We start from the raw sequence: 112,175 nt of genomic DNA, 5'->3' as shown, positions 1-112,175 counted from the left end.
GGGTCGATGGCGAGACCGGCGGCCCGGGCGAGTTCGTGCTCGGGCACCCAGTCACCGGTGAAAACCACCGTGTCGCAGGCGACCGTGCGGCGCCTGCCGGTCGCCGCGTGCTCGATCTCCACGCCCTCCACCCGGCCGCGCCCGATGATCCGCACCACCCGGGTCCCGGTGGCCACCGGCACCCCCAGCACGGTCCGCCCGGGCACGGTGAAGGCGGCGTACGACTCGGCGCGGTCGTACCGGCTGGTCATGAGCACGGTCCGGCAGCCCGCCGCCCGCAGCGTCAGGACCGCCGACCAGCTCACCGGCTCCGCGCCGACCACCACGGCCCGCTCGCCGACGTGCCGGCCGGAGCCGTGCACCAACTGCTGCAACTGGCCGGTGGTGAGGACGCCTTGGGGGCGGTCGCCCGGGACCAGCCGGGCCGGGCGCGGACGTTCCCGCGCGCCGGTGGCGAGCAGCACCGCCCGCGCCCGGACCCGCAGCAGGCCGTCCGGCGTGGTCGCCTCAACCTGCCGTGGGCCGGACCAGCCGGTGACCATGGCCCTGCCGCGCAGATCCGCCCCCGCGGCGCGCGCGGCGCCGGCCAGCCGGGCGGCGTAGGCGGGGCCGGACAGGACGCGGTGCAGGTCGCGCAGGCCGAACCCGGTGTGCGCGGTGTGCACGGGCACGCCGCCGGGCGTGTCGGCCCGGTCCAGCACGAGGACGTCCGCTCCGGTCCGGCCGGCCAGCCGCGCCGCCGCGGTCAGCCCGGCCGGACCCGCCCCGACGACGAGCACGTCCGGCGTCAGTACCGCGCCGCGTTCCAAGTTCGGGGTGCCGTCCGTCATCGGGTGGTGCCTCCGGGCTCCGTCGACGCGTCGCACCCGCCGGAGCGGTGCCGGTCCATGAGGTCGGTGACCGCCGCGGCGCAGGAGAAGCCCTGGCAGCGGCCGTTCGTGGCCCGGGTCCTGCGCCGCAGGCCGTCCAGGGTGCGGGCGGGCAACGGCGCGGTGCAGGCGTCCCGGATCTCGCCGGCCGTGACGCGCTCGCAGTAGCACACGACGTGGCCGTACGCCGGGTCGGCGGCGATGCGTTCGGCGTCCCGGTAGGGGCGGGGGAACGCCTCACCCAGGTTCGGCATGCGCGGCGGGGAGGGCAGGTCCGTACGCGCCGCGAGGACGAGCCCGGCGTCCGCGAGCAGCGCGCGGACGTACTCCGCGATCCCCATCGCCGCGGACAGGCCGGTGGAGCGGATGCCGCCGACCACGACGTAGCGCTGCTCCGGCGACGCCTCGATCAGGTAGTCGTCGCGGTCGGCCGCGGCCCGCAGCCCGGCGTACGCGGCGGTGACCTCCTCCCGCATCAGCGACGGCATCAGCCGCTCGCCCCTGGCCCGCAGGAAGGCGTACCCCTCGGCCGAAGTGCCGGTCGCCGTACGGTCGGTGAGGTCCTCCGCGGTCGGCCCGAGCATCACGTTGCCGTAGACGGTCGGCGAGATGAGCACCCCTTTGCCGCGGGCGGTCGGCACCGGCAGCACGATCCGGTCGGCGAGCGGGCGGGCCAGCTTGTCGAAGACCAGCAGTTCGCCGCGCCGCGGGGTGACCGTGAAGCGGTCGTGGCCGAACATCCGGTCCACGGTGTCCGCGCCCAGGCCCGCCGCGTTGACCACCCAGCGGGCGGTGATCGGATCGCCTCCGGCCGTGCGCAGCCTGGTGACCCCGGCACCGGGGTCCGCGCCGATCACCGCGCGGCGGAGCAGGAACCGCGCGCCGCGCCGCAGCGCGTCCGTGGCCAGCGCGAGCGTGGTGGTCCAGGTGCAGGTCAGCGACTCGTCGGGCACGGTCAGGCCGCCCAGCACGCCCGGGCCGAGCGCGGGCACCTGCCGGTAGACCTCGCCGGCGCCGACGAGCTCGCAGCGCCGGTACCCGTTGCGTTCCGCCTTCTCCCGCAGCCCGGGCAGTGCCGCCAGCTCCTCCTCGGTCCAGGCCGCCATCACCGCGCCGGTGCGCTCCACCGGGATGCCCGTCGCCGCCGCGTACGCGGTGAGCAGCCGGCAGCCCTCGCGGACCAGCCGCGACTCCAGCGTGCCGGGCTTCGCGTCGAACCCGGTGTGCAGGATGCCGGTGTTGGCCTTGCTGGTGCCGTCGCCGATGTCGTCGCGCGCCTCCAGCACGGCCACCGACAGCCCGTGACCGGCCAGTTCGCGGGCGATCGCGGCGCCCACCACGCCCGCGCCGACCACGGCGACATCGACATCGGTATCGGTATCGGCTTCGACCTCGGAGCCGGTCGGCAGCGGCGCGCACCCGGCGCCGTCGGTCACGCGCCCGCGCCCAGGTCGAGGGTGGCCCGGGCCGCCGCCTGCCAGCGCGAGCGGAAGGCCGCCGCCCGCTCCGGCTCCCACCGCGGGCGGTGCACCACCTGCGGCTGCCACGGCGGCAGCACGTCGGCCAACTCCCGCTCCGGGCGCAGCGCGAGGCGGGCCAGCGCGGCGGCGCCGAGCGCGGTGGCATGCGGGAACGGGTAGACCTCCACCGGCGCCTGCAGCAGGTCGGCCTGCGCCTGGAGCAGCGCGCCGCTGCGGGTCAGCCCGCCGTCGACCCGCAGCGGCCGGGCGGCGCCGGCCCGTGCCCGTGCCCGCGCCGGTGCCGGTGTCGCCGGGGCCGGCCGCAGCCCCTCCTCGACCAGCCGGCCCAACTCGCAGACCTGCGCGGCGATGCCCTGCAGCACCGCGAGTACGAGGTGCTCGCGCCGGGTGGACAGCGTCATCCCGACCACCGACGCGGTCGCGTCCGACCGCCACCACGGAGCGGCCAGGCCCGCGAACGCCGGTACGCACAGCACCCCGTCGCTGTCCTCGGCGGCCACCGCGTCCAGCTCGGCCGCGGACCCGATCAGCCCCAGCTCCTGGAGCCAGCGCACCGCCGACGCCGCGGTGTAGACCTGCCCGTCCAGGCAGTACGTGGTCCGCCCGCGCAGCCGCCAGGCCACCGACGCGGTCAGCCCCTGCGCCGAACGCACCGGCGCCGTACCGGTGTTGGCGAGCAGGAAGGCCCCGGTGCCGTAGGTGCACTTGGTGTCGCCCGGCTCCAGGCAGCCCTCGGCCAGCAGCGCCGCCTGCTGGTCCACGACCAGGCCGCCGACCGGGATCTCGGCGCCGAACGCCGAAGTGGTGCCCACGATCGCGTCGTTGTCCACCAGCCGCGGCAGCCGCTCGTCGCCGAGCCCGAACAGACCGAGCATCTCCTCGTCCCAGCCGGCGGTGTCCAGATCGGTGAGCAGCGACCGGCTCGCGGTCGCCGCGTCCGTGACGAACTCCCCGGTGAGGTGGTGCAGCAGCCACGCGTCGAGCGTGCTGACCACTCCCTCGGTGGTCAGCTCGCGCCGGATCCAGGCCATCTTGGGCGCGGAGAAGTACGGGTCCAGCACCAGACCGGTGCGGTGCGCGACCTTCTCGCGGTGCTCGGCCAGTTCCGCGCAGATCCCGGCCGCCCGGCCGTCCTGCCAGACCAGCGCGCGGGTCAGCGGGCGCCCGGTGCGCGGGTCCCACGCGAGCACCGTCTCGCCCTGGTTGGCGACCGCGACCGCGTCGACCGCCCGCCCCGCCTCGGTCACGGCCCGCCGGCCGGCGACCAGCACCGACCTGAGCACCGCGTCGGCGTCCTGCTCGACCCGCCCGCCGCTGAGGTGGTCGGGGCGCAGCGGCTCCTCCGCCACCGCGACCACGCCGTCCTCCTCGTCGTGCACCACCGCCTTCGTCGATGACGTGCCCTGGTCGATGGCGAGGATCGTCGTCACGGTCGTCCTTCGTCGCGGGGAACCGGCACGCACGACAATAGGGTCGGCGGGCCCGACGAGGCGAGGGTGTGCCGGTCCGCGTGGTTGGCCCGCGGCGCCCGACGGTGCAGGCTGGGAGCATGGACACGCAGGACAGCTACCGCGACCGGTGGATCCGTTGCACGCCCGACGGCATCCGCATCCGCGGGTACTACTTCCCCTGGGGCGGCAAGACCGTCCGCTACGCCGACATCCGGGCCGTGCAGCGGGTCCGGATGGGCCTGATGAGCGGGCAGGGCCGGATCTGGGGCACCGCCAACCCGACGGTCTGGGCGAGCCTGGACCCCGGCCGGACGCGCAAGACGGAGGGCCTGCTGCTGGACGTCGGCAAGCGGGTCCGCCCGTTCATCACCCCGGACGACCCGGCCGCGGTCGCGGCGGTGATCCGCGACCACAGCGGGCCGGAGGCGACGGACGGTGACAGGGTGCTGATGTGAGCGGCATCCCCTGCGCGGCGCGAAGGCGACCGGCGACGAGCGGACCGGCGGGTCCGGTGAACCGATGACCGTTCAGGACGCGGCGCGGCCGGGCCCCGCCAATGCCCTCACCGACGTGGCCGGGGTGCGGGTCGGCCACGCCCAGCGCACCGGCGGCGGGTGGCTGACCGGCACCACCGTCGTGCTGGCCCCCGCGGGCGGCGCCGTCACCGCGGTGGACGTGCGCGGCGGCGGTCCCGGCACCCGGGAGACCGACGCGCTCGACCCGCGCAACCTGGTCCGGCACATCGAGGCGATCGTGCTGACCGGCGGCAGCGCCTACGGCCTCGACGCCGCCGGCGGCGTCGCGGAGTGGCTGGAGGAGCAGGGCCGCGGCTTCCGCGTCGGCGGCCCCGGCCAGGTGGTGCCGGTGGTGCCGGCCGCCGCGCTGTTCGACCTCGGCCGCGGCGGCGCGTGGCGGGCCCGCCCCGACCGGGGGATGGGCCGCGCCGCCGTGGAGGCGGCCGCCGCCCAGCAGGAGGGAGGGCCCGTCGCGCAGGGCTGCGTCGGCGCCGGCACCGGAGCGGTCGCCGGCGGTCTCAAGGGCGGCATCGGCACCGCCAGCACCGTCCTTCCCTCCGGCACGACGGTGGCCGCGCTCGCGGCCGTCAACTCCGCCGGCTCCGTGGCCGACCCGGACACCGGCGCCCTGTGGGGCGCGCGCCCCGACTGGGAGACGGAGTTCGGGCTCGACGCCAGGCCCCCGCCCGCGGCCGTACGCGACCGCGCCCGGCAGCGGCCGGCCGGCGCGGGGGAGCAGCCGATGAACACCACGCTCGCCGTCGTCGCGACCGACGCCGCGCTGAGCCGCTCGCAGGCCCACAAGCTCGCCGGCACCGCGCACGACGGGCTGGCCCGCGCGATCCGCCCGGTGCACCTGCTCTCCGACGGGGACACCGTCTTCGCGCTGGCCACCGGGCGGCGCCCGCTGCTGCCCCCCGACGCGCTCGCGACGTCCGACCCCGCCTTCGGCGTCCACCAGGAGGCGGGCGCGGTCAACGCCATCCTCGCGGCCGGCGCCGACGTCCTCACCCGCGCGGTCCTCCACGCGGTGCTGTCCGCCGACAGCGTGCACGGCCCGGGCGGCGACTTCCCCAGCTACCGCGAGCGGTTCGGGATCCCGCGGCGGAACGGCGCCTGACCCGCCGCCCGCGCCGACCTCCGCGCACGGCACTTCCGCGGCCCCGCCTCCCCCCGCGGGGTCGCGCACGCGGCGGACCACGACGGGTACCGCCGACCAGGGGGCAACGTCTCGCAGCCGGTGACGCCGGGCCGTCGCCGCCGTTGGTACGGGTGGACCCGCGGGCGCGGCCACGGTGGCGCCCGCGCGTACCGGTCCGTGCGGTCCACCGTCGCGAGGGAGCCCTGCCATGACCGACCTGCCCGCCGACACCGCGCTGCCGCCGGTGCCGGCCGCGCCCGCGACCGCCCTCCCCCCGCGCCGGCTGCGGCTGGACGCCGTCCTCCCGGCCGCCCGGCGCTCCTGGTTCGGGGTCGGCTTCGGCACCGGGCTGGGCGCGCTGCTCGCCTGGCTGCTGGTGCGGACCGTGCTGCGGATGAGCGAGCTGCTCACGCTGCTGCTCCTCGCCGTCTTCATCGCGGTCAGCCTGGAACCGGTGGTGGCGTGGCTGTGCCGGCGCGGGCTGCGCCGGGGCTGGTCGGTGGCGTCCGTCGCGGCTGGGCTCGCCGCGGTCCTCGCAGGGTTCGTCGCGCTGGTGATCCCCCCGGTCACCGCCGCGGTCACCGCGCTCACCGACGACGTGCCGCGCTGGCGCAGCCAGCTGCACGACCACCACAGCACGCTCGGGCGCCTGGAGGACCACTACCACGTCATCGAGAAGGCACGGCAGCAACTCACGTCCGGCCTCGGCGCGTCGGAGGTCGCCGGCGGCGTCCTCGGCGCGGGACAGCTCGTGGTCAGCGCGGTCGCCTCCACCGCCGTCGTCGTCACCGTGACCCTCTACGTGATGACGGCACTGCCGGCGATCAAACGGTTCTGCTACCGCTTCGTGCCCGGCACCCGGCGGGCCAGAGCCGAGTCCGTCAGCGAGGAGATCCTGAGCCGGGTGGGCCGCTTCATGCTCGGCAACATCGTCACCTCGGCGATCGCCGGCGCCGCCACCTTCATCTGGTGCGAGGCCACCGGGCTGCCCTACCCCGCCGCCCTCGGCTTCTTTGTGGCCCTCATGGACATGGTCCCCGTGGTCGGCTCCACCGTCGGCGGGGTCGCGGTCAGCCTCGTCGCCCTGTCGGTCTCCCTCCCCGTCGCCCTGGCCACCGCGGCGTTCTCGATCGCCTTCCGCGTCGCCGAGGACTACCTGATCATGCCGCGCGCCATGAAGTTCGCGGTCGACGTCCACCCCGTGGTGACCGTGGTGGCCGTCCTCGTCGGGGGGAGCCTGCTCGGCATCGTCGGCGGTCTGGTGGCGATCCCCACGGCGGTGGCGATCGGGATCGTCCTGGACGAGTACGTGTTCCCGCGCACCGACAGCGCGTGACCCGCGCCGGAGGCTCGTCGAACCCGCCCGACTCGCGCCGGACGCACCGGAGGCACCGTCAGTTCTGCGGCGCGGCGATCGCGTCGAGCATGCGCTGCTGGTGGCGGTGCCCGATCGTCTCGTAGCCGACGACGGTGACGAACGGGGCGAGCATCACCACGAGCAGGCACACCGCCAGGGCGACACCGGCCGCGGCGAGCAGGGCCGCCAGGACCAGGACCGCGAGGGTCCCGCTGATCAGCAGCAGGTGGAAGCGGTCCCCCGAGGACAGCAGCAGGGTGTGCAGGAGGTAGACCATCAGCAGGAACAGGCCCACGGGGACGGCCAGGGCCAGCACCACCGCGGTCTCCCCGAGTTCCGCGTGGCCCTCCAGGTACAGCCCGGCGACGTGCAGCCCGGCGCCCGCGCCGGCGATGCCCGCGAACACCGGGATGTGCCCGTACCCGAAGAGGTAACCGAGGCTGCGGCGGTGGACCAGGATGTCGCCGAAGGGCGTGATGAAGTACACCCACCACATGCCGAAGGTCAGCCCGACCCCGGCGACGACCACGGCCACCGCGGTCCCCGTCCACTCCGTGCCGTTCACACCGCCGAGCAGCCCGCCCGACGAGGCGACGGTGCCCACCACGCCCTCGCCCAGCGTGATGATCGCGAACAGGCCGTACCGCTCGGCGACATGGTGGGGGTGCCAGGGCGTGGCGGCCGCGTTGCCCTGCGCCAGGACCGGCAGCATCAGCTCCATCGCCGACAGGAAGACGAAGACCACGAACGTCGCGGTGCGCGGCACATCGGCGAACCCGACCGCGATCCAGGCGCCCTGGATGATCACGGTCCAGCGGATGTTGGCCATACCGACATCGTGGAACGGCGGCGACTCGCGTGCCGCCCGCCGCCACTGCAGCACCATCGCCACGCGCATCACCACGTATCCGGCGACCATCGCGCGCAGTTCGAGCCGCCCGCCCTCCTCCACGGAGTGGAACATCGCCGGCAGCCCGAGCGCGAAGACGACGACGCCGATCATCTGCAGCATCGTCAGCACCCGGTAGAGCCAGTCGTCGGTGCCGAACGCGGACGCGAACCAGCTGAAGCTGATCCACGCGATGCTGATCGCGATCATCGCCAGCCCGAACGCGGCGACCGCCTGCCCCGGGTGCCCCGCGGCGAGCATCTCGGCGAAGTGCGAGGCCGCGCTCCCGACGGCGACCACGAACGTCAGGTCGAGGAGGAGTTCCAGCGGGGTGGAGACCCGGCCGGGCTCCTCCGGGTCCCGGCCCCTCATCGGGACCCGCCGGTGCGCCACTCTTCCTGTCCCGGGGTGGTGGCCGGGTTCGGACTCGCTCATGCGCACGATCATGCCGGACCAGGCCGGGGCGTCGGGAGCCGCGGCGCGCCGTCCGGGCCGAGCCATGGGCGGTGGGCGCGGCGCGCGGACGGCTCGCGGACGACAGGCCCTAGCGCTGCCGCAAGTAGGCCGCGGCCGTCGCGCGGAGCCGGTCGTGCAGGCCGTCGTAGGCGCGGGCCCCGCCCAGCACGGACTTCGGGAACTTCGCCACCATCGTGTAGTTGGTGTCGCAGACGTTGGCGGCCGGGGCGAGGCCCGCCTGGCTGACCAGCTGGTAGGCGTCCAGCTCGTCCAGGCCCAGCAGCCCGCCGGTCCAGCCGACCAGGTCGTGCTGGCTGATCCGGAACGCGTCCTCCAGCGGCCGGGCCGAGCCGGTGCTCATGAGGTGCCGGTCGTCCTCCAGCCGGGGCCAGGCCGGGCCGCCGCCCTTGACCAGATCGACCACGACGACCGTGCGCATCGCGGTCTCGACAGCGGTGCCGCACACCTCGCCCTCGCCCTGCCGGGCGTGGCCGTCGCCGATGGAGAGCAGCCCGCCCTCGACGTTGACCCCGAAGTAGGCCGTGGTGCCCGCGCGCATCTCGGGGGTGTCCATGTTGCCGCCGTGCGCGCCGGGCGTGATCGACATCAGCGTCTCCCCGGCGGCCGGGGCCACCCCCACCGTGCCGTGCATCGGGTCCAGCGGGAGGTCGGCGGTGAAGTCCGTGCCGCGGGCCCGGAAGCGGCAGACGCCGGCCGGCACGTCGATCTCGTAGACCCACACCCGCTCTTCGAGGGGCGGGTGCAGCATGGCGGTGGTGTGGGTCGTGGTCAGCGCGCCGAAGTGCGGGAAGGTGCTGGACACGCCCCAGTCGCGGGCCGGCGTGATCTCCACGAAGTGCACCGCCAGGGTGTCGCCCGGTTCGGCCCCGGCCACCGCGACCGGACCGGTCACCGGATTGAGCCGGGGGAAGACGCACACCTGGCTGGGCAGGTCGCCGAACCCGCGCACGCTGCCACCGAAGCAGTCCTCGGTGGTCAACTCGACGACAGTGCCCGGCTGCACGGTGACCACCGGCGCGCGACCGCCGAAGGTGTAGGCGTAGTCATCGGGTCCGGGCTGCAGCGGGACGACGTCGGCCAGGTCCACGGGTGTTCCTCCAAGAAGCCGGCCGGCCCCGGCGGTTGCCGGTCGCCGGTTGCGAGCACGGCACTATAGCGGAGCGTGTCGCCCCTCGCCGCGGGGGCACGCGACGGCCGGCCCGCCCCGGGGTGTCCGGGGCGGGCCGGCCGCATGGTGCTGCCGGCAGGAGCAGGGTCAACTGGTCTGCAGGGTCAGGCCGTAGGCGGACAGGATCGGGTTCACCGGCTGGAACCAGGTCTCGCCGCCCGAGGTGCAGTCGCCGTAACCACCGGAGGTGACCCCCTGGGCCTGGTCTCCGCTGATGAACGAGCCGCCGGAGTCGCCCGGTTCGGCGCACACGTTGGTCTCGGTGAGCCCGTAGACGCTGCCCTCCGAGTAGTTGACCGTCTCGTTCGTGCCGAGGATCGTGCCGCAGTGCCAGTGCGTGGTGGAACCCGAGCGGCACACGGAGGAGCCGACCGGGGCCACCGCCGAGCCGTGCACGAGCACGTCCGAGACGGTGCCCCAGCCGAGGACGACGTTCACCGTCCACCAGCCGCTGCCCACGTTGACCCAGGAGTAGTCGTTCCCGGGGAAGGTGCCGGCCTGGAAGTTGCCCACGTACGAGCCGTCCCAGCCGTACACCGCCGCGCCCGCCTGGGAGCAGTGGCCGGCGGTGACGAAGCCGCCGATCACCGAGAAGCCGATCGAGCAGCGGATGCCGTGGCTGGTGAAGGGGTCGCCGCCGACGGTGCCGGCTGACAGCGTTGTCGGAGCGGCGGCGGCCGTCGTCCGCACCGTCACGGCTTGTGCGGTGTCGCCGCGCTCGGCCGCGGCGACGAAGGCGCGGACCGCCGGGTCGCCCGCCCGGTCGGCGCGCACACTGACCACGACCTGGTTCTTCTGCAGGTCGACGCCCCAACTGCTCACCCCCGCGGGGGCCTTGTGCGTCCTGGCCAGCGTGTCGATCGCGGACTTCGCCGCGTCGAGCTGCTTGGCGGTGCGGGCGACGACCGTGGTGGCGGCGCCGGTCCTCGCCACGGCCGACGCGGCGCGCGCGCCGGTCACGGCGACCACGAGCGTGCCGTCGCGCTGGTCGAACCACGAGCCGCCGTACGAACTCCCGGCGGCCTTGCGGGCCTTGGGTTCGAGGGTGGTCGCCGTGGCCTGCTGCCGCAGCCGTTGCCGGGCCTGGGCCGGCGTCAGGCCGAGGTCGTGCACCATCGCCGTCACCACGGCGTCGGAGGCGAGGGCGCCGCCGGCCGAGCTGCCGGCGTCGGGTGCCGGAGCGGCGGACGCCGTCATGACGCCGGCGCCGCCGAGGGCGGTGGCGACGAGTAAGGCGGACAGGCTGATGATCGTGCCGATTCTGCGTCTCATGACACTTCTTCCGTCCGGGGGGAGTGAGACCGAAGCGAGAGGAGAGAGCGCTCTCAGAGCGTGCAGCGTCATCGTATGGGCATCGAATGGACATGTACAGGTCAAAAACCGCCCGGCCGCGCGGTGCGGTCCTCCCGCCCGCCGCAGGGCGGAAGGCGGGCGGGAGGACCGGGCGTCGCGGCCGGGCCGGGCTCGGGCGGGGCGGGGCGGGGCTAGAGCGTGCTCAGGTCGATGGCGTCGGCCATGGCCTGGTAGCCGGCGCCGTTGGGGTGGAGGTGGTCGCCGGAGTCGTACTGCGGGAGCATGGCGTCCGGGTCGGCGGGGTTGCGGATGGCGGCGTCGAAGTCGACCACCGCGTCGAAGGTCCCGCCGTTGTCGCGGATGAAGTCGTTGATCCGGTGCCGCGCGTCGGCCCGCGGCGGGGTGGTGCAGCCGCAGCCCTCGGTCGGCGTGAGCGTGCCGGCCACGACCCGCAGGCCGTACGAGTGCAGCGTCGCGGCGATCTGCTGGAGCCCGGCGATCACGTCGGCGGCCGGCGCGTTGTTGTCCACGTCGTTGATGCCCTCCAGGACGATCACCGTGCGCACGCCCGCCTGGCTCAGCACGTCGCGATCGAGCCGCGCGGTCGCCTTGATGCCCGCGGTGCCGGTGTTCGGCAGGCCGGTGAACGCGTCGGTGAGCACCTTGTTGCCGCTGATCCCCTCGTCGGCGACGGCCGGCGCCTTCGGGCCGTCCTTGGCGAGCAGCCGCTGCGCGAGATAGTTGGGCCAGCGCTGGTTGCCGTTCACCGTCGAGGCGTAGCCGTCGGTGATGGAGTCGCCGAGGGCCACGACGGTGCTGTGCGAGGGTCCGGTGACCTCGATGCCCGACAGCACCGTCCAGAACCCGAAGAGGTTGTTGACGGGGAAGTCCGCGCCGTCGGCCGCGTCGTCGGTGCCGCCGTCGTTGGTGGAGTACATGTCCTGCTGGCCCAGGCTGTGCATCGGGGCGAACTGCACGGTGCCCGGCAGGTAGAGGCTCACCAGCAGGTCGCTGTCGGCGGGCACGGAGAAGGGCAGCGGGTCGCTGTACGCCTGGCCGCCGGCCGGCATCGTCACCTGCTGCTTGCCGCCGAAGGTGAGCGTGACCGGGGTCGCCACCGGCACCGCCCCCGACGCGCGCACCGCGATGGTCGCGTGGCCCACCGTCAGCGGGCCCGGGCCGAAGGCGTTGTCGAGCCTGATCCGCACCCGGTTGCCGCCCACGCTGGTGTGCTCCACCATGCGCAGCGTGCGGTCGGTCCACACGTACGGCGCCAGGCTGTCGTCGACGGCCGCCGACCACGTCGCGGTCCACCCGGCCGGCACCGGGCGCAGGCCGAGCGCGAACACGTGCATCTCGGGGGCGGCCGAGCCGTCGCTCGCGGCGATCGTCGGCAGCGTCACGGCGGTCGGCCGCTTGCGGGCGTCGAGCGGCACGGACGCCGTGTAGAGCTTCACGTCCAGCGCGGTCGGGCCCGAAGGGGTGTTGCGGCGCGCGGTCCGCACCGCCAGGGCGTCGCTCGGCCCGCTGTACCAGTCGGGCGCGCTCAGCCGGTAGCTCTGGCTGCTGCCGTCGGCGTAGCTGATCGTGCCGGTCCCGGCGGCGTCCGCGGCGGTGCCGGTGAGCAGGAACGTCAGCGCCGATCCGGTGCCGTGCAGGACGATGCGCTGGCCGTCGGCGACAACGTTGTCCGGTTGCCCGGGGGCGGCGGCGGGCAGCGTGAGCCGGGTGTCGCCGACGGTCACGGCGGTGCCCGGGCTCCAGCCGGCCGCCGCCAGGTCCTCCGCGACGAGGCTGTTGCCCAGCCCGTCGAGGTCGGCGGAGGAGGGGTCGGCCGCGGCGCTGATGCCGGCGTTGTCGAAGGCGCCGGAGAGGCTCGGGTAGGTGCGGTGGCCGGCGCCGTGGCCGCCGGGTGGTGCTCCGGCCGCGGTGGTGGCGGCCGCCGGTGGTGCCAGTACGGCGACCAGCGCCGCGACCGCGAGGGCGGTCGCCGACATGATCCGTTTCATCACGCGCTCCTGACGGGTGGTCCGGTGGAGGTGCGGTGCCTGTCGATGCGGGGTGGAACGTTTCAATCACGCGCGGCACACCGTAGGGCGGGATGCACAGCCCGTCAAGAGAAGGCGGGTCCCGGCGTGGCTCGGCCGCGTTGAAACGTCGCCGGGATCCGGTGGGTTCGGCGTCCGTGCCCGGCGGTGCCGGGTGCGCCCGGTGGCGTCCGGGCGTCCGGCCTGTTTGGCTGGAGGCATCGGCACGCGGTGCGCGAAGCGAGGCGCGAGATGAACGAGAACGGTCCGTCGAACGAGCGGCACGTCCGGGAACTGCGCGAGAAGGCATCCGCGCTGGAGGCGGACGCCGAGCGCAGCCAGGACCCGGAGGAGCGCAGGAAACTCCAACGGGAGGTGCGGCAGCTGGAGTTCGACAGTGAGCAGGAGAGCATGATGGCCGCGGGGGATATCTACCCGGCGCGGTAGCGGCGGCGGTCGGGGCTCGCCCGGACCCGCCGGGGTGGCGGGTTCCGCGGGTCGAGGGATCACCTGTCGGTGGTGGGTTGCTCGCGCAGCTCCCCGCGCCCCTGATGGGTGCGGGTCGGCGCGTGGCCGTCGGGGCTCAGGCCGGCCGCTTCGCCGCCTCGCGGCGCCGGCGCTTGCCGAGTGGGGCCAAGGAGAGATCCTCGGCCTGGGTGCGGAGCGGGGTGAAGCCGTAGCCGCGGTCGGTGAGCCAGATACGTGCCGCGGCCTCCGCACGGGCGGTCGCGGGCACGATGTCCTCCTCGGCCTCGCCGGACTCCTGGAAGCGGAAGGTGAACGCGGCCCGCGCGGCCAGGTCGTAGCTCAGGTGCCCCTCGGGGGTGAAGGCGGCGTGCAGGACATCGTGCTCGGCGGCGTGGGCCAGCAGCTCGGCGCGCTGCTCGGCGTCGAGCCCGTCGAAGGCACCGCGGACCGTGATGCGGAACGTACGAGTGGTCATCGCGCGAACGTAACCGCACCCCTCCCCGGGACGCCACGGGGTTTCCCATCAGGAGTACGGTGCGGGTGGGCCGGGCCGTACCGAGCGGTGCCGCCGCCGGACGGGCGGGAGCCCCGGCAGGAAGGCACAGGCACCGATGACGCTCACCCTCGACCTGCATCCGCTGTTCCGGAGCGACCGCGACATCGACCGAGCGGTACGCGAGATCATCTTCAGGGCCGCGGCCACGAAGGCGGACACGGTGGAGATCATCGCGGGCAAGGGCTCGGGGAAGCTCCGCTCCCGGGTGCTGGCGACGCTGCGGCAACCCCATCTGAAGCGGCTGTACCGCAGCTTCGAGACCGACCCGTCCAACCAGGGCCGGATCGTCGTTCACTTCGGCCGGGCCGCGTCCGGGGAATAGCGCCCGACCTGCCGCGCCCGACCCGCGGCGACGCCGTAAGCCGGGCACGGCAGGTCGGACACGGCTCACGGCCCGGTCAGTCCCGCGGCCGCGCCAGTTCCTCGTAGGTCGGTGGGGCGGCCCCGGCGCGCGAGCAGGTGATGCCCGCGGCCCGCACGGCGTACCGCAGCGCCCAGGCGACGTCCGGGTGCGAGGCCCTACCGTCGGTGGCCGCGCGCAGGCGTGCGCGGGTCGCGGCCGTCGCGGACGGGTCGCCGCCGCTGAGCAGTTCCCGCCGGAGCAGGCCGCTGACGAGCGCGGACATGAAGGAGTCGCCCGCGCCGACGGTGTCCACGACACGGATCGGCGCCGCCGGGACGTCGAGATGCCCGTGGCGCCACCAGGCGCGAGCGCCGCGGGAACCGCGGGTGACCACCACCAGGGCCGGCCCGCGCCGCGCCCATCGGGCGGCGGTGGTGTCCGGGTCCTCACCCGGGTACAGCCAGTGCAGGTCCTCGTCGCTCGCCTTCACCAGGTCGCTCACCTCGACCAGGTGCTCCACCCGGGCGCGCTCGCGCTCGGGGGCGCCCAGCAGGGCCGGGCGGATGTTCGGGTCGTAGGAGACGGTGGCCCCGGCCGCGGACTGCTCCGCGGCGGCCAGCACCTGGTCGGCGCCCGGCGGCAGCGCCGCGGCGATGGAACCGATGTGCAGGTGGACCGGCGGGCCGGAGTGCAGCGCCGCGATCGTCGCCGGCGCCAGGTCCCAGACCAGGTCGAAGTCGTAGCCGACCGTGCCGTCCGCGCCCAGCCGGGCGGTGGCCGTCGAGGTCGGGGCGTCGCCGACGGACCCGGGGAGCAGCTCGATCCCGCCGTCGTCGAACCACTCCCGCAGCACCCGCCCGGTGCGGTCGCGCCCGATCCGGGTGGCGAGCCGGACCGGGTGGCCGAGCCGTCCCAGGCCGAGCGCGACGTTCGCCGGGCTGCCGCCGGGGTGCTCGCTGCGCTCGCCGCCCGGGCCGGTGAGGACGTCCGTGAGTGCCTCGCCGATCACCAGGGCCGGCACCGGGGGAGGCGGCAGCGGCGGTGGCGGGGGTACGGGCGGTGACCCGGGCAGGGGTACGGTCATGGGCCTTCCTCTTCCGGCGAGGCCGGGTACGTCGGTCGGGCTTCGCGGGTCCGGGGACCGGGTGCGGGATCCGGATGCTGAGCGGGGCGGCCGGGACGGTGGCCCGGCTCTCAGGGCAGGACCTGGATTTTACGGCCCTTGCCTGCCTGGAAGCGTTGGAGGGCTGCCGCGTAGTCCACGAGGGGGAGGCGGTCGCTGATGAAGACGTCCGGGTCGAGGACACCGGCGGCGAAGAGTTCGGCGGCGCGTTCGTAGCTGTGGAGCACCGCCATGGAGCCGGTGATGGTGATCTCCTGGTTGTAGATGCGGTAGGGCTCGATGGTGGCGCGGGCGGCGTAGTCGGCGACGCCGAACTGGAGGAAGGTGCCGCCCTTGCCGACCCGGCCCAGGGCGTCCTGGATGGCGGCGGCGTTGCCGGTGGCGTCGATGACCACGTCCCAGCCGCGCGGCCGGTCCAGCTCGTCGGCGCTGGTGGCGGTGGCGGTGCAGCCCAACTGGCGGGCGGTGGTGAGGCGTTCGGTGTTGATGTCGACCATGTCGATGGTGGCCGCGCCGGTGCGTTTGGCGAGTTCCATCATCATCAGGCCCATGGTGCCGGAGCCGTAGATGAGGATGTGGGTGGCGAGTTGGGCGCGCAGGATGTCGTAGCCGCGCACGGCGCAGGACAGCGGTTCGATCAGGGCGGCGTCGCGGGTGGCGACGTGGTCGGGGAGTCTGACGCAGTTGGCGGCGGGGGCGAGGGCGTACTCGGCGGCGCCGCCGGGCCTGGTGACGCCGATGGCGTTCCAGCGCTCGCACAGGTTGTTGCGGCCGATGCGGCAGTAGTGGCACTCGTGGCAGTACAGGGAGGGGTCGACCGCGACCCGGTCGCCGGTGGCCAGGCCGCGGACGTCGGAGCCGAGGGCGACCACCTGTCCGGCGAACTCGTGGCCGGGCACAATCGGCAGCGTCGGTGCGAACTCGCCCTGGAGGATGTGCAGGTCGGTTCCGCACAGCCCGCACGCGTCGACCTGGACGACGACGTCGGAGGGTCCCGGTGCCGGGTCGTCGACGGTCTCCACGCCGACGGTGCCGGGCGAGCTGATGACGGCTGCTTTCACTTGACGGCTCCTAGGGAGAGGCCCTGGACGAGCTTGTCCTGAGCGGCGAACCCGGCGGCCAGCACGGGCAGGGAGATGCAGACGGCGGCGGCGCACACCTTCGCCAGGAACAGGCCCTGGCTGGTGACGAAGCTGGTGAGGAAGACGGGTGCGGTGCTGGCGGTGACGCCGGTCAGGACCCGGGCGAAGAGCAGCTCGTTCCAGCTGAAGATGAAGGAGATCAGCGCGGTCGCGGCGATGCCGGGGGCGACGATGGGTGCGACGATGCGGACCAGGACGGTGGGCAGTCCGGCGCCGTCGATGGAGGCGGCCTCCAGGACGGCGACGGGGACGTCGGCGAGGAAGGACCGCATCATCCACACGGCGATCGGCAGGTTCATCGAGGTGTAGAGGATGACCAGCAGCCAGATGTTGTCGAGCATGCCGGTGTTCTTCGCGATGAGGTAGACCGGCAGCAGCCCGGCGACGACGGGCAGCATCTTGGTGGACAGGAAGAAGAACATCGCGTCGGTCCACTTGCGGACCGGTTTGACCGACAGCGCGTAGGCGGCCGGGGTGGCCAGCACCAGGACCAGGACGGTCGAGGCGATGGACGCGGTCAGGGAGTTGATCAGCGGTGGCCAGGGGCTGACGCCGGTGCCGGAGCCGAAGAACTCGCGGTAGCCGTGCAGGGTCAGCGCGGCGTCGAGCTTGGGCGGGTTGGTGCCGGCGTCCTGCTCGCTGTGGAAGGACGTCAGCAGCATCCATCCGAAGGGCAGGAAGAACACGATCCCGCACAGCCAGGCCAGGATCCCCAGGGCCCGGCCGTTGCGGCGTGCGCGCGCGGTCGTCGGGGACGACGTCCCGGACGCGGCAGGCGACGTGGCGGTGGCGGTTGCCATTACAGGGTCTCCTCTCGCAGCAGGGACGAGACCGAGCGCAGGGCGAAGGTGGCCACGATGATCGACAGGATCACCACGATCACGCCCTCGGCGGACGCCTGCCCGTAGTCGTGTGCCTGGTAGAAGGTGGTGTAGACGGCGTAGGGGAGGTTCGCGGTGCCCAGGCCGCCGGAGGTGAGGGTGAAGACGGCGTCGAAGTTCTGCACGACGTAGACCGTGCCGAGCAGCGCGGCCAGTTCGAGGTAGCGGCGCAGGTGGGGGAAGGTCAGGTAGCGGAAGATGTCCCAGGTGCCGGCGCCGTCCACCCGGGCGGCCTCGACCACGTCGGTGGGGCGGCTCTGCAGTCCGGCCAGCAGGATCAGCATCATGAACGGGGTCCACTGCCAGATCAGTGACGCCTCGACGGCGAGTTTCGGCGAGGTCGACAGCCAGTCCGGCTGCGGTGCGGAGTCCGATCCGAACAGGCTCCAGATCCAGGTGAGCGAGCCGTTGATCAGGCCGTAGGTGGCGTTGTAGAGGGCGTGCTTCCACAGCAGTGCGGAGGCCACCGGAACCACCAGGAACGGAGTGATCAGCAGGGTGCGTACGGCGCCGCGGCCGGCGAACTTGCGGTCCATCAGCAGCGCGAGGCCCAGTCCCAGCGCGAGGCTGACCAGGACCACCGTGACGGTCAGGACGACCGTGGTGGACAGGGCCGAGCGCAGCTGCGGATCGGTGAACTCCTCCTTGTAGTTGTCCAGGCCGGTGAAGCCCTTGGCGCTGGGGTTGAGGGCGTTCCAGCGCATGAAGGAGATCACCAGGGTGCCGACGAACGGCAGTTGGGTGACGACGATCATGAAGATCAGGGCGGGCAGCAGGGGGGCCCGCCGGGCCCACGCACCACGCGGTCCCCGCCGGGAGGGGGAGGGTATCTCAGCGGGTTGCCGCGCGATCCGGGGGTGGTGGGCCCAGCGGGTGATTGAGGGGGTACTCACGGTCTCTCCGCTTCACGTCGGACCCGTCTCACCGAGGCGGGCAGGGCGGGTCCTTCGGATGGTCGGGCGGATCCTTCGGATGAGGGCGCGTCACTTGCCGGCGTAGTTCTTGGCGACCTTCTCGGCGAGTTTCTGGCTGGCCTTCAGGGCGCTGTCGACGCTGGTGCGGCCGGCGATGGCCGAGGACAGCTGCTGGGAGACCTGGGTGCCCAGGTCGGTGAACTCCGGGATCCCGACGAACTGGATGCCCGGCGCGGGCCGCGGCTGCACGCCCGGGTTCGACGGGTCGACCGACTTCAGCGCGGTCAGGGTGGGCGTGGCGAAGGCGCTGGAGGCCTTCACGTAGGCGGGGTTGGTGTACGTCGAGGCGCGCTTTCCCGCGGGTACCCGGGACCAGCCCAACTGCTTGCCGACGAGGTTCTCGTACCCCTTGCCCGACGCCCAGGAGATGAACTTCCACGCGTCGGACTGGTGCGAGCTGGCCTTCTGCACACCCCAGGCCCAGGTGTACAGCCAACCCGAGTTACTCGTCTGGTCCACCGGCGCCGGCACGTAGCCGATCTTCCCCGCGACGGGGGAGCCGGAGCCCTCCAGGGAGCCGGCCGCGGAGGTGGCGTCGTACCACATGGCGACCTTGCTCTGCTCCAGGTCGTTGAGGCACTCGGTGAAGCCCGACTGCGCCGCGCCGGCCTCGCCGTGCCGACGCACGAGGTTCACGTAGAACTGCGTCGCCTTGGTGAAGGCGGGGCTGTCGACCTGCGCGGTCCAGTCCTTGTCGAACCAGGTGCCGCCCATGGTGTTCACCACGGTGGTCAGCGGCGCGATCATCTCGCCCCAACCGGGCTGCCCGCGCAGGCAGATGCCCTTCATGTCCTTCTGCGCGCCGTCGGCCTTCGCGGCGAGGTCGGCGACCTGGGTCCAGGTCGGGTGGGCCGGCATCGTCAGGCCCTTCGCGGCGAAGACGTCCTTGCGGTACATCAGGAACGACGACTCGCCGTAGAACGGCTCGGCGTACAACTGCCCCTGGTAGGTGAGGGACTGCTGCATCGCGGGCAGGATGTCGGACTGGTCGAAGGCGGTGTCGGCCTTCGCCTGCGAGGTCAGCGGGGACAGCCAGTTGTTCTTGGCGAAGATCGGCGCCTCGTAGTTGCTGATGGTGGCGACGTCGTACTGCCCGGCCTGGCTGGAGAAGTCCTGGGTGATCTTGTCGCGGACGTCGTCCTCGGGCAGCACGGTGAAGTTCACCTTGATCCCGGTGGACTTGGTGAAGTTGGCGGCCGTCAGCTTCTGCAGGTCGACCATCTGCGGGTTGTTGACCATCAGGACGTTGATGGAGTGCTTGCCGGAGCCGCCGCCGGCCCCGCCCGCCCCCGAGCAGGCCGCGGCGAGCAGCATGCCCGACACCGCCAGCGCCAGCGGGGGCAGAGTACGGCGGCGCAGCCTGCGGGCGGCGCCCGTCGAACCGGTAGACGATGTCATGATACGTCCCTTTCATGACTGGTTTCGGGGTGTGAAGGACCCTCCGGCGGGCCGGGGGTGGCGCGCCGAGCGGGAGTGGCAACGGGCGGAACGGGGGCTGTGGCCGTCGATGCGGCGGGGTGGGGGGAGCCGGGAGTGGGGGAGTGGGGGTGGGTTGGGGGCGGGGGCTCGCCCCGCCGCGGGTCAGGCCCGGAACACGCGCGGGCCGAGCAGGGTGTAGCGGTGCGCCTCGGTGCTGGACAGGCCGGTGTCGGTGACGATCGCCTCGAAGTCGGCGACCTCGGCGAAGCGGCAGAAGCTGCTCGCGCCGAACTTGCTGTGGTGGCCCACGAACACCCGGCGGCGCGAGACCTCCAGCGCCTTCGCCTTCACGTCGGCGACGACCGGATCGGGTGTGGTCAGGCCCAGTTCACGGGAGATGCCGTTGGAGCCGACGAACGCCAGGTCGATGACGAAGCCGGCCAGCATGGCGCAGGCCCAGGAGCCGACGGTCGCCAGCGTCCGGGCCCGCACCCGCCCGCCGAGCAGCAGCACCGTGGTGTCCGCGGACTCGGCGACCGCCGCGGCGGTGGACAGCGACGCGGTGACCACCGTCAGCGGCCGGTCGCGGGGGAGCAGCGACGCGAGGAGTTGGGGCGTGTAGCCCTCGTCGACGAAGACCGTCTCCGCCTCGCCGAGCAGCTTGACCGCCTCGGCGGCGATCCTGCGCTTGTCGGCGACATGGAGGTTGACCCGCTCGGCGAGCCCGGTCTCGAACCCCGCGCCCTCGACCGGGTACGCGCCGCCGTAGGTGCGGCGCACCAACCCGCGGCGCTCCAGCACCCCCAGGTCGCGCCGGATCGTCTCCGGTGCGACCGCGAGGTCGGAGGCCACCGCGGTGACCTCGACCTGGCCGTGGTGACGGGCCAGGGTCAGGATGCGGTGCTGGCGTTCCTCGGCTCGCACGACCCCACCTCGCTCCTCGCTCCGATCCGGGCACGGCCTGCCCGGTATCGCCCGTAGAAGAGTTATACCGCCGGGACTTTGCCCGTCCAGGGCCCACAACGGACAACAAACGGACCGGTTTCGCCCGGTAGCGCGGGGGTCCGGTGCAGGTCCCGGTGGTTCGCCGGTCACCGGCGAACCGAATGGCCGCCGAGGCCCCCCTGTCGCCGCCCGGTTCGGGCGCTGCCCGGTACCGGGCGGATACATCTTCCGGAGCCCCTCCCCGGCACCCCGGCGGCGGGCTCCGCGGCACGTGACGGGGCCCGCGCGGGCGGCCGTTTGAAGGGGGCGGGGGCGGCAAGGCGACCCGGTGAAACGGCCGACGGGTGATCGGAGGAGCGGATGCGGACCGGATTCGGCGTGCTGCTCGCCCTGTGGGGCGCCTTCTTCGTGGTCTTCGGCCGGCGGGTGGCCCACGGCCAGTACACGCACGGCCGGGGCACGGCGGGCCCCGGCCCGCACCGCGTCACCACCACGCTGAACATGGTGGCCGGCACCGCCCTGACCGCCTGCGGGGTACTGCTGGCGGTCGGCGCGATCTGACCCGCCCGCGATCGGACCCGCGCCGGGCCGAGGCGCCGGGCCCTTGTGCGGGCGCGGGAGCGCTCCGCGGGCGCCGGACCCGGGTCCGGCGCCCGCGGGCGGACCGAGCGGTCAGGCGGTCCGGTCCGGCTCCCGGATCAGCACCACCGCGGCGCGCGCCTCCACCTTGACGGTGTCACCGGCCGAGAACCGCACCGCGTCGGCGTCCGCGGTATGCGCGGCGCCCTCGGCGTCGGGCGCACTGCGCTCGGCGGTGTCCACGACCACGCTCCAGACGTGCCCGAACTCGCCCGGCGGCAGCCGGAACGCCACGTGCTCCCAGTGCGAGTTGAACAGCAGGAGGAAGGAGTCGTCGGTGATCGCCTGCCCGTGCGCGTCCGGCTCCGAGATCGCGCCGCCGTTGAGGTGCACCGCGATCGCGTGCGCGTCGCGCCGACCCCAGTCTCCGTGCGCCATCTCCCGGCCGTCCGGGCGCAGCCACGTCAGGTCGCCGGGACCGCCGTCCGGGCCGGTGCCGCCGCGGAAGAACCGCCGGCGGCGGAAGACCGGGTGCCCGCGGCGCAGCGCGATCAGCCGCCGGGTGAACTCCAGCAGGTCGCGCCGCTCGGCGTCCAACTCCCAGTCGACCCAGGACAGTTCGTTGTCCTGGCAGTAGGCGTTGTTGTTGCCCTGCTGGGTGCGGCCCATCTCGTCGCCGTGGCTGAGCATGGGTACGCCCTGCGAGACCAGCAGCGTGGTCAGCAGGTTGCGCTGCTGGCGGGCCCGGAGCGCCAGCACGGCGCGGTCCCTGGTCGGCCCCTCGGCGCCGCAGTTCCAGGACCTGTTGCTGCTCTCGCCGTCCCGGTTGGCCTCGCCGTTGGCGTCGTTGCGCTTGTCGTTGTAGGACACCAGGTCGCGCAGCGTGAACCCGTCGTGCGCCGTCACGAAGTCCACCCCGGCGCGCGGCCTGCGGTGCTCGCCCGCGTACAGGTCGGAGGAGCCGGTCAGCCGGGAGGCGAACTCCGGCAGCACCCCGTCCCGCGCCCGCCAGAAGTCGCGGACGGTGTCCCGGTAGCGGCCGTTCCACTCGCTCCACAGCGGCGGGAAGTTGCCCACCTGGTAGCCGCCGTCGCCGACGTCCCAGGGTTCGGCGATCAGCTTCACCCGGGAGACCACCGGGTCCTGCTGGACCAGGTCGAAGAACGCGGAGAGCCGGTCCACCTCGTGGAACTGCCGGGCCAGCGTGGCCGCCAGGTCGAAGCGGAAGCCGTCGACGTGCATCTCGGTCACCCAGTAGCGCAGCGAGTCCATGATGAGCTGGAGCACGTGCGGGCTGCGCATCAGCAGGCTGTTGCCGGTGCCGGTGGTGTCGAAGTACGACGCCGGGTCGTCGTCCACCAGCCGGTAGTACGAGGCGTTGTCGATCCCGCGGAAGGAGAGCGTGGGGCCCAGGTGGTTGCCCTCGGCGGTGTGGTTGTAGACCACGTCGAGGATCACCTCGATCCCGGCCGCGTGCAGCGACTTGACCATCGTCTTGAACTCGGCGACCTGCCCGCCGCGGCCGCCCGCCGAGGAGTAGCCGTTGTGCGGGGCGAAGAAGCCGATGGTGTTGTAGCCCCAGTAGTTGGTCAGCCCGCGGCCCAGCAGATGCCCGTCCTGGACGAACTGGTGCACCGGCATCAGTTCCACCGCGGTGACGCCCAGCCGGGTCAGGTGCTCGATGACCGCCGGATGCGCCAGGCCCGCGTAGGTGCCCCGGATCTCCTCCGGCAGCCCCGGGTGCGTCATCGTCAGGCCCTTGACGTGTGCCTCGTACATCACCGACTCGTGGTACGGCCGCTTCGGCAGCCGGTCGTCGCCCCAGTCGAAGTACGGGTCGGCGACGACCGAGAGCATCGCGTGCGGCAGGCTGTCGGCGGTGTCGGGCGTGTCGGGGTCGCCGTCGCGGTACGCGAGCAGCGAGGGGTGCCCGTCGGCCTGCCCCTCGACCGCCTTGGCGTACGGGTCGAGCAGCAGCTTGGCGGGGTTGCATCGGTGCCCGCGCGCCGGGTCGTAGGGGCCGTGCACCCGGAAGCCGTACCGCTGGCCGGGCATCACGCCCGGCAGGTAGGCGTGCCGGATGACGCCGTCGACCTCGGTCAGGGTCACCCGCGTCTCCTTGCGCGAGTCGTCGAGCAGGCACAGCTCGACCTTCTCGGCGACCTCGGAGAAGAGCGCGAAGTTGGTGCCGGTGCCATCGAAGGCGGCGCCGAGGGGGAAGGGGTGGCCACTCCATTTCTGCATTTCCGAGACCCTACTTGCGGTTCTGCCCCTCCCACTCGACATAGCGGCCCGACTCGCGGACGAGGCCCGCGAGGAACCACAGAACGACCGCCATGTCATCCGTCCGGCCCAGCACCGGGATCACGTCCGGGACCAGGTCGAACGGCGAGAGCAGGTAGAGCACGGGGAACATCGTGACCGCGGTCAGCCGGCCGCGGGTCAGTCCCGGGTAGCGGCGGCGCAGCACCGCCAGCACCATCCGCGGCACCGCGGCCAGCCGGCTCGGCAGGCGGGGCGCGCCCGGGCGGCGGCGCTCGATGTACAGCCCCCATCCGGAGCGCTCCGGGCCGCCTTGCGGCGTGCGGTCGCGCGTGCGGTCGGGCGTACGGTCCGGGGTGCGAACGGGTCGGGCCATGTCCGTCCTTCCTGGGCGTGTGCAGATCTTTTCGCCGTTCCTGTGCATTTCCGCCGTGCCCTCTTTGCGCATCCTGCGGTGTCCCGGGTAGGAGAGCCCGTGCAGCCGCTCACGCGGGGCGGTGGGACGAGTGGTCATGGGGTGAACGCCGTGGAGGACGCACGATCCCGCGAGACGTGTACGGATCTGGTGTGCCGGCCGGGTGCGGCCGCCGAGGCCAGAAGCGCGGCGAGAGCGTTCCTCGACGGCCTGTCCCCCCAGGTGGGGGTCCGTGTCGCCGAGAACCTGCTGCTCATGGTCTCCGAACTCGTCACGAACGCGATCCGACACGCGGGTGGGGCACTCGAAGTACGCTTCAGCAGCACTCCGGGGAGCCTGCACGTCGCCGTCGACGACGCCAGCCCCGCGCCGCCCCGGCTGCGGCAGCCGGACTGGACCGGGCGCGGCGGCGGCTTCGGCTGGTCGATGGTGTACAAGATCGCGGACGGCCTGGCGGTCAGGCCGCGCGGCGACGGCGGCAAGACCGTGGTGGCCTTCCTCGCGCGCTGACCGATGCGGTGACTCGCGTGGTGGACGGCGGGCACACACGGCGATGCGCCGCTCCGCTTCGGGCGGGGCGGCGCATCCTGTGCGCGCACCGGCGGCTACCGGTGGCCGTACGGGCGCCGGTCCAGTGCGGCGATACCGATTGCCGCGAGGCCGATCTGGATCAGCCACTCGATCCAGTCCACGCCGTTCGTGTGCTGCACGTTCAGCCAGCCGGCGATCGCGGCGCCGATGAACGCGGCCACGATGCCGATCAGGATCGTCCACAGCACTCCGATGTGCTGGCGGCCCGGCACGACCAGACGCCCCAGCACACCGATGATCAGGCCGATGATGACGGCGCTGATGACCCCCGAGATCTCCACGACTACCTCCACACGTTGCTGTCGGCGGGGTGCACCCTCCCTGGTGGCGGTGCACCCTCAGCGGTCGCCTGCCCCCGCCCCGCCCCCGCACACGGCCGCCCTCGCACCCGCGCCGCCGCCCGGTGCGTGCCCGTGGCCTATGCGAAACAGGGGCTTGCCGGGCGTATTGATCCGCGCGGGACGGGGTATACGGCTCGCGTCACGTCAAAGGGAGCGACGGGGAACGTGCGGAGCACGGGCAAGGGGCGAGGGGATGAACGACGGCAGGGCGATCGAGCGGGACCGGTCCGTGGCGAGGCCGCCCGACCTGTGGGCGGGCGCGGCCTACGACGGTGACACCGGTTCCATCGCGGTGGCCCGTGCCATGACCGCGGCCTTCCTCGACCGCGCCCGCGACGTGCACGGCCTGCCGGTCCCGCCCCGCGCGCACGCCGACGCCCAGCTCGTGGTGAGCGAACTCGTCACCAACGCCGTGAAGTACGCCCCCGGGCCCTGCGTGCTCAACCTGGAGATCCGCGGGCCGGTGCTGGAGATCACCACCTGGGACACCGACGCGAACCTGCCGCTGGCCCGCGCCGCGGAGCCGTTCCGGATCGGCCAGCACGGCCTGGAGATCGTCTTCGCGCTCTGCGACGGCTTCGAGGTCCGCCGCGAGCCGGTCGGCAAACGGATCACCGCCCGCCTCGCCCTCGGCCCGCTCGGCCCGTTCGACGTGTAGCCGGCCCGCGGGGTGCCCGCCCGAGCGGGACCCCGCCACACGCGGTGGGGCGGGGACCTGTGGTGTCCGGTCCCCGCCCCGCGGTGAACGTGTCCGTGATCAGGCCACGGCGTCCGACAGCTCGGCGAACTCCTCGTCGGTCAGCTCCACTCCCGCTGCCGCCACGTTGTCCTCCAGGTGCGCCACCGAGGAGGTGCCCGGGATCGGCAGCATCACGGGGGAGCGGCGCAGCAGCCAGGCCAGCGCGAGCTGGGAGGGGCTCGCGCCGTGCCGCTCGGCGAGGGCGGTCAGCGGCCCGCCGGGCTTGGCCAGCTCACCGGTGGCCAGCGGGAACCACGGGATGAAGGCGATGCCCTGCCCCTCCGCGTGGTCCAGCAGCTTCTCCGCGGAGCGGTTGGCCAGGTTGTACAGGTTCTGCACGGACGCGATCTCCGCGACCGCCCGGGCCGCCTCCAGCCGGTCGACGTCGACCTCGGAGAGCCCGATGTGCGCGATCTTGCCCTCGTCCTGGAGCAGCTTCAGCTCGCCGACCTGGTCCTCCAGCGGCACCTTGGGGTCGATCCGGTGGAGCTGGAAGAGCGGGATGCGCTCCAGGCCCAGGTGCCGCAGGCTCATCTCGGCCTGCTGCCGCAGGTATTCCGGCCGCCCGACCGGCTCCCAGTCGCCCGGACCGGACCGGGTGAACCCCGCCTTCGTGGCGATCACCAGGTCCTCGGGATACGGGTGCAGCGCCTTCTTGATCAGCGGCTCGGCCACCACCGGACCGTACGAGTCGGCGGTGTCCAGGAAGTCGACACCCAGCTCCACCGCCCGGCGCAGCACCCGCACCGCCTCGTCGGGATCCTTCGGGTCGCCCCACACTCCGGGGCCGGTCAACTGCATCGTCCCGAATCCCAGACGGGTGACCGGCAGCTGCTCCGACAGCGAGAACCGGCCGGACGCCTTGGCGGGCTGGGTCTGCGTGCTCACGACGCACACTCCTTCCACGGGCACCCCGCCACGCGGAGTGTTCCGCTCGGATGATCCACCGGGCCGGCTCGACCCGGCCACACCTTCGAACAACCCCGCGGCGAGGGGTCCGTATTCCGGGCCTCGTACGGTCGTCTGATTGCATGGGTGCCGCGGAGCCGGTCGACCGACCGGCGAACCGACCAGCACGGAACTTACCGAGGAGGGGCCCGATGCGCTACACGCGACTCGGATCGACGGGTCTTGAGGTGTCGGCGATCAGCCTTGGCTGCATGAGCTTCGGCCAGCCGGACCGGGGCAACCACGAGTGGACGCTGGACGAGGAGGCCAGCCGCGACCTGATCAAGCGGTCGCTGGACGCCGGCGTCACCTTCTTCGACACCGCCAACGTGTACTCCGACGGCAGCAGCGAGGAGATCACCGGCCGCGCGCTGCGCGACTTCGCCAGCCGCGACGAGGTCGTCATCGCCACCAAGGTGCACGGGCGGATGCGGCCGGGCCCCAACGGCGGCGGGCTGTCCCGCAAGGCGATCATGACCGAGATCGACCACAGCCTGCGCCGGCTCGGCACGGACTACGTGGACCTCTACCAGATCCACCGGTGGGACCACGAGACGCCGATCGAGGAGACCCTGGAGGCGCTGCACGACGTGGTGAAAGCCGGCAAGGCCCGCTACATCGGGGCCTCGTCCATGCACGCCTGGCAGTTCGCCACGGCGTTGTTCACCGCGGAACGCCACGGCTGGACGCGCTTCGTGTCGATGCAGAACCACTACAACCTGCTCTACCGCGAGGAGGAGCGGGAGATGCTGCCGCTCTGCGCGGACCAGGGCATCGGCGTGATCCCGTGGAGCCCGCTGGCCCGCGGCCGGCTGACCCGTCCCTGGGACGAGGTGACCGCCCGCACCGAGACCGACGAGTTCGGCCGCACCCTCTACCACCCCGCGGACCGCGTCGTGGTGGAACGGGTGGCCGAGGTCGCCGCGGCGCGCGGCGTCCCGGCCGCGCAGGTCGCCCTCGCCTGGATGCACCGCAACCCGCTGATCACCGCGCCCATCGTCGGCGTCACCAAGGCCCGCCACCTGGACGACGCGGTGGCGTCCCTGGACGTCGAGTTGACCGGCGAGGAGGTGGCCCGGCTGGAGGAGCCGTACGTCCCGCACGCGGTCGCCGGCTTCCGCTGACAGGCCCGGGCCGGGGGCGGGGCCCGTTCGATCGGGTCGGGGTCGGCCGGCGCGAACCGGCCACCCCGGGTGGACGCGGCGGTCGGGGGCAGACGGTCCCGGGAGACGAGGAGGCCCTCATGCCCGTGACGTTCCGCAAGTCCTTCCACATCTTCCCCGGCGTGCGGCTCAACGTGAACCGCAAGTCGCTGTCGCTCACCCTCGGCCGCAAGGGCGCCCACCGCACCTGGTCGACCACCGGCCGGCGCACCACCTCGGCGGACCTGCCGGGGCCCTTCGGCTACCGGCACTCCGACCGCGGCCGCTGAGCCCGCGGACGAGCGTCCCGCGCCGCCGCCACGGCGCGGGTCAGCGCTCCTGGCCGCCGTGCCAGGTCGACCAGAGCGCGGCGTAGGCGCCCTCGGCCGCCACGAGTTCGTCGTGGGTGCCGATCTCGGTGAGCCGGCCGTTCTCCATGACCGCCACCCGGTCCGCGTCGTGGGCGGTGTGCAGGCGGTGCGCGATCGCGATGACGGTCCGGCCGCGCAGGACGCCGGCCAGCGCGCGCTCGGTGTGGCGGGCGGTGCTCGGGTCGAGCAGCGCGGTCGCCTCGTCGAGGATCAGCGTGTGCGGGTCGGCCAGCACGACCCGCGCCAGGGCCAGTTGCTGGGCCTGCGAGCCGTCCGTGCGGTAACCCCCCTCGCCCAGCTCGGTGTCCAGGCCGGACGGCAGTTCCTCGGCCCAGTCCGCGCCCACGGCCGCGAGCGCGCCGCGCAGCTCGTCGTCCCGGGCGGTGGGCGCGGCGATCAGCAGGTTGTCCCGGACCGTGCCGAGGAAGACGTGGTGCTCCTGGGTGACCAGGACGACGTGGCGGCGCAGCTGCTCCGGTCCCAGGGCGGCGACCGGCACCCGACCCACCGTCACCGTGCCCGTGTCCGGCGCGTCGATGCCCGCCAGCAGCCTGCTCAGGGTGGACTTGCCCGCGCCGGAGGGACCGACGAGCGCCAGCCGCTCGCCGGGACGCACCGTCAGGTCGACGCCCCGCAGGACCTCCGCCCCGGCGCCGTACGCGTAGTGCGCCCCGACCACGTCGATGCGGTCGTCGACCGGGACGGGTACGCCGGCCGGCGTGACCTGCGGGGCCGCGCCCAGGCCCTCGACCCGGGCGAAGGACGCGCTGCTGCTCTGCAACTGCTCGACCCACATCAGGATCGCGTCCAGCGGCTCGGACAGCTGCCGCAGGTACAGGGCCGCGGAGACCACCGCGCCCAGGCTCATCGCGCCGTGCGCGTGCAGCAGGCCGCCGACCATCAGCACGGCGACGACGGGCAGGACGTAGGAGAAGTCCACCGCGGGGAAGAACACCGTGCGCAGCCCGAGCGTCCGGGTCCTGGCCCGGCGGGAGACCTCGAGGGCCTCACGGATCGCCGTGCCCCGCCGCTCCTGCAACCCGAACATCTCGACCGTGCGGGCGCCGGTGACGGTGGCGGAGAGCACCTCGGTGACCGCCGAGTTGGCCGCGCCCTCGGCGAGGTAGGCGGCGCGCGCCCGGCGCAGGTACCAGCGCAGCGCGAACCAGATCCCGACCAGGCCGATGAGGCCGCAGCAGCCGAGCAGCGGGTTGAGCACGAACACCGCGCCGAGGATGAACAGCGCCTGGACCAGGGCGATCAGTACCTCCGGACCGGCATCACGCAGCGTGGTGCCGACGGCGGCGACGTCGGTGGTGCCGCGCGCCGTGAGGTCCCCGCTGCCGGCCCGCTCCACGACCGACGCCGGCAGCGTCAGCGCCCGGTCGACGAACTGCTCCCGGACTCGGGCGAGGGTGCGCTCGCCGAAGCGGTGCCCGGCGTAGCGGGCCCAGCGCGCGAGCAGGAACTGGGCCAGCGCGAAGAGCAGGATGGTGAGCGCCAGCCGGTTCACCGCGCCCATGTCGCCGCCCGCCTGCACGTCGTCGACGATGCGGCCGACCAGCCACGGTCCGACGAGTCCGGCCGCGGCGGTCAGCGCGTTGAGCCCGAGTACGCCGGCGAACGCGCGGCCGTCGGCGCGGACCAGCCGTGCGGCCGCTCGGCCCACCGCGGACGGTTCGGCGATCGGAAGATGCGCGGTCATCAGCGGGCCTCCTCGGTCCGGACCCCGGCCCGCCCGGACACGGGGTGCTCACCGGCGTCGTCGTCCTCGTCCGTGCCGCGGTCCACCAGTGCGCGGTAGCCGCTTTCCCGGCGCAGCAGCTCGCGGTGACTCCCGGACGCCGCGACCTTCCCGTCGACCAGGTAGTGCACGGTGTCGGCCTGGTCCAGCAGGACCGGCGAGGTGGCGGTGACCACGGTCGTGCGGCCGGACCGGGCCGCGCGCAGCCGGTCGGCCACGGCGGCCTCGGTGTGCGCGTCGAGCGCGGAGGTCGGCTCGACGGCCAGCAGCACCTCGGGATCGGCCAGCAGCGCCCGCACCAGCCGGACCCGCTGGCGCTGGCCCCCGGACAGGTTGCGGCCCTGCGCGTCCATGAGGGTGCCGAAACCGTCGGGCAACCCGTCGACGATGTCCTGCGCGGCGGCCGCGTGGACCGCCCGGGCCAGCACGTCGCCGTCGGGGTGGCGGCGGCCGGAGACCATGTCGCGCAGTGGGCCGGCGAACAGGTCCGCCTCGTTGTCCGCGACCAGGATGCGGTCCCGGACCTGCGCCGCCGCCACCCGGTCCAGCCGGACCGCCCCCCAGGTGACGGCCGAGCCGTCGAGGCCGCCGAGCCGGTCCACCACCTCGGCGGCCTCCGCGGGCCGGGCGCTGACCAGCGCGGTGAGGGTGCCCGGCGCCACCGCCACCCCGGAGGCCGGGTCGTGCAGCACCGATGGTTCGGCGGGCGGCTCGGCGCCGCTCTCCCCGCCGTTTCGGGCCGGCGACGCCGAGGAGGTCGAGGGAGCCGGGGACTCCGGGGACAGCGACAGGAAGCGCACGACCCGCTGGGCGCCGACCAGCCCGCGCGTGATGTCGTATCCGCACTCGATGAAGAAGGCGACCGGCACCACCAGCACCGCGACGTAGCCGTAGACCCCGACGAACTCGCCCACGGTGATGGTCCCCTGCACGGCCAGGCGGGCGGCCATCCAGGTCACGACGGCGAGGAAGAGCATCGGCAGCCCGACGCCGAGCGCCTGCACCCAGCTCGTCACGGCGCCCACCCGGTAGCCCTGCGCGGTCAGTTCGCGGGACCGGACGCGGAAGGCGTCGGCGAACAGGTTCTTGCCGCCGAGGCCGTTGAGCACCCGCAGCCCGCCCGACAGGTCGCCGATCCGGGCAGTCAGGCCGCCCTGCTGCTCGCGGTAGACCGCCTCCGCCCCGCGCAGCCGTCCCAGCAGCGGCCCGACCAGCAGGGCGATGACCGGCACGCCGAGCAGCACCACCGCCGCCAGCGACACCGAGATCGACAGCAGCAGGGCCGCCACCACGAGGAACGCGATCACCGCGCCGACGCCCGGGCCGGTCATGGTGAGGGACTGGCTGATCTGCAGGACGTCGGTGACGCCGATCGTGACGATCTCGCCGGCGCGGGCCTGGCGCGGCAGTGAGGCGCCCAGCCGGGTCGCGTGCCCCACCACCGACTTGACGGTGCGGAAGGTCGCGTCCATCCGCAGCCTGGTCATGGTGCGGTGCCGCATGATGCTCACCCAGGAGTTGACCGCGCCCAGGCAGAGCAGCACGCCGCTCCACGCGGTGAGCGCACCCATGCGTCCCGGCTCCAGCCCGTCGTCGATCGCCCGCGACAGGACGTACGGGAAGAGCGTGGTCAGCACCATCCAGACCGTGCCGAGCAGCGCGCCGCCCGCCGCCCGGTGGGGCTGGCTGGCGAGCAGCCACCACAGGTAGCGGCCCGGGCCGCGCCGGTCCGGGGTGCCGGGGTCGGCGTACGCGTCGATCACCGGTGGCACCCACGTTTCTCGCGGTCGGGACGGGGACGCGGGAGCGGCGAGGCGGGGTGCATGTCCGCCACCCTTGCAGAGCACCCCGTCGGCGGGCCAACCTATATTCCGGCCGAACCCGCTGGTGCGGGGCTTTTCCGGCCACCGTCGCGGCACGGCTGTCCCGGCCCCGTCCCGAGGGCGTCGCAGGGCCGTAACAACCGCTCGCGCAGGGGAAGATCGCGGCGTGAGCGCGAATCGCACGGGCATACGGCTGTCATGGGACTCATCGGTTGGATCATTCTGGGACTGCTCGCGGGTGCGATCGCCAAGCTCCTGCTGCCCGGGCGTGACCCGGGTGGCGTGCTCGGCACCGTCGTCATCGGCGTGGTCGGCGCGTTCCTCGGCGGCTGGCTGTCGGCCAAGCTGCTGGACAAGCCCGTCACGCACCACTTCTTCAACGGCGCCACCTGGCTGTCGGCGATCGGCGGCTCGCTGGTGCTGCTGGTCGGCTACCGCCTGCTGTTCGGGAACTCCCGGGACCGCCGCTGAGCGGGCGCGGCCGGGGGACCCCCACCACCGCGCCACCCCCGATCGGCCGTCGTGCGCGGGCCGGGCCGCCGCCCGCCGCGCACAATGACCGGAGCGGCACCACGGCATCCGGAGCGGCACCAGGAGCGGAACATGAGCGCAACGGCGGACATCGGCGTGACCGGTCTGGCCGTCATGGGCAGCAATCTCGCCCGGAACTTCGCCCGCCACGGCTACACCGTGGCGCTGCACAACCGCACCACGGCCAGGACCACGGCCCTCGTCGACGCGCACGGCGACGAGGGCTCGTTCGTGGCCACCGAGACCCCCGAGGAGTTCGTGGCCGCCCTCAAGCGTCCCCGCCGGCTGCTCGTCATGGTCAAGGCCGGCGACCCCACGGACGCGGTGATCCGCGAGTTCGCCCCGCTGCTCGAAGAGGGCGACGTGATCATCGACGGCGGCAACGCCCACTTCGAGGACACCCGGCGCCGCGAGCGGCAGCTGCGCGAGCAGGGCATCCACTTCGTGGGCACCGGCGTGTCCGGCGGCGAGGAGGGCGCGCTGAACGGCCCGTCCATCATGCCCGGCGGCTCCCCGCACTCGTACGAGTCGCTGGGCCCGATGCTGGAGAAGATCGCCGCCAAGGCCGACGACGGCGCGCCCTGCACCACCCACATCGGGCCGGACGGCGCCGGCCACTTCGTGAAGATGGTGCACAACGGCATCGAGTACGCCGACATGCAGCTCATCGCGGAGGCGTACCACCTGCTGCGCGCGATCGGCGGCTACGACCCGCAGCAGATCAGCGAGATCTTCCGGACCTGGAACACCGGCCGGCTGGACTCGTACCTGATCGAGATCACCGCGGAGGTGCTGGCCCACACCGACGCGGCCACCGGGAAGCCCTTCGTGGACGTCGTCGCCGACCAGGCCGAGCAGAAGGGCACCGGCCGCTGGACCGTGCAGATCGCGCTCGACCTCGGCGTGCCGGTCTCCGGGATCGCCGAGGCGGTCTTCGCCCGCGCCCTCTCCGGCCACGCCGACCTGCGGGCCGCCTCCCGCGGCCTGCCGGGCCCGCAGGCCAAGGCACTGAAGGGCGAGGCCGCGGCCACCTTCGCCGACCAGGTCGAGCAGGCGCTGTACGCGTCGAAGATCGTCTCCTACACGCAGGGCTTCCACCAGATCCAGGCCGGCAGCGACGCCTACGGATGGGACATCGACCTGGGCCGGATCGCCTCGATCTGGCGCGGCGGCTGCATCATCCGGGCCGCGTTCCTCGACCACATCACCGCCGCCTACGAGGGCCGCCCCGACCTGCCCAGCCTGCTGTCCGACCAGCGGTTCGCCGAAGAGATCGGCGCCGCCCAGGACGACTGGCGGGCGGTCGTCGCCGCCGCCGCGCACGGCGGGGTGCCCGCCCCCGGCTTCTCGGCCGCGCTCGCCTACTACGACGCGCTGCGGGCCGAGCGGCTGCCCGCCGCGCTCACCCAGGCGCAGCGGGACTTCTTCGGCGCGCACACCTATCGGCGCGCGGACCGCGAGGGCGTCTTCCACACGCTCTGGGGCGGCGACCGCAGCGAGGTCGACGCCGGGTGAACTGCGTAAGCGTGCGCAGCGGGGGCATGCGAGTACGCACAGGGCACGGGGCGTGCCCCGGCGAAAGGTAGGTCGGGAATGATCGAGCCCGCTGATCTGCGCGAGTGGCGCGACCACGACGTGGTCGACGAGGACAGCCACAAGATCGGCGCCCTGGAGGCGGTGTACGTGGACACCACGACCGACCAGCCCGCGATGGCGACGGTCCGCATCGGACTGCCCACCCGGCACCGGTTGGTGTTCGTGCCCGTCTCGGCAGCAGTGACCGGTCCGGGCTACGTACGGGTCCCCTATACGCGGGAGCTGGTCAAGTCGGCCCCTTCGATCGGGACGGACGACGTCCTCCCGGTCGAGGACGAGGAGGCGGTCTTCCAGCACTACGGGATCCCGTACGAGCCCGCGGCCAAGGGCGCGCGACAGCTCGCCCGCCGCTGACCGGTCGGACGGTCCGGGCGGCTCCGGGCCTGCCGATCCGGTCGGCGCCGCCCCCCCACGCCAGGAAAGGACAGCGGACCATGAGCGTGTTCCTTCTGCTGATCATCGTGGCGATCGTCCTCGGCCTGATCGGCGCGGTCGCCGGGGGCCTCGGCTTCCTGCTCGTGATCGGCGTCGTCGTGTTCGTCGCCGACCTGGCCTGGGGCTTCTGGCGGCTGCGCCGCGGCCGGCCGCGGCCGGTCCGCTGAGGCGGCCGGCGGCCCATGAGTTCCGTTACCGACTGGGTGTCGACCTCCTCGGGTCTGGGCGTCTACGCGGTCGTCGGCGCCCTCGTCTTCTGCGAGGACGCCCTCTTCTTCGGCTTCGTGCTGCCCGGTGAGACCGCGGTGGTGCTCGGCGGCGTCGTCGCCAGCCAGGGCCGGGTGTCGGTGTACTGGATGTGCGCGGTGGTGGTGTTCGCCGCGATCGCCGGGGACAGCGTGGGCTACGAGGTCGGCAACCGGTTCGGCCCGCGCATCCTGGAGACCAAGCCGTTGCGCGGGCACCGTGAGCGGATCGGCAAGGCCGAGGAGCTGATCCGCCGCCGTGGCCCGGCCGCGGTCTTCCTCGGGCGCTTCGTCGCCTTCTTCCGCGCGCTGATGCCCGCGCTCGCCGGTATCTCCCGGATGCCCTACCGGGTCTTCCTCGCCTACAACGCGGCGGGCGGGCTGGTGTGGGGCGTCGGCTTCACGCTGCTCGGCTACTACGCGGGCGACGCGTACAAGCGGGTCGAGCGCACCGCGGGCACGGCCGTGGCGGTCGTGGTGGCGGTGGTCGTGGTCGCCGCGTTCGTCTACTGGGAGATCAGGCGGCACCGGAAGCAGGCGGGGGAGCAGGAGCAGGACGGCGGGCCCGACGACGCGGACGGCAATGGGAGCGGCGACGGGTCGGACGGCGACGGCTCCGCGCGGCCCGAGCGGCCGGACGGACCGGGCGGGTCCCACCGGCTGGACGGGGACGGGCGGTCCGAGCACGACGGCCACTGATCCGCCTGCTGCCGCCCGGCCTGCTTTTCCTGCCTGCCTGCCTGCCCGCCCGCCCCGCAGCCGGCGCGCGGCGGGCCGCGCGGGACAATCGGCGGCTATGGGAGCCGACATCCACGGGCAGGTCGAGTGCCGGCCTGCGTACCGCATCCTCGACGAGGACGACGCGCCCTGGCGCCCCGCGATCGATCTTCATCTGCTCTACGGCGGGCGGGACTACGACGTGTTCGGCTGCCTGTTCGGCGTGCGCAACCACGCCGGGCTCCGGCCGCTGGCCGCCGGCCGCGGGCTCCCGGGTGACGTGTCGACCGAGGTCCGGCGGGAGTTCGCGTCGGGGGAGGGGCTCTTCCACAGCGCCACCTGGATCGGCTGGCCCGAAGTGGCCGCCGCCGACTGGGACGAGCCCGCGGAGCGCGCGGACGCGCGGGTCCACGAGTACGCCCCCGTGCCCGGCGGCGGTTGGGAGCTCGCCGGGAAGTCCTTCCAGGACACCGGCGGCCGGCCGGTGGGCGCCGAGTGGACCCGGGACGGCCGCCGTTTCCGCGTCGCCCGCATGACGCGCCGCGAGGCCGTCCCGCCGGACGGTACGTGGGCCCCGGTGTGGACGGTCATGCGCGCGCTCGCCGGCGTGCACGGCGCGGCGAACGTCCGCCTGGTCGCCTGGTTCGACAACTGAGAGGCCCCCGGCCCGAGTTCGAACGATCCGTACAGGATGTGCGGATACCGCAACGATTCGGGCCCCGGCGGTTCGACCCGGCTCCGGGCGAGAAGCCGGTAGGTATGCGTTCCACGTCCCTCCACCGCGCGAGCGGGGCCGCCGGCCGGCGCCGCACGAGGCGGACGGCCCCGGTGGCCGCCGTCGCCGCCGCGGTGCTGGCCCTCGGGACGGCCGGGTGCGGTGGCGGCGGGGCGTCGGACACGGCCGCCGGGTCGTCCTCCCCGCCGGCCGCGACGGGAAGCACCTCGCCCCCCGCGACGGGAAGCAGTTCGGCCGCCACGCCGGCGCATACGACCCCGGCGGCGCCGAGCGGGGTGCGGACCGAGGCGGCCGGAGACCGGTGCACCGTCGCCGACCTGAAGATGACGCTCGGCCGGGGCGATCCGGGCGCGGGGCAGGTCTACTACCCGCTGCGGTTCACGAACACCTCGTCGCACACCTGCGTGCTCCACGGCTTCCCCGGGGTGTCACTGATCCAGGGCGACGGCAGCACGACAGGGACGCCCGCCGGACGCGAGGGCGCCAGGGGCGGCGCGGTCCGGCTCGGGCCCGGAAGAATCGCCGAGGCCGACCTGCACACCCTCAACCAGGGGGTCAGGGGCGGCAGTTGCTGGCGGACACCGACCCTGCTCAAGGCGTACCCTCCAGGTTCGAAGGACGCCATGACCCTGGCCGCGAGCCGCCTCGTCGTCTGCGGCGGCATGTTCGACGTCGGCGCCGTCCACTGACCGGGCCGCCGTCCCGCAGTACCTCGCCGTACACCCGCAGCACCCGCCGTACCGCCGTACCCGCAGCACCCCCGTCACCCAGGAACCGAGCGAAGGGCCGCCATTGACCGTCAAGGGGATCGACGTCGCGTCCTACCAGTCCACCACCTACAGCACCGACGGCCTCGGCTTCGTGATGGTCAAGGCCACCGAGGGCACCGGGTACGTCAACCCCCGCCACGCCGCCCAGGTCGCGCACGCCCGCGCCGAGGGCGTGGTCGTCGGGCACTACCACTTCGCCCGCCCCGGCAGCATGTCCGCGCAGGTCTCGTACTTCTTCCAGCACGCCGGCGCGAAGGCGGGTGACATCCTCGCGCTCGACTGGGAGGACACCGGCGTGTCCGGGGCCGACAAGGACGTCTTCGTCAAGGCGGCGCAGCGGGCGTCGCCCTCGCACCGGGTACTGCTCTACTGCAACCGGGACTTCTGGCTGAACCGCGACACGACGTCGTACTGCGGCGACGGCCTGTGGATCGCCGACCCGGACGCGGCCGCCGGGCATCCGCGGGTGGAGCACGCCTGGACCGTGCACCAGTACAGCTCCGCGGGCGGCCTGGACCGCAACGTCGCGAACTTCGCGAGCGTCGCCGCGCTCCGGACCTGGGCGGCCAAGCACGCCGCCGCCGAGCCGGGCCACGAGCCCTTCCCGGGCGCGGCCTGGTTCACCGTCGGCCGCAAGTCCCCGATCGTGGCCGCGATGCACGCGCGGCTGGTCGCGGTCGGCTGCGACCACTACCAGAGCACCGCGAACAAGGACGTCATCGGTTCGGGTGACATCGCCTCCTACGAGGCATGGCAGCGCAAGTACAGCACTGAGCACCACAAGGGGTGGACCGGAGACGCACTGAAATGGCCCCCGGGCAAGGAGAGTTGGGACGCGCTGAAGGTGCCGGACGTCTGATCCGCCCCGGCCTGCCACGGCCCGGCGCGGGCGGGCCGCTCCGCGGCCGAGCGGGTGACGCCCGGGCGCCGGGCCGTTAGCGGCGGCCCGCTGCGGGAAGAGCGCCACCATGGAGCCCATCGAGGCACTGGACCGGATCGCCTTCCTGCTGGAGCGCGCGCTGGAGCCCGGCTACCGCGTCCGGGCGTTCCGGAACGCCGCCGACGTCGTCGCCGCGCTGCCGCACGCCGAGATCGAGCAGCGTGCCCGTACCGGGCGGCTCACCGACCTCAAGGGGATCGGCAGGACCACCGCCCAGGTCATCGCCGAAGCGTGCGCGGGCGGCACCCCCGCCTACCTCGCCGACCTCGAACGCGACCGGGCCGCGCCACCCCCGGACGGCGTCGGCCGGGCGCTGCGGGCCGCGCTGCGCGGGGACTGCCACGTGCACTCCGACTGGTCCGACGGCGGCAGCCCGATCGAGGCGATGACGCGCACCGCGCGCGACCTCGGGCACTCCTGGATGGTGCTCACCGACCACAGCCCGCGGCTGAAGGTGGCCCGCGGGCTGTCCGCGGAGCGGCTGGTGCGGCAGCTCGACACGGTCGCGGAGATCAACGAACGGTTGGCGCCGTTCCGGCTGCTGACCGGGATCGAGTGCGACATCCTCGCCGACGGCGGCCTCGACCAGAGCGACGACCTGCTCGACCGCCTGGACCTGGTCGTCGCCTCCGCGCATTCCGAACTGCGTATGCCCGCAGCGGAGTTCACCCGTCGGCTGGTGGCCGCGGTGAGCAACCCGCTGGTCGACGTGCTCGGCCACTGCACCAACCGGCTGATCGGCGCGGCCAAGCAGCGCCCCGAGTCGGCGTTCGATCCCGAAGCCGTCTTCGCCGCCTGCGCCCGGGCCGGCACCGCGGTCGAGATCAACAGCAGCCCGCACCGGCTCGACCCGCCGCGCCGCCTGCTCGCCCTCGCCCGCGACCTGGGCACCCTGTTCTCCGTCGACAGCGACGCCCACGCCCCCGGCCAGCTCGACTGGCAGATCGACGGCTGCGCCCGCGCCGAGGCGGCCGGCATCCCCGCGGACCGGATCCTCACCACCTGGACCGCCGAGGAGCTGCTGACCTGGACCGCCACCCGGCTGCCCCCGGGCCGGCAGCCCTGAGCGACGAGCGTCCGGGCGCCGTCGCGGCAGGATGCCGCCCGGCACGGCGATCCCGCGGGGTGAGGGGTCGTCAGACCCGGGTGCCGCCGGCCGCCGCGATCTCCTCGCGGGCGGCCCGCACCAGGGCCGCGTTGTCCGGCGCCGCGGCACCGTCCGGCAGGACCAGGGTGTCCTCCAGGCCGATGCGCGTGTCGAGGCAGCGCCGGGCGGCCAGCCGCAGCACGGGCCACGCGCCGCCCTCCTCGCCGTGCAGGAGGACCGGGCCGCGGCCGGCGCGGTCCAGGCCGTCCAGCGCGGCCAGTTCGTCCAGCAGGGCGGTCGCGGTGGCGGCCGCGGTCGACGGGTCGTGGTCGGTGACCTCCGCGAGGACCCGCAGCACGCGGTGGGCGTGCGGCCACGCCCGCAGCCGGGCCGGCGCGTCGGTGCCCGAGAAGACCCCGGCCTCCACGCCGATGCCGGTCGACATCAGCGCGGTGGCGACCAGGTCGGCGCCGTCCTCGTGCCAGTTGACCGAGGCGTGGTCGGGGAGCACCGACCAGGACCGCACCAGTTCGGCCCGCCGCCGCGGGTCCGGTTCGGTCCACTCGCCGGTGGTCACGCCGATCGGGACGCCGGGCGCGGACGCCCGCACCGCGGCGACCGCGGCGTCCACGGCCACGGCCGCCATCGTGTCGGCACCCTTGCCGTCCTTGGGGTGGATGTGGATCGAGCGGGCGCCGAGCAGGACGGCCTCAGCGGCCGCGTCACCGAGCTGCTGGGGGGTCACCGGCAGCCGCTCGCACGCGGATCGGTCTCTGGCGCCGTTCAGGCATACCTGGAGCATGGCGTGATCATCCCAGCCGGGACCGAGGTCCCTGATCAGCCGTGGCCGTCCCGGCGCCGCCGTGTCCGGGGCATCGGCCGTTCGGCGGGCGCGCGGACCCCGTGTCGCGGCGCGCCCCGGTGGCCGCGGACGCGGACGCGGCGGGTCCGGCCGGACGTCCGGCCGGACCCGCCAGGTACTGCACGGTCCGATGTGACGGTGGCTCAGATCGTCGTGCAGACCGTGCCGTTCAAGGTGAAGACGGTCGGGGCCGGATACGCGCCGCTGTTGGCCCCGGTGAACCCGAAGTCCGCCGAGTTGCCGCCGTTCGCGGCGAGCGTGCCGTTCCAGTCGACCGGTGTGGCCACCACGGTACGCCCGGACTGGCTCAACTGCGCGTTCCAGAACCCGGTGACCGTCTCGTCCGCGCCACTCGGGAAGGTGAACGCCAGCGTCCACCCGGTGATCGGTGCCGGACCGGTGTTCGTGACGTTGACGTCCGCGTTGAAGCCGTTCCCCCAGCCGCCGGTGAGCCGGTAGGACACCCGGCAGGTCGAGTCCGCGGGTGTGCCGGTGCGGACGGTCACCGGGGCCGAGGGCGGCGACAGCCGGCCGGCCGCGTCCCGGGCCAGGACGTTCCAGGTCGAGGTGGTGCCCGGGGTGAGGTTGTGGACGGTCGCCGAGCCGCCGGTGGAGGTGGCCAGCAGCTCGCTGCTGGTGCCGTTGGCCCGGTAGACCTCGTACCGGTCGGCGGCGCCGCCCGCCGACGGCGTCCAGGACACCGTCGCCGAGGAGTCGCCCACCGCCGTCACCGTCACCCCGCCCGGCGCGGAGAGCGCCGAGGTGCTGCCCGCCGCCGGGCGCAGGGTGAGCGTGGTGATCGAGTACGGCGGCAGCGTCGCGGCGCCGGTGTCGCTCGTGGTGGACGTCCGGATCGACGTCGCCCCGTCGCCGTAGAAGGCCACGCCCGCCGAGGACGGGTCCGGAGTGAATCCCGCGTAGTGCAGGGCCACCTGCGCGCTGTTCGCCGGGTCCTTGTTGATCAGCATCACGCTCAGCGAGCCGTCCGCGCGCCGCACCGCGTGCGCCGACACCAGCGCGCTCGTCGTGCCCGCGCCCACCAACTGGTCACCTGGGCGGCCGAGTTCGCTGAGCATCCTGATGGCGTAGTAGGTCGGGAACGGCGTGTTCAGCGCGGGCTCGCAGACCTGCTCCACGCAGGTACCGCTGGAGAGGATGCCGTAGTCCTGGAAGTCCGTGGCACCGTCGGGCGCCGTGCTGATCGCCTGCGGGCCGTTGTGGGTGTCCCACCAGTCCACCGTGAACACCCCGCTCTCCAGGGCGGTCAGGTAGGTGTCCGCGCCGAACAGGGCGTTCGGCTGGGTGTCCTCGTCGACCTCGGAGTTCACCTCGGTGAGGGCCACCGGCAGATCACCCGCACCCGCCTGCACCAACTGGTCCTTGAGCTGGGCCAGTTCGCCGGTCAGCTGGGTCGGCTCGCCGAGCATCTGCGCGGCGCCGGAGCCGCCCGGGTACCAGTGCACGATCACGAAGTCGGCCTTGCCGACAATGAGCGGGATCACCGTGTGGTTCCAGTCGGCGGTCTCGCCCGCGGCCATCACGCCGTCCGGCCAGTTGCCCGGCAGCGTCAGCACCGCGCCCACCTTCACCGTGGGGTCCACCGCCTTCATCGCGGCGGCGTACTGCGCCACGCTGTTCGCGTAGGCGGTCGGGGAGGTGTCGGCGTGGTCGTCGGTCTCCCAGCCGGAGCCGTAGTGCCCGTTGCCGTAGACCTCGTTGCCGACCTCCCAGTACTTGTCGCCGTACCCCTTGGTGACGTTGGCGTACCTGACCCAGTCCGCCGCCTCCTGCGGGGTGCCCGAGCCGTAGTTGGCGATCAGCATGGGCTGCGCGCCGATCTTCTGCACCGTGCCCATGAACGCGTCGAAGTCCGTGCCCGGGGCCACGTACCCGCCCGGCGCGGAGTTGTCCTTCCAGTGGTAGATGTCGCCGTAGGAGCCGCCGGGGTAGCGGAGCATCCCGACGTTCGCGGCCTGCAGCAGGTCCTGGACCTGGGGGACGTTCATCTGGTCGTCCCACACGGCGCTGTTGAGGCCGTACGCGGTGCCTGGGACGGTGCCGAACCCCTCGTCGGCGTTCACGGTCACGTCGACGGGGGAGGGCGCGGGGTCGGAGGCGGCGGCGGTGGCCGTGGCGCCGCCGGCCAGCAGCGCGGCGCCGAGCACGGCGGCCGAGGCGCCCGCGGCGAGGCGGCGCCACCAGGGCGCGGCGGGCTGGGGTCTGCGGATGAGGACGAGCACGGTTCTCTCACCTTCGTCAGGCGGGACGTGGGGGGCGTGCTTACCTGTGGGAGCGCTCCCATATTTGGGCCGGGCCGTCCCCGTGTCAATCCTCGCGACCGCCGCCCCGGGCGCGAACTCACCGTTGCTTCCCGGGAGTCGGCGGGTACGGGTACGAAGTCCGCGCCGCGCGGGCGGCGTCAGCGGGCGTTCAGGACGTCGTAGCCGATGAAGGTGAACATCCTCTCGCCGGACGGGAGTCGGCCGGGCGCGCCGGTGCGGCGGTGCACGCCCACTCCCTGGCGTACACCGGGCTCGGAGATCCGGACCCGTTCGAAGCCGCGCTCCTCCAGCCAGCCGCAGACCCGGGGGAAGAGGTCGGGGTCCTTGCGGTTGCGGGTCCAGACGACGAGACCGCCGGGCGCGCACAGGTGACCGAGGAAGCCGGTGGTCCGCTCGATGTCGGCGGGTGAGATGTTGCCGAACACGCCCACCATGAGGACGAGATGGGCGGGTACGGCATCCAGGTAGGCGTCCGTGAGGGAGGCGTCGCCGGTGACCACCTCGACGCCGGAGAGGCCGAGCGCGGCGGCGGCCTCGCGTGCGGCCTCGGTGTTGCGGGGGTCCAGCTCCACCAGCCGGGCCGAGACGTCCGACCGGCGCGGGTGGCCGGCGAGGGCGCCCAGGATGTCGCGTCCCTCCCCGGCGCACACGCTGACCACTCGCAGCGGTCCCGGCGGGGCTTCGTCAAGGGCGGACGTGATGTGCGCGGTGACCGTGCGCAGCCGCCGGGTGAGCTCGGAGTCGGGGGAGCCGTAGGCGCTGTGCCAGGCGTGCCAGTCCAGACCGGTCACCGTAGGAGGCGGCGGCGCCCGGCCGCACCGGATTTGCCGGGTGGCAGGACGACCGGGTCGCGGGCCTGCATGGCGGTGCGGCGGTCAGTCCCCGAGCCGGTCGATCTGGCGGATCTTGTTGGTGACGTCGAGCGCTGCGACCTTGTAACTCTCCGCAAGTGTCGGGTAGTTGAAAACGGCGTCGACCAGGTAGTCCACGGTGCCGCCGCAGCCCATCACCGCGCTGCCGATGTGGATGAGTTCGGTCGCGCCGGTGCCGAAGCAGTGCACGCCCAGCAGCTTGCGGTCGGCGGGCGACACCAGCAGTTTGAGCATGCCGTGGGCGTCGCCGATGATCTGGCCCCGGGCCAGCTCGCGGTAGCGGGACACGCCGACCTCGAACGGCACCGAGGCGTCGGTGAGCTGGTCCTCGGTGCGGCCGATGAAGCTGATCTCGGGGATGGTGTAGATGCCGATCGGCTGGAGGTCCGGCATGCCGTGCACCGGCTCGTCGAACGCGTGGTACGCGGCGGTGCGGCCCTGCTCCATCGAGGTCGCGGCGAGCGCCGGGAAGCCGATCACGTCGCCGACGGCGTAGATGTGCGGCACCGCGGTGCGGTAGTGCTCGTCGACCGAGATCCTGCCGCGCTTGTCCGCGCTCAACCCGGCTCGCTCCAGGCAGAGTTCCTCGGTGAGGCCTTGGCGCCCGGCGGAGTACATCACCGCGTCCGCGGCGATCTTCTTCCCGCTGGCCAGCACCGTCAGGGTGCCGCGCTCGTGCCGCTCCACCGCCGCGACGGTCTCCCCGAAGCGGAAGGTCACCGCGAGGTCCCGCAGGTGGTACTTGAGCGCCTCGATCACCTCGGCGTCGCAGAAGCCGAGCATGGCCTCCCGCTGCTCGACCACCGTGACCTTGCTGCCGAGCGCGGCGAACATCGAGGCGTACTCCATGCCGATCACACCCGCGCCCACGATCACCATCGAGCGCGGCACCCGCTCCATGCACAGCACGCTGTCGGAGTCCAGGACCGTGCGGTCGTCGAACTCCACGCTCGCCGGGCGGGCCGGGCGGGTGCCGGTGGCCACCACCACGAAGTCCGCGGTCACCGCCCGCTCGCGGCCCGAGGCGTCGGTGACGGCGACGGTGTGCTCGTCGAGGAACCGGCCGGTGCCGGACAGCAGCGCGACCTGGTTGCGGCTGAGCTGGCTGCGGATCACGTCGACCTCGCGGCCGACCACGTGCTCGGTCCTGGACGTCAGGTCGCCGATGGTGATGTCGTCCTTGAGCCGGTAGCTCTGCCCGTACATGTCCCGCTGGTTGAGCCCGGTGAGGTAGAGCACCGCCTCGCGGAGCGTCTTGGAGGGGATGGTGCCGGTGTGCAGCGAGACCCCGCCCAGCGTTCCCGGGCGGTCCACGATCGCCGCACGTCTGCCGAGCTTGGCCGCGGCTATCGCCGCCTTCTGCCCGCCGGGACCCGAACCGATGACCAGTATGTCGTAGTCGCGCACCCGCAGAGTCTGTCACCGTCGCCCGTGGCTGCGGAAGGCGGGGGAAGCGGCGGTTCGGTGACGCTTCGGGGCGCGGCGCGGTGGGGCGCGTCAGGTCCGGCCGGAACGGTCCGTGCGGCCGCGCAGGCTCCGGTCGGCCAGGGTGAGGACGGTGAGGCCCAGGCTGATGCCGATCATGATCCAGGCGATGAGGTGGATGCCGTGGTCGCTGACCCGGTGGTGGAAGACGATCCCGGTGATGGCGGACGACGCGATCGAGCCGACATACCCGAAGGTCCGCAACAGGCCGGCCGCGGTGCCGAGTTGCTCCGGCGGCGCGTGGGTGTAGAGGGCGGTCTGGTAGCCGGCGACGGCGAAGCCCGTCGAGGCGCCGAACACGAAGGTGACCAGCGCGACGACGCCGATCCAGACGCCGGAGTCGAGCAGGAGCACGCCGGCGGAGCCGGCCAGGGCGGTCAGCGCGGCGGCGATGACGGGGCCGCGCACCATGTTCCGGCGCGAGATCAGCGCGATCACCACCCCGGAGACGAGGGTCATCGGCAGCAGCAGGAGTCCGGAGGCCGACTCGCTGTAGCCGCGCACCGCCTCGACCCACTGGGTGACGCCGTAGAGCACGACGTACTGGCAGAGCATGACCAGTCCGAAGAGCACGTAGGTATTGGTGAGCGCCGGGCGCGCGGCCAGCAGACGGACATCGAGGAAGGGACTGGCCGCGCGCAGCTCCCACAGGATGTCGGCCGTCCACAGCACGAGGGAGAGCGCGAGGATCCACCAGTGGGCGGTGGGGAGTTGGAAGAGGAAGACCAGCAGGGCGAGCATCGCGGCGGCGAAGCCGGCGATCCCCGTCACGTCCAGGCGCGAGGCGACCTCGCGCAACCGGAACCCTTTCAGCGGCCCGTCGGCCTCGACCCAGACCAGGGCGGTGGCGAGCGCGGCCAGCGCGACCGGGATGTTGACGAGGAACACCGCCCGCCAGCCGAAGCCGCTGACCAGCAGACCCCCCACCGGCAGGCCCAGCGACGCGGTGGCGACGCCGGCGATCTGCAGGCCGCCGAGCACGCCGCCCGGCGGCTGCTCCAGGCCCGTCCGGCGGGCCCGCTCGCGGATCAGCAGCATGGCGGTCGGGTAGGCGCAGGAGGTGCCTATGCCGATCAGGACGCGGCTGACCAGCAGGGCGAGCAGGTTCCGGGCGAGCCCGCCGACCAGCCCGCCCACCCCGACGGCCACGATCCCGGTGACCAGCACGCGGCGCGGGCCGAAGACCTCGCCCGCCTTCCCCGCCGTGGGTTGCGCCACCGCGCTGGCCAGGTACAGCGCCGTCACCAAGGTGGCGGTCTGCCCGATCGACACGCCGATGCCGTGCGCGATCGGGACCAGGGCGGTGGCGATGAGCGAGCTGTTGATCGGGTTGAGGGCCGAGCCGACGTACAGCGGCGTCAGGAAACGCCAGGAGAAGGCCCGCTCGCGTGCCGGGCTGGTGGCCGGCGCCGTTGACGAGGTCTGCGACGGCATGCGTGACTCCCTTGCCGCACCCCCCGGGGCGCGCATCGGTGTTTCTTCGCTGGGTGTTCGGGACGGCGGACGGCCGCGGTTCGGCGGGTGGCGGGTGGCGGTCCTACGGGGCCGCGTGTCCCACCGGGCGCGCGGCGAGCAGCGCGATGACGTCCTCGGTGCCGCCGGTCTCCGCGCGCTGCGGGAAGTGGTGGGCCACCGAGAACGCGTGCCGGGCCGGATCGGGGTCGCTCATCGCGTCGGTCGGGGTCGTCACGTGGAAGCCGAGCTCGAAGGCCTGCTGGACGGTGGCGGCGACGCCGTCGCCGGTCGCGACGCCGGTGACGACGACCTGGGTGACGTCCTCCTCGCGGAGGTAGGTCTCCAGGTCGGTGCCGGTGAAGGCACCCGGGGTGCGCTTGGTGATCCGCTTGCCGCCCGTGCCGAGTTCGGGGGCGACCGGGAGCGCCTGCTCGGGCATCACGAAGGGCGTGCCCTCGGGGTTGTGGTCGCTGCGCACGCCGGGGGTGGCCGCGACGTTGACGAGGACCACGGGCAGGCCGTGGCCGCGGAACGCGTCGGCGAGCCGGGCCGAGCGGGCGACGACGTCGGCGGCGGCATGGGGCGCCATGTCGACGCCGACGCTCCCTGCCTGGAGGTCGACGACGATCAGGGCGGTCCGGTCGTCGAGGGCGGTGATGGGCACGAAGTTCCTTAGGAGAAAAGGCGGTCGAGGATCGTGTGCGCCTCGGCGAGGGTGCGCACCTCGGCCGGCGAGAGGCCCTGGAGCTGCTTGGTGAGCCAGTCGGTGCGCGCGCTGCGGCCCTCGGTGATGAGGGCCCTGGCCTCGTCCGTGACGGTGACGACCTTCTGGCGGCCGTCGTCGGGGTCCGGCGTGACGGCGACCAGTCCCCGTTCGAGGAGGACGCCGACCGTCGCGCCCATGGACTGGGAGCGGACGTGCTGCCGCTTCGCGAGGGCGCCGATGCTCAGCGGGCCCTCGCGGGCGACGCACCCCAGTGCTTCGGACTGGCTGGCGGTCAGGCCCAGCCGGCCGCCCTGCTCGCGGAGCGCGCGCTGAGCCCGGCCGAACATCTCCCGCAGGGACTGCGCCAGATCGGCGGTTTCGGTCATGGGCCCAGCGTAGTAGATGTGAAGGCAAACTACAAAGTTTGCCTTCATGTAATTCCAGGCGGAGGCCGGCCGGCCCGACGGTGCGCTCGGCGGGTCAGCTGTCCAGCAGGGCGGGGACGGCCGTTCGGGCGGGTCAGCTGTCCAGCAGGGCGAAGAGCAGCAGCACCAGGGCCACCAGCAGCACCGCCGCCACGATCAGTACCGCCCCGGACTTCGCGCCCTTCGGTGTGGGCACGGGCTGCTGGATCGGCGTCGGTGTCGGGCCCCACTCGGCGGCGTCGCGTGGCTGCGGCTCGGGAAGGGTCGGATCGGCCCCTTCCGGGAGGGGGGTGTTCCGCTCGAGCTCTTGCTCCGGTGACTGCTCCGGCGTGCGCCGGTACGCGGGGTCGGACATGGGGTGTCCCTTCGCGGACGGGGCCGATGGGGCCCCTGTTCCGCCGGGTGCCCGCGGCCGGCCGCCGGAAACGGGCCTGCGCGCGGGCACGCGCCGACACCGCCATGAACGGGCCACCGCGGGGCACACGACCGGCACACGGGACGACGGCCGGAGGAGCACTGTGGTGAGGAGCCGGGGCACGGCTGACCGTGCCGGGCGCAGGACGTGGCGCAAGGAGCGGCCGGCACCGGCCCCGCGGACCTCCGGGGGAGCCGCACGTTCCGTGCCCGCCCCGGCCGCCGCGGGTGCACCCGTCCCGCCGCTCGCCCACGACGTACGCAAGAGCGGCGGTCGACTCCGCCGCACCCGGGCGGTGTGGAGGTTCGGCCGCACCCTGGTCCGGGCACTGGCCGCGTCCTGGGACAAGGACGTCACCGAACGCGCCGCCGCCCTGACCTACTACGCGGTGCTCGCACTGTTCCCCGCGCTGCTGATGACCGTGTCGCTGCTCGGCGTCGCCGGCGGGCCGGCCGACAGCAGCCTGTCGGCCGGAGTCACCACGCTGCTGCCCCCCGAGTCGCGGCCCGTGGTGGCCTCCGCGCTCCAGGACATGGCACGCGACCACTCCGCGACCCTGTCGGTGGCGGTGGCCGGCGGTCTCGGCGCGATGTGGTCGGCGTCCAGCTACGCGGCGGTCTTCCGCCGCGCCCTGCACACCATGCACGGCTCGAACGACCGCCGGCCGGCCTGGCGCACCGGCCCGCGGGTGGTGCTGACCTCGCTGACGCTCCTGGTGCTGCTGACGGCGAGCGCGGCCTGCCTCGTGGTGACCGGCGCGCTCGCGCACCGCGCCGGGGACGTGCTGCACATGAGCGGACCGGCGCAGGCGGCCTGGCGCGGGCTGCGCTGGCCGCTGCTGCTGGTGGTGGCCGCCGCGCTGGTGCTGGTCCTGTTCCGCACCGGTCCGCGCGGCACCCGGACGCTGCGCGCGATGGCACCCGGCGGCGCGCTCGCGGTCGGCCTGTGGCTGGCCGGCTCGGCCGGGTTCGCCGCGTACACCGCCCACATGGGGACGTACAACCGGCTCTATGGTCCGCTCGCCGGCACCGTGATCTTCCTGGTCTGGCTGTGGTTCTCCAACCTCGCGCTGATGATCGGCGCCCACTTCAACGTCGAGCACGCGCGGGCCGTGGCGGAGCGGGCGGCGCGAGCGGAGGCCGCCGGTACGGGCGGCGGCCCGGGTGACGCCGGCGCCGCCGGTGCCGTGGGCGAGACGCCGCCGGGCGGGACCGCGGTCACCGCACCCGGCGGCTGAGCGGGCCGACCGTTCCGTCGGCGCCCTCCAGGCGCCGTTCCCGTTCCGGCTGATAGATCCACCGGCGGCCGAGGAAGGAATGAGCACGTGATCGTCGACTGCGCCATCTACCGGGAGGGCCGCCGCGCGCCCACCCCGGACGACCTCTCGGACGCGCTGGACCAGGCCCGCGCGAGCGGGGACGCGTTCGTGTGGGTGGGGGTGACCGAGCCCACCGAGAGCGAGTTCGACCACATCGCCTCGGAGTTCGGGCTGCACCCGCTGGCGGTCGAGGACGTGCTCAAGGCGCACCAGCGGCCCAAGCTCGAGATCTACCACGAGTCGCTGTTCGCCGTGGTCCGGCCGCTGCGCTACGACGACGCCCGCGGCACCGTCACCGCCAGCGAGCTGATGGTGTTCGTCGGCGACTCGTTCGTGGTGACCGTCCGGCACGGCGAGACGCACACCGCCGCCGACGTGCGCGCCCGGCTGGAGTCGCAACCCGAGGTGCTCAGGCACGGCCCGGACTCGGTGCTCTACGCGATCTGCGACCACGTGGTGGACGACTACCTCGACATCGCCGGCGAGCTCCAGACCGACCTGGAGGAACTGGAGGAGAAGGTGTTCGCGCCGGTCGGCAAGGACGCGGCACGCACCGCCGCGACCATCTACGCCTTCAAACGGCAGGTGCTGGAGTTCCGCCGCGCCAGCGGGCCGCTCGCCGAGCCGATGGCCCGGATGGCGTCGGGGAGCATGCCGTTCACCGACCCGCGCAGCCGGCCGTTCTTCCGCGACGTCGCCGACCACCTGACCCGGGTGGGCGACGCCGGCGAGTCGCTGGACCGGCTGCTGTCCGACATCCTCGCCGCGCACCTCACCCAGGTCGGCGTCCGGCAGAACGACGACATGCGCAAGATCTCCGCCTGGGCGGCCATGGCCGCCGTGCCCACCCTGATCGCCGGGATCTACGGCATGAACTTCGAGCACATGCCGGAGCTGCGGCAGGTCTGGGGCTACCCGGCGGTGATCGCGCTGATGGTCGTGGCCGTGCTGGTGCTGTACCGCCTCTTCAAGCGCAGGGGCTGGCTGTAGCCGGTCGCCGCGCCGCCCGGATCGGGATCAGCCGGCCGGCGGGGCCTTGCGCCGCCTCGGCGCCCGGCTCGGTGGCTGCTTGGGGGCCTCCTGGTGGGCGAAGGAGGGCAGCTCCCGCACCACCGGCTGATCGGCGGTGAGGGTGAACGCGTCCTCGTAGTGCAGGATCTCGATCGGCGCGCCGTCGGCCAGGGTGTAGGTCGCGGTGCTGCGGGTGACCTCCACCCGCAGCCGCCGGCCGCGGAACATCAGCCGGAACGCGATCCGGCTCAGCGCGTCCGGCAGCCGCGGCGCGAAGCGGATCGGGTCCTGGTCGAACAGCCGCATCCCGCCGAGCCCGGCCACCAGCGCGGTCCAGGTGCCGGCCAGTGCCGCGATGTGCAGGCCGTCGCGGGCGTTGTTCTCCAGGTCCTTCAGGTCCATCATCGCCGACTCGCCGAGGTAGTCGTAGGCGAGCTGGAGGTGCCCGACCTCCGCGGCGATCACCGACTGGCAGTACGCCGACAGCGACGAGTCCCGCACCGTCAGCGGCTCGTAGTACGCGAAGCCCCGGGCCTTCTGCTCGGCGGTGAAGGCATCGCCGCGCAGGTACATCGCCAGGACCAGGTCGGCCTGCTTGACCACCTGCTTGCGGTAGAGGTCGAAGTACGGGTAGTGCAGCAGCAGGGGGTAGTGCTCGGGGTCGGTCCCGTCGAAGTCCCAGCGCTCGTGCCGGGTGAAGCCCGCGGACTGCTCGTGCACGCCCAGCTCGTCGTCGAACGGCACCGTCATCGCCGCGGCGGCGTCCCGCCACGTGGCGGTCTCCTCGTTGGTGACGCCCAGCGCGGCGGCGTGCCGCGGATGGCGCTCGGCGGCGTCGGCGGCGGACACCAGGTTCGCCTGCGCCATCAGGTTGGTGTAGACGTTGTCGTCGCAGATCGCGCTGTACTCGTCGGGTCCGGTCACCCCGTCGATGTGGAAGGCGCCGGCGTGGTCGTGGTGACCCAGCGAGCGCCACAACCGGGCGGTCTCCACCAGGAGTTCGAGCCCGGTCTCCTTCTCGAAGTCGTGGTCGCCGGTGATCGCGACGTAGCGCACCGCGGCGTCGGCGATGTCCGCGTTCACGTGGAAGGCGGCGGTGCCGGCCGGCCAGTAGCTGGACGCCTCGTCGCCGGTGATGGTCCGCCAGGGGAACGTGGCGCCGCGCAGGCCGAGTTGGGCGGCGCGCTCGCGCGCGGTGGGCAGCGTGTGCTGCCGCCACCGCAGCACCTCGGCGGCGGCCTTCGGCTCGGTGAAGGTGAGCACCGGCAGCACGAACGTCTCCGCGTCCCAGAACGTGTGGCCGTCGTAGCCGGACCCGGTCAGGCCCTTGGCGGGGATCGCGCGCTGCTCGGCGCGGGCGGCGGTCTGCAGCACGTGGAACAGCGCGAAGCGCACCGCCTGCTGGATCTCGGTGTCGCCGTCGACCTCGACGTCGGCCCGGTCCCAGAAGTCGTCCAGGTACGACTGCTGCTGGTCCAGCAGCCCCTGCCAGCCGGTGTCGCGGGCGCCCACCAGCGCCGCGTCGGCCTGGTCGCGCAGGGCGGGCAGCGAACGCGTCGCCGACCAGCCGTAGGCCACGAACTTCTCCAGCCGCAGCCGCTCGCCCTTCTCCAGCACGGCGGTGACGGTCAGCCGGGCCAGGTCGTCCCCGGACTCCGAGGAGATCTGCGTGGTCGCGCGCGGCCCGTCCACCCGGTGGTCGGCCGCCGCGGCCATCCGCAGCTCGCTGCGGGTGGTGGAGTGGATCAGGCCCAGCCGGGTGCCGCCCGCGAAGTGCTCCTCGGAGGCCAGCGGCGACTCCAGCGCCGCCGCCACCCGCGGGTCACCGGTGGCCCGCGGGATCTCCTCGTTCGCCGCCAGCTCCGACTGCACCACCACCCGCACCTGCTCGTCGAGCGGCTCCACCTCGTAGGCGATCGCGGCCACGGCGCGCTGCCGGAAGGAGACCATCCGGGTGGAGCGCACCCGCACCGCCCGTCCGGCGGGGGAGACCCACACGCACTCCCGGCGCAGCACCCCGGCGCGCATGTCCAGCTCGCGGGTGTGCGAGCGGATGGTGCCGTACCGCAGGTCGAAGGGCTCGTCGTCGACCAGCAGCCGGATCAGCTTGCCGTTGGTGACGTTGATGACCGTCTGGCCGGACTCCGGGTAGCCGTAGCCGCCCTCCGCGTACGGCAGCGGATGCAGCTCGTGCAGGCCGTTGAGGTACGAGCCCGGCAGGCCGTTCGGCTCGCCCTCGTCGAGGTTGCCGCGCCAGCCGATGTGGCCGTTGGACAGGGCGAACACCGACTCGCTCTGCGGCAGCAACTCCAGGTTCAGCTCGGACTCGTACAGCGACCACGGTGCGACTTCGTAGGCGGGATCGGTGATCACGCGCTCCTCCCGATCAGGTCGGCCAGATCCGTCACCACGGTGTCCGCACCGTGCTTGCGCAGCTCGTCCGCCTGCCCGACCCGGTCCACGCCGACCACGTAGCCGAACCGGCCCTCCCGCCCCGCGTCCATCCCGACCAGCGCGTCCTCGAAGACGGCCGCCTGGCCCGGCTCGAAGCCCAGCTCCTTCGCCGCGGTCAGGAAGGTGTCGGGTTTCGGTTTGCCGCGCAGCCCCAGCTCCTTCGCGGTCAGGCCGTCCACCCGCACGTCCATCAGGTGCTCGATGCCCGCGGAGACCAGCACGTCGCGGGTGTTGGCGCTGGAGGAGACCACCGCGGTGCGCAGTCCCGCCGCGCGCACCGCCGTCACGTAGCGCACCGAACCCTCGTACGCGGTCACGCCGTCGGTGCGGATCTTCTCCAGCACCAGGTCGTTCTTGCGGTTGCCGAGGCCGTGCACGGTGAGTGCCGACGGCGGGTCGTCGTCCTCGCCCTCGGGCAGCTCGATGTCGCGCGAGGCGAGGAAGGTCCGCACGCCGTCCGCCCGGGGCCGCCCGTCGACGTAGGCGTCGTAGTCCGCGGTGCTGTCGAACGGCCGGAAACCGTCGCCGTCCCGCGCGTGCAGGAAGGCGTCGAACATCTCCTTCCAGGCCGCGGCATGCACCAGCGCCGTCGGCGTCAGCACACCGTCGAGGTCGAAGAGGCAGGCACGTACTCTGCTCGGAAGGCCGATCTGCGTCATGCGCACCATGTGCCCCCCGCGCGGGGTCGGCATGCCCGCCCCGCGAGAAGTCCCCCCGGCTCGCCGAACGGCCGGACGGTTCCCCCGGCCGGCGGCGCGGCCGCGGGAGCGTTCGGGGGAGCCGTGCGGCGCCCGGGTCAGCCGCCGAGCCGGTTGATCTCCGGGCTGTGCAGCACGTGCGGCACCTCGTCGCCCTGCCGCGTCACCGCCAGCATCGCCCGGCCCAGCGCCTGCGTGGTCGTCACGTGCTTCGGGACGATCCGGCGCAGCACCGGGTACAGCCATCCGACGGCCGCGTACATCGTCCGGTACCAGCCGGTGCGGGAGCGCTCGCCGTGCAGCGGCTGGATCCAGCCGGGCCGGAACATGTACGCCCGCATGTCCATCGCCAGAAGCGCGTTCTCGGTGCGCCCCTTCACCCGGGCCCAGCCCGACCGGCCCTGCTCGGTGCTGTCGGTGCCCTCGCCGGAGACGTAGGTGAAGGTCAGCTCCGGGTTGCCGGCCGCCACGACGCGGGCGGCGGCCAGCGTGCAGTCGTAGGTGATGCGGGAGTAGTCCTGCGGGCTGTGCCCGGCCGACGACACCCCCAGGCAGTAGAAGCAGGCGTCCGCGCCGGACAGTTCGCCCGCGACCGCCGAGAAGTCGGTGAAGTCGTCGTGGAAGACCTGGCGCAGCTTCGGGTCGGACCGGCCCAGCGGGCTGCGGGCCACCGCGACGACCTCCGTCACGTCCGGGTCGAGCAGGCACTCCCGCAGCACACCCTGCCCGACCATCCCCGAGGCACCGAAGAGGATCACCTTCATCGCCGGCCGTCGCCGCCTTCCCGTACGTCCCGTCAACACGTGTGTCGCCGCCGGCCGCCCGCGGATCGCGGGGTGCCGTCCGGACAGTGTGCCGTACCCGGAGGGGCGGTGATCTTCCCGGCCTCCTCCGGTGGCCCCCGGGTGTGTCCTTGTTGGGCCCCGGACGAGCCCCGGTTGCCCCGGCCCGGCGCCGGATGCCGCCCTCGGGTTATCCCCCCGGGTGATCTCCGGCCTGCCGGATGGGGCGCGGGCGGGCGGCGGGGGAAGCTGGGCGAGGCGGGGCGGGCCCCGTCAGCACACCCCGCGCACATCCGCCCGCGTCCCTTGTCCGTCCCCGCGCGACGGCCACCCGGCAGCCGCCCCACCGTCGCACAACAGCCGTACGAACTCAGGGAGTCCACCGTGCCCACTCGCCGCGCCGTCGTCCTGTCGGCAGCCGCCGTCCTCCTCGCCGCGCCCGCGCGGGCCGTCGCCGCGTCCGGGTCCGGGTCCGGGGCCGAGCCCGCGTCCGGGTCGGGGTCGGGATCGGGCGCCGGAGGCGGGAGCGGCGAACGGCTGCGGCTGAAGCTGCCCGCGCCGAGCGGCCCCTACGGCGTCGGCACCGTGGCGCTGCGGCTGGTCGACACGGCGCGGCCCGATCCCTGGACCGGCGGCCCGCACCGCGAACTGATGGTGAGCGTCCGCTACCCGGCCCGTGCGATCCGCGGCTTCGCCGCCGCCCCGCAGATGCTGCCCGGCGAGGCCGCCGGGTGGACGGAGCTGAACAGCCTCGGCGACATCCCCGCCGACCGGGTCGACTGGGCCGCGACCCGCACCCATGCCCACCTCGGCGCGCCGGCCGCGCCGGGGCCGCACCCGGTGGTGCTGTACTCGCCGGGCGCCGGCGATCCCCGCTCGCTCGGCACCACCCTGTGCGACGACCTCGCCTCGCGCGGCCATGTCGTGGTGATGATCGACCACACCTACGACACCACCGCCGTCGAGTTCCCGGACGGGCGGGTCGCGCGCACCGTGCTCCCCGCGGAGTTCGCCGAGGTGGAGCCCGACCCGGCGCACCCCGACCCGGCGAAGGTCGCGCCGCTGCTGGAGAAGACGGTGGCCGTCCGGGTGGCCGACACCCGTTTCGTGCTCGATGCGCTGCCCGCCGCCCTTCCCGCGCCGCTGCGCGCGACCGCCGACTTCGCGCGCACCGGCATGTTCGGGCAGTCCGCGGGCGGCTTCACCGCGCTGCAGGCCATGCACGACGACCGCCGGATCCTCGCCGCGGCGAACCTCGACGGGGTCACGTCGTACGTCCAGGACGACGACGAGGACGGGTTCCCGTCCACCGTCACCGCCGACGGGCTGGACCGGCCCTTCCTGCTGGTCGGGAAGGACGGCAACACCCCGTCCACGGTGCCTTCCTGGGGCGAGCTGGTCCGGCACAGCCGCGGCTGGCACCGGGCCCTCTCACTGCACGGCGCCGCGCACGGCACCTTCACCGACGCGGTGGTCCTGGTCCCGCAGATCACCCGCCGGCTCGGCCTGCCGCGGGCCGCCCTCACCGAGAACATCGGCACGATCGCCCCGCGGCGCGCGGTGACCGCCGACCGGGCGCTGCTCGCCGCGTTCTTCGGCCGCTTCCTGCGCGGCGCGGACGACCACGGCCTGCTCGACGGTCCGTCGGCGCGGCTGCCCGAGGCGCGCTTCGCGTCCTGAGTGTCCTGAGCGCCCTGGTTTTGCGTCCCGGGCCGGGCCGGAAACCCTGGCGCCCGGGGGAGGTTACCCGCGAGGATGGCGCCATGTTCTTCATGGTCCTGTCCTCGGCGCTCCTCGTCGCCGGGATATGCGGATTGGGCAAGGCGATCGCCGACGAGGCGGCCTTCCTCCGGGTGCGCCGGAACGGCGTCGAGATCTCGGCCGACGTCGTGGGCAACGACGCGAGCCCGAGCCCCAACCAGAACGCGTACCACCTCAATCCGGTCGTCCGCTACCACGTCAACGGCCGTGCGTACGAGGCCGCGGTGTGCAACCCGGGCAGCCGCGGGCACGTCGGGTCCGGCATGACCATCCTGGTCCACCCCGACCACCCGTACGCGCCCTACGACCGCTACGGCGGGATCGGCACCCGGTCCCGCAACCTGGTGCTGCTGTTCGCCCTCACCGTCGCGCTGTTCGTCCTGATGCTCGCCACCCGCTGACGCCCCCGGCGCCGCCCGTCACTGATAGGCGACGGTCGGCGCCCACGCGGTCGCGTCGAGCGCGGCGTCACTCCTGCCCCGGCCGGCGACCTCGAACCTGATGGTGTCCCCGGCAGTCACGCGCAGGGTGACATCGGTGGCCCGGCCCGCGGTGTCCGCGCCGTCCAGCGAGCCGCCGGCGGCCGTCGGCGGCCAGATCCGGGCGCCGTCACGGGTGATGCGCGCGGTCACGCCGCTGCCGCCCGCCGCCTCCTTCAGCACCCGGCCCCGGATGGTGACGGTGCCGCTGCTCGGCGCCACCCAGGTCCGCGCGACCGAGCAGGCGGCACAGCCGTCGGGCACCAGGGCGAAGCGCGAGACGTGTCCCTGGCCGCCCCAGCTCTCCTGGGCCGCGTCGTAGGAGGGGAGGTCGCGCCAGCCGCGGCCGGGCGTGTAGGACTGCTCGCGCCACTGGCTGCCGCCCTGGTTCGCGGAGAAGTCGTATGCCGCGTTGTACGCCGTGCCGGCGGCGACCGGCGTGTTGCCGGTGAGCGACCAGGACGTGGAGTACGCGATCGACGGGTCGGTGTCGTCGACCTCGGTGGTGCGGGACGCGGTGCCCGAGATGAAGCCGTCGACGTCGGTGTAGTGGCCGGTCCCGCTCGTGTCGGAGCGCACCGTGATCTTCAGGGTGTGCGTCGTGTCGGGCAGGTCGGAGGCGGTGTAGAGGACCTGCTGGGGGAGGGCCGAGGGCGCGTAGGTGTCCACCGTGGTCACGGCTCCGCAGCCGTTCCCGTCGCCGTCGCAGACCACCACGTCCGCCTTGCCGTGGTCGGAGTTCTTCCCGCCCACCCAACTGGCGGTGGTGCCGGTGAAGGTGAAGGTGGCCGTCGCGCCCTTGGTGCCGATGTAGTGCGCGTCGGCGTCGAGGTAGCCGGCGTTCGCCGTCGAGTACGTCCAGCCGCCGAGGCCGTCGGTGAACGACGAGCCCGGTGCCGCGAAGAGGTTGTCGCGCGCGGTGCCCGAGGTGCCGTTCGGCGAGCTCGCACTGCCGTCGTGCACGGCCACCGCCGAGCCGTAGCCGCTGAACAGGTTGTCGGAGATCTCGTGCGAGGACTGGTAGTTGTCGGTGTAGGCGCCGTTCTCCAGGATCTCGATCGGCCAGCCCGCGCTGTTGCCGAAGAAGTCGCCGCGGAAGGCGATGTGGTCGTCGTACGCCTCCAGGTCCGTCTCGCTCTGGTCCGGACTGCCGGTGGAGACCTGGCCGTTGAGGATGCTGTCGGCCACGGTGACGGTGCTGGCGGACCAGAAGAAGAGCGCGGTGGTGCCCCACGCGTTGCCGCCGTGCCCGGTGTCGTCCAGCCGCACCCCGGTGATGGTCATGTCCTGGAGGTTGTCGAAGTTCTCGCCCGACAGGCTGTGGTGGAACCAGCTCTCGGTCAACGAGACGTCCGCGACGCTGTGGTGGCCCAGCGCGGTGCTCAGGAAGCCCTGCTGGCCGCCGCTGTTGGCGTCGAACCCGGAGATGTCCACGTCGTCGTCGTTGTCATAGCCCTCCAGGCGGGTGAGGGTGACCCCGCTGACGGCGGTGTCCGAGGGGGTGACCGGCACGTCCCCGGTGATCAGGATGCCGGCCGAGTGGTACATGCCGGGCAGGTCGGCCTGGGCGGGCGCGCCGGCGAACACGCCCCGCACATCGTGGGTGGCGACGTCGGACACGGTCAGACCGGTGTGCCCGTTCGTGGAGTACCAGAAGACCAGTCCGGCGCCGACGTCGCTGAGTTCGAGGTCGCGGACCGTCCAGTACGAGGCGTCCTGGATCCATACGGCCCGGTCGGTCGCCTGGCCGGTGCCGGTGATGTGCGGCCGGGCACCGGAGCCGTAGGCACCGAGCACGATGGGCGCGGCGCGGGTGCCGCTGCCGTACAGCTTGCCCAGTTCCCCGGTGAAGGTGTCGCCGCGCCTGAGCAGGATCTGCGCGCCGGGACCGAGGGTCCGGCCGTTCAACGGGGCGAAGCCGCACCACGGCGCGGAGGGGGAGGTGCCCGGACCGGTGTCGAGGCACCCGGAACCCGGTGCGTCGTCGACGTAGTGCGTGCCGGTCAGGACGGCGTCGGCGGGGACGGGCCCGGCCGGGGCGGCCGCGGCCTCGCCGACGGCCAGGCCGGCGGCGAGCAGCAGGGTGGTACTGGCCACGCAGGTCGCTCTGCGCAGCAGGGAGAAGGACATGACACGGCTCCTTGGCTCGGCGGGAGGGTCGGGTCGTGCGTGCTGGTGCGTGCGGTGTCGCTCGTGCCGTGAACCGGTGAACCTTTCCGGCCACGGCACTTGGTGCTGTTCAGTCCTGGTGGAAGACCTCGGGGAGCGGTACCGCGAGGGGGGAGTGGTCCGGATGGGTCGGCATGACCTCGGCCATGTGCCGCCACCACCGGCGGGTGGCCTCGTCGGCGGCGCCCGCGTGCCAGCGCCCGAGGTCCTCCACCTCCACGTAGGTGATCACCCGGTCCAGTTCCGGCGCCGCGAAGATGGAGAAGTTGCGGCCGCCCTGCGCGGTGATCCCGGCCCGGATCTCCGGCCACAGCAGGTCGTGCCGGCGCCGGTACTCGTCGAGGTGCGCGGCGGGCACCACCAGGGAGTTGACGATGCGGTGGGTCATGCCGTTCCTCCGCGCCGGGCCCCGGCCGCGCCGCGCACGGCGGCCCGGACGGCCTCCAGGTAGCCGAACCCGTACTGCCGCTCGGGCTCGAGGAAGCTTCCCTCGCTCCACTCGTTCCAGGCGTTGACGGTGACCACGCGGTGCTCGGTCCGCGCCGCGACCAGGTCCAGCGCGTCCCGGAGCGCCGCGCCCACCGCTTCCGGCGAGTTGCCGGCCAGCAGGCTGGTGTACGGGTAGCCGTCCTCGCCGCGCATGTCCCAGTCGGTGGTGCGCGGGCTGGGGTCCCAGCCGACCGTCACGTTGGGCAGGTACGGGACCGGCAGGGAGCCGTCGAACTCCCGCCACACCTGGCGGGCCCGGTCGTGCACCCGCCGGTAGTCCGTGGTGGGGAAGGAGTCGAAGCCCGCGTCCGGGTGGTGCCACCAGGTGTAGTGGGTGACGCTGTCGAAGCCGAGCCGCGTGGCCATGGCGCCCGGGTCGTCGATCTGGAAGGTGGTCACGCCGTTCAGATGCAGCTCGCCGACGCCCGCGGCCGCCGCGGCCGCGCGGAACCCGGCCAGCACGTCCGCGGCCGCGGCCGGCCCGCCCATGCCGGCGGTGAACGCGGGCACGTCGTAGATCGAGAAGTACGCGGCGCCGCCGATCCGCCAGTACGACGGGTGCGTCAGGTAGCGCTCGATGACGTGCCGGAAGGCGCACCGCGCGTGGTAGCGGGTGTTCGGCGCCGGCAGCAGCGTGGCCGGACGGACCGACCGCGCCGGATACAGGTCGTTCCAGTCGTGGTTGGCCCACATCAGCGCGAACCGGAACTCCGGCATCCGTTCGGCGCGCAGCAGCCCGCCGTCCAGCGCTCCGTTCAGGAACGGCCGGTTGTCGTACCAGTACCAGTCGACGAGGAAGCCGTCGATCCCGTGGTCGAGGGCCGCGCCGACGGCCCGGCCGGCGACCGCGGGGCTCGCCTCGTCCGCCGCGCCCCACAGCGGCTGCTTGGGCTGGACGTGGCCGGCGAACCGCGGCCGCGCGCCGCGCACCAGCGGCCACTCGGTCCAACCGGCGCCGTGCATCCGCACGTTGACCTCGTCGACGTGCCACTGCGGGTAGTAGTAGGCGAGTACGGTCGCCGGTCCCGGCTCCTGCGGTGGCCGGCCGTCACGTCCGGCGGCGCCCGACCCGGTCCCGAGGGGCCGGTCCGGGCCCGCGGCCGCGCCGAACCCCGCGGCACCGCCCTGCGTCGGCACGGTCATGACGCCGCCCGCCGGTCGGTGTCCTTCACCGGGTCGTGCGCCGTCCCGCCGTCGGGGCGGTCCGGCGCTGCGCCGGCCTCGCCCGTCCCGGCATCCGGGGCGCCGTCCGGGTCCCGCTCCGTGTCGGGATCGCCGTACACGATCAGCTTGACGATCTCCTCGACGGTGCTGTCGGCACGGCGTCTGATGCCGGCCACCCGACCCAGGTGCATCACCATGATGCGGTCGGCGGTCTGCCACACCTGCTGCAGGTTGTGGCTGATCAGGATGACCGCCTTCCCGGCGTCCCGCAGGTCCCGCACCAGCCGGAGCACCCGCTCGGACTCCTGCACGCCGAGCGCCGCGGTCGGCTCGTCCATGATCACGATGTCGGCGCCGCCGACGAGCACCCGGGCGATCGCGACCGCCTGCCGCTGCCCGCCGGACAGCAGGTAGATGGGGACCCGCACCGACGGGAGCTTGATGGTGAAACCGTCGAGTATCCGCTCGGCCTCCCGGTACATCCGCCGCCGGTCCACGAACGGACCGCGCCGGAACTCCCGGCCCAGGAACAGGTTGGCCGCTACATCGCGGGTGTCGACCAGGGCCAGGTCCTGGTACACCGTCGCGATGCCGCGCGCGGTCGCGTCGGCCGGCTTGCCGAAGGAGACGTCCTCGCCGCGCACCCGCAACCGGCCCTCGGTGAGGTCGTAGACGCCGGAGAGGGCCTTGATCAGGGTGCTCTTGCCGGCCCCGTTGTCGCCGAGGACGGCGAGCACCTCGCCCGCGTGCAGGTCGAACGACACGTCGCGCAGCGCACGGACGTGGCCGAACAGCTTGCCGACTCCCTGCGCGCTGAGCAGGGGTGCCGTGGTGGTCTCGGTCATCGGGCCCTCCGGCGCTCTCCGACGGCACCCAGGACGACGGCGAGCACGAAGACCGCTCCCCGGGCGAGTTGCTGGTAGTAGGAGTTGACCGACATCAGGGTCAGGCCGTTGTTGAGGACACCGATCACCAGCACGCCGGCGAGCGTGCGCTGGACCCGACCGGACCCTCCCGCGAGCCCGATCCCGCCCAGCAGCACCGCGGTCAGGACGTCGAACTCGGCGCCGTTGGCGTAGTTGGGGCCGCCGCTGCTCGATGTGCCGGTGGTGATGATCCCGCCGAGCGCGGCGAGCACGCCGGTGGTGACGAAGACACCCGCGTACACCCGCTTGGTGCGGACTCCCGCGCGCAGGGCGGCGCTGGGATTGCCGCCCACCCCGTAGATGTGCCAGCCGGCCCGGGTGAACGTCATGACGACCCAGGAGGCGAGGAAGACCGCCGCCAGGATCCACACCGAGGTGGGGATCGCCAGCGGCCGGTCCTGGAGGAAGTCGGGCAGCGCCAGGTTCGTCAGCGGCTTGGTCTGGCCGTCGGTGCTGATGAGCGCGACGCCGCGGATCACGATCCCCATCGCGAGCGTGGCGATGATGGAGTTGATGCCGACCCCGACCACCAGAGCGGTGTTCACCAGCCCGATCACCACGCCCACGGCCAGTCCTACGACCACGGCCAGGGGCGTGCCCCAGCCCAGGTCCTCGATGACGAGGGAGACCACGACGCTGGTCAGCGCGATGTTGCCGCCGACGGTGAGGTCGAGCTGCCCGGCGATCAGCGCGATCGTCATCCCCGCGGCCAGCACGCCGGTGACCGCCACGGCCGCCCCGACGTTGAGCAGGTTGCGCTGGGTCATGAAGTAGGGCGACGCCTGCCAGAAGTAGAGCACCAGCGCGACCAGCGCGAGGTAGATCCCGAGGTCGAGCAGCCGGTCCGCGGTGCGGCGGCGGCCGTCCCGGCCGGAGCCCGAGGGCCGGGTGGGCCCGAACCAGCCGGCGGGGTTGAGGACTCCGAGACCGTCCGCGAACGAGCGCACGGCGGGCCGGGAGGGGGAGTGAGCGGCTGAGTGCTCAGCCGGGTGCCCGGGCGAGTGCGCCGCCGAGTGCGCGGACAGGCCGGCCGTCATTCGGTGCCGTCCTTCGGGTAGTAGCGGTCCACGTTCGCCGAGGTGAGCACCCGCTGGGTGCTGAAGGTCGCGAACGGCTTGCCCATGGCGGTGGCGATGGCCGCCTCCACCCAGTTCCACCCCTCGGCGTACGGCTGGAAGTCGACCGCGGCGACGAGCATGCTCTTGTCGCTGGGGTCGCGCAGGGCCAGCCGGGCGGCGCTGTCCCCGCCGTTGCTGACCGCCAGGACGTCGCCGCCGCGGCCCGCCGCCTTCGCCGCGTTGATCGAGCCGATCACCGGCTCGTCGCCGTAGGACACCACCAGCACCGCGTCGTCGGGGTGGCCGGTGAGGAAGTCGTTGAAGGTGGAGCCCGCCGAGGTGGTGGGGTCCTGCCCCTGCGGGGTCAGCATCGTGGTGTGCGCGGCCGGGATGCCGAGCTGTGCCTCGGCCTCGGCGAAGGACGCCTTGACGCGGGCGTCGCAGTCCGAGCAGTTGGGCGAGGTCAGCCCGACGACGTCGACCTTCCTGCCCTTCCAGGCCGCGGCCATCCTGGCCTTGGCGGCGGGCACCAGGGTGTCCACGGCCAGCTTGCCGACCTGCTGGTTGTCGACCCCGAAGTGCGGGACGTCCTTGAACGTCCCGTCGATCAGCACCGTCTTGACGCCGTCCCGCCGCGCCTGCTGGTACGTCGCGTCGTTCATCGGCTGGGACCCGACCACCTGCGGCCCCTTGACGGCGAGTTGCTTGTACTGGTCCAACTCGGTGTCGTACTTGAAGTTGAGGTCGGCCTGGTCGAGGTCGACTCCGTAGAACTTCGCGGCGGCCTTCATCCCGTCGGACCAGGTGGCGAAGTACGGGTAGCTCAGACCCGGGCTGAGGAAGGCGAACCGGTACTTGCGCGGCAGTTTCTTCGGCACCGCGAACAGCGGTGTGACGTGGTACGCGCCGGTGGCGGCGGCCACTTCGGCGGCGGTGTACGTGACGCCGCTTGCGGCGCCGGCGTTCGTGGACGTTCCCGTCCCGCCGCTGGAGGACGAGCAGCCGCTCGCCACGAGCAGAGCCGCGAGGGCGAGGGCGCACAGGGCCGGTCTGGTACTTCGCGAGCGCATGGGCTCTCCGTGGGTTGTGGGTGCGGTGCGGTGGGATGCGAGGGGGATACGGGAGTTGCGCGGGATACGGAGGTGCGAGGCGTTGCGTCGGGAGGGAGGTGTGGACGGCAGGCGGCCATCGGTTGACGCGAAAACGGCGCGAGGTGCCGCAGCGCATCGATGAACAGTTTTGAACTGTTTCAATCCGTAGGGGATGCTAGGCGTACACTGCGGGTCGGTCAAGGTTTCGAGGAGATGACATGAGCCGAGCTGATGGTCCACCGAATACCGAGGAAAATCCCCCAAATCGGCGTACGGTGACCATCCGTGACGTGGCCGCCGAGGCTCAGGTCAGCCTCGGTACCGTGTCCAATGTTTTGAACCGTTCAAATGCCGTGGCGCCCGAGAAGCGGCAGCGCGTCCTCGATGCCATCGACACGCTGGGGTTCGTCAAGCACGCGGGTGCGGCGCTGATGCGCGGCGGGAAGGCCCGCACCATCGGGCTGGTCGCGCTGGACGTGCGCAACCCGTTCTTCACCGAGCTCGCGCGGGGGGCGGAGGACGCCGCCCGGGAGAACGGGCGGCTGCTGATCCTCTGCAACTCCGACGAGGACGCCGAACAGGAGCGCAGCTACCTGGAGTTGCTCGCGGAACAGCGCGTGCTGGGGGTGGTGATCAGCCCGGTCGACGAGCGGAACGAGACGCTGAGCTGGCTGCGGGAGCGCGGCACCGCGGTGGTGCTGCTCGGCCGGCCCCGCCAGGACTACTGCTCGGTCCGGGTGGACGACGTCGCGGGCGGGCGCCTGGCGGCCGAGCACCTGCTCGATCTCGGGCATCGCCGACTCGCCTACGTCACCGCCCCGTTGACGATCGAGCAGTACCAGGAGCGGCTGGAGGGCGTGCGCCAGGCGCTGCGCGGCCGCGGGCTCGCCGAGGACTCCTGCCGGGTGATCGAGGTGGGTTCGCTGGGCACGGCGGCGGAGGGGCGGCTGGCCAGCGCCCGGCTGCGCGAGGAGTACCCGGAGGTGACCGGGGTCGCCTGCGGAAACGACCTGCTCGCACTGGGCGTGGTGGGCGGCCTGCTGCGCCAGGGGGTCCGGGTGCCGGAGGACGTCTCCGTGGTGGGGTTCGACGACATCGAGATGGCCGAGCAGAACCCGCTGCCGCTGACCACGATCCGCCAGCCCAAGGCGGAGCTCGGCTACGTCGCCACCAACCTGCTGCTGGACGAGGCACAGCGCGGAGGCGTGCACGCGCATCGCGAGGTCATGTTCCAACCGGAACTGGTGGTGCGGGAGACGACGCGCGCACCGGCCGGCGAGGCTTCCCCGTGAGGACCCGTGGGCACCCGGCTCGCCCGTGCTCGTCCGAACGGGTGGACACGCGGGACGGGGGCGGCGGGCCCGGGGGAGCGGGGGAGCGCCGAGGAGGGCTGTTGGGCCGGGGGTACTGATACCCGCAGGGCATCACACGGGTGGAAAAGGGTCTTGGACGCCGCCGCCCGCGCGAGGCGACGCTGGGATGCAGACGGCCGCGGGACGGCAGGTTTCGCGGCCTCTCCATCAGCACATCGCGAAGGGATTCCCATGCGTGTCTTTCTCACCGGCGGCTCCGGCTACCTCGGCACCGCCACCATCAAGGCGCTGCTCCGGCACGGCCACGACGTCACCGCCCTGGCGCGCAGCGAGGCGTCCGCGGAGACGCTGGCCGGGTTGGGCGCGGCCGCGGTCAGGGGCGCCCTGGCCGACACGGAGGTGCTGACCGACGCCGCCGCGGCCGCGGACGGCGTGCTGCACCTCGGCAGTGACCCGGGGCCGAACACCGCGGAGGTGGACCTGGCGGCCGCGCTCGCGATGCTGGCGGGCCTCGGCGGCCGCGGCGCGTACGTGCACACGGGCGGCGTGTGGGTGTACGGCGACACGGACGGCGTGGTCGACGAGGACGCGCCGCAGTCGCCGCCGCCGATCACCGCGTGGCGCCGGTCGAACGAGGACCGCGTACTGGCCGCCACGGCGGACGGCGGCCGCCCGGTGCTGGTGATGCCCGGCGTGGTCCACGGCCGGGGGCAGGGCCTGATCGAGACGTTCTACACCGCACCCGGGCGCGCGAACGGCGCCGTCCCGCTGATCGGTGACGGCGACAACCACTGGGCGCTGGTCCACGTCGACGACATCGCCGAGCTCTACGCCCTCGCGCTGAACGCCGAGGGCGGCTCGGTCTACGCGGGCGTCAGCGACGAGAACCCGCGGCAGGCCGACATCGCGCGCGCGGTGTCCCGGGCCGCGGGGTGCGAGGGCAGCTTCGAACGCCTCACCGTCGAGGAGGCGGAGCGGCGGATGGGCCCGATCGCCCGCGCGTTCGCCCTGGACCAGCAACTCACCGGCGCCCGCGCCCGCAAGGACCTCGGCTGGTCCCCGCGGCACCTCGACGCGCTGACCGATCTCGCGGCGATCCCGGGCGCCTGAGCGTACGGCGGACCGCTGACCGTTTCCGGCCACGGCGGCGGACACGGCCACAGCCACGGCGGCGGCGCCTCGCCGCCGCCGGGTCCCTCGGGTGCCCCACGCCGCGATCCTGGCGCGTCGCTGAGTCACCAATGATCGAGGATGATCGGAACACCCCTGTTTCGAACTCTTGCGCTCAACAATTGGAACTGGTTAGCCTCACTGCGCAGTGATCGGGTCGTCATCACGGAGGACCCGCAACCCCGCCCCGGCCCCGGTCACCGGTACCGAGGGCCGCACCCGCTCGGCAGCCGCACCATCCAACGCAGCGGACTCGACGCTGCCCACCAGGAGGAGCACGATGGCTGAATCAGGCATGCCCAGAAGGCGTTTCCTCATCGTCGGCGGCGCGGCCGGCGTGTCGGGCGCTCTCCTGGCGAGCGGTCAGGCGGTCGCCCGCAGCGGCCCCCGGACGGGCGGCCAGGCCGGGAACGGTGCCACCGGCCCCCAGGCGCACACGCGGTTCGAGCAGTCCGGCGACAGCGTCAGGCTTGTCGTCTCGGCCACCGCGAGCACCCCCGGGTACACCGTGCTCGTCGCCAAGTCCCGTTTCCGGATCACCACGTTGCGCGACGGCAAGGTCGTCCTGCAGACCACTGACGGCGTGTCGGGGTCGTCCGGGCCCGCGGCCTTCCAGACGGACGCGGGCACCTGGGCCACGGCCACCTCCGTCACCGGCGCCCAATGGCGGGACGGCACCCTCGCGTTGACGCTGGCGACCACCGCGCCCGGCAGCACCGTGACCTACCGGATCACCCCGGCCGCCGACCGCTACCGGATGACGTGGTCGGTCCAGGGCCAGGCAGCCGCGACGCAGGTGGCCGCGCACTACCTGGTCGACTCGGCCGGTCACTGGTACGGGCAGGGCGAGGCGGTGACCGCCGCCGGCGCGCCGTACACCGACCAGCCCTGGCCGCTGGACTCCGGCACGGTCCGGGACACCGCGATGGCGCCCGCGGAGTACCTGATCACCGAGCCCTTCTGGTTCACCCAGCGGGGCACCGGCCTGTTCGTCGCCACCGAGGACGTCATGGATGTGTCGATGAACGACGTGCAGCAGGGCGTCTTCGGCTACACCCTCACCGGCAGCGCCGCGATGGACGCCACCGTCTTCGTCGAACGCACCGCCAGGGACGTCTACGAGAACTACGTCGGCATCACCGGCACCCCCGCCAAGAGCGACGCCCCCGCCGTCCAGTACGCCGAGCCGCTGTGGAACTCGTGGGCGCAGTTCTACACCGACGTCTCCCAGGACTCGCTGCTGGCCTGGGCGAAGAGCCTGCACGACGCGGAGGTGCCGGGGCACACGATCCAGATGGACGACGGCTGGATGAGCCACTACGGCGACTTCACCTTCAACAGCAAGTTCCCGTCGCCGAAGGCGATGTCCGACGAGATCCACGCGATGGGCTACGACTTCGGGATCTGGGTCACCCTCTGGATCAACACCGACGCCGACAACTTCGGCTACGCCGCTGACCACGGCTACCTGCTGAAGTCCAAGGACGACCCGACCACCCCCGGCCTGGTCACCTGGTGGAACGGCACCGCCGGCATCGTCGACCTCGCCAACCCCGACGCCCGCGCCTGGTACGTAGGGAACCTGCAGAGCCTCCAGCAGACCTACGGCGTTGACGGGTTCAAGTTCGACACCCGCTTCTACGACGAGACCTGCGCGCCCTACCCCGGCCACACCGCGCTCGACTACCTCGCCCTCGGCGCCGAGTTGTGCGACCAGTTCGACCTGCAGGGCGCCGGCGTGCGGATCCACTGGACCGGCTCGCAGACGTACGGCTTCGTCACCCGCCAGGTCGACAAGGGGACCGACTGGGTCTCGCTGCGCGCGGCGGTCGCGCAGAACCTGGCGATCAGCACGGTCGGCTACCCCTTCGTCGAGACCGACATGATCGGCGGCTCGCTCGGCGAGGCCCCGCCGACCAAGGACGTGCTCGTGCGCTGGGCGCAGGCGGCCTCGCTGATGCCGCTGATGTACTCCTCCAGCTCGCCGCTCGGGGTGTCCAACGCCTACGGCAGCCAGCAGTACGACCAGCAGACGGTCGACCTCTACACGGCCGCGGTGCGGACCCACGGACGCCTCGCGCCGTACATCGAGGCGCAGGTCGAGCGGGCGGTGCGCAGCGGCGAACCGATCATGAAGCCGCTGTTCTTCAACTACCCGGAGGACGACGCCACGTACCCGATCGCGGACCAGTGGCTGCTGGGCGACTCGCTGATGGCCGCGCCCGTCCTCGCCGACCAGACGCGGCGCACCGTCCACGTACCGCCCGGCCACTGGTACGACGTCGTGCACCAGCGGACGGTCCACGGCCCCGTCGACCTGACCGGCTACACCGCGGATCTGAGCCAGACCCCGGTGTTCGTGCTGCTCGGCACGCAGGACACCGGCACATTGATGAGTGCGCTCAAGCGGTGACGTGAACTCTGCGCCGCGGTAGCGGGCCGGCGGGGGCGGACGGCCCCCCCTCCGGCCCGCACCGGGCTCGGGTCAGACGCTCTGCCGGGCCCCCGCCGGTTCGGGTGCCCCGCCGGCGGCGGTGGAGTAGACGACGCAGATCTGCCCCTCCGTCAGCGGGAGCAGGCGTCCGCCGGCGTCCCGGCCGAGCCGCCCGCACGGGCAGCGCTGGTCGGGGTCGTCGACCGCGACCAGGGTCTCGTCGTAGAGGCACCGCAGGTGGGTGCCGCCGCTCCCGGCCGGGTCGAGCGTCTCGCCCGGCCGCGGCACCAGCCACCGGACCAGGCGCAGGGCCGACTCGGTGCCGGCGCGCTCCGGGGCAGGGGCGGGCGAGCTCCGCGCCTGCCACTCCACGCCGTCACCGGCGACCGTGGAGTAGACGGCGCTGACGGCAGGCCCTTCCACCGGGAACAGGCGTCCGTCGTCGTCCCGGTTGAACTCCCCGCAGGGACACTCCTGTTCCGGGTTGTCGACCGCGACCAGGGCCCCGTCCTCGTAGCAGCGCAGATGGGTGCCGCCGGTCGCGGACGGGTCGATCGTCTCGCCCGCCTGCGCCACCAGCCACCGTACGAGCCGCAGAGGCCGTCCGTCCTCGGCTCGCTCCGGCTCCGCGGCCCGCTCGCTCGGCGGCACCGGGCTCAGGAGATCGGAGAGGTGGCCCTTTCCTCCTTCCAGGAAGAGCGTGAAGTCCCAGAAGCCCTCGGGCACCAGGTCGTTCGGACGTCCCTCGTAGCGCAGGGCGAATTCGATCCCCCGCGCACCGTCGTCCAGCACCATGAAGTAGCTGTAGACGTGGTCGCCCTCGTCGTCCCCCGACGGTTGCGGCCCCCACGGCGCCCACCACACCCGCGACCCGTCCGACTCCGCGAGTGCCACCGCGTCCAGCAGGTACGCATGTGCCGCCTCTGCCACGGAGATCATGTGCAGCCCCCCAACTGATTGCCCCTGTCGATCCGTTGGGCGACCACCCTAGGCGGCCCCGCCGACAGCGCGCCCCTTCTGCCCGCGTCCCTACGGCGCCTCCACCTGCTCCGGCGCGCGGTGCCGGGCGGCGTACCGGGTACCGGGATGGTCCTCCGGGAGCCGGGTCCGGCCGGCACCGAACAGGCGCTCGCGCAGCGTCTCCCCGTCCTCGTAGGACTCGCGGTACCGCCCGCGGCGGCGCAACTCCGGGACGACGAGCTCGATGAAGTCCTGCGCCGTGCCGGGGGTGAGGAACTGCCGCAGGTTGATCCCGTCGATGCCGCCCTCGTCGAGCCAGTTCTCGATCGTGTCGGCGACCACCTTCGGGGTGCCGGCGACGAAGAACTGGCCGCGGTTGAAGCCGCCGATCCGGGTCAGCACGTCCCCGACGGTCTGCTCGGGCCGGTACTGCCGGATCAGCCGCTGGTAGCCGGGGACCTTGCGGGCGATGATGTCGCCGACGCGGGTGTCGGGCGAGTAGCGCGTCCAGTCCAGCCCCGCGCCGGAGTGCGCCAGGTGGCCGTCCACGCTGCGCAGGGCCGTGAACTCCTCGACCTTGCGGGCCACGTCGCGCTCGGTGCTGCCGACGATCACCGCCGCGCCGGCCATGAACTTGATGGTGCGCGGGTCCCGCCCGGCGGCCCTGGCCTGCTCGCGGTAGCCCTCGATGTAGCCTCGGGTGTCGGCCAGCGAGCCGCCGCCGACGAAGACCGCCTCGGCGTGCTTGCCGCCGAAGGCCCGCCCGGCCGCGGAGCTGCCGGCCTGGTAGATCACCGGGGTGCGCTGCGGCGAGGGCTGGGACAGGTGCGGTCCGGCCACCTTGTAGTAGCGGCCGGCATGGTCGATGTAGTGCACCTTCGAAGGGTCGGTGTAGACCCGGTTGTCCACGTCCTGTATGACCGCGTCGTCCTCCCAGGAGCCCTCCCACAGCTTGTAGAGGACCTCCATGTACTCGTCGGCGATCTCGTAGCGGTGGTCGTGGTCGACCTCGTCCTCCAGCCCGAAGTTCCTTGCCGCGTTGGGCAGGTAGGAGGTGACGACGTTCCAGGCCACCCGGCCCCTGGTGAGGTGGTCCAGGGTGCTCATCCGGCGGGCGAAGGCGAACGGCGGCTCGTAGGTGGTGGAGAAGGTCGCGGCGAAGCCGAGACCCCGGGTGACCGCGGCCATCGCCGGGATGACCAGCAGCGGGTCGTTGTTGGGGATCTGCACGGCCTCCGTCAGCGCGGTCTGCGGGCCGCCGCGGAACCCGTCGTAGGTACCGATCACGTCGGCGAGGAAGACCGCGTCGAAGGTGCCGTACTCCAGCAGCCGGGCCAGCTCCAGCCAGAACTCGATGTCGTTGAACCGGTGCCGGTTGTTGTCCGGGTGCACCCACAAACCGTGTGAGATGTGGCCCACGCAGTTCATCTCGAACAGGTTGACGTGCAGCTTCTTGCGTTCGGTCACATCAGTCTCCGGTGGTCGTCAGCCGCGGTACGGCGTTGAGCAGGGTTCGGGTGTAGGGGTGGGCCGGCCGGGTGAAGACGTCCTCGACGTCGCCCGACTCGACGACGGCGCCGTCCTTCATCACCAGCACGCGGTCGCTGAGGTGGTGCACCACCCCGAGGTCGTGCGAGATGAACAGGTAGGCCAGGCCCAGGTCGCGTTGCAGGTCGCGCAGGAGGTCCAGGATGCGGGCCTGGACCGACACGTCCAGCGCGGACACCGGCTCGTCGCAGACCACCACCTCAGGCTCCGGCGCGAGCGCCCGGGCGATCGCGACGCGCTGGCGCTGCCCGCCCGACAGCTCCGCGGGCCGGCGGCGCAGCATGCCCGCGTCGAGCCCCACCAGGTCGAGCAGGTCCAGCAGCCGCTCGCGGCGGCGCGGGCCGCGCGGCACCCGCGCCACCCGCAGCGCCTCCGCCAGCACCCGTTCCACGGTGTGGCGCGGGTCGAAGGACGCCAGCGGGTCCTGGTGGATCACCTGGAGGTTCCTGCGCTCGTCGCGCTGCTCGGCCCGGGACAGCGCGCTCCAGGGCCGGTCGCGCAGCGCCACCGTGCCCGCGTCGGTCCGCTCCAGGCCGAGCACGATCCGCGCGGTGGTGGTCTTCCCCGAGCCGGACTCGCCGACGATGCCGAGCGTCTCGCCTGCCGCGAGCGTGAAGGACACGCCGTCCACGGCCCGGCGCTCCACCCCGTCGGCGCCGGTGAAGGAACGGGTCAGATCCGCTGCCCGCAGCAGGACGGTGCCGGGCGCGGGGCGCTGCCGGCTGCGGGTGCTCGCCCGCGGGCGCGCGGCCGGCGCGGGCGCCGGGCTCAGCCGGGCGCCCCGCGAGGCCGCGGAGGGCACGGCCGCCAGCAACTCCCGGGTGTAGGGATGCGAGGGACGGCGCAGCACCTCCTCGGTCGGCCCCTGCTCGACGATGCGGCCGGCCCGCATCACCGCCACCCGGTCGGCGATCCGGGAGACCATCGCCAGGTCGTGGCTGATCACCAGCAGCGCGCGGTCGGCCGTCTTGACCTTCTGCAGCAGCTCGACCACCTGGGCGGCGACGGTGGCGTCCAGTGCCGTGGTCGGCTCGTCGGCGATGACGAGGTCGGGATCGCAGGCGATCGCGGAGGCGATGAGGGCACGCTGGCGCAGCCCGCCGGACAGCTCGTGCGGGTACTGGCCGGCACGGAAGGCCGGTTCGGGGACGCCGACGGACTCCAGCAGCGCGAGCACCTTCTCCTCGCGCTGCTCCCTCGTCAGGGGAGCGTGCAGCCGCAGCGGTTCGGCGATCTCCCGGCCGACCGGCCGCAGCGCGTCCAGCGACGAGAGCGCGTCCTGCATCACGAACCCGATGCGCGCGCCGCGCACCGAGCGCCACGCGGACTCGGAGAAGCGGCCGGAGTCCTGCCCGTCGAAGGCCAGCCGCTCGTACTCGACGACGGCGCCCTGGCCGGTGAGGCCCGCCAGCGTGCGGGCGGTGACGCTCTTGCCCGAGCCGGACTCGCCGACGAGCCCGAGGCATTCGCCCCTGGCGAGGCTGAACGACACGCCGTCGACGACCGGTGCGGCCCGGCGGCCGCCGAAGCGCACCCGCAGCCCGGCGACCTCCACCAGGGGTGCCGGGGGCGCGGGTTGCGGCGCGGAACTGGTGCTCATCGGCCCGTCCTTCCTTCGGAGTGCCGTTTCAGCGCACGCCCGGCCACCGTCACCGACAGCACCGTCAGGGTGATCAGCGCACCGGGCAGGGCGACGAGCGCCCAGTCGTTGGAGATGAAGGGGACGGCGGTGGACAGCATCGAACCCCACTCCGGCGCGGGCGGTTTGGCGCCCAGGCCGATGAAACTCAGGCTGGCGCCCACGCCGATGGCCGTGCCCGTCCCGATGGCCGCGAGCACCATCAGGGGCCGTACCGCGTTGGGCAGGACGTGCCGCCGGATCACCGCGGAACGGGACAGGCCCAGCGCGGTGGCCGCCTCCACGTACGCGGACCGGCGCACCACATGGGTCTGCGCGCGCACCATCCGGGCGTAGTACGGGATCGTCGCCACCCCGACGGCGACGAGGGCGTCGACGGTGCCGGCGCCGAGCAGGGCCACCACCACCAGGGCGAGCAGCAGTTCGGGGATCGCCAGCACCACGTCCACCAGGCGCATCACCAGGGACTCGGTGAACCGCGTGCCCAGCCCGGCCAGCAGGCCGAGCACGGTGCCGCCGGTCACCGCGATCGCCGTCGCGCCCAGCCCCATCTCCAGCGAGGCCCGGGTGCCGTGCACCAGGCGGGAGAACAGGTCGCGGCCGTCCTGGTCGGTGCCGAGGATGTGCGCCGGCGAGCGGAAGGGGGCGAGGAACCCCGGCCCGCCGCCGGGAGCCAGCGGGTCCTGCGAGGTCAGCAGCCCCGGCGCGAGCGCGGCCACCACCAGCAGCACCAGGAAGGCGACCGCGAGGACGGTGCCGACCCGCGGCCGGCGCGACCGCAGCCAGGCGGCCGCGGAGGCGGCGCGCGCTCTGCCGGGTGGAGGAGCGGACGCGGGCTCGGGCAGCGCGTCGGACACGGACGGTGCGATCGTCACAGCGTCACCACCCGCGGGTCCACCAGGGTGTAGGCCACGTCCACGACGAGGTTGACCACCACGTACACCAGGGAGGTGAAGATGATCACGCCGACGACCAGCGGGATGTCCTTGTTCGTGGTCGCGGTCAGCATCAGCTGCCCGATGCCCTGCCGGTTGAACAGCGACTCGGTCACCACCGCCCCGCCCAGCAGCCAGCCGACGACCGCTCCCGACATCGTCACCAGGGGGATCAGCGCATGCCGCAGCGCGTGCCGGAACCGCACCCCCGCGTCCCGCATGCCGCGCGCCCGCGCCGTGAGCACGAACGGCTGCTCCAGTACGTCCTCCAGCTCCGAGCGGAGCACCTGCGCGAGGATCGCCGCCACCGGCAGCGCCAGCGTGAACGTCGGCAGCACCAGGGAGCGCAGCCCCTCCTGCCCCGACACCGGGAACCAGCCGAGGCCGATGGAGAACACCAGCAGGAGCAGCAGGCCGATCACGAAGGTCGGCATCGAGGCGAGCACCAGCTCCCCGCCGCTGCTGGCCGCCCCGATCCACCGGCGCCGCCGCTTGGCGGTCAGCACCCCGACGCCGACCGCCAGGACCAGGGCCACCACGACGGCCCCGGCGGCGAGTTCCACGGTGCCGCCGAGCTGCCCGGCGATCGCATGGGTCACCGGCACCCGCTGCTGGTAGGACTCGCCGAGGTTGCCGTGCAGCAGCCTGCCGAGGTAGTCGGTGTACTGCCGCCACAGCGGGTGGTCCAGGCCGTAGTCGCGCCGCACCTGGTCGAGCACCGCCCTGGTGGGGTCGGCACCCTGGCCCGAGACCGTGGACAGGGCCGCGTCGCCGGCCGTGCCGTGCAGGGTGAAGAAGGAGGCGGTGGCCGCGCCCCACATCACCCCCACGCCGGCCAGTGCCCGCCAGCCCAACCGGCGGGCCAACCGCGCCGCCCTCATCGCGACAGCCACGCGTAGGTCAGCAGCGGGGTGCCGTGCGAGGTGTCCACGACGACGTCGTGGAGCTTCTTGCTGAACGCCCACAGCACCGTGTTCTGGTAGACCGGCAGCCCCGGTACGTCGGTCACCAGGCGTTTCTGCGCCTGCGCGTACAGGGAGGCGAGCTTCGTGGTGTCGGTGGTCTGCCGGGCCTGCTCCAGCACCGTGTCCAGTGCCGGGTCGGAGAGCCGGGCCAGGTTCTGCCCGAGGTGCTGGGAGTTCGGGATCTGGCTGGAGGCGTACTTGATGTACAGCACGTCGGGGGTGTTGGTGTGCCACACGCCGGAGAGCAGGTCGTAGTCGCCCGCGTACCGCTGGGTCGTGACCTGCGTCTGCGGCTCCAGCTCGATCCGCAGTTGCACGCCGAGCTTCTTCAACTGGGCCTGGAGCAGCTCATAGACCGGGCTGACCGTGGTGGCGTTGGACACCGGGAGGGTGAGCGAGAGGGTCCTGCCGTCCTTGGTGCGGACACCCGACGCGTTCCGGGTACCCCAACCCGCCTTGTCCAGCAGGGCGGCCGCGGCCTTCGGGTCGTAGCCGGGCAGCGCGGCCGACGGGTCGTAGAACTCGGTGACCGAGTCGAGGTAGCTGCCCGCCGGGGGCCGCTGGCCGAACTGCGAGGTGGTGACCAGGGCCTTGCTGTCCACGCCCTCGACGAGGGCCTTGCGCACGTCGACGTCGCTCAGCGGCGCCCTGGAGGTGTTGAAGTCGAAGGTGAAGGGCCAGCCGATGCGGTTGACGTTCTCGTAGACGAACTCGGAGTTCGCCGCCAGGGCCGGGCCGTTCTGCGGCGGCACGTAGCCGGTCATCTGGTACTGGCCGCTGACCAGCGAGTTGTAGCGCACCGGGTCCTGGCCGATCCAGGAGACGTCGACGCCGTCGAGCTCGGCGGGCCCGCTCTGCCCGAGCGCGGGCGGCCCCCAGTCGTAGCCGGGCCGCCGCACGTATTTCGCCCCGACGTTCGGGGTGTACGACTTCAGCTCGAACGGGCCGGAGCCCACCGGGTGCGCGCACAGCTGCGCGGGGGTGTCCTGGGTGATGGCCCGGGGGGACTCCATCCCGAGCCAGCCCTGCGCCAGCACGTAGAGGAACGGGCTGTACGCCGTCTTGAGGTGCACCTCGACGGTGTGGTCGTCGATGACGGTGCTGTCCTTGTAGGGCGCGATGTACGGTCCGGCCAGCGGCGACCGAGTCGCCGGGTCCAGCATGTGCGCGAAGTTGACCACGACGGCGTGCGCGTCGAACGGCGTGCCGTCGGCGAAGGTCACCCCCTGCCGGAGCGTGAAGCGGTACGTCCTGCCGTCGGGCGAGATCTTCCAGGCGCTGGCGAGCCAGGGGGTCGGGACGCCGTCCTTGCCGAGGTAGGTGAGGTTGTCGAACTGCAGGTGGCCGAGGATCTGTTCGGTGTCCGCGGAGATGGCGTGCGGGTCCAGGCAGAGCGGGTCGGCCGACATGGACAGCTTCAGCGTGCCGCCCTTGACCGGGGTGCCCCCGGCGTTGAGCACCTGGCCCGGGGTCGCGGTGCTGCGGGTGCTGCCGGAGCCGCCGGCCGTCGCGGAGCGGCCGCCGGGCGCCGACGTGCTGCAGCCGGCGATCAGCGCGACCGCGCCGCACGCGACGGCGGCCCGGCGCAGGAGTGTTCTCACAGGGGTTCTGGGACGGTAGACGGGCAGGGTGGACACAGGGGTCTCCTCGGACGCGAAAGGGTCAGGAGGGAGCAGGCGGGAGCAGGAAGGGAGCGCACAGCCGGGTGGGCGGCCGGGTGGTGGGGACGGCCCGGCCGGGCGGATCGGAACCACCGGCGCGGTGCGCGGGACGGCGTACCCCGGCGGCGGTGCGCGCAGCGCTGCGCGCGGGAGGAAGGCGGAACTGCCGCCCCGTCGGCGGGACCCGGCGCACCGGGAGGGCGCGGGCTCGGCGTGGACGGGCCGCACCGGCCGTCCGGCTCGGGATCCGGGCGTCGCGGGGCGCGGGAAGTGGCGGGACGGCCGGCTGGAGCTGTCCGGTGGACCCGGAATCGTGGCACAGGCGTCCGGGCAGTGACTCTAGGCGCGGCGCTGCCCGGACCAGAAGGGTCGACGGGCAGCCGCCACGAACTCGCAATGCCGCGGCAACAATCGGGCGGGGGAGGAGGTGCCGTGCCCGATTGCGGGCCGCGCGGGCCCCGGGGCGCCGTCTCGGGATCAGCCGGTCGCGGGGATCGGGCGTGCTCGGGGTCAGCCGGTCGCGGGGACCCGGCGCGCTCGGGTCAGCCCGTCGCCGCTCCGCCCGCTTCTTCCGTGGCGGGAAGGGCGAGGGACGCCGGCCCGGCGGAGCGGTAGGTGGCGGCGACCTCCACGAAGACCTGGTGCAGCGCCCGGGTGGCCGGGGGCACCGAACCCGCCAGCGGCCGCTGGATCACCAGCAGCACCTCGTCGTCGTCGGTCACCAGCGGCCGGAAGGTGATCACCCCGGACCGCTCCAGCGGGTCCCCGCGCACGCTGTAGTCGGGCAGGATGGTCGGGCCGAGCCCCTCCGCGACCATCAGCTTCCCCATCTCCGCGCCGTCGGTGGAGTAGGAGAACAGCGGGCTGCGTCCGTGCAGCAGCCGGTGCACGTAGCGGTGCATGAGGTACCCCGACCGCATCACGATCAGCGGCTGAGCCAGCAGGTCCTCCACCGTCACCCGGTCGCGCGCCGCCAGCGGGCTGTCCGAGCGCAGGCAGACCACCGCGTGCCCGCGCAGCAGTTCGGTGCTGTGGAACCCGGGCGGGATGTCGTCCCCGCGCAGGTAGTTCACCAGCCCCAGGTCCAGGTCGCCCTCCAGCAACGACCGCTGGAGCGCGGCCGGCTGGACGCCGACGACCTCCAACTGCGTCTCGGGGTGCGCCGCGCGGAACGCCCGTACGGCCGGCACCAGCAGCGGGACCGTGGCCGCGTGCACGGTGCCCAGCCGGATCATCCGGCTGGTGTGGTGCTGCTCGTCCGCCGCCCGCCGCAGGCCCTCCACCGCCTCCAGCACCCCCGCGATGTGCGGCAGCAACTCGCGGCCCTCGGCGCTGATCTTCGCCCCGGAGCGCCGGCGGTCGAGGATGTTCACGCCCAGCTCGCGCTCGAGGTTGCGGACGGTCTCGCTCAGCGCGGGCTGCGACAGGTGCAGCGCCTCCGCCGCCTTGCGCAGCGACCCGAGCCGGGTGACCGCTTCGATGTACTCCAGCTGCTCGATCCTCATGACGCCCCTCCCGGCGGGCACCCCTTCCCGACCCCGGTGCAAGGGAAACCCTGTCACCACTTCGCGGATCCCTAATATACGGCGGGCGCCTCCCGTGGTTACGCTGACCTCGATCGAATCGCGCCCCACCTGGGGGAGACGACGTACGAGAGGCGGTGACGACCGGTGCGGGATCTGTGGGAGCTGACCTGCCGTCGTCATGTGGACCTCGCCCGCGTCTCCAGCGCGCTGTGTCGTCGAGGCCGGTGCCGGCAGCCCCGGATCTGATCCGCGGCCGGCGGGCAGCGCGAGGGTACGCAGGTGGCGCCCGAGCCGATCGGGCCGCACCGCGCCCGGCGCCCCGCCCTCCGTGGCACCGCAACCCGTTCCGTCCCTGAGGCTCCGCCCGCACGTGGCCCGCGGCCCGATGTCGCGCCGCGGCCGCGCGGGCTTTCCCCCGCCTCCTGGTACCTCGCCCGGTACCTCCTCCGCACTTCCTTCCCGCCTCCCGGCGGTCCGCCGTCCGGGACGGCGCCGGCTGCCGCCGCCGACCGCGCCGGCATCCCACGGCCCACAGGAGCACTCGCGATGGCCACCATCCTCTCCGTGTCCGGAAGCCCGTCCGCCACCTCACGAACATCCAGGCTGCTGCGGCACCTCGACCGGGAACTCGCCGCGCAGCACCACCGGGTCGTCCCGCTGGACGTCCGCACTCTCGACCCCGGGGCGCTGCTCGGCGCCGACGTGTCCCACCCGCACATCGCGCGGGCGACGGAACTGTTCGCCGAGGCGGACGCCGTCGTGATCGGTACCCCGGTCTACAAGGCGGCCTACTCCGGGCTGCTGAAGTCCCTGCTGGACCTGCTGCCGCAGCGCGCCCTCGCCGGGAAGACGGTCCTGCCCCTGGCGACCGGCGGTACCACCGCCCACGTGCTCGCCATCGACTACGCGCTCCGGCCGGTGCTGTCCGCGATGGGCGCCGGCCACGTCGTACAGGGCTGGTTCGTCCTCGACCGGCACATCACCCTGCTCGACGACGGTGGGGTCGCCCTGGACACCGAGGCCGCGGCGGGCGTCGGCCGGGCGCTGCACGCGTTCGTCCGCGCCCTGGACCGGGCGCCGGACACCGCCTCCGCCGCGGGCAACCCCGTTCCCACCGCGGCCTGAGGGGAACTTCCGCCGGGGCGGGCCGAGGCGATGAGCCGGAGCCGGACCGGAGCCGAACCGCAGCCCTGACGGAAGCCGCACCCACCGTACGAAGGACACGAAGGAGCACCGTGAGCGCACCCGGCACCCGCCCCGACCGCATGACGGCCTCGCCCGAGGATCCGGCGCCGCCCGACGGCACCGCGCCGCCCGCCCACGTCATCGCCGGCGACGGGGAAGCGCTGGCCGTCGCCGCCGAACTGGCCCGGGACTTCCGCACGGACGCCGCGCGCCGGGACGCCGAGCGGCTGCTGCCGCGCGCCGAACTCGACCGGCTCTCGGCCGCCGGACTGCTCGGCATCACGGTGCCCCGCACGCACGGCGGCGCCGAGGTCCGCATGCGGACCCTCGCGGAGGTCTTCCGGCTGCTGGCCGCCGCCGACGCCAGCCTCGCGCAGATCCCGCAGAACCACTTCGTGTACGTCAACGTGCTGCGCCGCCAGGGCACCCCCGCGCAGCAGCGGTTCTTCTTCGCCGAGGTGCTGGCCGGGCGCCGCTTCGGCAACGCGCAGTCCGAGGCCGGCACCAAGCACGTCCAGGACATCAGGACGCGGCTCACCCCGCGCGAGGACGGCGGTCACCTGCTCGACGGCGAGAAGCACTACTCCACGGGCGCCCTGTTCGCCCACTGGATCCCGGTGCTGGCCCGCGCCGAGAACGACGCCCTGCACGTCGCGTACGTCGAGCGCGACGCCCCCGGCGTCACCGTGGTCGACGACTGGAACGGCATGGGCCAGCGCACCACCGCCAGCGGCACCGTCCGGCTCGACCGGGTGGAGGTCGCCGCCGACCGGGTCGTGCCGCACCACCTCACCTTCCTCGGGCCGCAACTGCACGGCGCCACCGCGCAGTTGCTCCACGCCGCGATCGACGCCGGCCTCGCGGCGGGTGCGCTGGAGGAGGCCGCCCTGTTCGTCCGCACCAAGAGCCGGCCGTGGTTCGAGAGCGGGTACGAGACCGCGGCCGAGGACCCGCTGCTGATCCAGCGCTTCGGCGAACTCGGCCTGCAACTCAGGGCGTCGAACGCGCTGCTGGTCGCGGCGGCCGACGCCGTCGACGCGGCCGCCGCCGACCTGGACGACGACACCGCCGCCGAGGCGTCGATCGCGGTGTCCGCGGCGAAGGTGCACGCGGCGCAGGCCGCCGTGGACATCGCCGGCGCGCTCTTCGAGGTGGCCGGCACCCGCTCGGCGTCCGACTCCCTCAACCTGCACCGCTACTGGCGCGACGCGCGCACCCACACCCTGCACGACCCGGTCCGCTGGAAGGTCCAGCACATCGGCCGGTACGTGCTCGACGGCACCCGCCCGCCCCGGCACGGCCTCATCTGACCCAGCGAGGAGCTTTCCCCCGTGAGCCTCACCTTCCACTGGTTCCTGCCCACCTACGGTGACAGCCGGCACGTCGTCGGCGGTGGCCACGGCCTGCCGGCGGGAGCGGCCGGCGGGCAGCGCCCGGCCGACCTCGGCTACCTGTCCCAGATCGGCCGCGCCGCCGAACAGCTCGGCTTCGTAGGGGCGTTGACCCCCACCGGGGCCTGGTGCGAGGACGCGTGGCTGACCACCGCGATGCTCTCCCGCGAGACCGAGCGGCTGAAGTTCCTGGTCGCCTTCCGCCCGGGTTCGGTGGCGCCCACCCTGGCCGCGCAGATGGCCGCGACCTTCCAGCGCCACGCGCCCGGACGGCTGCTGCTCAACGTCGTGACCGGAGGCGAGAGCCACGAGCAGCGCGCCTACGGCGACTTCCTCGACAAGGAGGGACGGTACGCGCGCACCGGGGAGTTCCTCGACATCGTCTCCCAGCTGTGGCGCGGCGGGTCCGTGACGTTCGAGGGCGAGCACCTGCGGGTGGAGAACGCCGAACTCGCCCGCGTCCCCGACCCGGTGCCGCCGATCTACTTCGGCGGGTCGTCCCCGGCGGCCGGACTGGTCGCGGCCCGGCACAGCGACGTCTACCTCACCTGGGGCGAGCCGCCGGCGCAGGTCGCGGAGAAGATCGCCTGGATCCGCGGGCTGGCGGCCGAGCAGGGGCGCACGGTCCGGTTCGGCATCCGGCTGCACGTCATCACCCGCGACACCGCGGACGCGGCGTGGGCCGAGGCGCAGCGCCTGCTCGACGGGTTCTCCGACGACGCGGTCCAGGCCGTCCAGGCGGGCCTGGCGCGCAGCGAGTCCGAGGGGCAGCGCCGGATGCTCGCCCTGCACGGCGGCAGCCGCGACGGCCTGGAGGTGGCACCGAACCTGTGGGCCGGGATCGGCCTGGTGCGCGGCGGCGCGGGGACGGCGCTGGTGGGCAGCCACCGGGAGGTCGCCGACCGGATCGCGGAGTACAGCGCTCTCGGTATCGAGGAGTTCGTGATGTCGGGCCACCCGCACGTGGAGGAGGCGTACTGGTTCGGCGAGGGGGTCCTGCCGCTGCTCGCCGCGGACGGCCTGTGGGTCCACCCGTCGGCGCCCGCCGCGCGGCAGCAGAGCGGGGTCGGGGTGCCCTTCGCGACGGGGGTCACCCGCTGACGGGGGCGGGGGTGCCCGTCGCGACGAGCGGCACCGGCACGGGGGAGGGGCGGCGCGATCGGGGGGCCCGGGGCCGGCCGCGTGCGTCGCGCTCATGGCCCGCCCCCCCGGCTCAGGACGGCGGCGGCACCGCGTGGGCGAAGCCGTTGCGGTAGGCGGTCGGGGACACCCCGACCCTCCTGGCGAAGTGCTGCCGCAGCGACTCCGACGAGCCCAACCCGCTGCGCCGGGCGACCTGTTCCACCGGCAGCGTGGTGGACTCCAGCAGCTCCCTGGCCCGGTCGACGCGCTGGTGGAGCAGCCACTGCAGGGGGCTCAGCCCGGTCTCGGCCCGGAACCGGCGGGTCAGGTGGCGCACGCTGGTGTGGGCGTGCGCGGCCAGGTCCTTCAGGGTCAGGTCGTCGCCGAGCCGTTCCAGCGCCCATGCCCGGGTCTCGGCGAGGGCGGTGCCCTGCTCCGGCGGTGCGGGTGACTCGATGAACTGCCGCTGCCCGCCGTGCCGGACCGGTGCCACGACGGCGAGCCGGGCGGTGCGGTTGGCGACCGCCGCGCCGTGGTCGAGGCGGACCAGGTACAGGCACAGGTCGAGGCCGGCCGCGACGCCCGCCGAGGTGAACACGTCTCCGTCGTCCGTGTAGAGCACGCCGGCACGGACGTCCACGCGCGGGAAGCGCCGGGTGAACTCCTCGCTGTAGGGCCAGTAGGTCGTGGCGGGCCGCCCGTCGAGCAGCCCGGCCGACGCCAGCGCGAAGGCGCCGGTGCAGATCGACGCGATCCGCCGCCCCGAGCCGGCCGCCCGGCGCAGCGCGTCGAGCAGGTCGGGGCCGAAGCCGTCGCGCCGGCCGGACCCGGTGACGATCACCGTGTCGGCCCCGCGCAGGGCGTCGAGCCCGTGGTCGACGACCACGCGCACGCTGCCGGTGGTGACCAGGACACCCGGCTCGGCGGTGCACACCACCACGTCGTACGCCGGGGCGCCGCCGATCTCCACGGCGGAGAAGACCAGTTCGGGGATGGTGAGGTCGAAGGCGGTCACCGGCGGCACGGCGACGACGGCGATGCGGTGCATGTCCGGATCCTTGGGCTGCTTGGCATTCGGGCCACTACTGTACGGCGCGGGCGCGCCCGACGATGGAGGCCGGCCACCAGGCCGCCGTCCCCGTACGAGGAGTTGCCATGCCGCTGAAGGTCGTCGTCGGAGCCGGGGCCACCGGAGTTCCCACCGCACTGCTGCTGGCCGAGGCCGGTCACCGGGTCCGGCTGGTCAGCCGCCGGGGGACCGGACCCGACCACCCGGGTGTGGAGACGGTGCGCGCCGACGCCACCGACACCGCGGCGCTCATCGGGATCGCCCGCGGCGCGCAGACCCTCTACAACTGCGCGATGCCGCCCTACGACCGCTGGCCCGAACTGTGGCCGCCGCTGGCCGGTTCGCTGCTGGCGGCCGCGAGCCGGACCGGCGCGGACTACGTGATGGTCGGCAACGCCTACGGATACGGCCCGGTCGACGGCCCGATGACCGAGGACCTGCCGCTGGCGGCCACCACCGCCAAGGGCCGGGTACGCGCCCGCATGTGGCAGGACGCCAAAGCGGCGAACGACGCCGGGCGGGTGCGTGCGACCGAGGTGCGCGCGCACGACTTCCTCGGTCCCGGGGCGGTCTCGTACTACTCCCTCACCGTGCAGCCGGCGGTGCTCGCCGGAGCGGACGCGACGTTCTTCCCGGCCGACCTGGACGCACCCCACTCCTGGACGTACACCGTCGACACCGCCCGCACGGCGGTCGCGGCCGGCGAGAGCGAGGCGTCCTGGGGGCGCGCCTGGCACGTGCCCAGCACCGCCGACGTCTCGCTGCGCCGGCTCACCGGGATCCTCGCCGAGGCCGCGGGCACCGGGCCCGCTCTGGTCGCGATGACGCAGGAGCGGTTCGCGGCTCTCGCGCAGGCCGACCCGGTGGTCGCGGAGGTCGCGGAAATGCTCTACATGGTCGAGCGGCCGGCGGTGCTGGACAGCGCGGAGACCCGCGGGTTGCTCGGCGTGGCCGCGACGCCGCTGGCGGACGTGGTCGCGGAGATCGTGGCGCATCGTGGCGGAGCCGGGTGACGGCGCTGATGGCCGCTGGACGAAAGAGAGCATTCGTGATCGTCTTCGGGCATGAGTTCTTCGATCCGCCATGTCACGGTCGACGCCGCCGACCCCTTCGTTCTCGCGGGTTTCTGGGCCCGGGCCCTTGACGGCACGCTGGCCGACGACGACTTCGCCGGTGACCCGGAGGCCACCGTCACGACGGCGGCGGCCACCCTCCTGTTCGTCAGGGTCGAGGACCGCAAGTCGGTGAAGAACCGTGTGCACATGGATCTGCGGCCCGAGGACCGCACCCGGGACGAGGAGGTCGAGCGTCTGCTCTCCCTCGGCGCCACGCTCCAGGGGGATCACCGCAGGCCCGACGGCACCGGGTGGGCGACGCTGTGCGACCCGGAGGGCAACGAGTTCTGCGTGGAGCGCAGCGCTGCGGAGCGCGCGAAGGGTTGAGGTGGGTTCCTCGCGGGCCGCCGTCAGCGGGTGGGCGACGGCAGCCTGCGGGGCTCGACGCGTTCCTCCACCGCCCGGTCGCCCTCCCGCCTGACCAGGTAGGCGCCCTTGCCCGGAACCTCGGCCACCGCCTCCACGAGGTCCGTTCCCCGGTAGACCAGGCCCACTCCGTCATCCGTGCAGTGCGCGGTCGGCAGGGTGCCGTCCGCGACGAGCCGGTGGATCAGCGGCCGCCGCCCCTCGTCCACGTCGTAGTGCACGCCGTTGCCGTAGGGCAGGAGAGCGAGACCGTTCGTCAACGGGCGCAGCTCCGGCCCGAACGAGTCGGTCGTGCCGCCTTCGAACCAGCACAGGGATCCCGCGCTGACGCCGCTCAGCACGACGCCTTCCTGCCAGGCGCGGCGCATGATCCGGTCCAGGCCGTGCACGCGCCACACCGCCAGCAGATTGGCCACCGAGCCGCCCATCACCCAGACGACATCCTGATCCAGCACCGCTCCCTCGACGTCCTCCACGTTGGGCATGGGGAACAGGTGCAGTGGTGTCAGCTCGAATCCCGCGACCCGGGCCGCCTCGCCCATACGGGCCGTGAAGTGCTCGGCGTCCCCGATCGCGGTCCCGACGTACATGACGCGTGGGCGCCGGCCGTGCACCCCGGAGAGGTCGACCGCGTGATGCACCAGGGCATCGAACTCCACCCGGGTGCGTCCTCCGACACGGTGCCCGCCGGAGGTGGCGACGATGGTGGGTTCTGATGCGGTCATGGCGTTGATCGTATCGACGGCACGCGGACGGGGTGCGCCCGGTCCTTGGTCCTTCCGCTCATGCTCTTCCACCGGATGCGGTTGATCGTGTGCGCGGTCATCGCCGAACACATCACCGGCCTGGGCCCGGTGGTCAGCGGTCGTCGGCTGCTGCCTCGCGGGCGCGGGAGGCGTGGCTCGGCCTCCCCTGCGAAGGTGGAGCGGAGACTGGTTGCGGTCAGGGCGCGGGGGACCGGGACTGTAGAGTCGCGATGTGCTCGTTGGATTGGTGTGCGCGCTGGGCGCGGCGATGTGCTTCGGGACGGCGTCGGTGTTCCAGGCGGTCGCCGCGCGGAGTACGGCGGGCGGGGTGGGGACGGCGGGCGTCGACGCCCGCCACGTCGCACGCGTGATGGGCGAGGGTTGGTACGTGCTCGGCCTGTGCCTTGACACGGCGGGATTCGGACTGGAGCTGGTCGCCCTGCGTACGATCCCGATCTACGCGGTCGGCGCGGCGCTGGCATCGAGCCTCGCCGTGACGGCCGTCGTGGCGTCTCGGATGCTCCAGACGTCATTCGGGCGAGTGGAGTGGGCCGCGGTGGCCGTGGTGTGCCTCGGTCTGGGGCTGCTCGCGGCGGCTTCCGGCAGCGGGGGGCACGGGTCCGGGACGCCCGCCCTGCGCTGGGGCACGCTCGTCGCCGCCGGGCTCACGCTGGTCGCAGGGCTGGCCGCGGGTCGGCTGCCCCGCCGCCGTGCCCGGTCAGCCGCTCTCGGGCTGGGCGCGGGCCTGGGCTTCGGCGTGGTGACGCTGGCTGTACGGCTCATACCCCATCTGTCGCCCGGCGCGATCGTGTCCAACCCGGCGACGTACGCCGTGCTGCTGGCCGGCGGCGCGGCCTTTCTGCTGTTCACTTCGGCCCTGCAACACGGCTCGGTGACCATCGCGACCACGGCCATGGTGCTCGGCGAGACGTTCGGCCCCGCGATCGTGGGCGTGGTGGCGCTCGGCGACCGCACCCGCCCCGGCCTCGCTCCGCTGGGGGTGGCGGGCTACGGCCTCGCCGTCCTCGGCGCACTCGCACTGGTTCGGTTCGGCGAAGGCGGCGCCCCACCGCACCCCACGCCCTCCGACCACGTCCGCCCGGTCACCGTCGAAACCCGCTGACCGGCGTCGGCCGTGCGGCAGCTCCGCCTCTCGGCGCGGTGGCCGCGACAGCCCAGGACCTGCCCGCCCGTGCCCCTCATCTGAGGGCGGCGTCGGACGGAGCGAGCGTGCGGATGAGTCCGTCGAGTTCCCGCTGTTAGTTGGTCAACCCCGCAAGGGTCGGAACCACGACTCTTCCCGCAGTTCGAGTGCCACCATGAAATCGGGGCTCAGACGCTCATCGAGCCACGCCTCCAGCCACTGGGGAAACGTCACGGTAGGTAATCCCTTCGTGGGCCGCGGTGGGCGCCGATAGGCTCGGCGGGTGATCAATATGGCGGTGTGTGGTGACAGCAGGAACGTCGTGGCCAGCGCCAAAGCCGGTGTGGATTGGACGGCCGGCTTCGCGCATCTGGATCCGGGGGAGTTCCCGATGCTCTGGGCCCTGACGCCGTATGGGGACGCGGTCTTCAACCAACGGCAGGTGCCGCTCCTGCTGTCGGAACTCGACCGGCTTCCTTCCGGGTTGGACGGTGCCTGGGTCGGGGAGGCCCGCGAGCTGTGCCGGGTCGTCGAGCGCGGGCTCCACCTGTATCTGTGGTTCATCGGCGACTGACTGCCGGCTGTGCGGGTTCTGGGGCCTGAGGCAGTTCCACCGCTCTCACGCGACGAATCGCGTGGCAGAGGACTCTGCTGGCATCAGAGCACGGGTCACCTCTCCCGGATTCTCTGCCGCCACCACGCTTCGGCATGCCATGAACCGACAGACGCCGCCGCGGGATCGGGCAGAGTGCGCCGAAGGAACTCCGCATCCAGCGCGGTGACTTTCTTGCGGAGCCCCGCCCCGGCCACAGGCGGAATTCGCCGGAGCGCTTCTGCGAGGACGTCCCGGGCCTCCGTCGGATCGCAGCAGGGACAGTAGTCACCAGGCAGGTAGAGATACCGGCCGGGCCGGCGGAGGAACCGCTCGTACTGGTGCAGGGCCTCGGCGACAGCACCACGCCAGAGATATCTGGCTTCGAGGCGATCGATGGATGCCTTGGTTCGGCGAGAAACGCCCGGAACCTGGCGGACAGGGACAGCATCACTGCGGGACGGCCATCGCTGAGCACGGATGGCGCCGGGCGGCTTACGCGCCATCGGCCTTTCGGGTCTGCGTCATGATGCACATCATGCCAGGCCCCGGACGTCTCGTCAGAGCTTCGGCCCCTCCGTACGACGACCCGGGGTTCGCCGGCTTCACCACCACGGACGGCGCGCGACTGGAATAATGTGCCGCCCAACTGGCGTGCGGAAGGGGCGAGTTGTGACTGAGCGGCAGCGTTCCACCGCGTTACCCCCTATCAGTGGCGGCAGCCCGCGGCAGGTGTCGTGGGCCTCGGACATCCGCGAACGCTATGTCCGCGCACGATGGGGCGGCCGGGGGACCGGTGCCGCCGACGATGCCACCCGGGCGGTGCTGGCCCGACTGACCTCGGCCCGGTGGTGGATCGACAACCGGGACCGTATCGACGCCGCGCTCGCCGAACGGAACCCCCTCCCGGCGATGACCGGAGGCACCGAGCAGGCCCGCCGCGCGGCCACCAGGATCAGGGCCGAGCTGGTGGGCAAACGCTGGGGCAACGCGATCCCCCCGGGCGTGCTGGACGCCCTGCGCCGGCTCACCGACGCCGAATGGTGGGTCAGGAACGCCGTCGGGGACGGCCGTCCGCAGGCGATCGACCGGGCCGTGGGCGCGGAGGTTCCCGAGCACGACCGGAGGCAGATGGCCCTGCCCACGTACGGTCCCCCCAAGCCGGCCCACACCGGCCGGTGCGAGGATCAGCCCGCCTATGCCGCTGCCTTCGCCAAGGCCCTGAACGCCGCGTCGCGCAGCGGGGACAGCCGTTCGCTCCAGTGGGACGACGGACCCCGGTTGCCTGGCGCCTCCTGCTGTTTGAGTCTCGGCTCCACCCTCGGCGGGCGCGAGGGCAAGCGCAGATGGCTGGAGAACCGGGCCGCCGAGATCCGCCGCGGCAGATTCCGACGGCCGACTATCGAGCAGGCGAGGGCACAGGCCCGAACGGAACTCGCCAGGTTCGAACGGAATCTGGACGGGTGGGGTTGAGCTCCACCGGTCGGATGCACGGGAACGCCGCGCAGGGGTAGGGGGTTGGACCTGGCCGCGGGATCGTACGCGACAAACCCGGCGACGCGGACGGTCATGCCCGGAATACTGGTCGCCCATGGATGAGGTCGAAGTCGTCGTCGCCCATTCCGAGCGCGCGACCCTGCGCGTGGGCGACGTGTTCCTGAAGGTGGACAGCGATCAGGCACGCCTCGACGTCGAGGTCGCGGCGATGGCCCTCGTACCGGTCCCGACCCCGGAAGTGCTGTGGCGCAAGCCGCCTGTGCTCGCGATCGCCGCGGTCGCGGGGACGGCACTCGGCCGCCTCGGCGAGCCGTCGACCGCGTCCCCGGCGGCGTGGGCCGCGGCGGGTGCCGCCGTCCGCACGTTGCACGACGCGCCGTTGCCGCCCTGGCCCCGCCGGGGAAAGGACCTCGACGAGTTGGCGGCGGATCTCGACCACGAGTGCGAGCGGCTCGTGACGGACGGCGTCCTCCCCGCCGACCTGGTCACCCGCAACCGCCAGGTCGCCGAGGCCGCGCTCCGGCCGTGGACACCGAGGTTCACGCACGGGGACCTGCAGATCACCCACATCTTCGTCGACGGTGACGAGGTCACCGGCATCATCGACTGGTCCGAAGCGGGCCCGGGTGATGCCCTGTTCGACCTCGCCACCCTGACGCTCGGACACGAGGAACGCGTGGGCGACCTCATCGCCGGCTACGGCACCGACGTCGACCTCGACATGATCCGCGCGTGGTGGTCGTTGCGCAGCCTGCTGAACGTCCGCTGGCTGGCCGACCACGGGTTCGACCCGTTCGCGCCGGGCTGCGAGGTCGACGTGCTGAGATCCCGGATGTGAGGGTGCGCGGGGCGCGCGCCGTCACAGCGGGGGGAGCACCGCCGGCCGGACGCCGGGTCGCTCCTTGCGCAGCGTCTGACATGGTGGTGCGTGTGATGATCTCATCGGCGGCAGCCGGCGGAATGGCCCTGGTCGAACTGGGAATGGCACTGACGCCGGGCCCGAACATGGTGTACCTGGTGTCTCGGAGCGTCAGCCAGGGCCGCGCGGCCGGGCTCGTCTCGCTGGTCGGGACCGCACTGGGCTTCCTCGTGTACATGACCTTGGCCAACGTGGGGTTGGCGGTGGTCTTCGTCGCCGTCCCGTGGTTGTACATCGGCTTCAAAGCTGTCGGCGTGGTCTACCTCGCCTTCCTGGCCTGGCAGGCGCTCAGGCAGGGAGGCCGCGGGTTGTTCGAGCCGCGCGGCCTCCCACGCGACTCGTACGCGAGGCTGATGCGGATGGGGCTGATCACCAACCTGCTCAACCCGAAGGTCGCCATCCTGTACCTCGCGCTCATCCCGCAGTTCATCGATCCCGCACGCGGCCACACCACGGCACAGGGGTTCACCCTCGGCGCCGTGCAGATCACGGTGGGTCTCACCGTGAACGCGCTGATCGTTCTCGCGTCCGGATCGATCGCCGACCTGCTCAAGCGCCGCCCGGCATGGGCCAAGTGGCAACGCTGGACCACCGGGAGCCTCCTTGGTGCCGTCACGATCGCCCTCGCCCGGGAGGTACCCGCCCGCGCGCGGGCTTGACCTCGTGTCCGGGGCATGGCGGTGGCGTGGTCAGCGGACGTGGTGCGGTTGCCCTCGCCCGCCCGCGGAAGAACCTCCGTGTCCCGTCCGCGAGTTCGCTTCCCGTGCTTGTCCACCCATCGGGAATCGATCCGTCCGGCTCGCAGGCGCGGCAGGGGAGTGGCTTTCGCCGGCATCGCCCGCACTCTCATCCGCGACAGCCGACTCACCGAGTGTCGTGAGGTGCCAGGTGACGGCAAACGAACTCGCGCCAGAGTTCGATGGCAGCAGACCTGGTCTCCGTGTGGGAACCGGCGTAGCCGATCAGTTGCTTGTCCGGTGCTCCCAGTGCGTCGAAGAGGGCCAACTGGCCGTCCCTGGGGAAGATCTCGTCATCCCATTGGACGTGAAACAGGGTCGGAGCGGTGATCCGTCCGGCGTCGGTCGCGATGCGTTCCGGCGCTTCCAGGCCTTGGTGCAGGGCTGATCCCTGCCAGAGGCCGAACTTGCCGAATACCGCGCAGCGGAGCCGATCGCCCAGGGCAGCCGATGCGGGGATGCCGAACCGTGCACCCATGGACATTCCCAGGTAAGCGAGGTTGCCGGCGTCCACGAGACCCGAGGCCGACAGCGCGTGCACCGTCGCCTGCCAGTCGTCCGCCATGCGATCGAGGACGACGTCGATCCCTTCCGCGGCAATGTGCGCCTGGTACTCCGAGGCCGGGAGCGGGCTGGGCACCCGATCGCCATGGAGCGGTCCGTCGATCGCGAGTGCGGCAACGCCGGCGTACGACGCGAACCAGCGCGCCAGGGCCGCGATGCGCTCGCTTCGCTTGTGCCCGCTGCCTCCGTGCCCGAGCAGGACGAGAGGAGGCGGTGAGGCGGCAGGGGGATGCGGTAGCCAGAGCACGCCCGGGACCGTGCTGACCTCTCGGGCCGAACGGAACCCCTGTTCCAGGACGCCACCGTCCACGATGCGGCGGTCGGTCCACTCGATGGCCTCATCCACGCCGCCATCCAACCAGGAGCCCGTCAGGACCTGAAGGGGGTCTGAAGTCCGCTGCGACCCATGAACTCCCCGTCGCGTGAGTACGCTCCGACGAAGTGGTGGACCCTCGGGTCGGCATGGAGCGCGACGAAAGCGTCGACGTCCGCCATCCGAAGGGGGCGAAGGAGCAGCCGCTCGGTCTCGATCACGCCCCCGAGGACAGGTCTCGCCGCCACCCGGGCCCAGGTGGTCCGCGCCCGCGGGAACGGGCCGACGCGGATCCGGTACGATAGCGAGAACAATATTGTCGCCAAAACGGGGGTGCCCACGATGGGGTGCAGGTCATGGCGGTGACCGCGCGCGGAGCGTCGGACCCGGCCGGGCCGACCGTCGCCGATGCGATTCGTCGGGCCATCGCCGACGGCGACTTCGCGCCGAACCAGCGTCTGGTGGAGGCGGAGCTGTCCGAGCAGTTCGACGCAAGTCGGGCGACGGTGCGCAACGCGCTCGTCCAGCTGGCGAGCGAGGGCCTGGTGGAGCGTATCCAGAACCGCGGGGCCCGCGTCCGGGCCGTGTCGCTCGGCGAGGCCGTCGAGATCACCGAGGTGCGGATGGCGCTGGAGAGCCTGTGCGCGGCGAAGGCCGCCGAGCGGGCCACCGAGGACGACCGCGCCGCGCTGCGCGACCTCGGCGCGGCCATGAAAGCGGCGGTCGCGTCCGGCGACGTGCTCGGCTACTCCGAACTCAACCGCCGGCTGCACGCGCGGCTCCTGGCCATGAGCGGGCAGCGCACCGCCTGCGCGGTCCTGGAGCGGCTGCAGGGGCAGAACGTCCGCCGCCAGTTCCGGCTTGCCATGCACCCCGGTCGGCCGCAGGTCTCCCTGCCCCAGCACCTGGCCGTGATCGACGCGGTGTGTGCGGGGCGGCCGGACGCCGCCGAGGCGGCGATGCGCGCCCACCTGGCCTCGGTCATCGAGGCGCTGCCCGAGGTGGAGAAGTCCCCGCGGCCGTACACCGGGGCGTGACACGCGGGTGCCGCGGGGGGAAGGGCCGCCCCGCCCGGGTCAGGCCGCGGGCGCGGCGGGCCGCTGCTCGGTCAGCGCGGCGAACTCCGTGACCAGGGGCGCCTCGTGGGACGCCGCCCAGGCGAGGAGGACCCCGCTGCCGGCGATGTCCGCGACCTCGACGTGGCAGACGTCGGCACGCGTGTAGAAGGCCGCGGCCGACCGGGGCAGGATGACGACGCCCTGGAGGGAGGCGACGTACTCCAGCTTCTCCTCGACGGTGCGCATCGGGGGTTCGGAGCGGGCCTCGCGGCGGTCGGGGAGGTCGCGCCACTCCGGCACGGCGTCGGGGTCCTGCAGCAGCACGTCCCCGGCGAGGTCGGCGATGCCGATGGCGCCGCGCCCGGCGAGGCGGTGGCCGCGGGGGAGTACGGCGACGCGCGGCTCGTCGTAGAGCCGGCGCAGCCGGAGGCCGGTGCGGTCGACGGGGGTGCGGACGAAGCCGACGTCCGCGCTGCCGTCGAGCAGGACGGTCGCCTGGTCGTGCCAGCCGGTGCGCATCACCTGGACGTCGAGGCCGGGGTGCCGGGCCAGTAGTTCCTGCACCGGGCCGGTGACGGTGATGCCGGGCATGAAGGCGACCACGAAGCGCCGGTCGCCGGCCGCCTCCCGCACCCGGCGGGTCAGCCCGTCCGCGGCGGCGAGCAGGTTGCGTGCGTCGCCCACCAGTTGCTCGCCGGCCGGGGTCAGCGTGGCGCCGCGCCGGTCGCGTTCCAGCAAGCGGACCCGCAACTCGCCCTCCAGCGCGCGGATCTGCCGGGAGAGCACCGGCTGCGCGATGTGCAGCCGCTCCGCCGCCCGCCCGAAGTGCAGCTCCTCGGCGACCGCGACGAAGTAGCGCAGCTTGCGCAGGTCGACGTCCACGCCGGTCATCTCAGACCGCCGCCGGCCGGCGGATCTCCTCGACCGCGGTGACCAGCGGGGCGAGTCGCGGGTCGGCCGCGGCCTGGTCGAGCGCCTCGCGCAGCGCCGCGTTGTTGGTGGGGCGGGCCGCACCGAGCAGGTCGCGGCCGACCGGGGTGACGTCGGTGTAGATGCCGCGGCGGTCGGTCGGGCACAGGTAGCGGGAGAGCAGGCCGCGCTCCTCCAGCCGGGTCACCAGGCGGGTCGTCGCGGACTGGCTGAGCACCACCGCGTCGGCGACCTGCTTCATCTGGAGGTGGCCGCCCTCGCCGTCGTGCTGCCGGCTGAGCACGTCGAGCAGCGAGAACTCGCGCACGCTCACGCCGTGCCCGGACTGCAGGGCGCGCTCGATGTGCGCCTCGATCCGGCCGTGCAGCAGGGAGAGCGCGCACCAGCTGTCGGCGAGTGCGGTCAGTGACGGGTCGGTGGCGGTCATGCTCCCACTATAGCGCGTTTGCAGATAACCCGCGTGTGCAACTATTGTCGACGCTTGTTGAAAGCGTGCGCTGGATACCCGTCCCCGTGAAAGGCCCCACCATGCCCCTCGCGCTCCTGGCCCTCGCCATCGGGGCCTTCGGCATCGGCACGACCGAGTTCGTCGTCGTCGGCCTGCTGCCCCAGATCGCCGGCGACTACGGCGTCTCCGTTCCCACCGCCGGTCTGCTGGTCACCGGCTACGCGCTGGGCGTGGTCGCCGGCGCGCCGCTGATGACCGTGCTGGGCACGAAGATCCCGCGCAAGCGGATGCTGCTCCTGCTGATGGGGCTGTTCGTGGTCGGCAACCTGATCTCGGCGGTCGCGCCGGTGCTGGCGGTGATGCTCATCGGCAGGGTCGTCGCCTCCCTCGCGCACGGCGCCTTCTTCGGCATCGGTTCGGTGGTCGCCTCCGAACTGGTCGCCCCGCACAAGCGGGCCGGCGCCATCGCGATGATGTTCACCGGGCTGACGGTCGCCAACGTCGTCGGCGTCCCGCTCGGCACGTTCGTCGGGCAGAGCGCGGGCTGGCGGGTCACCTTCCTCCTGGTCGCCGGCCTCGGCGTGCTCGGGCTGCTCGGCGTCGCGAAGCTGGTGCCCGACCTGCCCCGGCCCGAGGGCGTCCGGCTGCTGCACGAGGTCGCGGTGCTGCGCAAGCCGCAGGTGCTGCTCGCCATGGCGATGACGGTCCTCGGCTTCGGCGGGGTCTTCGCCGCGGTCACCTACCTCGCGCCGATGATGACCCACGTCACCGGGTACGCCGACGGCTCGGTGACCTGGCTGCTGGTGCTGTTCGGGCTGGGCATGGTCGCGGGCAACCTGGTCGGCGGACGGTTCGCCGACCGGCACCTGATGCCGATGCTGCTGACCGCGCTCGGCTCGCTCGCCGTCGTCCTCGCCGCCTTCACCGTCACCGCGCACGGCAAGGTCGCCGCAGCGGTCACCGTCTTCCTGATCGGCGCGCTCGGCTTCGCCACGGTGCCGCCGCTGCAGAAGCGGGTGCTGGACCAGGCGTCCGGCGCGCCGACCCTCGCCTCCGCGCTCAACATCGGCGCGTTCAACCTGGGCAACGCGATCGCCGCGTGGCTGGGCGGGCTGGTCATCTCCGCCGGCCACTCCTACACCGCCGCGAACTGGGTCGGCGCAGCGCTCACCGCGGCCGCGCTGGTGCTCGCGCTGGTCTCCGCCGCGCTGGACCGCGGTACGCGGCGCGGCCGGACGGCCGGGCCGAGCCGTACGGTGGCGGGGTCAGCGACCGCGCTGCCGGTGGCCGGTCAGGAACGGGTGCGGCCGGAGACGTTCAGGGACAGCGCGGTGGAGTGGGCCGCGAACCCCAACTCCCGGTAGAGGTGCTCGGCGTCGGGCGTGGCGTGCAGGTCCACCCGCGACACGCCCCGCGCCGCGAACCAGTCCAGCAGTGCCTCCGTCGCCGCCCGGGCGTAGCCGCGACCGCGGTAGGCGGGATCGGTGCACACGTTGAAGACGAAGCCGAAGCGGCCGGCCGGCGACGAGGGCGAGGGCAGCCGCTCCTCCATCGTGCCGACCGCGCACGCGGCGAGCCCTTCACGGTCCGCCGCGTCCACCACGAACACCCCGGTCGACGGTTCCGGGACGGCCAACTGCCGGGCCAGCAGCCGTCGTGCCTCGGCCTCCCACGGCCCGGGCGCGTCGGCGCCGGTCATCGCGGCGAACATCACCCGCCGCAGCCGCACCACTTCGGCCACGTCGCCGAGGTCTCCTCGGCGTATCGCGAACGGCCCGGCTTCGTCCGTCGTGTTCGCGCCCGCCGGGGGCGCCGGTTCTCCCGTCACGCCATGAATCTAGCGCGGCCGCCTGCCGCGTGCTTTCGCCGGGATTCCGCACGCCCAGCCCCTGCGACGATGTCGCCGGACCACCGGCCGGTGGCCGGTTGCTCGCGCAGTTCCTCGCGCCCCTGAAAAGCGACCTTTTCCGCGAGAGGTGTCCTCGTCGTGGCCGGGAGCGCGGTTCCTCCCCCGGCCTGGCGGCCGGGAGGTGCCCCAGGGCCTCTGTAGGCAGCCTCTTTCGCGAGGGTGCCCCAAGGGGAAGCGGGTGCCTGGCGGGTGCCTCTGATGCGGCCGGTGGTCCATCGATATCGCCGTCGTGGCCAGGAGCGCGGTCACCCGCGCTCCTGTGAAGCGACCTCCTCCGCGAGGGTGCCCCGTCGGCGGTGCGACGGGGCACCCTGGTGGCGAGCGGCCGGCGGCCTTACGGGCCGGTGGGCCGGTTGCGGCGGTCCTCGACGCCGTATCCCAGGGCCTGCACGACGGCCTGGACGTTGGGGTAGACCTCGTCCGGCGGGAGACCGGACACCCGGTCGACGAGCGAGTCCGGCGCCTGATGGCGGTGGAGGGCGCCGAGCAGGGCCCCGCGCCGGGCCGGATAGACGCTGCGGTCGAGATGCCTGGCCAGGTCGTTGCGCACGTAGACGCCTTGCGGCGTCATCCCGGTCGGCGGGGCGCCGGTACGGGCGGGCTCCGCGAGGGCCGGGTCCTGGTCGGAGGGCTGGGGCTCGGCAAACTCCTCGTCGGCCCGCACCGCCCGGTTCGCCTTGAGGGCGATGTGCATCTCCTTCTTCATCTCGTCGTCACGGGCGAAGCCGGTCTTGTTGGTTCCCTGGTCCGTCATGCGGCCATGGCCTCCCTTGGTCGATCGCCGGGGCACGCGGCACACGCGCCGCGCCCCCGGCCGGGGCTTGGCTCCATCGGGTACCCGCCCGCTACGTCCCGAAACCACCCCCCGCGCGGATCGGCCCCCGCACGCCGCTCGGCCCCGCCCGGGACAGGTCCGGGCGGGGCCGAGGAGTGAGCCGGCGTCCTCACGGACGCGGCACTAGCCGGTGCTCAGGAGTGGTTCCAGGTCACCGTGAAGTTCTCGTTGCTCGACAGCGCCGAGGTGGTCGCCTTCGTGGTGCTGCCCGACGCCATGTTGATCTTGTCGGGGGAGAGGCTGCCGATCGGCTGGCCGTTGGCGGTGGCGTTGGTGAACGACGCGGTGCCGAAGTTCGCCAGCGGCAGCACCCCGGTCGAGCTGGACGGCGCCTCGGCGATGATCTCGGCGGAGGCGTTGGACAGCCCGCTCTGCTTCTTTGTGGTGGTCTTGGTCCACCCCTTGGTCGTGTCGGAGAGCGTCAGGGTGTAGGTGGTGCCGCTGACGCTGACCGTCGAGGTGAAGTGGTCGCCCGCGCTGACCGCGTTGCTGTAGTTCACCGGGTAGGCCGGGTACATCTCGTACCAGGCGTAGTACTCGGCACGGCCGCCGGAGCAGTCGCCCTCGCTGCCGGTCTGCTCCACGGAGTTGCTGCCGTCGCCGTCCAGGCCGATCCAGAACGACGAGTACGCCGTCGAGCTGGAGCAGCTGACCGCGGGCTGCACCCAGCTCGACGAGACGCTGGTGAAGGTCCGCCCGGTGGCCGCGTAGCCGGCCCAGTTGCCGCTGGTGCTGTGCTGGACGCCGCCGTCGGGGCCTATGACGCGGTGGCTGCCGACCGGCGCCTGGAAGACCGTGGGGGCGGCGCTCGCCACCGCCGGGGCGGTGGCCAAGGCGGACATGACCGCCGCGCTGACGGCTGTTGCGGCGGTGAAGCGTTTGGTTGCCGACATGCTGCTCCTTCTCGCGGATCTCGCGGTGCAGGCGTGTGACCGGCGGCGCCCCGTGGGGTTCGCGTGCCGCCAGTGATTGACAGTGTGCAGACAATCACCGCTCCGTGGCACCCGGTCGCCCCAACGATCGGCAAAGACCGCACCAAGTACGGTGCGGAATAAGGGGAGTCCGGCATCATTCCGGGGCATACGGTCCGGACGGAACGGTGAACGCCCGCGCACGATGCGGACCGAGCCGCTCCGCCCCCGGCGAGTCGCCGCCCGCACACCGCTCCTGATGGGTTTTCATGCGGTCAGGAGGCAGCCAGATGACGACGATGCACGCCGTGCGCGGCCACGCCCGCGGCGGACCCGAGCAACTGCGCTACGAGACCGCGCCCCGTCCCGAACCCGGCCCCGGCGACCTGCTGGTGGAGGTGCGCTCGGCCGCGATCACCCCCGGCGAACTCGACTGGGACGCCACCTGGACCGACGCGCTCGACAGCGGCGGGACGCCGAGGCTGCCGATCGTGCCGTCCAAGGAGTTCTCCGGGGTGGTGGCCGCGGCCGGACCGGCCGGCGCACCCGACGCGGGCGCCGGCGCGCCCGTTTGGAGCGAGGGCGACGAGGTCTACGGGCTGATCCCGTTCACCTCCGACGGCGCCGCCGCGCAGTACGCCGTCGTGCCCGCGGACGTCGTCGCCGCCAAACCGGCGGGCCTGGACCACGACCACGCCGCCGCCCTCCCGCTGGCCGGGCTCACCGCGCTGCAGGCGCTCGTCACGCACGGCGGCCTGCGCGAGGGGCAGCGCGTCCTGGTCCACGGCGGAGCCGGCGGGGTCGGCTCCCTCGCCGTGCAGATCGCCGCCGCCCTCGGCGCGGAGGTCACCGCGACCGCGTCGGCCCGCGACGCCGACTTCGTCCGCGGCCTGGGCGCGACCCGCGTACTGGACTACGTCGAGCGGCCGTTCGACGAGCAGGTCGCGGATGTCGACCTGGTCCTGGACACCGTCGGCGGCGACACCCGGACCCGCTCCTGGCAGGTCCTGCGTCCCGGCGGCACCCTGGTCAGCGTCGCCGAGCCGCTTCCCGCCGAGGGCCCCCGCTTCACCCGCGGCGTGTTCTTCGTCGTGGTGCCGGACCGCGCCGGCCTCGACGAGCTGTCACGGCTCGTCGCCGCCGGGCGCCTCGACCCCCCGATCGCCGGCACGTACCCGCTGTCCGGCGTCGCCGCCGCGTACGCCGCCCTCGCCCGCCCGCACCGGCGCGGCAAGGTGGTCCTGCACGTCTCCCCGTGAGCCGGGCTGCGGCAGGTGCGGGCCGGGCCCGCGGTTCGCGCCCAGCCCGGCCCGTACGCGCCGGACGGCTCACACGATGTCGTCCAGCGGCCGCAGTTCGTCGGCGTACGACACCGAGGTGCGCCGCAGGATCCCGGTGCGGCCGACGGTGTACTGGCCCATCCGCCAGAGCGGCGGGGAGTACGCGTGGATCGAGACGCTCCCGGCGTCCCGCCCGGTGAGGCGGTGGATGTGGTCGGGACCGAAGGAGTACGCCTGGCTGGCCGGGACCGGGGTGGCCAGGCTCGGCATGCCGACGGCGAGATTGTGCTCGACCAGGGTGCCCTGGGTCACGGCGACGGCGCCGGAGGAGATGTCGTGGTCGTGCCAGCCGGTGTCGTTGCTCGGCGTCCAGCACAGCACCCACACGTCGACATGGGCGTCGCGGTGCAGCGAGACGTAGTGCCGCCGGTCGTCGGCGAACAGCACGTGCCGGCGCCACAGCGCGGGGTCCGCGGCGACGGACGAGGCGAGCGCGAGCAGTTCGCGCCGGTCGAGGTCGCGGCCGGGCAGCGTGCCGAGGGTGACGGAGGCGCGCACGCCGAGCCAGGGCTCGGCGCGCTGGACCGGAGCGGTGTCCTGGTCCTCGGGCGACGGGAGGGACGGCGTCGGAGCGGTCACGGGCGGATCCCTTCGAGGAGGTGCAGCGGATTGGCGACGCGGACGGCGAAGCGTGCCGCCGTGCCGAGCCGCGGGTCAGTGGGAGTGGCGTACGGACGGTCGCTGCCCAGGACCAGGGCGTCGATGCCCAGCACCCGGACCACGGCGTCCAGCGCCTGGCGGCCGTAGGAGGAGGTGTCCACGAAGACGCCCGGGTCCAGCCGCAGCGGCCCGCCGCCGCGCATGGCGGCCCGCTCGTGGTGCACCGGGGCGAGCCCCGCGGCGGCCGCGAAGCAGATCCGCAGCCGCGGCAGCAGGGCGCGCCCGGCGGTGTGCCAGGCCCACCACGCGGCCTGGAGCTGGCCCGGGTAGCCCACGACCGCGGGCCACCACGCGGGCAGCGGCTCCGCGCACGGGGGTTCGGGTCCCGGATGCACCAGCACGGGCCTGCCCGCCGCCTCCGCCACCGCGAGCACCGGCGCGAGCCGTTCCAGCGCGTGCGGCGTGGCCATCGCGACCGCCGGCACCTGGAGCCCGATCAGGCGTCGGGCCGGCGCGGCGCCGGATTCCGCGCCGGGCGCCGCCGATGCGAGCAGCTTCGCCAGCGACTCCGGCTCGGGCGCGGTCAGTTGGAGCGACGCCCATCCCACGAACGGGTCCGGCAGGGCGAGGAGGCCCGTGTGCCAGGCGGCCAGCAGCGGCTCCGCCTCATCCGGCGGCAGCAACTCGATGCCCAGCGGGCTGGACAGGGACAGCGCGATCCGGCGGACGTCCGGGTCGAGACCTGCCCGCAGCCGCGGGTCGTGGTCCTCGGGCCGTACCTCGTACGGTGGTTCGCCGGCCAGGTGGAGCGTCCAGCCGTCGAGCCGCGGGGGGTGGCGGCGGCCGCGCAGCCGTTCGACGAGAGCGGGGGGCCACAGGTGCTGATGGACATCCGTGGCGGCGGCGGGGGTGGTGGGGCCGGAGTCGGACATACCCTCCTCACGTCCACTGATGCGCTTCAGTTAAGCGCTTCAGTGAAGCGCTTAACGCCGGCCCTCGTCAAGGGCGCCCCCTACACTGGCCGCGTGCCGCAACGTCCGCCGAGGGTCACCCAGCGCGATCTCGCCGAGGAGACCGGGCTCTCCACCGCCACGGTGTCCTACGCGCTGCGCGGGATGCAGGTGCCGCCGGAGACCCAGCAGCGCGTGCGCGAGGCGGCCGAGCGGCTGGGATACCAGGCCGACCCGATCGCGCGCGCCCTCGCCTCCGGCCGTACCGGCTACATCGGCGTGCTGTGCCGCTCCCTCACCGACGTGTGGCAGCAGGCCACGGCCGCGGCCCTCGGCCGCCGGCTGCTCGGCGACGGCCGGCACGCCCTGATCGTCGACGCCTCCAACGATCCGGCGCTGGAGGCCACGCTCGCCTCGCAACTCGCCGACCAGCGGGTGGACGCGCTGATCGTGCTGCCGGTCGACCCGGGCGCCGCGCACTGGTCCGAGGTCGCCGAGCGGACGGTACTGATCTCGATCGGCGACGGGCTGTCCGGCGGTGCCGCCCACGCCGAGGTCGTCTTCGACAACGAGGCGGGCATCACCGACGCGCTGCACGTGCTGGTCGCCGCCGGCCACCGCCGGATCGCGGTGATGACCCCGGGCGGGCTGACCACGCCGGACCGCCCGGCCGAGACGGTTGCCGGCCAGGTGGCCCGCCGGCTCGGCCTGCACGTCACGCTGCACCGCTCGCCGCACGACCTGGACGGCGCCGCCGCCGTCGCGCGCGGCGTCCTCGCCGGCCAGGACCCGCCGACCGCGTTCCTGTGCATGGCCGACTCCATGGCCTACGGGGTGTACGCCGGCGCCCGCGAGTCGGGCCTGGAGGTCCCCGACGACATCTCCGTGGTCGGCTACGACGACCACCCGCTGTCGCGGCTGCTGACGCCGCCGCTGTCCACCTACCGCTGGCCGGTGGACCTGCTGGTGGACCTGGTGGTCGAGCGGACGGTCAAGGCGATCACCGCCGGGAAGCGCAGCCGGCGGCGCGTGCTGGCGCCGGTCGCCCAGCCGCGCGGCTCGGTCGGCGCGCCGGGGACCGCCCGGGGAAGCGCCGCTGCGGACGCGCCTGCGGGCGAGAGCACCTGACGCGACGTCAGGGCCCGCCCCGCGCCCCTGGTCGAGGGGTGCGGGACGGGCCCTGCGCGCGTGCGGTCCGGCCGGACCGCCGGCTCAGCCGGCCGTCACCGTGACGGTCGCCGTCCCCGTCACCCCGCCCGCCGTCACGCTGATCCGTGCCGTGCCCGGCTGGTGCGCGGTCACGGTGCCCGAGGCGGCGTCCACCGTGGCGACCCGCGGATCGGAGCTGGTCCAGTGGCGGGACACCGGGTCCTGCACCGGCACCTGGAGCGCCGTCAGGTCGTCACCGGCGATCGACGTGCCGGTCGCCGTCAACTGCTCCTTCCCGCCGCGCGCCAGGGACGGCGCGGGCGCGGTCACCGCGACCGAGGCGAGCAGCGGCTGCACCGCGAACTGCACCGTGCCGTCGGGCAGGATGTGGAACAGCCCGTAGTTGAAGAACCCGCCCTGGTCCGGGGTCGCGTACGGCGGGGTGCCCAGGTCGGCGACCACGAAGTTCGGGATGCCGCCCGCGTCGTCGGTGCCGTCCGGCTCGCGCAGGTCCTCGGCGAAGCCGCGCGCGTGCCCGAACATCATGAGCACGTGCACGCCGGGGTGGGTGCGCTGGTACCGCTGCACCAGCGCCTCGTACATCTGCGCCTCCCACCGGTCGGTGAACTGGCTGTCCGCGCGCGGGTGCGGGTCGTAGGCCGGTGTGTGGGTGACCACGATCGCCACCCGCTGGGTGTTCGCGCTCAGTTGCCGGGCCAGCCACAGGTACTGCGACTCGCCCTCGTCCGGCACCTGGAAGGGGTCCGACGCGGTGATGCCGATGTGCCCGCTGTCGGTCACGATCAGCCGCGCCGCGCCCGCGTCGTACGCGTAGTGCGTCGCGCCGAAGACGCTCGTGAAGTCGCCGTTCTCCGGGGCGGCGCCCTGAGTGATCTCGTGGTTGCCGACCGCGTCCCGGTAGGGCACGCCGAGGCCGTCCATCAGGGTGCGCAGGTTCGTGAGGTCGCCCGTCGTGCCGTTGTCGGACATGTCGCCGAGCGCCTGCACCTGCTGCGGGCGGGCGGCGGCGGGCAGCGAACCGAAGACGCCCGGCAGCGACTTCAGCGCCACCGTTCCGGTCGCCCCGGGGGTGGCAGCGGTGGTGTGCGCGTCGTCGAACGCGGCGACGGTGGTGCCGCCCGGCCGGAAGGACGAGGTGTCGGTGAACTGCAGCCACGACGGGTTCTTCGGGATCGCGGTGTACGTCGCCGGCTTCGGCGGGCGCGGCGAGTACAGCGCCTCCAGGTCGGCGAGGTGGACGTCGCCGGTGAGATCCGGGCCGGGCTTGATGGTCACCAGGCCCAGGTAGTTGATGCGCAGCGGGTACTGCAGGCCCGTCGGCAGCTTGGCGACGACGTACTGCCAGCCGTCGAAGGTGATCCCGGTCGGGTAGAAGCTGGTCGGCTGGTTGCTGGCCTGCCAGATACCGACGTTGAGGGTCACGATGCCCGGCGCGAGCCCGTCGCCGGGCCGCGAGGCCAGGTCGGCGTTGCCCTTCACCCACACCCCGAGGCCGATCGGGGCCTGGTCGCCGCCCAGCAGCGGGACCTGCTCGCTCTGCGGGTCGTTGAGGTAGACGCTCAGGTCGTAGGTGCCGGTCTTGTTCGGGTAGGTGTAGTGCACGTCCATCGAACCGCCGTCGCCCGGTCGGGCGCTGGTCGACGTGTCCAGGGCGATGCTGCCGTTGGTGGTGGAGTGCGGGCCGGGGCTGGGCACCTTGCGCGGGTAGACGTTCATGTAGTCGCTGGTGACGGACCACTTCGACAGGTCGGTGAGCGGGTCCACCGGGACCGTGGTCGACCCGACCGCGAGGGACACGGTGGCCTTCGCGCCGCCCGCCGTGGCCGTCACGGTGACCATGCCGGTGCCGGTGGCCGCCGCCGTGAAGGTGCCGCCGGCGTCCACCGCGCCCAGTTCCGGGTGGTCCACCGACCAGTGCACGGCCGAGGGCGGCAGGCTCACCGCGGCGCCGCCCGCGGCCGTCGCCGTGAACGACAGTGCCTGGGTCGCGCCGTTGCCGAGGTCGGCCTGGGACGGTGTCACGGCGAGCGTCCGCAGGCCGGCCACCACCGACAGCGGGACGCTGGAGGAGGCGTGCCCGGCCCTGATGTGCAGGGTGCCGCGGCCGGGCCGGCCGGCGAGGGTCAGCGTGGTGCCGTGCACCGTGGCCGACCCGGGCGGGCTGACGGTCAGCGCGACCGGGTCGGCCGCCGGGTTGTCTCGGCGGTCCAGGGCGTAGGCGGGGACGTCCACCGAGGTGCCGGCCAGCGCCGTCACCGGCTTGCCGCCGTTCACGACCGCCCGGGTCGCGGCAGCGGGCGCCGCCTCCCGGCTGTAGAGGAACAGGCCGTTGGCGACCGGCCGTTCGTGCCCGTCCGAGGGCGTGTTCAGCACCGACGCCTGGCTCCGGCCCGGCAGCCGGCCCACCATCTGGGTCGAGCCGCCGCCGTCGAAGAGGATCGCCTGGTACGCGCCGTGCTGCATCAGCCAGCCCGCGAGCTGCGGCCGGGTCAGCCCCTGCGCGACACCCTCGGCCTGGTGGCCGTCGAACGCCGCGAAGATCGCCTGCTTGCCGTCCTTGGTGACGCCGACCGCGGTCACGGGATTGTCGATGTTGTTGTCGCCGCCGCCCTGGAGCGGCACGGCGCGCTGCCCGTCCTTGACCAGGATCGCGCCGCCGCTGAGCGCCTGGACGACGTCGGTGTCCGGGCCCAGGCTGCCGGTCGTGGACACCTCGTCGCCGGCGTGCAGGTGTGCGGCCAGCCAGTCGCCGTAGGCCGCCGAGCCGACCAGGTCCTCCTGGCCGCTGCCGAGTTGGGGCAGGTCGGTGACGCCGGTGGCGACGGAGTCCACGGTCAGCGTGGCGCCGTCGGCGCCCAGGTGGCCGGTCACCACCGTGGCCGCCGCGATCGAGGTCGGGCCGAGGTCGGAAGTGACCCGCAGCAGCGCGCCCGCGCCGAGGTCGTCCACCGCGTTGACCCCGGTCAGCGGGGTGGACGCGGCGTTCGTACGGTCGGTCAGGGTGCCGGTCCAGGTCTCGGTGCCGATGCCGATGGTGCCGTCGTGGTGCACCCACAGGTCCGCGTCGCGGCTCGGCTCGGGGCTCTTGAGCAGCTTCCCGTCGCGTACCACCATGCCCTCGGGGCGGCCGCTGGTGTTGATCTCGAAGAAGTCGCCGTTGACACCCGCGACCGCGCCGGTGCGCTGCGCCATCGAGGAGGGCACCTCGTCCGCGGGGTCGGTGAGGCGGTCGTGCGACTCCACCACGCCGAGGCGGACGTTGGGGTCCGCCAGCGACACGTCGAGGACCTGCGCGCGCTGCGCGCCGCCGACGGTCTGCAGGGTGTCGGAGTAGTTGCTGACGCCCTGGGTGAGGGTGCGCGGCGCGGTCGTCTTCTCGTCCACGACCAGCGGCCACTGGTCGGGCGTGGGCGGCAGCCAGGACGCCGAGCCCCTCGCCGGCGCGGCGGGCGCGGCGGCCGCGGGCGGGCCGGCGGCGGCCAGCAGCGCGGCGCACACGACGGTCGCGAGGAGCGCGGCCGGGGCCCGGGACGGGCGCCGGGGACGTCGTGGACGGGTGAAGAGCTGAGCCATGGGTCCTCCGGCCGGGCCTGCCGCCGGCGCGCCGGGCACGGGGCGGCCCGGCCGTCGCGGCCTGTGCTGCGGGAACGGTACGGTGCTGCGCCTCGCGGGGAGTGCGGCCCCGAACTGCGCGCGCCCGTCGCGGAGTCGACGCGTCAGGTGGGCAGCGGGAACCAGGGCGCGCCCCAGGTGGCGAGCCCCGCCACATTATGACCCGCGCGGCGGAATATTTGTCGGTGCATCGCCAACATTACCGCTCTCCTGACGGCTCATTGCCGGCTACGACGTGAATTCTCCCGTTCGGTGGAGGGCATGGCGGGTGTACGGCGCCGGCGCTCGCGACCGCGCGGTCGCACCCGGCGCGGGGCCGCCGCACGAGAGGCCGACCGACCGTCAGCAAGCCTGCGGCGTAGCGCCGGTTCCTGCCCAGGTGGGCGGAGGACGGCGACGCCCGGCTCCCGGCCGAACGCCATCGGGCGGCGCCGGGCGGCGTCAACGCGGCCCGCCGCGCGCCGGTTCCGCCCGGGGCGGGCGCCGGCCGGTTCCGGTTGCGGTGAAGGTTTCGCCGTGCTCGGCCGCGTTGCCGCAGCTCCGGCATTCCGCCTGTGGCGTAGGCCATTGGCGGTGCCGGGCGCGTCTTCCGCGCCGACGCGGCGGGGGCGTACCGTCGCACTTGTGTCATGGACGCGGCAACACCTCCACCCCTTCACGCACGGGAAAAGGCCCCCATGGACGCACCTCGCAGTCTCCCGGTCCGCCGCCGTACCCTCCTGACCGCCGCGGGCGCGGCCGTGGCCGCGGCATCCGCCACCGCCGGCCGCGCCTCGGCCGCGGCGCGGACCCGCCGCGCTCCTGCCGCGCTGACGGCCCGTCAGACCGCGGGCCAGCGGGTCATCTACTCCTATCCCGGGCTGACCGTGCCGTCGGGCCTGCTGGCGACCATCAGCGCAGGCGAGGCGGCCGGGGTCATCTTCTTCGGCGAGAACATCTCCAGCGAGAGCCAGATCGCCTCGGTGGTCGACCAGCTGGTGGCCGCCAACGCGTCCAGCCCGGTCAAGTCACCGCTGCTGCTGATGACCGATCAGGAGGGCGGCGAGGTACGGCGGTTGCCCGGCGCGCCGACCCAGTCCGAGAAGCAGGTCGGCGCGTCCTCGCAACCCCTGACCGCCGCCACCCAGGCGGGCACCGGCGCCGGCCAGAACCTCGCCGGCGTGGGCATGAACGTCAACCTCGCCCCGGTCCTGGACGTGTACTACACCGCGGGCAACTTCATCGACGAGTACCAGCGCTCCTTCAGCAACAGCGCGACCACCGTCTCCAGCCTCGGCTCCGCCTTCATCACCGCCCAGCAGGGCACCGGGGTCGCCGCCACCGCCAAGCACTTCCCGGGCCTCGGCGCCGCGACCGCCTCCCAGAACACCGACGAGGGCCCGGTCACCCTCACCCAGAGCCTGTCGAAGCTGCGCAGCGTGGACGAGGCGCCCTACCAGGCCGCGATTGCCGCGGGTGTGCGGCTGGTGATGGTGTCCTGGGCGGTCTACACCGCCCTCGACGCCTCCCACCCGGCGGGCCTGTCCTCGACCGTGGTGCAGCAGGAGCTGCGCGGGCGGCTCGGCTTCACCGGGGTGACGGTCACCGACGCCCTGGAGGCCGGGGCGATCAGCTCCTCCTACAGCACCGCCCAGCGGGCCGTCCTCGCCGCCGGCGCCGGCATGGACCTGCTGCTGTGCTCGGCCCGCGCCACCTCCCAGGGTGACGCCGCCGCGCAGGCGCTGGCGGACGCGTACACCAGCGGCCAGCTCCCCTCCGCCGCGTTCGACGCGGCGGTCCAGCGCGTCTCCGCCCTGCGTACCGCCCTGTCCTGACGCCCTTGTCCGACCGGCCCCGGCGACCCGACCGCACCGTCGCCGAGGGCCCGCATCAGGGCCGATGAGCGGGTGGCGGCCCGTCCTTCTCCGGACCCGGGTCGCCGCCCGCGTCCCGGTCCGTGCCGCCCTGCGCCGTACCGGCCTGCACCGCCCCGTCCGCCCCGCCCGCCTCGTCGAACTGCTGGACACCGCGCTGCAGGCCCACCCAGGCCGCGACCGCCGCCGCGGCCATGATCCCGGCCATCACGTAGAAGACCGTGCGGGTGGAGTAGGCGAAGTCCAGGCGGACGAAGTGCGGGATGGCGGTGGCGCCCTGGGTGGAGCGGTGGTCCTGCGCGAGGTCGTGCGCCTCGGTGCCGGCCTGGGCGGCCGGTACCCCCTGGGCGATCAGGGAGGAGCGCAGGTGGGACTCGAACCGGGCGACGGAGATGGTGCCGAGCACCGCGAGCCCGAGGCTCGCCGAGTAGTTCCGCACGGTCTGGGTGATGCCGGTCGCCTCGCCGTAGGACAGCCGGGAGGCGCGGTTGACCGCGTCGGTGCTCGCCGGGGTGAGCATGAAGCCCATGCCGGCGCCCGCGAGCACGATGGACCACTGCTGGGCGCCGAAGTCGAGGTCGGTGACCTCGCCCGCCAGCAGGTAGAAACCGATCGCGCAGATCACGCAGCCCATCACCACCGGCCGCTTCGCCCCGCCGCGGTCCAGCATCCGCCCGCCGATCTGCGAGGCGACCACGAAGCCGAGGAAGAAGTAGAGCAGGTACTCGCCGGCGCCGGACGCGGACTTCCCGAGCGCGATCTGCGCGTACTCGCTGGCGAAGAAGAAGAACGGGACGAACACCAGCATCGCGATGCCGAGCACCAGGTTCTCCACGGCGAACGCCCGGTCGGCGAAGATCCGCACCTGGATCAGCGGGGAGGCGGTGCGCAGCTCCACCCGGGAGAAGACGGCCAGCAGGGCCACGCCGGCGGCGATGCACAGCCAGATCCCGGGGTTGGACCAGTGCCAGATCTGGGACTGCTGGAAGCCGAAGACGCTCAGCCCGACGCCGGCCACGATCAGCGCCAGGCCCCGGTAGTCCATCGGGGCCGGCCGGTGGTCGGTGACCGGCCTCGCCCGCGCGATCAGCACCAGGGCGATCGCCGCGACGGGGAGGTTCACCCAGAAGATGGCCCGCCAGGTCCACTCGGTCAGCCAGCCGCCGAGGATCGGGCCGATCGCGGTCAGCCCGCCGGCGATCCCGAAGAACAGCGCCAGCGCCTTCCCGCGCTCGCGGAGCGGGAACGTCTGCACCACGATGCCCAGCGCGGCCGGGAACATCAGGGCGCCGCCGAAGCCCTGCACCGCCCGGAACACCACGATCCAGGTCTGCGCCGCGGCTCCCTTCGGGGTGAGCCCGCACAGCAGCGACGACAGCGCGAAGACCAGCACGCCCAGCACCACGATCCGCCGGTGCCCGACGGTGTCGGCCAGCCGCCCGCCGTACGCGAAGAACGCCGCCAACGACAGCAGGTACGCGTTGACCGCCCACTGCACGCCGGTGCTGGACAGCCGCAGCTCGTCCTGGATCTCGGGGACCGCGATCGACACGATGGTCTGGTCGATGAAGGTCATGGCGACGGCGAAGATCATCGCCGCCAGCACGAGGTTCTTCGACCGCCCGCCGGCTCCGGCCGTGACCGCCATCCGCTCTCCTCGCCCGTGTCCGCACGCTGCTCGTCCCGCTCCACCCTCGGATGGGCCGGCCGGTCCCGCCAGCCGCGGATGGCCGGATGGATGGTCCGAAGGGGGTGGCTGCGCCGCCCCCTGTGCAGGGGCGCGCGGCGGAGATGTCAGGATGGGGCCATGGACAACAAGGACAACGTCTACTTCGACATCTCCATCGACGGTGCGCCCGCCGGGCGGATCGTCTTCCGCCTGTTCGACGACGTCGTGCCGAAGACCGCCCGCAACTTCCGCGAGCTGGCCACCGGCCAGAACGGGTTCGGCTACGCGGGCTCCGCCTTCCACCGCGTCATCCCGGAGTTCATGCTCCAGGGCGGCGACTTCACCAGTGGCGACGGCCGCGGCGGCAAGAGCATCTACGGCAACAAGTTCGAGGACGAGAACTTCCAGCTGAAGCACGACCGCCCGTTCCTGCTGTCCATGGCGAACGCGGGCCCGAACAGCAACGGTTCGCAGTTCTTCGTGACCACCGTGGTGACGAGCTGGCTGGACGGCAAGCACGTCGTGTTCGGCGAGGTCGTCGACGGCCAGGACCTGGTCAAGCAGATCGAGGGCAAGGGCTCCCGCAGCGGCTCCCTCAACTCGAAGGTCGTCATCACCGAGTCCGGCACGGTCCCCGCCGCCGCGTGAGCCGCACGCACATGCCGGTACCGACCTCCGCCTGACCCCTACGCGCGTACGGCGCCCCCGCCGCGGTTCCTCCGCGGCGGGGGCGCGGTGCGTTCCGGCCGCTACCCCTGCTGCTCGGCGCGCAGGGCCGTGACCAGCTCGCGGGGCAGCCCGTGCGTGTCGTGCAGGAAGGCGTAGTCCTCCTCGCCGAGCGGCCCGGAGAAGCGGCGCTGCGACAGCACCCGGCGGCCCCGGTCCAGCTGGGAGCCGAACCGCCGCTCCTCGTCGAGCAGCACGTCCCGCACCCGGGGAGCCCGTGGCGGGCCCTGCGGGGGCAGGCCGAAGTGGCGCAGGGAGTCCTCGACCGGCTCGGGCGGCAGGTCGCCGAGCGTACGGTCGCGGTCCTCGCGCCACAGCAGCGTCAGCACCCGGCGCACCAGCCGGCGCAGCACGTAGCCGTGCCCGGTGGCGGCGGGGCGTACCCCGTCGCTGATCAGGACGGCGGCCGAGCGCAGGTGGTCGGCGACGATCCGGCGGGTCGGCTCGTCGCCGCCCCACAGTCCGGGCAGCACGCCTCGCCAGGTGTCGAAGGCGTCCGACTCGTAGACCGACGGCCTGCCCTGAAGGATCGTCACGAGACGCTCCAGGCCCATACCGGTGTCGATGCTGCCGCGCGGCAGGGAGTGGAGGCTGCCGTCGTCGTGGCGCAGGTAGCGCATCGAGACGTGGTTCCAGATCTCCACCCAGCGCGGGTCGGTGCCCGGGGTGCCTGCGGGCTCGCCGTCGCCGGTCCACACGAAGATCTCCGAGTCGGGGCCGCACGGGCCGGTGGGGCCGTTGGACCACCAGTTGTCCGGGCCGAGCCGCTCGACCGGCACCCCCAGCTCGCCCCAGGCGTCCTCGGTCTCGATGTCCGGGCCGAGTCCTTCCCCGGGATGGCCGGACTCGCCGCCGAAGACGGTGGCGTGCAGCCGGCCCGGCGGGATGCCGTACCCGTCGACCAGCAGGTCGCGGGCCCAGGTGACGCTCCGGGGGCTGCCGTAGTCGCCGAGCGACCAGGACCCGAGCATCTGGAAGGCGGTCAGATGGGTGGGATCGCCCACCTCGTCCAGGTCCGTGGTGCGCAGGCAGCGCTGCACGTCGGCCAGCCGCACCCCGTCCGGGTGCGGGCGGCCGGTGAGGTAGGGGGTGAGCGGGTGCATGCCGGAGGTGGTGAAGAGCACCGGGTCGCCGGGCGGCCGCACCAGCGAGGCACCCGGTAGCACATGGTGGCCGCGGTCGCGGTAGAAGTCGAGGAAGGTGCGGACGGTCTGCTCGGTGTCCATGGCGGAGCCCTTTCCGGGACGGGCGAGCGGAAAGCGGCCGCCGGAAGGGCCGTGAGCGGAGGAAGGCGCAGCGCGCGCACCGGCGGACCGTTTCCGGTCGCCGGGGGAGTGGAGTGAGGTCAGGCGGCGGCAACCGGCGAGCTGGTCGCTCGCGCGGTCGCGGTGGTGGTGCGGTGCGTGACCTTCATGCCTCGACGGTAACAGGGTGCGCCCGCCTCGCGCCGCCGTTTTTCGAGATCATCACAATTCGGGACATTTACCATTGTTCGACGACTGTGGCACAGTGAATTTCGGGGCTGCGCACGACAAGCGAGGGGAGCCCGGGATGGCTGCTCACAGCGCCCGGAGCGACGGCGAGCCGGACAATCCGTTCGGCCGCTCGTCCGCCGTGCTCGCCGTGTTCGAAGGCCCCGAGCACATCCTGCGGGTCGCCAACGCGACCTTCAATGCGGTGCTCGGCACCGACGCCCGTGCCCTCGGCCGCCCGCTCGCCCGCAGCCTGCCCGAACTCGTCGGCCAGGGCCTGATCACCCTCCTGGACGGCGTCTACCGCACCGGCCGCCCCTACTCCGCGCAGGACGTCCCGGTCCGCCTCGAGGGCGGTGGCCACAGCCGTGAGGCGTACTTCGACCTCACCGTCGAACCCCGCCTGGACGACTCCGGCGGGACCCTGGGCGTGCGCGTGCTCGGCGTCGACATCACCCCGCTCAGGCACGCCCAGGAGCTCGCCGCCGAGCAGCGCGCCCTGCTGGAGCAGATCGCCCGGCATGCCCCGCTGCACGAGGTGCTCGACGGCATGACCCACGTCATCGAGGACCTCGCACCCGGAGTGATCGCCTCCGTCCTGCTCGCCGACCCTGACGGCCTGCACCTGCGGCACGGCGCCGCGCCGAGCCTGCCCGACTCCTTCAACGAGGCCATCGACGGGATCGCCACCGGCGAGGGCATGGGCTCGTGCGGCACCGCCGCGCACCGCCGCCGCGCGGTCGTCACCAGCGACATCGCCACCGACCCGTCCTGGGAGGACTACCGGGAGCAGGCCGCCGACGCCGGGGTCGCCGCCTGCTGGTCCACCCCGATCATCTCCTCCGACGACAGGCTGCTCGGCACCTTCGCGATGTACCACCGCACCCCGCGCGCCCCCCAGGACTCCGACCTGGCGCTGTGCACCGCCTTCGCGAGGATCGCCGCGCTCGCCGTCGAGCGGCACCGGGCCGAGGAGGCCAGGGCCGTCGCCGAGGCCCGGGAGAAGGCCGCCCGCGAGGACCTGGCGTTCCTGCTGGAGGCCGGCACCGCGCTCGGCCGCGACCTGGACTACGAGCAGACCCTCCGCCACCTCGCCCGGCTGTGCGTGCCCGACCTCGCCCCTTTGTGCGTCATCGACGCCCTCGCCGACGGGCGGGTGCGCAGGATCGCCGCCCGCGCGGAGAAGCCGGGCCAGCAGCTGCTGCTCGCCGCGCACTCCGCCGCGGTCCTGCCCTCCGGCACCACTCCGGAGGCCACCAGGATCGCCCGGGGCGCCCCCGACACCCCGGGCCCGTGGGAGGCCCTCGACGTCACCGGCCACGTCCGCATCCCGCTGCGGGAGCGCGGCCGCGGCTACGGCACCCTGACCCTGCTCACCACCGGCGACCACCCCCTGGAATGGCGCCAGGTCGCCCTCGCCGAGGAACTGGCCCACCGCGCTTCCACCGTCGCGCGCAACGCCCGACAGTTCCGCGACCGGGCCCGGCTCGCGCACGACCTCCAGGCCGGGCTGCTCCTGGCCGACATGCCCGACCTGCCCGGCGGGGAGCTGGCCGCCTACTACCGCCCGGCCGGCGAGGGGCTGGACATCGGCGGCGACTTCTACGACGTGTTCCCGCTGCCCGGCGGCCGGTGGGCCTTCATGATCGGCGACGTCTGTGGGCGCGGGGCGCGGGCCGCCACCATCACCGCCCTGGTCCGGCACACCGCACGCGCCGTCGCCCCGCTGCTCGCCGACCCCGTCGCCGTCGCCGGCGCCATCAACACCGCACTGCTCGAACGCGTCCCCGGCAGCGGCGGTGACTTCGTCACCCTCGTCTACGGCCACCTGCTGCCGCGCGGGGACCGGCTCGACATCGACCTCATCAGGGCCGGGCACCTGATGCCCGTGCACCACCGGCCCGGCAGCCCTCCCGCACCCGTCAGCAGCGAGGGGATGCTGCTCGGCGCGTTCCGCGAGGCGGTGCCCGACGCGGCCTCGCTGCGGCTGCGGGCCGGCGAGTCGCTGGTGCTCACCACCGACGGCATCACCGAGTCCCGCGACCGCGCGGGCCGGCAGTTCGGCGAGGCCGGCATCACCCGAGCGCTCGACCGGGCCCGGCCGGTCACCGCGCACGATGTCCTCGGCGCCGTCATCCGGGCGGTCAGCCGGCACACCGCCGGCGTCCCCACCGACGACGACCAGGCCCTGCTCGTCCTCACCGCGCAGCGGTCCGCGGACGAGAAGGATGCGGGGCGCGGCGGTAAATTTGAGCCATGAAATCGAGGCGCGCCGACGGGCGGCCGGTCGGTTGGAGGGCGCTGAAGTCCCGGCCGATCCTGCTCACCGCCGCGCTCGTGTCCCTCGCCGTGATGCTCGGCGTGAATCTGGTCAGCGGCGAGCGGATCCGCATCACCGGTCTGACGGCCGCCGTGCCCGCGCTGGCCGCGGTGTTCCTCGGCCCGCTCGACGTCCTCCTGATCAGCATCCTGACCGTCGGCGCGGTCGTCTGGGCCTCCGCGGACAACAACCTCCTCGGCACCGCTAACTTTCCCGTGGTGCTGGCGACCGCGGTGCTGGTCGGCGCCGGGGCCGTGCTGGCCGCGCGCGCCCGCGCGCGCCGCGAGCGCCAGCTGGCGAAGGTCAGGAAGGTCGCCGAGGCGACCCAGCGGGCGCTGCTGCGCCCGCTGCCGGGCCGGCTGGGCCGGGTGACGATCTCCTCGATGTACCTGGCCGCGGAGGAGGAGGCGGCGATCGGGGGTGACCTCTATGCCGCCGGGGTGGACGAACGGGGGGACACCCGTGTGCTCGTCGGCGACGTGCAGGGCAAGGGCCTAGCCGCTGTGGAGGTGGTGGGGCTGCTGCTGAGCTCCTTCCGCCGGGCGGTGCGCTCCGGCGTGCCGCTGGAGTCGCTGCCGGGCTACCTCGACGAGGGACTGCGTGACGACCTGGTCGACCTGGAGGAGAACGGCGCGCCGGGCACGGTCGACTCCCGCCCGGTCGAGCCGGAGTTCCTGGAGCGGTTCGTGACCGCCGTCGTGGTGGACATCGCCGACGACGGGGGAACGGTGCGTATCGCGAACTGCGGGCACCCCCCGCCGCTGCTCATCCGCGGTGACCGCGTCATCCCGCTGCTGCCGGACGTGCCCGAGCTGCCGCTCGGCCTGGGGGACCTCGGCCGGGGCGGCCACCACGTCGACAGCTACGACCTGGCGCTCGGCGACATCCTGCTGCTCTACACCGACGGCGTGATCGAGGCCCGCAACGTCGAAGGTGCCTTCTACCCGCTCGCGGACCGTCTCGCGTACTGGACCCGCGACACCCCCGCCGTCCTGCTGGAGGACGTCCGGATCGACCTGACCAGGTAC

General features: G+C 73.4%; 102 protein-coding genes (1 of these 102 running past the window's edge). 45 read left to right on the top strand and 57 right to left on the bottom strand.

Features of this window, described 5'->3' with window-relative positions; genetic code table 11:
- The 3 genes in view from C4U44_RS26860 to C4U44_RS26850 are tightly spaced (at most 23 nt apart) and all read right to left on the bottom strand, a layout consistent with a single transcriptional unit that may run on beyond the window.
- Window positions 1-830 carry the 5' portion of an NAD(P)/FAD-dependent oxidoreductase gene (locus C4U44_RS26860; RefSeq protein WP_103888608.1) on the bottom strand. It extends 454 nt beyond the left edge of the window, so 830 of the gene's 1,284 nt are visible here — the first part of the coding sequence; the start codon lies at window positions 828-830; the stop codon falls past the left edge of the window.
- The gene (locus C4U44_RS26855) at window positions 827-2,278 is read right to left on the bottom strand and encodes an NAD(P)/FAD-dependent oxidoreductase (RefSeq protein WP_103888702.1); all 1,452 of its coding nucleotides are present in this window, start codon (window positions 2,276-2,278) and stop codon (window positions 827-829) included. Before C4U44_RS26855 ends, C4U44_RS26860 begins: the two co-directional genes overlap by 4 nt.
- Before the next feature lie 23 nt (window positions 2,279-2,301).
- Window positions 2,302-3,780, bottom strand: coding sequence for an FGGY family carbohydrate kinase (locus C4U44_RS26850; protein WP_103888607.1), 1,479 nt, complete (start codon window positions 3,778-3,780; stop codon window positions 2,302-2,304).
- A 119-nt stretch (window positions 3,781-3,899) separates the two neighbouring features.
- On the opposite strand from C4U44_RS26850, the gene C4U44_RS26845 reads away from it, so the two are divergent.
- The 3 genes from C4U44_RS26845 to C4U44_RS26835 all read left to right on the top strand — a co-directional run bounded on the left by C4U44_RS26845 (window position 3,900) and on the right by C4U44_RS26835 (window position 6,793).
- Window positions 3,900-4,256 carry a hypothetical protein gene (locus C4U44_RS26845; RefSeq protein ID WP_103888606.1) on the top strand — a complete coding sequence of 119 codons (357 nt, stop codon included), beginning with the start codon at window positions 3,900-3,902 and terminating at the stop codon, window positions 4,254-4,256.
- A gap of 64 nt (window positions 4,257-4,320) precedes the next feature.
- On the top strand, window positions 4,321-5,436 hold the full coding sequence (locus C4U44_RS26840; RefSeq protein WP_103888605.1) for a P1 family peptidase: 1,116 nt from the start codon (window positions 4,321-4,323) through the stop codon (window positions 5,434-5,436).
- 229 nt (window positions 5,437-5,665) lie between these two features.
- A complete protein-coding gene (locus C4U44_RS26835; RefSeq protein WP_103888604.1) occupies window positions 5,666-6,793 on the top strand; it encodes an AI-2E family transporter in 1,128 nt (375 codons plus the stop codon).
- 58 nt (window positions 6,794-6,851) lie between these two features.
- On the opposite strand, the gene C4U44_RS26830 is transcribed toward C4U44_RS26835, so the two are convergent.
- From C4U44_RS26830 to C4U44_RS26815, 4 genes are all read right to left on the bottom strand, one after another.
- Entirely contained in the window at window positions 6,852-8,138 is a 1,287-nt protein-coding gene (locus C4U44_RS26830; RefSeq protein WP_103888603.1) for a low temperature requirement protein A, read from the bottom strand.
- A 109-nt stretch (window positions 8,139-8,247) separates the two neighbouring features.
- A complete protein-coding gene (locus tag C4U44_RS26825; RefSeq protein WP_103888602.1) occupies window positions 8,248-9,267 on the bottom strand; it encodes an acetamidase/formamidase family protein in 1,020 nt (339 codons plus the stop codon).
- A 168-nt stretch (window positions 9,268-9,435) separates the two neighbouring features.
- Window positions 9,436-10,620, bottom strand: coding sequence for a S1 family peptidase (locus C4U44_RS26820; RefSeq protein ID WP_103888601.1), 1,185 nt, complete (start codon window positions 10,618-10,620; stop codon window positions 9,436-9,438).
- 212 nt (window positions 10,621-10,832) lie between these two features.
- Window positions 10,833-12,650, bottom strand: a complete 1,818-nt coding sequence (locus C4U44_RS26815; protein WP_235032370.1) for an SGNH/GDSL hydrolase family protein — start codon at window positions 12,648-12,650, stop codon at window positions 10,833-10,835.
- Between the two features lie 270 nt (window positions 12,651-12,920).
- Between C4U44_RS26815 and C4U44_RS26810 the strand changes: the two genes are divergently transcribed.
- On the top strand, window positions 12,921-13,115 hold the full coding sequence (locus C4U44_RS26810) for a DUF6381 family protein (protein ID WP_103888600.1): 195 nt from the start codon (window positions 12,921-12,923) through the stop codon (window positions 13,113-13,115).
- Window positions 13,116-13,251: 136 nt separating this feature from the next.
- Here the strand turns inward: C4U44_RS26810 and C4U44_RS26805 are convergent, their stop codons facing one another.
- On the bottom strand, window positions 13,252-13,611 hold the full coding sequence (locus C4U44_RS26805; RefSeq protein WP_103888599.1) for a DUF6204 family protein: 360 nt from the start codon (window positions 13,609-13,611) through the stop codon (window positions 13,252-13,254).
- A gap of 136 nt (window positions 13,612-13,747) precedes the next feature.
- On the opposite strand from C4U44_RS26805, the gene C4U44_RS26800 reads away from it, so the two are divergent.
- Window positions 13,748-14,014 carry a Smr/MutS family protein gene (locus C4U44_RS26800; RefSeq protein WP_103888598.1) on the top strand — a complete coding sequence of 89 codons (267 nt, stop codon included), beginning with the start codon at window positions 13,748-13,750 and terminating at the stop codon, window positions 14,012-14,014.
- A 76-nt stretch (window positions 14,015-14,090) separates the two neighbouring features.
- Here the strand turns inward: C4U44_RS26800 and C4U44_RS26795 are convergent, their stop codons facing one another.
- The 6 genes from C4U44_RS26795 to C4U44_RS26770 form a co-directional block, all read right to left on the bottom strand.
- Window positions 14,091-15,119, bottom strand: coding sequence for a carbohydrate kinase family protein (locus tag C4U44_RS26795; RefSeq protein ID WP_103888597.1), 1,029 nt, complete (start codon window positions 15,117-15,119; stop codon window positions 14,091-14,093).
- Window positions 15,120-15,229: 110 nt separating this feature from the next.
- Complete coding sequence (locus C4U44_RS26790; RefSeq protein WP_103888596.1) at window positions 15,230-16,219, bottom strand: zinc-dependent alcohol dehydrogenase family protein; 990 nt, start codon at window positions 16,217-16,219, stop codon at window positions 15,230-15,232.
- Window positions 16,216-17,100 carry a carbohydrate ABC transporter permease gene (locus C4U44_RS26785; RefSeq protein ID WP_103888595.1) on the bottom strand — a complete coding sequence of 295 codons (885 nt, stop codon included), beginning with the start codon at window positions 17,098-17,100 and terminating at the stop codon, window positions 16,216-16,218. Before C4U44_RS26785 ends, C4U44_RS26790 begins: the two co-directional genes overlap by 4 nt.
- Entirely contained in the window at window positions 17,100-18,074 is a 975-nt protein-coding gene (locus C4U44_RS26780) for a carbohydrate ABC transporter permease (RefSeq protein WP_103888594.1), read from the bottom strand. Before C4U44_RS26780 ends, C4U44_RS26785 begins: the two co-directional genes overlap by 1 nt.
- A 90-nt stretch (window positions 18,075-18,164) precedes the next feature.
- Window positions 18,165-19,553: an ABC transporter substrate-binding protein gene (locus C4U44_RS26775; protein ID WP_103888593.1), complete on the bottom strand. Its 1,389-nt coding sequence runs from the start codon at window positions 19,551-19,553 to the stop codon at window positions 18,165-18,167.
- A 183-nt stretch (window positions 19,554-19,736) separates the two neighbouring features.
- A complete protein-coding gene (locus C4U44_RS26770) occupies window positions 19,737-20,498 on the bottom strand; it encodes a DeoR/GlpR family DNA-binding transcription regulator (protein WP_103888592.1) in 762 nt (253 codons plus the stop codon).
- Between the two features lie 381 nt (window positions 20,499-20,879).
- Here C4U44_RS26770 and C4U44_RS26765 point away from each other — a divergent pair, with 381 nt between their 5' ends.
- Window positions 20,880-21,080: a hypothetical protein gene (locus C4U44_RS26765; RefSeq protein ID WP_103888591.1), complete on the top strand. Its 201-nt coding sequence runs from the start codon at window positions 20,880-20,882 to the stop codon at window positions 21,078-21,080.
- Between the two features lie 111 nt (window positions 21,081-21,191).
- On the opposite strand, the gene glgX is transcribed toward C4U44_RS26765, so the two are convergent.
- Both glgX and C4U44_RS26755 read right to left on the bottom strand, forming a co-directional pair.
- Window positions 21,192-23,342, bottom strand: coding sequence for a glycogen debranching protein GlgX (glgX, locus tag C4U44_RS26760; protein WP_103888590.1), 2,151 nt, complete (start codon window positions 23,340-23,342; stop codon window positions 21,192-21,194).
- 10 nt (window positions 23,343-23,352) lie between these two features.
- Entirely contained in the window at window positions 23,353-23,736 is a 384-nt protein-coding gene (locus tag C4U44_RS26755; protein ID WP_103888589.1) for a YkvA family protein, read from the bottom strand.
- A 150-nt stretch (window positions 23,737-23,886) separates the two neighbouring features.
- On the opposite strand from C4U44_RS26755, the gene C4U44_RS26750 reads away from it, so the two are divergent.
- Window positions 23,887-24,285, top strand: a complete 399-nt coding sequence (locus C4U44_RS26750; RefSeq protein ID WP_160145104.1) for an ATP-binding protein — start codon at window positions 23,887-23,889, stop codon at window positions 24,283-24,285.
- A 95-nt stretch (window positions 24,286-24,380) separates the two neighbouring features.
- Here the strand turns inward: C4U44_RS26750 and C4U44_RS26745 are convergent, their stop codons facing one another.
- Window positions 24,381-24,647, bottom strand: a complete 267-nt coding sequence (locus tag C4U44_RS26745) for a GlsB/YeaQ/YmgE family stress response membrane protein (RefSeq protein ID WP_103888588.1) — start codon at window positions 24,645-24,647, stop codon at window positions 24,381-24,383.
- Between the two features lie 253 nt (window positions 24,648-24,900).
- Here C4U44_RS26745 and C4U44_RS26740 point away from each other — a divergent pair, with 253 nt between their 5' ends.
- Window positions 24,901-25,365 (top strand): ATP-binding protein, encoded by a 465-nt coding sequence (locus C4U44_RS26740; protein ID WP_200823414.1) that lies wholly within the window; start codon window positions 24,901-24,903, stop codon window positions 25,363-25,365.
- 99 nt (window positions 25,366-25,464) lie between these two features.
- On the opposite strand, the gene C4U44_RS26735 is transcribed toward C4U44_RS26740, so the two are convergent.
- Window positions 25,465-26,334, bottom strand: coding sequence for an aldo/keto reductase (locus tag C4U44_RS26735; protein ID WP_103888587.1), 870 nt, complete (start codon window positions 26,332-26,334; stop codon window positions 25,465-25,467).
- 212 nt (window positions 26,335-26,546) lie between these two features.
- Between C4U44_RS26735 and C4U44_RS26730 the strand changes: the two genes are divergently transcribed.
- Together C4U44_RS26730 and C4U44_RS26725 are read left to right on the top strand one after the other, a co-directional pair.
- The gene (locus tag C4U44_RS26730) at window positions 26,547-27,518 is read left to right on the top strand and encodes an aldo/keto reductase (protein ID WP_103888586.1); all 972 of its coding nucleotides are present in this window, start codon (window positions 26,547-26,549) and stop codon (window positions 27,516-27,518) included.
- Window positions 27,519-27,637: 119 nt separating this feature from the next.
- The gene (locus C4U44_RS26725; protein WP_103888585.1) at window positions 27,638-27,826 is read left to right on the top strand and encodes a DUF4236 domain-containing protein; all 189 of its coding nucleotides are present in this window, start codon (window positions 27,638-27,640) and stop codon (window positions 27,824-27,826) included.
- A 40-nt stretch (window positions 27,827-27,866) separates the two neighbouring features.
- Here C4U44_RS26725 and C4U44_RS26720 read toward each other — a convergent pair whose 3' ends face one another.
- Window positions 27,867-29,612: an ABC transporter ATP-binding protein gene (locus tag C4U44_RS26720; RefSeq protein ID WP_103888584.1), complete on the bottom strand. Its 1,746-nt coding sequence runs from the start codon at window positions 29,610-29,612 to the stop codon at window positions 27,867-27,869.
- Complete coding sequence (locus C4U44_RS26715; RefSeq protein WP_146088347.1) at window positions 29,612-31,414, bottom strand: ABC transporter transmembrane domain-containing protein; 1,803 nt, start codon at window positions 31,412-31,414, stop codon at window positions 29,612-29,614. The genes C4U44_RS26720 and C4U44_RS26715 overlap by 1 nt, the downstream gene beginning before the upstream one ends.
- Before the next feature lie 258 nt (window positions 31,415-31,672).
- On the opposite strand from C4U44_RS26715, the gene C4U44_RS26710 reads away from it, so the two are divergent.
- The 9 genes from C4U44_RS26710 (at window position 31,673) to C4U44_RS26675 (ending at window position 38,510) form a co-directional block, all read left to right on the top strand.
- Entirely contained in the window at window positions 31,673-31,945 is a 273-nt protein-coding gene (locus tag C4U44_RS26710) for a GlsB/YeaQ/YmgE family stress response membrane protein (RefSeq protein WP_103888582.1), read from the top strand.
- Between the two features lie 132 nt (window positions 31,946-32,077).
- Window positions 32,078-33,520 (top strand): NADP-dependent phosphogluconate dehydrogenase, encoded by a 1,443-nt coding sequence (gndA, locus tag C4U44_RS26705; RefSeq protein WP_103888581.1) that lies wholly within the window; start codon window positions 32,078-32,080, stop codon window positions 33,518-33,520.
- A 78-nt stretch (window positions 33,521-33,598) separates the two neighbouring features.
- Window positions 33,599-33,955, top strand: coding sequence for a PRC-barrel domain-containing protein (locus C4U44_RS26700; RefSeq protein ID WP_103888580.1), 357 nt, complete (start codon window positions 33,599-33,601; stop codon window positions 33,953-33,955).
- Between the two features lie 80 nt (window positions 33,956-34,035).
- Window positions 34,036-34,203: a hypothetical protein gene (locus C4U44_RS42025; RefSeq protein WP_200823413.1), complete on the top strand. Its 168-nt coding sequence runs from the start codon at window positions 34,036-34,038 to the stop codon at window positions 34,201-34,203.
- A 15-nt stretch (window positions 34,204-34,218) separates the two neighbouring features.
- Window positions 34,219-34,980 (top strand): DedA family protein, encoded by a 762-nt coding sequence (locus C4U44_RS26695; RefSeq protein ID WP_103888579.1) that lies wholly within the window; start codon window positions 34,219-34,221, stop codon window positions 34,978-34,980.
- A gap of 97 nt (window positions 34,981-35,077) precedes the next feature.
- Window positions 35,078-35,653 carry a hypothetical protein gene (locus tag C4U44_RS26690; RefSeq protein ID WP_103888578.1) on the top strand — a complete coding sequence of 192 codons (576 nt, stop codon included), beginning with the start codon at window positions 35,078-35,080 and terminating at the stop codon, window positions 35,651-35,653.
- 104 nt (window positions 35,654-35,757) lie between these two features.
- Window positions 35,758-36,423, top strand: coding sequence for a DUF4232 domain-containing protein (locus C4U44_RS26685; protein ID WP_103888577.1), 666 nt, complete (start codon window positions 35,758-35,760; stop codon window positions 36,421-36,423).
- A 103-nt stretch (window positions 36,424-36,526) separates the two neighbouring features.
- On the top strand, window positions 36,527-37,363 hold the full coding sequence (locus tag C4U44_RS26680; RefSeq protein ID WP_103888576.1) for a GH25 family lysozyme: 837 nt from the start codon (window positions 36,527-36,529) through the stop codon (window positions 37,361-37,363).
- 109 nt (window positions 37,364-37,472) lie between these two features.
- Window positions 37,473-38,510 (top strand): PHP domain-containing protein, encoded by a 1,038-nt coding sequence (locus C4U44_RS26675; RefSeq protein ID WP_103888575.1) that lies wholly within the window; start codon window positions 37,473-37,475, stop codon window positions 38,508-38,510.
- A gap of 70 nt (window positions 38,511-38,580) precedes the next feature.
- Here C4U44_RS26675 and C4U44_RS26670 read toward each other — a convergent pair whose 3' ends face one another.
- From C4U44_RS26670 to C4U44_RS26635, 8 genes are all read right to left on the bottom strand, one after another.
- Entirely contained in the window at window positions 38,581-39,333 is a 753-nt protein-coding gene (locus C4U44_RS26670; protein WP_103888574.1) for a 3-keto-5-aminohexanoate cleavage protein, read from the bottom strand.
- Between the two features lie 203 nt (window positions 39,334-39,536).
- Window positions 39,537-41,633, bottom strand: coding sequence for a cellulose binding domain-containing protein (locus C4U44_RS26665; protein ID WP_200823412.1), 2,097 nt, complete (start codon window positions 41,631-41,633; stop codon window positions 39,537-39,539).
- A gap of 179 nt (window positions 41,634-41,812) precedes the next feature.
- Window positions 41,813-42,466: a class I SAM-dependent methyltransferase family protein gene (locus tag C4U44_RS26660; RefSeq protein WP_322973676.1), complete on the bottom strand. Its 654-nt coding sequence runs from the start codon at window positions 42,464-42,466 to the stop codon at window positions 41,813-41,815.
- 84 nt (window positions 42,467-42,550) lie between these two features.
- A complete protein-coding gene (gene sthA / locus C4U44_RS26655; RefSeq protein WP_103888573.1) occupies window positions 42,551-43,954 on the bottom strand; it encodes a Si-specific NAD(P)(+) transhydrogenase in 1,404 nt (467 codons plus the stop codon).
- A gap of 90 nt (window positions 43,955-44,044) precedes the next feature.
- Complete coding sequence (locus tag C4U44_RS26650) at window positions 44,045-45,466, bottom strand: MFS transporter (protein WP_103888572.1); 1,422 nt, start codon at window positions 45,464-45,466, stop codon at window positions 44,045-44,047.
- A gap of 103 nt (window positions 45,467-45,569) precedes the next feature.
- Window positions 45,570-46,151 (bottom strand): isochorismatase family protein, encoded by a 582-nt coding sequence (locus tag C4U44_RS26645; RefSeq protein ID WP_103888571.1) that lies wholly within the window; start codon window positions 46,149-46,151, stop codon window positions 45,570-45,572.
- A gap of 8 nt (window positions 46,152-46,159) precedes the next feature.
- Complete coding sequence (locus C4U44_RS26640) at window positions 46,160-46,579, bottom strand: MarR family winged helix-turn-helix transcriptional regulator (protein ID WP_160145103.1); 420 nt, start codon at window positions 46,577-46,579, stop codon at window positions 46,160-46,162.
- Between the two features lie 133 nt (window positions 46,580-46,712).
- Window positions 46,713-46,973: a hypothetical protein gene (locus tag C4U44_RS26635; RefSeq protein ID WP_103888569.1), complete on the bottom strand. Its 261-nt coding sequence runs from the start codon at window positions 46,971-46,973 to the stop codon at window positions 46,713-46,715.
- A gap of 265 nt (window positions 46,974-47,238) precedes the next feature.
- On the opposite strand from C4U44_RS26635, the gene C4U44_RS26630 reads away from it, so the two are divergent.
- A complete protein-coding gene (locus tag C4U44_RS26630; RefSeq protein ID WP_235032369.1) occupies window positions 47,239-48,270 on the top strand; it encodes a YihY/virulence factor BrkB family protein in 1,032 nt (343 codons plus the stop codon).
- A gap of 87 nt (window positions 48,271-48,357) precedes the next feature.
- Entirely contained in the window at window positions 48,358-49,341 is a 984-nt protein-coding gene (gene corA, locus C4U44_RS26625; protein ID WP_103888567.1) for a magnesium/cobalt transporter CorA, read from the top strand.
- A gap of 27 nt (window positions 49,342-49,368) precedes the next feature.
- Here corA and C4U44_RS26620 read toward each other — a convergent pair whose 3' ends face one another.
- From C4U44_RS26620 to C4U44_RS26610, 3 genes are all read right to left on the bottom strand, one after another.
- Entirely contained in the window at window positions 49,369-51,735 is a 2,367-nt protein-coding gene (locus C4U44_RS26620) for a glycoside hydrolase family 65 protein (RefSeq protein WP_103888566.1), read from the bottom strand.
- The gene (locus C4U44_RS26615; RefSeq protein WP_103888565.1) at window positions 51,732-52,475 is read right to left on the bottom strand and encodes an HAD family hydrolase; all 744 of its coding nucleotides are present in this window, start codon (window positions 52,473-52,475) and stop codon (window positions 51,732-51,734) included. The genes C4U44_RS26620 and C4U44_RS26615 overlap by 4 nt, the downstream gene beginning before the upstream one ends.
- Window positions 52,476-52,612: 137 nt before the next feature.
- Window positions 52,613-53,278, bottom strand: coding sequence for a Rossmann-fold NAD(P)-binding domain-containing protein (locus C4U44_RS26610; RefSeq protein WP_103888564.1), 666 nt, complete (start codon window positions 53,276-53,278; stop codon window positions 52,613-52,615).
- Window positions 53,279-53,680: 402 nt separating this feature from the next.
- Between C4U44_RS26610 and C4U44_RS26605 the strand changes: the two genes are divergently transcribed.
- Together C4U44_RS26605 and C4U44_RS26600 are read left to right on the top strand one after the other, a co-directional pair.
- On the top strand, window positions 53,681-54,976 hold the full coding sequence (locus C4U44_RS26605; protein ID WP_103888563.1) for an alpha/beta hydrolase family protein: 1,296 nt from the start codon (window positions 53,681-53,683) through the stop codon (window positions 54,974-54,976).
- Window positions 54,977-55,059: 83 nt separating this feature from the next.
- A complete protein-coding gene (locus C4U44_RS26600; RefSeq protein ID WP_103888562.1) occupies window positions 55,060-55,458 on the top strand; it encodes a DUF3592 domain-containing protein in 399 nt (132 codons plus the stop codon).
- Window positions 55,459-55,476: 18 nt separating this feature from the next.
- On the opposite strand, the gene C4U44_RS26595 is transcribed toward C4U44_RS26600, so the two are convergent.
- The 6 genes from C4U44_RS26595 to C4U44_RS26570 all read right to left on the bottom strand — a co-directional run bounded on the left by C4U44_RS26595 (window position 55,477) and on the right by C4U44_RS26570 (window position 62,412).
- On the bottom strand, window positions 55,477-57,666 hold the full coding sequence (locus C4U44_RS26595; RefSeq protein ID WP_103888561.1) for a hypothetical protein: 2,190 nt from the start codon (window positions 57,664-57,666) through the stop codon (window positions 55,477-55,479).
- Between the two features lie 109 nt (window positions 57,667-57,775).
- Window positions 57,776-58,093 (bottom strand): L-rhamnose mutarotase, encoded by a 318-nt coding sequence (locus C4U44_RS26590; protein ID WP_103888560.1) that lies wholly within the window; start codon window positions 58,091-58,093, stop codon window positions 57,776-57,778.
- Window positions 58,090-59,337 carry a glycoside hydrolase family 99-like domain-containing protein gene (locus C4U44_RS26585; RefSeq protein ID WP_103888559.1) on the bottom strand — a complete coding sequence of 416 codons (1,248 nt, stop codon included), beginning with the start codon at window positions 59,335-59,337 and terminating at the stop codon, window positions 58,090-58,092. Before C4U44_RS26585 ends, C4U44_RS26590 begins: the two co-directional genes overlap by 4 nt.
- Window positions 59,334-60,203, bottom strand: a complete 870-nt coding sequence (locus tag C4U44_RS26580) for an ATP-binding cassette domain-containing protein (RefSeq protein ID WP_103888558.1) — start codon at window positions 60,201-60,203, stop codon at window positions 59,334-59,336. Before C4U44_RS26580 ends, C4U44_RS26585 begins: the two co-directional genes overlap by 4 nt.
- Window positions 60,200-61,321, bottom strand: a complete 1,122-nt coding sequence (locus tag C4U44_RS26575) for an ABC transporter permease (RefSeq protein ID WP_103888557.1) — start codon at window positions 61,319-61,321, stop codon at window positions 60,200-60,202. Before C4U44_RS26575 ends, C4U44_RS26580 begins: the two co-directional genes overlap by 4 nt.
- The gene (locus C4U44_RS26570) at window positions 61,318-62,412 is read right to left on the bottom strand and encodes a sugar ABC transporter substrate-binding protein (RefSeq protein WP_103888556.1); all 1,095 of its coding nucleotides are present in this window, start codon (window positions 62,410-62,412) and stop codon (window positions 61,318-61,320) included. The genes C4U44_RS26575 and C4U44_RS26570 overlap by 4 nt, the downstream gene beginning before the upstream one ends.
- Window positions 62,413-62,651: 239 nt before the next feature.
- On the opposite strand from C4U44_RS26570, the gene C4U44_RS26565 reads away from it, so the two are divergent.
- The 3 genes from C4U44_RS26565 to C4U44_RS26555 all read left to right on the top strand — a co-directional run bounded on the left by C4U44_RS26565 (window position 62,652) and on the right by C4U44_RS26555 (window position 67,329).
- Entirely contained in the window at window positions 62,652-63,725 is a 1,074-nt protein-coding gene (locus C4U44_RS26565; protein ID WP_103888555.1) for a LacI family DNA-binding transcriptional regulator, read from the top strand.
- Between the two features lie 252 nt (window positions 63,726-63,977).
- Window positions 63,978-64,856 (top strand): NAD-dependent epimerase/dehydratase family protein, encoded by an 879-nt coding sequence (locus tag C4U44_RS26560; RefSeq protein WP_103888554.1) that lies wholly within the window; start codon window positions 63,978-63,980, stop codon window positions 64,854-64,856.
- A 355-nt stretch (window positions 64,857-65,211) separates the two neighbouring features.
- Window positions 65,212-67,329, top strand: coding sequence for a glycoside hydrolase family 31 protein (locus C4U44_RS26555; protein ID WP_160145102.1), 2,118 nt, complete (start codon window positions 65,212-65,214; stop codon window positions 67,327-67,329).
- Window positions 67,330-67,401: 72 nt separating this feature from the next.
- Here C4U44_RS26555 and C4U44_RS26550 read toward each other — a convergent pair whose 3' ends face one another.
- From C4U44_RS26550 to C4U44_RS26520, 7 genes are all read right to left on the bottom strand, one after another.
- Window positions 67,402-68,289 carry a hypothetical protein gene (locus C4U44_RS26550; protein ID WP_103888552.1) on the bottom strand — a complete coding sequence of 296 codons (888 nt, stop codon included), beginning with the start codon at window positions 68,287-68,289 and terminating at the stop codon, window positions 67,402-67,404.
- A gap of 90 nt (window positions 68,290-68,379) precedes the next feature.
- Complete coding sequence (locus C4U44_RS26545) at window positions 68,380-69,777, bottom strand: LLM class flavin-dependent oxidoreductase (protein ID WP_103888551.1); 1,398 nt, start codon at window positions 69,775-69,777, stop codon at window positions 68,380-68,382.
- A gap of 1 nt (window position 69,778) precedes the next feature.
- The gene (locus C4U44_RS26540; protein WP_103888550.1) at window positions 69,779-71,458 is read right to left on the bottom strand and encodes a dipeptide ABC transporter ATP-binding protein; all 1,680 of its coding nucleotides are present in this window, start codon (window positions 71,456-71,458) and stop codon (window positions 69,779-69,781) included.
- Window positions 71,455-72,372: an ABC transporter permease gene (locus C4U44_RS26535; protein ID WP_235032367.1), complete on the bottom strand. Its 918-nt coding sequence runs from the start codon at window positions 72,370-72,372 to the stop codon at window positions 71,455-71,457. The genes C4U44_RS26540 and C4U44_RS26535 overlap by 4 nt, the downstream gene beginning before the upstream one ends.
- Window positions 72,369-73,325 (bottom strand): ABC transporter permease, encoded by a 957-nt coding sequence (locus C4U44_RS26530; protein WP_200823410.1) that lies wholly within the window; start codon window positions 73,323-73,325, stop codon window positions 72,369-72,371. Before C4U44_RS26530 ends, C4U44_RS26535 begins: the two co-directional genes overlap by 4 nt.
- Window positions 73,310-74,998: an ABC transporter substrate-binding protein gene (locus C4U44_RS26525; protein ID WP_146088345.1), complete on the bottom strand. Its 1,689-nt coding sequence runs from the start codon at window positions 74,996-74,998 to the stop codon at window positions 73,310-73,312. The genes C4U44_RS26530 and C4U44_RS26525 overlap by 16 nt, the downstream gene beginning before the upstream one ends.
- Before the next feature lie 602 nt (window positions 74,999-75,600).
- Window positions 75,601-76,563, bottom strand: a complete 963-nt coding sequence (locus C4U44_RS26520; protein WP_103888548.1) for a LysR family transcriptional regulator — start codon at window positions 76,561-76,563, stop codon at window positions 75,601-75,603.
- A gap of 165 nt (window positions 76,564-76,728) precedes the next feature.
- Here C4U44_RS26520 and C4U44_RS43665 point away from each other — a divergent pair, with 165 nt between their 5' ends.
- The 4 genes from C4U44_RS43665 to C4U44_RS26505 all read left to right on the top strand — a co-directional run bounded on the left by C4U44_RS43665 (window position 76,729) and on the right by C4U44_RS26505 (window position 80,261).
- Window positions 76,729-76,830: a putative leader peptide gene (locus tag C4U44_RS43665; protein ID WP_407642891.1), complete on the top strand. Its 102-nt coding sequence runs from the start codon at window positions 76,729-76,731 to the stop codon at window positions 76,828-76,830.
- Between the two features lie 300 nt (window positions 76,831-77,130).
- Window positions 77,131-77,709, top strand: coding sequence for an NADPH-dependent FMN reductase (gene ssuE, locus C4U44_RS26515; protein WP_103888547.1), 579 nt, complete (start codon window positions 77,131-77,133; stop codon window positions 77,707-77,709).
- 140 nt (window positions 77,710-77,849) lie between these two features.
- The gene (locus tag C4U44_RS26510; RefSeq protein ID WP_103888694.1) at window positions 77,850-79,079 is read left to right on the top strand and encodes an SfnB family sulfur acquisition oxidoreductase; all 1,230 of its coding nucleotides are present in this window, start codon (window positions 77,850-77,852) and stop codon (window positions 79,077-79,079) included.
- Between the two features lie 21 nt (window positions 79,080-79,100).
- Window positions 79,101-80,261 (top strand): LLM class flavin-dependent oxidoreductase, encoded by a 1,161-nt coding sequence (locus C4U44_RS26505; protein WP_103888546.1) that lies wholly within the window; start codon window positions 79,101-79,103, stop codon window positions 80,259-80,261.
- Window positions 80,262-80,373: 112 nt separating this feature from the next.
- Here C4U44_RS26505 and C4U44_RS26500 read toward each other — a convergent pair whose 3' ends face one another.
- The gene (locus C4U44_RS26500; RefSeq protein ID WP_103888545.1) at window positions 80,374-81,330 is read right to left on the bottom strand and encodes a GlxA family transcriptional regulator; all 957 of its coding nucleotides are present in this window, start codon (window positions 81,328-81,330) and stop codon (window positions 80,374-80,376) included.
- 107 nt (window positions 81,331-81,437) lie between these two features.
- Between C4U44_RS26500 and C4U44_RS26495 the strand changes: the two genes are divergently transcribed.
- Window positions 81,438-82,364, top strand: a complete 927-nt coding sequence (locus C4U44_RS26495; protein WP_103888544.1) for an NAD-dependent epimerase/dehydratase family protein — start codon at window positions 81,438-81,440, stop codon at window positions 82,362-82,364.
- Between the two features lie 51 nt (window positions 82,365-82,415).
- Window positions 82,416-82,793: a VOC family protein gene (locus C4U44_RS26490; protein WP_103888543.1), complete on the top strand. Its 378-nt coding sequence runs from the start codon at window positions 82,416-82,418 to the stop codon at window positions 82,791-82,793.
- Between the two features lie 23 nt (window positions 82,794-82,816).
- Here C4U44_RS26490 and C4U44_RS26485 read toward each other — a convergent pair whose 3' ends face one another.
- Entirely contained in the window at window positions 82,817-83,557 is a 741-nt protein-coding gene (locus C4U44_RS26485) for a Type 1 glutamine amidotransferase-like domain-containing protein (RefSeq protein ID WP_103888542.1), read from the bottom strand.
- Window positions 83,558-83,810: 253 nt separating this feature from the next.
- Between C4U44_RS26485 and C4U44_RS26480 the strand changes: the two genes are divergently transcribed.
- The 5 genes from C4U44_RS26480 to C4U44_RS26455 all read left to right on the top strand — a co-directional run bounded on the left by C4U44_RS26480 (window position 83,811) and on the right by C4U44_RS26455 (window position 88,389).
- The gene (locus C4U44_RS26480) at window positions 83,811-84,701 is read left to right on the top strand and encodes a hypothetical protein (protein WP_235032366.1); all 891 of its coding nucleotides are present in this window, start codon (window positions 83,811-83,813) and stop codon (window positions 84,699-84,701) included.
- Window positions 84,702-85,014: 313 nt separating this feature from the next.
- A complete protein-coding gene (locus tag C4U44_RS26475) occupies window positions 85,015-85,296 on the top strand; it encodes a hypothetical protein (protein ID WP_235032379.1) in 282 nt (93 codons plus the stop codon).
- A gap of 750 nt (window positions 85,297-86,046) precedes the next feature.
- The gene (locus tag C4U44_RS26465; protein WP_146088344.1) at window positions 86,047-86,787 is read left to right on the top strand and encodes a hypothetical protein; all 741 of its coding nucleotides are present in this window, start codon (window positions 86,047-86,049) and stop codon (window positions 86,785-86,787) included.
- A 118-nt stretch (window positions 86,788-86,905) separates the two neighbouring features.
- Window positions 86,906-87,649, top strand: coding sequence for a phosphotransferase family protein (locus tag C4U44_RS26460; RefSeq protein WP_103888539.1), 744 nt, complete (start codon window positions 86,906-86,908; stop codon window positions 87,647-87,649).
- Window positions 87,650-87,744: 95 nt separating this feature from the next.
- Entirely contained in the window at window positions 87,745-88,389 is a 645-nt protein-coding gene (locus tag C4U44_RS26455; protein ID WP_103888691.1) for a LysE family translocator, read from the top strand.
- 205 nt (window positions 88,390-88,594) lie between these two features.
- Here C4U44_RS26455 and C4U44_RS26450 read toward each other — a convergent pair whose 3' ends face one another.
- Window positions 88,595-89,377, bottom strand: coding sequence for a dienelactone hydrolase family protein (locus C4U44_RS26450; RefSeq protein ID WP_103888538.1), 783 nt, complete (start codon window positions 89,375-89,377; stop codon window positions 88,595-88,597).
- A 323-nt stretch (window positions 89,378-89,700) separates the two neighbouring features.
- Between C4U44_RS26450 and C4U44_RS26440 the strand changes: the two genes are divergently transcribed.
- Entirely contained in the window at window positions 89,701-90,381 is a 681-nt protein-coding gene (locus C4U44_RS26440; RefSeq protein WP_103888690.1) for a GntR family transcriptional regulator, read from the top strand.
- A gap of 39 nt (window positions 90,382-90,420) precedes the next feature.
- Here the strand turns inward: C4U44_RS26440 and C4U44_RS26435 are convergent, their stop codons facing one another.
- Both C4U44_RS26435 and C4U44_RS26430 read right to left on the bottom strand, forming a co-directional pair.
- Entirely contained in the window at window positions 90,421-91,293 is an 873-nt protein-coding gene (locus tag C4U44_RS26435) for a LysR family transcriptional regulator (RefSeq protein ID WP_322973675.1), read from the bottom strand.
- A 1-nt stretch (window position 91,294) separates the two neighbouring features.
- On the bottom strand, window positions 91,295-91,759 hold the full coding sequence (locus C4U44_RS26430) for a MarR family winged helix-turn-helix transcriptional regulator (protein WP_103888537.1): 465 nt from the start codon (window positions 91,757-91,759) through the stop codon (window positions 91,295-91,297).
- A gap of 101 nt (window positions 91,760-91,860) precedes the next feature.
- On the opposite strand from C4U44_RS26430, the gene C4U44_RS26425 reads away from it, so the two are divergent.
- Window positions 91,861-93,144, top strand: a complete 1,284-nt coding sequence (locus C4U44_RS26425) for an MFS transporter (RefSeq protein ID WP_103888536.1) — start codon at window positions 91,861-91,863, stop codon at window positions 93,142-93,144.
- On the opposite strand, the gene C4U44_RS26420 is transcribed toward C4U44_RS26425, so the two are convergent.
- The 3 genes from C4U44_RS26420 to C4U44_RS26410 form a co-directional block, all read right to left on the bottom strand.
- Window positions 93,072-93,545 carry a GNAT family N-acetyltransferase gene (locus C4U44_RS26420; RefSeq protein ID WP_407642895.1) on the bottom strand — a complete coding sequence of 158 codons (474 nt, stop codon included), beginning with the start codon at window positions 93,543-93,545 and terminating at the stop codon, window positions 93,072-93,074. The two genes, C4U44_RS26425 and C4U44_RS26420, sit on opposite strands and share 73 nt — an antisense overlap.
- Window positions 93,546-94,023: 478 nt before the next feature.
- Window positions 94,024-94,443 carry a DUF2795 domain-containing protein gene (locus C4U44_RS26415; RefSeq protein ID WP_103888535.1) on the bottom strand — a complete coding sequence of 140 codons (420 nt, stop codon included), beginning with the start codon at window positions 94,441-94,443 and terminating at the stop codon, window positions 94,024-94,026.
- A gap of 215 nt (window positions 94,444-94,658) precedes the next feature.
- On the bottom strand, window positions 94,659-95,417 hold the full coding sequence (locus C4U44_RS26410; protein WP_103888534.1) for a G1 family glutamic endopeptidase: 759 nt from the start codon (window positions 95,415-95,417) through the stop codon (window positions 94,659-94,661).
- 308 nt (window positions 95,418-95,725) lie between these two features.
- Between C4U44_RS26410 and C4U44_RS26405 the strand changes: the two genes are divergently transcribed.
- Window positions 95,726-96,694: an NADP-dependent oxidoreductase gene (locus tag C4U44_RS26405; protein WP_103888533.1), complete on the top strand. Its 969-nt coding sequence runs from the start codon at window positions 95,726-95,728 to the stop codon at window positions 96,692-96,694.
- 69 nt (window positions 96,695-96,763) lie between these two features.
- Here the strand turns inward: C4U44_RS26405 and C4U44_RS26400 are convergent, their stop codons facing one another.
- Window positions 96,764-97,354 (bottom strand): cysteine dioxygenase, encoded by a 591-nt coding sequence (locus tag C4U44_RS26400; RefSeq protein WP_103888532.1) that lies wholly within the window; start codon window positions 97,352-97,354, stop codon window positions 96,764-96,766.
- Window positions 97,351-98,307 (bottom strand): amidohydrolase family protein, encoded by a 957-nt coding sequence (locus tag C4U44_RS26395; protein ID WP_103888531.1) that lies wholly within the window; start codon window positions 98,305-98,307, stop codon window positions 97,351-97,353. Before C4U44_RS26395 ends, C4U44_RS26400 begins: the two co-directional genes overlap by 4 nt.
- 93 nt (window positions 98,308-98,400) lie before the next feature.
- On the opposite strand from C4U44_RS26395, the gene C4U44_RS26390 reads away from it, so the two are divergent.
- Window positions 98,401-99,453 carry a LacI family DNA-binding transcriptional regulator gene (locus tag C4U44_RS26390; RefSeq protein ID WP_103888530.1) on the top strand — a complete coding sequence of 351 codons (1,053 nt, stop codon included), beginning with the start codon at window positions 98,401-98,403 and terminating at the stop codon, window positions 99,451-99,453.
- Between the two features lie 84 nt (window positions 99,454-99,537).
- Here C4U44_RS26390 and C4U44_RS26385 read toward each other — a convergent pair whose 3' ends face one another.
- On the bottom strand, window positions 99,538-103,068 hold the full coding sequence (locus tag C4U44_RS26385) for a phosphodiester glycosidase family protein (RefSeq protein ID WP_103888529.1): 3,531 nt from the start codon (window positions 103,066-103,068) through the stop codon (window positions 99,538-99,540).
- A gap of 716 nt (window positions 103,069-103,784) precedes the next feature.
- Here C4U44_RS26385 and C4U44_RS26380 point away from each other — a divergent pair.
- A complete protein-coding gene (locus C4U44_RS26380) occupies window positions 103,785-104,921 on the top strand; it encodes a glycoside hydrolase family 3 N-terminal domain-containing protein (RefSeq protein WP_103888528.1) in 1,137 nt (378 codons plus the stop codon).
- 55 nt (window positions 104,922-104,976) lie between these two features.
- Here C4U44_RS26380 and C4U44_RS26375 read toward each other — a convergent pair whose 3' ends face one another.
- Complete coding sequence (locus C4U44_RS26375) at window positions 104,977-106,608, bottom strand: MFS transporter (protein WP_103888527.1); 1,632 nt, start codon at window positions 106,606-106,608, stop codon at window positions 104,977-104,979.
- Window positions 106,609-106,767: 159 nt separating this feature from the next.
- Between C4U44_RS26375 and C4U44_RS26370 the strand changes: the two genes are divergently transcribed.
- Complete coding sequence (locus tag C4U44_RS26370; protein ID WP_103888526.1) at window positions 106,768-107,277, top strand: peptidylprolyl isomerase; 510 nt, start codon at window positions 106,768-106,770, stop codon at window positions 107,275-107,277.
- Window positions 107,278-107,378: 101 nt separating this feature from the next.
- On the opposite strand, the gene C4U44_RS26365 is transcribed toward C4U44_RS26370, so the two are convergent.
- Window positions 107,379-108,581: an alanine--tRNA ligase-related protein gene (locus C4U44_RS26365; RefSeq protein WP_103888525.1), complete on the bottom strand. Its 1,203-nt coding sequence runs from the start codon at window positions 108,579-108,581 to the stop codon at window positions 107,379-107,381.
- Between the two features lie 325 nt (window positions 108,582-108,906).
- On the opposite strand from C4U44_RS26365, the gene C4U44_RS26360 reads away from it, so the two are divergent.
- Window positions 108,907-111,087, top strand: a complete 2,181-nt coding sequence (locus C4U44_RS26360; protein ID WP_103888524.1) for a SpoIIE family protein phosphatase — start codon at window positions 108,907-108,909, stop codon at window positions 111,085-111,087.
- Window positions 111,084-112,175, top strand: a 1,092-nt coding sequence (locus C4U44_RS26355) for a PP2C family protein-serine/threonine phosphatase (protein ID WP_103888523.1), incomplete at its 3' end; no start/stop codon positions are given. The genes C4U44_RS26360 and C4U44_RS26355, both read left to right, overlap by 4 nt.

It is taken from the genome of Actinacidiphila yanglinensis, assembly GCF_900107965.1.
Taxonomy (GTDB): Bacteria; Actinomycetota; Actinomycetes; order Streptomycetales; family Streptomycetaceae; genus Actinacidiphila; species Actinacidiphila yanglinensis.
This window is presented reverse-complemented; position numbering and strand designations above follow the sequence as displayed.

What these genes read in the sequence shown, in the direction of transcription:
- C4U44_RS26845 (WP_103888606.1), top strand. Translation starts at nt 3,900, where the DNA reads ATGGACACGCAGGACAGCTACCGCGACCGGTGGATCCGTTGCACGCCC.
- C4U44_RS26840 (WP_103888605.1), top strand. Translation starts at nt 4,321, where the DNA reads ATGACCGTTCAGGACGCGGCGCGGCCGGGCCCCGCCAATGCCCTCACC.
- C4U44_RS26835 (WP_103888604.1), top strand. Translation starts at nt 5,666, where the DNA reads ATGACCGACCTGCCCGCCGACACCGCGCTGCCGCCGGTGCCGGCCGCG.
- C4U44_RS26830 (WP_103888603.1), bottom strand. Translation starts at nt 8,138, where the DNA reads ATGAGCGAGTCCGAACCCGGCCACCACCCCGGGACAGGAAGAGTGGCG.
- C4U44_RS26820 (WP_103888601.1), bottom strand. Translation starts at nt 10,620, where the DNA reads ATGAGACGCAGAATCGGCACGATCATCAGCCTGTCCGCCTTACTCGTC.
- C4U44_RS26815 (WP_235032370.1), bottom strand. Translation starts at nt 12,650, where the DNA reads ATGAAACGGATCATGTCGGCGACCGCCCTCGCGGTCGCGGCGCTGGTC.
- C4U44_RS26810 (WP_103888600.1), top strand. Translation starts at nt 12,921, where the DNA reads ATGAACGAGAACGGTCCGTCGAACGAGCGGCACGTCCGGGAACTGCGC.
- C4U44_RS26805 (WP_103888599.1), bottom strand. Translation starts at nt 13,611, where the DNA reads ATGACCACTCGTACGTTCCGCATCACGGTCCGCGGTGCCTTCGACGGG.
- C4U44_RS26800 (WP_103888598.1), top strand. Translation starts at nt 13,748, where the DNA reads ATGACGCTCACCCTCGACCTGCATCCGCTGTTCCGGAGCGACCGCGAC.
- C4U44_RS26795 (WP_103888597.1), bottom strand. Translation starts at nt 15,119, where the DNA reads ATGACCGTACCCCTGCCCGGGTCACCGCCCGTACCCCCGCCACCGCCG.
- C4U44_RS26785 (WP_103888595.1), bottom strand. Translation starts at nt 17,100, where the DNA reads ATGGCAACCGCCACCGCCACGTCGCCTGCCGCGTCCGGGACGTCGTCC.
- C4U44_RS26775 (WP_103888593.1), bottom strand. Translation starts at nt 19,553, where the DNA reads ATGACATCGTCTACCGGTTCGACGGGCGCCGCCCGCAGGCTGCGCCGC.
- C4U44_RS26765 (WP_103888591.1), top strand. Translation starts at nt 20,880, where the DNA reads ATGCGGACCGGATTCGGCGTGCTGCTCGCCCTGTGGGGCGCCTTCTTC.
- glgX (WP_103888590.1), bottom strand. Translation starts at nt 23,342, where the DNA reads ATGCAGAAATGGAGTGGCCACCCCTTCCCCCTCGGCGCCGCCTTCGAT.
- C4U44_RS26755 (WP_103888589.1), bottom strand. Translation starts at nt 23,736, where the DNA reads ATGGCCCGACCCGTTCGCACCCCGGACCGTACGCCCGACCGCACGCGC.
- C4U44_RS26740 (WP_200823414.1), top strand. Translation starts at nt 24,901, where the DNA reads ATGAACGACGGCAGGGCGATCGAGCGGGACCGGTCCGTGGCGAGGCCG.
- C4U44_RS26730 (WP_103888586.1), top strand. Translation starts at nt 26,547, where the DNA reads ATGCGCTACACGCGACTCGGATCGACGGGTCTTGAGGTGTCGGCGATC.
- C4U44_RS26725 (WP_103888585.1), top strand. Translation starts at nt 27,638, where the DNA reads ATGCCCGTGACGTTCCGCAAGTCCTTCCACATCTTCCCCGGCGTGCGG.
- C4U44_RS26720 (WP_103888584.1), bottom strand. Translation starts at nt 29,612, where the DNA reads ATGACCGCGCATCTTCCGATCGCCGAACCGTCCGCGGTGGGCCGAGCG.
- C4U44_RS26710 (WP_103888582.1), top strand. Translation starts at nt 31,673, where the DNA reads ATGGGACTCATCGGTTGGATCATTCTGGGACTGCTCGCGGGTGCGATC.
- gndA (WP_103888581.1), top strand. Translation starts at nt 32,078, where the DNA reads ATGAGCGCAACGGCGGACATCGGCGTGACCGGTCTGGCCGTCATGGGC.
- C4U44_RS26700 (WP_103888580.1), top strand. Translation starts at nt 33,599, where the DNA reads ATGATCGAGCCCGCTGATCTGCGCGAGTGGCGCGACCACGACGTGGTC.
- C4U44_RS42025 (WP_200823413.1), top strand. Translation starts at nt 34,036, where the DNA reads ATGAGCGTGTTCCTTCTGCTGATCATCGTGGCGATCGTCCTCGGCCTG.
- C4U44_RS26695 (WP_103888579.1), top strand. Translation starts at nt 34,219, where the DNA reads ATGAGTTCCGTTACCGACTGGGTGTCGACCTCCTCGGGTCTGGGCGTC.
- C4U44_RS26690 (WP_103888578.1), top strand. Translation starts at nt 35,078, where the DNA reads ATGGGAGCCGACATCCACGGGCAGGTCGAGTGCCGGCCTGCGTACCGC.
- C4U44_RS26685 (WP_103888577.1), top strand. Translation starts at nt 35,758, where the DNA reads ATGCGTTCCACGTCCCTCCACCGCGCGAGCGGGGCCGCCGGCCGGCGC.
- C4U44_RS26675 (WP_103888575.1), top strand. Translation starts at nt 37,473, where the DNA reads ATGGAGCCCATCGAGGCACTGGACCGGATCGCCTTCCTGCTGGAGCGC.
- C4U44_RS26670 (WP_103888574.1), bottom strand. Translation starts at nt 39,333, where the DNA reads ATGCTCCAGGTATGCCTGAACGGCGCCAGAGACCGATCCGCGTGCGAG.
- C4U44_RS26650 (WP_103888572.1), bottom strand. Translation starts at nt 45,466, where the DNA reads ATGCCGTCGCAGACCTCGTCAACGGCGCCGGCCACCAGCCCGGCACGC.
- C4U44_RS26640 (WP_160145103.1), bottom strand. Translation starts at nt 46,579, where the DNA reads ATGACCGAAACCGCCGATCTGGCGCAGTCCCTGCGGGAGATGTTCGGC.
- C4U44_RS26635 (WP_103888569.1), bottom strand. Translation starts at nt 46,973, where the DNA reads ATGTCCGACCCCGCGTACCGGCGCACGCCGGAGCAGTCACCGGAGCAA.
- C4U44_RS26615 (WP_103888565.1), bottom strand. Translation starts at nt 52,475, where the DNA reads ATGACGCAGATCGGCCTTCCGAGCAGAGTACGTGCCTGCCTCTTCGAC.
- C4U44_RS26610 (WP_103888564.1), bottom strand. Translation starts at nt 53,278, where the DNA reads ATGAAGGTGATCCTCTTCGGTGCCTCGGGGATGGTCGGGCAGGGTGTG.
- C4U44_RS26600 (WP_103888562.1), top strand. Translation starts at nt 55,060, where the DNA reads ATGTTCTTCATGGTCCTGTCCTCGGCGCTCCTCGTCGCCGGGATATGC.
- C4U44_RS26595 (WP_103888561.1), bottom strand. Translation starts at nt 57,666, where the DNA reads ATGTCCTTCTCCCTGCTGCGCAGAGCGACCTGCGTGGCCAGTACCACC.
- C4U44_RS26590 (WP_103888560.1), bottom strand. Translation starts at nt 58,093, where the DNA reads ATGACCCACCGCATCGTCAACTCCCTGGTGGTGCCCGCCGCGCACCTC.
- C4U44_RS26585 (WP_103888559.1), bottom strand. Translation starts at nt 59,337, where the DNA reads ATGACCGTGCCGACGCAGGGCGGTGCCGCGGGGTTCGGCGCGGCCGCG.
- C4U44_RS26580 (WP_103888558.1), bottom strand. Translation starts at nt 60,203, where the DNA reads ATGACCGAGACCACCACGGCACCCCTGCTCAGCGCGCAGGGAGTCGGC.
- C4U44_RS26575 (WP_103888557.1), bottom strand. Translation starts at nt 61,321, where the DNA reads ATGACGGCCGGCCTGTCCGCGCACTCGGCGGCGCACTCGCCCGGGCAC.
- C4U44_RS26570 (WP_103888556.1), bottom strand. Translation starts at nt 62,412, where the DNA reads ATGCGCTCGCGAAGTACCAGACCGGCCCTGTGCGCCCTCGCCCTCGCG.
- C4U44_RS26565 (WP_103888555.1), top strand. Translation starts at nt 62,652, where the DNA reads ATGAGCCGAGCTGATGGTCCACCGAATACCGAGGAAAATCCCCCAAAT.
- C4U44_RS26560 (WP_103888554.1), top strand. Translation starts at nt 63,978, where the DNA reads ATGCGTGTCTTTCTCACCGGCGGCTCCGGCTACCTCGGCACCGCCACC.
- C4U44_RS26555 (WP_160145102.1), top strand. Translation starts at nt 65,212, where the DNA reads ATGCCCAGAAGGCGTTTCCTCATCGTCGGCGGCGCGGCCGGCGTGTCG.
- C4U44_RS26550 (WP_103888552.1), bottom strand. Translation starts at nt 68,289, where the DNA reads ATGATCTCCGTGGCAGAGGCGGCACATGCGTACCTGCTGGACGCGGTG.
- C4U44_RS26540 (WP_103888550.1), bottom strand. Translation starts at nt 71,458, where the DNA reads ATGAGCACCAGTTCCGCGCCGCAACCCGCGCCCCCGGCACCCCTGGTG.
- C4U44_RS26520 (WP_103888548.1), bottom strand. Translation starts at nt 76,563, where the DNA reads ATGAGGATCGAGCAGCTGGAGTACATCGAAGCGGTCACCCGGCTCGGG.
- ssuE (WP_103888547.1), top strand. Translation starts at nt 77,131, where the DNA reads ATGGCCACCATCCTCTCCGTGTCCGGAAGCCCGTCCGCCACCTCACGA.
- C4U44_RS26510 (WP_103888694.1), top strand. Translation starts at nt 77,850, where the DNA reads ATGACGGCCTCGCCCGAGGATCCGGCGCCGCCCGACGGCACCGCGCCG.
- C4U44_RS26500 (WP_103888545.1), bottom strand. Translation starts at nt 81,330, where the DNA reads ATGCACCGCATCGCCGTCGTCGCCGTGCCGCCGGTGACCGCCTTCGAC.
- C4U44_RS26495 (WP_103888544.1), top strand. Translation starts at nt 81,438, where the DNA reads ATGCCGCTGAAGGTCGTCGTCGGAGCCGGGGCCACCGGAGTTCCCACC.
- C4U44_RS26490 (WP_103888543.1), top strand. Translation starts at nt 82,416, where the DNA reads ATGAGTTCTTCGATCCGCCATGTCACGGTCGACGCCGCCGACCCCTTC.
- C4U44_RS26485 (WP_103888542.1), bottom strand. Translation starts at nt 83,557, where the DNA reads ATGACCGCATCAGAACCCACCATCGTCGCCACCTCCGGCGGGCACCGT.
- C4U44_RS26475 (WP_235032379.1), top strand. Translation starts at nt 85,015, where the DNA reads ATGGCGGTGTGTGGTGACAGCAGGAACGTCGTGGCCAGCGCCAAAGCC.
- C4U44_RS26460 (WP_103888539.1), top strand. Translation starts at nt 86,906, where the DNA reads ATGGATGAGGTCGAAGTCGTCGTCGCCCATTCCGAGCGCGCGACCCTG.
- C4U44_RS26455 (WP_103888691.1), top strand. Translation starts at nt 87,745, where the DNA reads ATGATCTCATCGGCGGCAGCCGGCGGAATGGCCCTGGTCGAACTGGGA.
- C4U44_RS26440 (WP_103888690.1), top strand. Translation starts at nt 89,701, where the DNA reads ATGGCGGTGACCGCGCGCGGAGCGTCGGACCCGGCCGGGCCGACCGTC.
- C4U44_RS26435 (WP_322973675.1), bottom strand. Translation starts at nt 91,293, where the DNA reads ATGACCGGCGTGGACGTCGACCTGCGCAAGCTGCGCTACTTCGTCGCG.
- C4U44_RS26430 (WP_103888537.1), bottom strand. Translation starts at nt 91,759, where the DNA reads ATGACCGCCACCGACCCGTCACTGACCGCACTCGCCGACAGCTGGTGC.
- C4U44_RS26425 (WP_103888536.1), top strand. Translation starts at nt 91,861, where the DNA reads ATGCCCCTCGCGCTCCTGGCCCTCGCCATCGGGGCCTTCGGCATCGGC.
- C4U44_RS26415 (WP_103888535.1), bottom strand. Translation starts at nt 94,443, where the DNA reads ATGACGGACCAGGGAACCAACAAGACCGGCTTCGCCCGTGACGACGAG.
- C4U44_RS26410 (WP_103888534.1), bottom strand. Translation starts at nt 95,417, where the DNA reads ATGTCGGCAACCAAACGCTTCACCGCCGCAACAGCCGTCAGCGCGGCG.
- C4U44_RS26405 (WP_103888533.1), top strand. Translation starts at nt 95,726, where the DNA reads ATGACGACGATGCACGCCGTGCGCGGCCACGCCCGCGGCGGACCCGAG.
- C4U44_RS26395 (WP_103888531.1), bottom strand. Translation starts at nt 98,307, where the DNA reads ATGTCCGACTCCGGCCCCACCACCCCCGCCGCCGCCACGGATGTCCAT.
- C4U44_RS26385 (WP_103888529.1), bottom strand. Translation starts at nt 103,068, where the DNA reads ATGGCTCAGCTCTTCACCCGTCCACGACGTCCCCGGCGCCCGTCCCGG.
- C4U44_RS26380 (WP_103888528.1), top strand. Translation starts at nt 103,785, where the DNA reads ATGGACGCACCTCGCAGTCTCCCGGTCCGCCGCCGTACCCTCCTGACC.
- C4U44_RS26375 (WP_103888527.1), bottom strand. Translation starts at nt 106,608, where the DNA reads ATGGCGGTCACGGCCGGAGCCGGCGGGCGGTCGAAGAACCTCGTGCTG.
- C4U44_RS26370 (WP_103888526.1), top strand. Translation starts at nt 106,768, where the DNA reads ATGGACAACAAGGACAACGTCTACTTCGACATCTCCATCGACGGTGCG.
- C4U44_RS26365 (WP_103888525.1), bottom strand. Translation starts at nt 108,581, where the DNA reads ATGGACACCGAGCAGACCGTCCGCACCTTCCTCGACTTCTACCGCGAC.
- C4U44_RS26360 (WP_103888524.1), top strand. Translation starts at nt 108,907, where the DNA reads ATGGCTGCTCACAGCGCCCGGAGCGACGGCGAGCCGGACAATCCGTTC.